General features: G+C 73.3%; 116 protein-coding genes, 3 tRNA genes and 1 riboswitch (2 of these 120 cut by a window edge). Of the genes, 71 read left to right on the forward strand and 48 right to left on the reverse strand.

Annotated elements, in window-relative coordinates:
* Positions 1-454: the 3' end of a DUF885 domain-containing protein gene (locus tag LV78_RS04805; RefSeq protein WP_253843501.1), read on the forward strand. The gene continues 1,190 nt to the left of window position 1, outside the view; only the last 454 of its 1,644 coding nucleotides appear in the window; the start codon falls outside the window, past its left edge; the stop codon is at positions 452-454.
* On the opposite strand, the gene LV78_RS04810 is transcribed toward LV78_RS04805, so the two are convergent.
* Positions 446-1,921 carry an amino acid permease gene (locus LV78_RS04810; RefSeq protein ID WP_253843502.1) on the reverse strand — a complete coding sequence of 492 codons (1,476 nt, stop codon included), beginning with the start codon at positions 1,919-1,921 and terminating at the stop codon, positions 446-448. The two genes, LV78_RS04805 and LV78_RS04810, sit on opposite strands and share 9 nt — an antisense overlap.
* Positions 1,922-2,158: 237 nt before the next feature.
* On the opposite strand from LV78_RS04810, the gene LV78_RS04815 reads away from it, so the two are divergent.
* Complete coding sequence (locus LV78_RS04815; protein ID WP_253843503.1) at positions 2,159-2,926, forward strand: enoyl-CoA hydratase-related protein; 768 nt, start codon at positions 2,159-2,161, stop codon at positions 2,924-2,926.
* Between the two features lie 36 nt (positions 2,927-2,962).
* On the opposite strand, the gene LV78_RS04820 is transcribed toward LV78_RS04815, so the two are convergent.
* Positions 2,963-3,931, reverse strand: a complete 969-nt coding sequence (locus LV78_RS04820; protein ID WP_253843504.1) for a zinc-binding dehydrogenase — start codon at positions 3,929-3,931, stop codon at positions 2,963-2,965.
* Between the two features lie 66 nt (positions 3,932-3,997).
* Here LV78_RS04820 and LV78_RS04825 point away from each other — a divergent pair, with 66 nt between their 5' ends.
* From LV78_RS04825 to LV78_RS04845, 5 genes are all read left to right on the forward strand, one after another.
* Positions 3,998-4,246 (forward strand): hypothetical protein, encoded by a 249-nt coding sequence (locus LV78_RS04825; protein WP_253843505.1) that lies wholly within the window; start codon positions 3,998-4,000, stop codon positions 4,244-4,246.
* Between the two features lie 9 nt (positions 4,247-4,255).
* Positions 4,256-4,696, forward strand: coding sequence for a guanyl-specific ribonuclease (locus LV78_RS04830; protein ID WP_253843506.1), 441 nt, complete (start codon positions 4,256-4,258; stop codon positions 4,694-4,696).
* Positions 4,693-5,031, forward strand: a complete 339-nt coding sequence (locus LV78_RS04835) for a barstar family protein (protein ID WP_372494791.1) — start codon at positions 4,693-4,695, stop codon at positions 5,029-5,031. The genes LV78_RS04830 and LV78_RS04835 overlap by 4 nt, the downstream gene beginning before the upstream one ends.
* Before the next feature lie 112 nt (positions 5,032-5,143).
* Positions 5,144-5,365, forward strand: a complete 222-nt coding sequence (locus tag LV78_RS04840; protein WP_253843507.1) for a type II toxin-antitoxin system HicB family antitoxin — start codon at positions 5,144-5,146, stop codon at positions 5,363-5,365.
* A complete protein-coding gene (locus LV78_RS04845; RefSeq protein ID WP_253843508.1) occupies positions 5,362-5,583 on the forward strand; it encodes a type II toxin-antitoxin system HicA family toxin in 222 nt (73 codons plus the stop codon). Before LV78_RS04840 ends, LV78_RS04845 begins: the two co-directional genes overlap by 4 nt.
* 90 nt (positions 5,584-5,673) lie before the next feature.
* Here LV78_RS04845 and LV78_RS04850 read toward each other — a convergent pair whose 3' ends face one another.
* The 10 genes from LV78_RS04850 to LV78_RS41960 form a co-directional block, all read right to left on the reverse strand.
* Positions 5,674-6,414 carry a sirohydrochlorin chelatase gene (locus tag LV78_RS04850; protein ID WP_253843509.1) on the reverse strand — a complete coding sequence of 247 codons (741 nt, stop codon included), beginning with the start codon at positions 6,412-6,414 and terminating at the stop codon, positions 5,674-5,676.
* A complete protein-coding gene (locus LV78_RS04855) occupies positions 6,411-7,265 on the reverse strand; it encodes an ABC transporter permease (protein WP_253843776.1) in 855 nt (284 codons plus the stop codon). Before LV78_RS04855 ends, LV78_RS04850 begins: the two co-directional genes overlap by 4 nt.
* Before the next feature lie 73 nt (positions 7,266-7,338).
* Positions 7,339-8,127: an ABC transporter ATP-binding protein gene (locus LV78_RS04860; protein ID WP_253843510.1), complete on the reverse strand. Its 789-nt coding sequence runs from the start codon at positions 8,125-8,127 to the stop codon at positions 7,339-7,341.
* 30 nt (positions 8,128-8,157) lie between these two features.
* Positions 8,158-9,237, reverse strand: coding sequence for an ABC transporter substrate-binding protein (locus tag LV78_RS04865; protein ID WP_372494792.1), 1,080 nt, complete (start codon positions 9,235-9,237; stop codon positions 8,158-8,160).
* A 37-nt stretch (positions 9,238-9,274) separates the two neighbouring features.
* A complete protein-coding gene (locus LV78_RS04870; RefSeq protein ID WP_253843512.1) occupies positions 9,275-10,609 on the reverse strand; it encodes a sulfate adenylyltransferase subunit 1 in 1,335 nt (444 codons plus the stop codon).
* Positions 10,610-11,509 (reverse strand): sulfate adenylyltransferase subunit CysD, encoded by a 900-nt coding sequence (gene cysD / locus LV78_RS04875; RefSeq protein WP_253843513.1) that lies wholly within the window; start codon positions 11,507-11,509, stop codon positions 10,610-10,612.
* Positions 11,506-12,201 (reverse strand): phosphoadenylyl-sulfate reductase, encoded by a 696-nt coding sequence (locus LV78_RS04880; protein WP_253843514.1) that lies wholly within the window; start codon positions 12,199-12,201, stop codon positions 11,506-11,508. The genes cysD and LV78_RS04880 overlap by 4 nt, the downstream gene beginning before the upstream one ends.
* Entirely contained in the window at positions 12,198-12,356 is a 159-nt protein-coding gene (locus LV78_RS04885) for an Insertion element protein (RefSeq protein ID WP_253843515.1), read from the reverse strand. The genes LV78_RS04880 and LV78_RS04885 overlap by 4 nt, the downstream gene beginning before the upstream one ends.
* Positions 12,353-14,065 (reverse strand): nitrite/sulfite reductase, encoded by a 1,713-nt coding sequence (locus LV78_RS04890; protein ID WP_253843516.1) that lies wholly within the window; start codon positions 14,063-14,065, stop codon positions 12,353-12,355. The genes LV78_RS04885 and LV78_RS04890 overlap by 4 nt, the downstream gene beginning before the upstream one ends.
* Positions 14,066-14,182: 117 nt before the next feature.
* Positions 14,183-14,269, reverse strand: a complete 87-nt coding sequence (locus tag LV78_RS41960; RefSeq protein WP_372494808.1) for a putative leader peptide — start codon at positions 14,267-14,269, stop codon at positions 14,183-14,185.
* 206 nt (positions 14,270-14,475) lie between these two features.
* On the opposite strand from LV78_RS41960, the gene hemW reads away from it, so the two are divergent.
* The 4 genes from hemW to LV78_RS04910 all read left to right on the forward strand — a co-directional run bounded on the left by hemW (position 14,476) and on the right by LV78_RS04910 (position 19,194).
* On the forward strand, positions 14,476-15,690 hold the full coding sequence (gene hemW, locus LV78_RS04895) for a radical SAM family heme chaperone HemW (RefSeq protein WP_253843517.1): 1,215 nt from the start codon (positions 14,476-14,478) through the stop codon (positions 15,688-15,690).
* Positions 15,691-16,199: 509 nt separating this feature from the next.
* Positions 16,200-17,222, forward strand: a complete 1,023-nt coding sequence (hrcA, locus tag LV78_RS04900; RefSeq protein ID WP_253843518.1) for a heat-inducible transcriptional repressor HrcA — start codon at positions 16,200-16,202, stop codon at positions 17,220-17,222.
* An 86-nt stretch (positions 17,223-17,308) separates the two neighbouring features.
* Positions 17,309-18,463, forward strand: a complete 1,155-nt coding sequence (dnaJ, locus tag LV78_RS04905) for a molecular chaperone DnaJ (RefSeq protein WP_015800084.1) — start codon at positions 17,309-17,311, stop codon at positions 18,461-18,463.
* The gene (locus LV78_RS04910; RefSeq protein WP_253843519.1) at positions 18,460-19,194 is read left to right on the forward strand and encodes a 16S rRNA (uracil(1498)-N(3))-methyltransferase; all 735 of its coding nucleotides are present in this window, start codon (positions 18,460-18,462) and stop codon (positions 19,192-19,194) included. The genes dnaJ and LV78_RS04910 overlap by 4 nt, the downstream gene beginning before the upstream one ends.
* Positions 19,195-19,392: 198 nt before the next feature.
* Here the strand turns inward: LV78_RS04910 and LV78_RS04915 are convergent, their stop codons facing one another.
* On the reverse strand, positions 19,393-20,613 hold the full coding sequence (locus tag LV78_RS04915; protein ID WP_253843520.1) for an SGNH/GDSL hydrolase family protein: 1,221 nt from the start codon (positions 20,611-20,613) through the stop codon (positions 19,393-19,395).
* A 96-nt stretch (positions 20,614-20,709) separates the two neighbouring features.
* Positions 20,710-21,948 (reverse strand): SGNH/GDSL hydrolase family protein, encoded by a 1,239-nt coding sequence (locus tag LV78_RS04920; RefSeq protein ID WP_253843521.1) that lies wholly within the window; start codon positions 21,946-21,948, stop codon positions 20,710-20,712.
* Between the two features lie 159 nt (positions 21,949-22,107).
* Between LV78_RS04920 and LV78_RS04925 the strand changes: the two genes are divergently transcribed.
* Positions 22,108-22,773, forward strand: coding sequence for an alpha/beta hydrolase family protein (locus tag LV78_RS04925; protein WP_253843522.1), 666 nt, complete (start codon positions 22,108-22,110; stop codon positions 22,771-22,773).
* Between the two features lie 9 nt (positions 22,774-22,782).
* On the forward strand, positions 22,783-23,124 hold the full coding sequence (locus LV78_RS04930; protein WP_253843523.1) for a histidine triad nucleotide-binding protein: 342 nt from the start codon (positions 22,783-22,785) through the stop codon (positions 23,122-23,124).
* Positions 23,125-23,160: 36 nt separating this feature from the next.
* Here LV78_RS04930 and LV78_RS04935 read toward each other — a convergent pair whose 3' ends face one another.
* A complete protein-coding gene (locus tag LV78_RS04935; RefSeq protein ID WP_253843524.1) occupies positions 23,161-23,952 on the reverse strand; it encodes a GNAT family N-acetyltransferase in 792 nt (263 codons plus the stop codon).
* 132 nt (positions 23,953-24,084) lie between these two features.
* Between LV78_RS04935 and LV78_RS04940 the strand changes: the two genes are divergently transcribed.
* The 13 genes from LV78_RS04940 to LV78_RS05000 all read left to right on the forward strand — a co-directional run bounded on the left by LV78_RS04940 (position 24,085) and on the right by LV78_RS05000 (position 34,201).
* Entirely contained in the window at positions 24,085-25,146 is a 1,062-nt protein-coding gene (locus LV78_RS04940) for a PhoH family protein (RefSeq protein ID WP_253843525.1), read from the forward strand.
* Positions 25,147-25,151: 5 nt separating this feature from the next.
* Complete coding sequence (gene ybeY, locus LV78_RS04945; protein WP_253843526.1) at positions 25,152-25,715, forward strand: rRNA maturation RNase YbeY; 564 nt, start codon at positions 25,152-25,154, stop codon at positions 25,713-25,715.
* Between the two features lie 13 nt (positions 25,716-25,728).
* A complete protein-coding gene (locus LV78_RS04950; protein ID WP_253843777.1) occupies positions 25,729-27,033 on the forward strand; it encodes a hemolysin family protein in 1,305 nt (434 codons plus the stop codon).
* Positions 27,026-27,358, forward strand: a complete 333-nt coding sequence (locus LV78_RS04955; RefSeq protein ID WP_253843527.1) for a cytidine deaminase-like protein — start codon at positions 27,026-27,028, stop codon at positions 27,356-27,358. Before LV78_RS04950 ends, LV78_RS04955 begins: the two co-directional genes overlap by 8 nt.
* Entirely contained in the window at positions 27,359-27,703 is a 345-nt protein-coding gene (locus LV78_RS04960) for a (2Fe-2S) ferredoxin domain-containing protein (protein ID WP_253843528.1), read from the forward strand.
* Positions 27,704-27,815: 112 nt separating this feature from the next.
* Positions 27,816-28,883, forward strand: a complete 1,068-nt coding sequence (locus LV78_RS04965; protein ID WP_253843529.1) for a hypothetical protein — start codon at positions 27,816-27,818, stop codon at positions 28,881-28,883.
* A 210-nt stretch (positions 28,884-29,093) separates the two neighbouring features.
* Positions 29,094-29,990 carry a GTPase Era gene (gene era, locus LV78_RS04970; protein WP_253843530.1) on the forward strand — a complete coding sequence of 299 codons (897 nt, stop codon included), beginning with the start codon at positions 29,094-29,096 and terminating at the stop codon, positions 29,988-29,990.
* Positions 29,991-30,743 (forward strand): DNA repair protein RecO, encoded by a 753-nt coding sequence (gene recO, locus LV78_RS04975; protein WP_096491909.1) that lies wholly within the window; start codon positions 29,991-29,993, stop codon positions 30,741-30,743.
* 34 nt (positions 30,744-30,777) lie between these two features.
* The gene (locus LV78_RS04980) at positions 30,778-31,644 is read left to right on the forward strand and encodes an isoprenyl transferase (RefSeq protein ID WP_253843531.1); all 867 of its coding nucleotides are present in this window, start codon (positions 30,778-30,780) and stop codon (positions 31,642-31,644) included.
* On the forward strand, positions 31,641-32,069 hold the full coding sequence (locus LV78_RS04985; RefSeq protein ID WP_253843532.1) for a YbjN domain-containing protein: 429 nt from the start codon (positions 31,641-31,643) through the stop codon (positions 32,067-32,069). Before LV78_RS04980 ends, LV78_RS04985 begins: the two co-directional genes overlap by 4 nt.
* A 2-nt stretch (positions 32,070-32,071) precedes the next feature.
* Entirely contained in the window at positions 32,072-32,359 is a 288-nt protein-coding gene (locus LV78_RS04990; RefSeq protein WP_253843533.1) for a hypothetical protein, read from the forward strand.
* A 112-nt stretch (positions 32,360-32,471) separates the two neighbouring features.
* Positions 32,472-33,476 (forward strand): permease, encoded by a 1,005-nt coding sequence (locus LV78_RS04995; RefSeq protein ID WP_253843534.1) that lies wholly within the window; start codon positions 32,472-32,474, stop codon positions 33,474-33,476.
* Entirely contained in the window at positions 33,473-34,201 is a 729-nt protein-coding gene (locus LV78_RS05000) for a TIGR03943 family putative permease subunit (RefSeq protein WP_253843535.1), read from the forward strand. The genes LV78_RS04995 and LV78_RS05000 overlap by 4 nt, the downstream gene beginning before the upstream one ends.
* Positions 34,202-34,285: 84 nt before the next feature.
* Here the strand turns inward: LV78_RS05000 and LV78_RS05005 are convergent, their stop codons facing one another.
* Positions 34,286-34,711: a Fur family transcriptional regulator gene (locus LV78_RS05005; RefSeq protein WP_015800103.1), complete on the reverse strand. Its 426-nt coding sequence runs from the start codon at positions 34,709-34,711 to the stop codon at positions 34,286-34,288.
* Entirely contained in the window at positions 34,708-35,109 is a 402-nt protein-coding gene (locus tag LV78_RS05010; RefSeq protein WP_253843536.1) for an ArsR/SmtB family transcription factor, read from the reverse strand. Before LV78_RS05010 ends, LV78_RS05005 begins: the two co-directional genes overlap by 4 nt.
* Before the next feature lie 135 nt (positions 35,110-35,244).
* Between LV78_RS05010 and LV78_RS05015 the strand changes: the two genes are divergently transcribed.
* The 7 genes from LV78_RS05015 to LV78_RS05045 all read left to right on the forward strand — a co-directional run bounded on the left by LV78_RS05015 (position 35,245) and on the right by LV78_RS05045 (position 41,633).
* The gene (locus LV78_RS05015; RefSeq protein WP_253843537.1) at positions 35,245-35,628 is read left to right on the forward strand and encodes an antibiotic biosynthesis monooxygenase family protein; all 384 of its coding nucleotides are present in this window, start codon (positions 35,245-35,247) and stop codon (positions 35,626-35,628) included.
* Between the two features lie 861 nt (positions 35,629-36,489).
* Complete coding sequence (locus LV78_RS05020) at positions 36,490-36,696, forward strand: hypothetical protein (RefSeq protein ID WP_253843538.1); 207 nt, start codon at positions 36,490-36,492, stop codon at positions 36,694-36,696.
* 66 nt (positions 36,697-36,762) lie between these two features.
* Positions 36,763-37,125, forward strand: coding sequence for a hypothetical protein (locus LV78_RS05025; protein ID WP_253843539.1), 363 nt, complete (start codon positions 36,763-36,765; stop codon positions 37,123-37,125).
* A gap of 147 nt (positions 37,126-37,272) precedes the next feature.
* Complete coding sequence (locus LV78_RS05030; RefSeq protein ID WP_308208676.1) at positions 37,273-38,658, forward strand: glycine--tRNA ligase; 1,386 nt, start codon at positions 37,273-37,275, stop codon at positions 38,656-38,658.
* Positions 38,659-39,037: 379 nt separating this feature from the next.
* Positions 39,038-39,370, forward strand: coding sequence for a hypothetical protein (locus tag LV78_RS05035; RefSeq protein WP_253843541.1), 333 nt, complete (start codon positions 39,038-39,040; stop codon positions 39,368-39,370).
* Positions 39,371-39,465: 95 nt separating this feature from the next.
* Positions 39,466-40,101, forward strand: coding sequence for a carbonic anhydrase (locus LV78_RS05040; RefSeq protein ID WP_253843542.1), 636 nt, complete (start codon positions 39,466-39,468; stop codon positions 40,099-40,101).
* A gap of 74 nt (positions 40,102-40,175) precedes the next feature.
* Positions 40,176-41,633, forward strand: coding sequence for a SulP family inorganic anion transporter (locus LV78_RS05045; RefSeq protein ID WP_253843543.1), 1,458 nt, complete (start codon positions 40,176-40,178; stop codon positions 41,631-41,633).
* Between the two features lie 42 nt (positions 41,634-41,675).
* On the opposite strand, the gene LV78_RS05050 is transcribed toward LV78_RS05045, so the two are convergent.
* The 3 genes from LV78_RS05050 to LV78_RS05060 all read right to left on the reverse strand — a co-directional run bounded on the left by LV78_RS05050 (position 41,676) and on the right by LV78_RS05060 (position 44,762).
* Positions 41,676-42,731 (reverse strand): serpin family protein, encoded by a 1,056-nt coding sequence (locus tag LV78_RS05050; protein WP_253843544.1) that lies wholly within the window; start codon positions 42,729-42,731, stop codon positions 41,676-41,678.
* 69 nt (positions 42,732-42,800) lie between these two features.
* A complete protein-coding gene (locus tag LV78_RS05055; RefSeq protein WP_253843545.1) occupies positions 42,801-44,051 on the reverse strand; it encodes a deoxyguanosinetriphosphate triphosphohydrolase in 1,251 nt (416 codons plus the stop codon).
* 72 nt (positions 44,052-44,123) lie between these two features.
* Entirely contained in the window at positions 44,124-44,762 is a 639-nt protein-coding gene (locus LV78_RS05060) for a YdcF family protein (protein ID WP_253843778.1), read from the reverse strand.
* A gap of 156 nt (positions 44,763-44,918) precedes the next feature.
* Between LV78_RS05060 and LV78_RS05065 the strand changes: the two genes are divergently transcribed.
* Complete coding sequence (locus tag LV78_RS05065) at positions 44,919-45,644, forward strand: Type 1 glutamine amidotransferase-like domain-containing protein (RefSeq protein WP_253843546.1); 726 nt, start codon at positions 44,919-44,921, stop codon at positions 45,642-45,644.
* Positions 45,645-45,656: 12 nt separating this feature from the next.
* Here the strand turns inward: LV78_RS05065 and sigJ are convergent, their stop codons facing one another.
* Positions 45,657-46,676, reverse strand: a complete 1,020-nt coding sequence (sigJ, locus tag LV78_RS05070; RefSeq protein ID WP_253843547.1) for an RNA polymerase sigma factor SigJ — start codon at positions 46,674-46,676, stop codon at positions 45,657-45,659.
* A gap of 28 nt (positions 46,677-46,704) precedes the next feature.
* On the opposite strand from sigJ, the gene dnaG reads away from it, so the two are divergent.
* Positions 46,705-48,594 (forward strand): DNA primase, encoded by a 1,890-nt coding sequence (dnaG, locus tag LV78_RS05075; protein ID WP_253843548.1) that lies wholly within the window; start codon positions 46,705-46,707, stop codon positions 48,592-48,594.
* Positions 48,595-48,647: 53 nt separating this feature from the next.
* A complete protein-coding gene (locus tag LV78_RS05080; RefSeq protein ID WP_253843549.1) occupies positions 48,648-49,187 on the forward strand; it encodes a hypothetical protein in 540 nt (179 codons plus the stop codon).
* A gap of 580 nt (positions 49,188-49,767) precedes the next feature.
* Here LV78_RS05080 and LV78_RS05085 read toward each other — a convergent pair.
* The 3 genes from LV78_RS05085 to LV78_RS05095 form a co-directional block, all read right to left on the reverse strand.
* A complete protein-coding gene (locus LV78_RS05085) occupies positions 49,768-50,028 on the reverse strand; it encodes a hypothetical protein (RefSeq protein WP_253843550.1) in 261 nt (86 codons plus the stop codon).
* Positions 50,029-50,312: 284 nt separating this feature from the next.
* On the reverse strand, positions 50,313-50,960 hold the full coding sequence (locus LV78_RS05090) for a YdcF family protein (protein WP_372494809.1): 648 nt from the start codon (positions 50,958-50,960) through the stop codon (positions 50,313-50,315).
* Between the two features lie 29 nt (positions 50,961-50,989).
* Complete coding sequence (locus tag LV78_RS05095; RefSeq protein ID WP_253843551.1) at positions 50,990-51,754, reverse strand: GntR family transcriptional regulator; 765 nt, start codon at positions 51,752-51,754, stop codon at positions 50,990-50,992.
* Positions 51,755-51,907: 153 nt separating this feature from the next.
* On the opposite strand from LV78_RS05095, the gene LV78_RS05100 reads away from it, so the two are divergent.
* The 10 genes from LV78_RS05100 (at position 51,908) to LV78_RS05145 (ending at position 58,781) form a co-directional block, all read left to right on the forward strand.
* Complete coding sequence (locus tag LV78_RS05100; RefSeq protein WP_253843552.1) at positions 51,908-52,240, forward strand: hypothetical protein; 333 nt, start codon at positions 51,908-51,910, stop codon at positions 52,238-52,240.
* Positions 52,241-52,492: 252 nt separating this feature from the next.
* Positions 52,493-52,762, forward strand: a complete 270-nt coding sequence (locus LV78_RS05105; protein WP_253843553.1) for a hypothetical protein — start codon at positions 52,493-52,495, stop codon at positions 52,760-52,762.
* 1 nt (position 52,763) lies between these two features.
* Positions 52,764-52,955 (forward strand): hypothetical protein, encoded by a 192-nt coding sequence (locus LV78_RS05110; RefSeq protein ID WP_015800129.1) that lies wholly within the window; start codon positions 52,764-52,766, stop codon positions 52,953-52,955.
* 133 nt (positions 52,956-53,088) lie between these two features.
* Positions 53,089-54,417 carry an FtsK/SpoIIIE domain-containing protein gene (locus tag LV78_RS05115; protein ID WP_253843554.1) on the forward strand — a complete coding sequence of 443 codons (1,329 nt, stop codon included), beginning with the start codon at positions 53,089-53,091 and terminating at the stop codon, positions 54,415-54,417.
* A gap of 71 nt (positions 54,418-54,488) precedes the next feature.
* On the forward strand, positions 54,489-54,704 hold the full coding sequence (locus tag LV78_RS05120) for a hypothetical protein (RefSeq protein WP_253843555.1): 216 nt from the start codon (positions 54,489-54,491) through the stop codon (positions 54,702-54,704).
* A gap of 38 nt (positions 54,705-54,742) precedes the next feature.
* A complete protein-coding gene (locus tag LV78_RS05125) occupies positions 54,743-55,624 on the forward strand; it encodes a hypothetical protein (protein WP_253843556.1) in 882 nt (293 codons plus the stop codon).
* Between the two features lie 19 nt (positions 55,625-55,643).
* Complete coding sequence (locus LV78_RS05130) at positions 55,644-55,994, forward strand: hypothetical protein (RefSeq protein ID WP_253843557.1); 351 nt, start codon at positions 55,644-55,646, stop codon at positions 55,992-55,994.
* A gap of 89 nt (positions 55,995-56,083) precedes the next feature.
* Positions 56,084-57,424, forward strand: a complete 1,341-nt coding sequence (locus LV78_RS05135) for a replication initiator (protein ID WP_253843558.1) — start codon at positions 56,084-56,086, stop codon at positions 57,422-57,424.
* Complete coding sequence (locus LV78_RS05140) at positions 57,421-57,600, forward strand: helix-turn-helix domain-containing protein (RefSeq protein WP_015800135.1); 180 nt, start codon at positions 57,421-57,423, stop codon at positions 57,598-57,600. The genes LV78_RS05135 and LV78_RS05140 overlap by 4 nt, the downstream gene beginning before the upstream one ends.
* Positions 57,600-58,781, forward strand: coding sequence for a site-specific integrase (locus LV78_RS05145; protein ID WP_253843559.1), 1,182 nt, complete (start codon positions 57,600-57,602; stop codon positions 58,779-58,781). Before LV78_RS05140 ends, LV78_RS05145 begins: the two co-directional genes overlap by 1 nt.
* Before the next feature lie 66 nt (positions 58,782-58,847).
* Here the strand turns inward: LV78_RS05145 and LV78_RS05150 are convergent.
* The 3 genes from LV78_RS05150 to LV78_RS05160 form a co-directional block, all read right to left on the reverse strand.
* Positions 58,848-58,922: transfer RNA gene (locus LV78_RS05150), tRNA-Ile, on the reverse strand.
* Between the two features lie 77 nt (positions 58,923-58,999).
* Complete coding sequence (locus LV78_RS05155; protein ID WP_253843560.1) at positions 59,000-59,809, reverse strand: oxygenase MpaB family protein; 810 nt, start codon at positions 59,807-59,809, stop codon at positions 59,000-59,002.
* 195 nt (positions 59,810-60,004) lie between these two features.
* Positions 60,005-60,076 (reverse strand) — tRNA-Asn (locus LV78_RS05160).
* Positions 60,077-60,211: 135 nt separating this feature from the next.
* Here LV78_RS05160 and LV78_RS05165 point away from each other — a divergent pair.
* Positions 60,212-60,460 carry a hypothetical protein gene (locus LV78_RS05165; RefSeq protein WP_253843561.1) on the forward strand — a complete coding sequence of 83 codons (249 nt, stop codon included), beginning with the start codon at positions 60,212-60,214 and terminating at the stop codon, positions 60,458-60,460.
* A 7-nt stretch (positions 60,461-60,467) separates the two neighbouring features.
* On the opposite strand, the gene LV78_RS05170 is transcribed toward LV78_RS05165, so the two are convergent.
* Positions 60,468-61,217, reverse strand: a complete 750-nt coding sequence (locus LV78_RS05170) for a trans-aconitate 2-methyltransferase (RefSeq protein ID WP_253843562.1) — start codon at positions 61,215-61,217, stop codon at positions 60,468-60,470.
* Positions 61,218-61,366: 149 nt separating this feature from the next.
* On the opposite strand from LV78_RS05170, the gene LV78_RS05175 reads away from it, so the two are divergent.
* A complete protein-coding gene (locus LV78_RS05175; RefSeq protein WP_253843563.1) occupies positions 61,367-61,750 on the forward strand; it encodes a hypothetical protein in 384 nt (127 codons plus the stop codon).
* A gap of 2 nt (positions 61,751-61,752) precedes the next feature.
* On the opposite strand, the gene LV78_RS05180 is transcribed toward LV78_RS05175, so the two are convergent.
* Positions 61,753-62,091 (reverse strand): winged helix-turn-helix transcriptional regulator, encoded by a 339-nt coding sequence (locus LV78_RS05180; protein WP_253843564.1) that lies wholly within the window; start codon positions 62,089-62,091, stop codon positions 61,753-61,755.
* Between the two features lie 82 nt (positions 62,092-62,173).
* Here LV78_RS05180 and LV78_RS05185 point away from each other — a divergent pair, with 82 nt between their 5' ends.
* A complete protein-coding gene (locus tag LV78_RS05185; RefSeq protein WP_253843565.1) occupies positions 62,174-63,010 on the forward strand; it encodes an NAD(P)-dependent oxidoreductase in 837 nt (278 codons plus the stop codon).
* A gap of 132 nt (positions 63,011-63,142) precedes the next feature.
* Here the strand turns inward: LV78_RS05185 and LV78_RS05190 are convergent, their stop codons facing one another.
* The gene (locus LV78_RS05190; protein ID WP_253843566.1) at positions 63,143-64,165 is read right to left on the reverse strand and encodes an LCP family protein; all 1,023 of its coding nucleotides are present in this window, start codon (positions 64,163-64,165) and stop codon (positions 63,143-63,145) included.
* A gap of 54 nt (positions 64,166-64,219) precedes the next feature.
* Between LV78_RS05190 and LV78_RS05195 the strand changes: the two genes are divergently transcribed.
* From LV78_RS05195 to LV78_RS05200, 3 genes are read left to right on the forward strand one after another with little or no spacing between them, the layout of a single operon-like run.
* Complete coding sequence (locus LV78_RS05195) at positions 64,220-64,645, forward strand: DUF6542 domain-containing protein (RefSeq protein ID WP_253843567.1); 426 nt, start codon at positions 64,220-64,222, stop codon at positions 64,643-64,645.
* Positions 64,597-64,728, forward strand: coding sequence for a hypothetical protein (locus tag LV78_RS40555; protein ID WP_301305836.1), 132 nt, complete (start codon positions 64,597-64,599; stop codon positions 64,726-64,728). The genes LV78_RS05195 and LV78_RS40555 overlap by 49 nt, the downstream gene beginning before the upstream one ends.
* A complete protein-coding gene (locus tag LV78_RS05200; protein WP_253843568.1) occupies positions 64,725-66,644 on the forward strand; it encodes a bifunctional polysaccharide deacetylase/glycosyltransferase family 2 protein in 1,920 nt (639 codons plus the stop codon). Before LV78_RS40555 ends, LV78_RS05200 begins: the two co-directional genes overlap by 4 nt.
* A gap of 52 nt (positions 66,645-66,696) precedes the next feature.
* Here LV78_RS05200 and LV78_RS05205 read toward each other — a convergent pair whose 3' ends face one another.
* On the reverse strand, positions 66,697-67,899 hold the full coding sequence (locus LV78_RS05205; protein WP_253843569.1) for a cytochrome P450: 1,203 nt from the start codon (positions 67,897-67,899) through the stop codon (positions 66,697-66,699).
* Between the two features lie 695 nt (positions 67,900-68,594).
* On the opposite strand from LV78_RS05205, the gene LV78_RS05210 reads away from it, so the two are divergent.
* Together LV78_RS05210 and LV78_RS05215 are read left to right on the forward strand one after the other, a co-directional pair.
* Positions 68,595-69,755 carry a nitric oxide synthase oxygenase gene (locus LV78_RS05210; RefSeq protein WP_253843570.1) on the forward strand — a complete coding sequence of 387 codons (1,161 nt, stop codon included), beginning with the start codon at positions 68,595-68,597 and terminating at the stop codon, positions 69,753-69,755.
* Between the two features lie 159 nt (positions 69,756-69,914).
* The gene (locus LV78_RS05215) at positions 69,915-71,030 is read left to right on the forward strand and encodes an NAD(P) transhydrogenase subunit alpha (RefSeq protein WP_253843571.1); all 1,116 of its coding nucleotides are present in this window, start codon (positions 69,915-69,917) and stop codon (positions 71,028-71,030) included.
* Between the two features lie 352 nt (positions 71,031-71,382).
* Here LV78_RS05215 and LV78_RS05220 read toward each other — a convergent pair whose 3' ends face one another.
* Complete coding sequence (locus LV78_RS05220; RefSeq protein WP_253843572.1) at positions 71,383-73,428, reverse strand: diguanylate cyclase domain-containing protein; 2,046 nt, start codon at positions 73,426-73,428, stop codon at positions 71,383-71,385.
* A gap of 6 nt (positions 73,429-73,434) precedes the next feature.
* Positions 73,435-74,259, reverse strand: a complete 825-nt coding sequence (locus tag LV78_RS05225; RefSeq protein ID WP_253843573.1) for an SAM-dependent methyltransferase — start codon at positions 74,257-74,259, stop codon at positions 73,435-73,437.
* 335 nt (positions 74,260-74,594) lie between these two features.
* On the opposite strand from LV78_RS05225, the gene LV78_RS05230 reads away from it, so the two are divergent.
* The 3 genes from LV78_RS05230 to LV78_RS05240 are packed head-to-tail and all read left to right on the forward strand — an operon-like array spanning position 74,595 to position 75,809.
* Positions 74,595-75,032 carry a MarR family winged helix-turn-helix transcriptional regulator gene (locus LV78_RS05230; RefSeq protein WP_253843574.1) on the forward strand — a complete coding sequence of 146 codons (438 nt, stop codon included), beginning with the start codon at positions 74,595-74,597 and terminating at the stop codon, positions 75,030-75,032.
* 58 nt (positions 75,033-75,090) lie between these two features.
* The gene (locus LV78_RS05235; protein WP_253843575.1) at positions 75,091-75,468 is read left to right on the forward strand and encodes a CrcB family protein; all 378 of its coding nucleotides are present in this window, start codon (positions 75,091-75,093) and stop codon (positions 75,466-75,468) included.
* Positions 75,465-75,809, forward strand: coding sequence for a fluoride efflux transporter FluC (locus tag LV78_RS05240; protein WP_253843576.1), 345 nt, complete (start codon positions 75,465-75,467; stop codon positions 75,807-75,809). Before LV78_RS05235 ends, LV78_RS05240 begins: the two co-directional genes overlap by 4 nt.
* Before the next feature lie 25 nt (positions 75,810-75,834).
* Here LV78_RS05240 and LV78_RS05245 read toward each other — a convergent pair whose 3' ends face one another.
* The gene (locus LV78_RS05245) at positions 75,835-78,081 is read right to left on the reverse strand and encodes a HelD family protein (protein ID WP_372494796.1); all 2,247 of its coding nucleotides are present in this window, start codon (positions 78,079-78,081) and stop codon (positions 75,835-75,837) included.
* Between the two features lie 642 nt (positions 78,082-78,723).
* Between LV78_RS05245 and LV78_RS41485 the strand changes: the two genes are divergently transcribed.
* From LV78_RS41485 to LV78_RS05270, 5 genes are all read left to right on the forward strand, one after another.
* Positions 78,724-79,833: an NAD(P)-dependent oxidoreductase gene (locus tag LV78_RS41485; protein ID WP_253843578.1), complete on the forward strand. Its 1,110-nt coding sequence runs from the start codon at positions 78,724-78,726 to the stop codon at positions 79,831-79,833.
* Between the two features lie 86 nt (positions 79,834-79,919).
* Positions 79,920-80,765 carry a hypothetical protein gene (locus tag LV78_RS05255; RefSeq protein WP_253843579.1) on the forward strand — a complete coding sequence of 282 codons (846 nt, stop codon included), beginning with the start codon at positions 79,920-79,922 and terminating at the stop codon, positions 80,763-80,765.
* Between the two features lie 155 nt (positions 80,766-80,920).
* Positions 80,921-81,526 carry a TetR/AcrR family transcriptional regulator gene (locus tag LV78_RS05260; protein ID WP_253843580.1) on the forward strand — a complete coding sequence of 202 codons (606 nt, stop codon included), beginning with the start codon at positions 80,921-80,923 and terminating at the stop codon, positions 81,524-81,526.
* Positions 81,527-81,575: 49 nt separating this feature from the next.
* Positions 81,576-82,955, forward strand: coding sequence for a dihydrolipoyl dehydrogenase family protein (locus LV78_RS05265; protein ID WP_253843581.1), 1,380 nt, complete (start codon positions 81,576-81,578; stop codon positions 82,953-82,955).
* 428 nt (positions 82,956-83,383) lie between these two features.
* Positions 83,384-83,755: a hypothetical protein gene (locus LV78_RS05270; RefSeq protein WP_253843582.1), complete on the forward strand. Its 372-nt coding sequence runs from the start codon at positions 83,384-83,386 to the stop codon at positions 83,753-83,755.
* 21 nt (positions 83,756-83,776) lie between these two features.
* On the opposite strand, the gene LV78_RS05275 is transcribed toward LV78_RS05270, so the two are convergent.
* Positions 83,777-85,033 carry a hypothetical protein gene (locus tag LV78_RS05275; protein WP_253843583.1) on the reverse strand — a complete coding sequence of 419 codons (1,257 nt, stop codon included), beginning with the start codon at positions 85,031-85,033 and terminating at the stop codon, positions 83,777-83,779.
* A 382-nt stretch (positions 85,034-85,415) separates the two neighbouring features.
* Between LV78_RS05275 and LV78_RS05280 the strand changes: the two genes are divergently transcribed.
* Positions 85,416-85,919, forward strand: coding sequence for a DUF3145 domain-containing protein (locus LV78_RS05280; protein WP_096491949.1), 504 nt, complete (start codon positions 85,416-85,418; stop codon positions 85,917-85,919).
* A 311-nt stretch (positions 85,920-86,230) separates the two neighbouring features.
* Here LV78_RS05280 and LV78_RS05285 read toward each other — a convergent pair whose 3' ends face one another.
* The 4 genes from LV78_RS05285 to lanKC all read right to left on the reverse strand — a co-directional run bounded on the left by LV78_RS05285 (position 86,231) and on the right by lanKC (position 93,141).
* Positions 86,231-87,925, reverse strand: coding sequence for an ATP-binding cassette domain-containing protein (locus LV78_RS05285; protein ID WP_253843584.1), 1,695 nt, complete (start codon positions 87,923-87,925; stop codon positions 86,231-86,233).
* Between the two features lie 379 nt (positions 87,926-88,304).
* The gene (locus tag LV78_RS05290; RefSeq protein ID WP_253843585.1) at positions 88,305-90,266 is read right to left on the reverse strand and encodes an ATP-binding cassette domain-containing protein; all 1,962 of its coding nucleotides are present in this window, start codon (positions 90,264-90,266) and stop codon (positions 88,305-88,307) included.
* 144 nt (positions 90,267-90,410) lie between these two features.
* Positions 90,411-90,566 (reverse strand): SapB/AmfS family lanthipeptide, encoded by a 156-nt coding sequence (locus tag LV78_RS05295; RefSeq protein ID WP_015800163.1) that lies wholly within the window; start codon positions 90,564-90,566, stop codon positions 90,411-90,413.
* 10 nt (positions 90,567-90,576) lie between these two features.
* On the reverse strand, positions 90,577-93,141 hold the full coding sequence (lanKC, locus tag LV78_RS05300; protein WP_253843586.1) for a class III lanthionine synthetase LanKC: 2,565 nt from the start codon (positions 93,139-93,141) through the stop codon (positions 90,577-90,579).
* A gap of 505 nt (positions 93,142-93,646) precedes the next feature.
* On the opposite strand from lanKC, the gene LV78_RS05305 reads away from it, so the two are divergent.
* Positions 93,647-94,228 carry a hypothetical protein gene (locus LV78_RS05305; RefSeq protein WP_118945551.1) on the forward strand — a complete coding sequence of 194 codons (582 nt, stop codon included), beginning with the start codon at positions 93,647-93,649 and terminating at the stop codon, positions 94,226-94,228.
* Positions 94,229-94,548: 320 nt separating this feature from the next.
* Here LV78_RS05305 and LV78_RS05310 read toward each other — a convergent pair whose 3' ends face one another.
* From LV78_RS05310 to LV78_RS05330, 5 genes are all read right to left on the reverse strand, one after another.
* Entirely contained in the window at positions 94,549-95,784 is a 1,236-nt protein-coding gene (locus LV78_RS05310; protein WP_253843587.1) for a beta-ketoacyl-[acyl-carrier-protein] synthase family protein, read from the reverse strand.
* On the reverse strand, positions 95,781-96,020 hold the full coding sequence (locus LV78_RS05315; RefSeq protein WP_015800167.1) for an acyl carrier protein: 240 nt from the start codon (positions 96,018-96,020) through the stop codon (positions 95,781-95,783). The genes LV78_RS05310 and LV78_RS05315 overlap by 4 nt, the downstream gene beginning before the upstream one ends.
* Positions 96,021-96,168: 148 nt before the next feature.
* Positions 96,169-97,146 carry a beta-ketoacyl-ACP synthase III gene (locus tag LV78_RS05320; protein WP_253843588.1) on the reverse strand — a complete coding sequence of 326 codons (978 nt, stop codon included), beginning with the start codon at positions 97,144-97,146 and terminating at the stop codon, positions 96,169-96,171.
* Positions 97,143-98,063 carry an ACP S-malonyltransferase gene (locus LV78_RS05325; RefSeq protein ID WP_253843589.1) on the reverse strand — a complete coding sequence of 307 codons (921 nt, stop codon included), beginning with the start codon at positions 98,061-98,063 and terminating at the stop codon, positions 97,143-97,145. The genes LV78_RS05320 and LV78_RS05325 overlap by 4 nt, the downstream gene beginning before the upstream one ends.
* Before the next feature lie 213 nt (positions 98,064-98,276).
* Positions 98,277-99,458, reverse strand: a complete 1,182-nt coding sequence (locus LV78_RS05330) for a PucR family transcriptional regulator (protein WP_253843590.1) — start codon at positions 99,456-99,458, stop codon at positions 98,277-98,279.
* Positions 99,459-99,835: 377 nt separating this feature from the next.
* Here LV78_RS05330 and LV78_RS05335 point away from each other — a divergent pair, with 377 nt between their 5' ends.
* Together LV78_RS05335 and pnuC are read left to right on the forward strand one after the other, a co-directional pair.
* On the forward strand, positions 99,836-100,738 hold the full coding sequence (locus LV78_RS05335) for a mechanosensitive ion channel family protein (RefSeq protein ID WP_253843591.1): 903 nt from the start codon (positions 99,836-99,838) through the stop codon (positions 100,736-100,738).
* A 563-nt stretch (positions 100,739-101,301) separates the two neighbouring features.
* Positions 101,302-101,423: riboswitch (FMN riboswitch) on the forward strand.
* Positions 101,424-101,467: 44 nt separating this feature from the next.
* Complete coding sequence (gene pnuC, locus LV78_RS05340; RefSeq protein WP_253843592.1) at positions 101,468-102,127, forward strand: nicotinamide riboside transporter PnuC; 660 nt, start codon at positions 101,468-101,470, stop codon at positions 102,125-102,127.
* Here the strand turns inward: pnuC and LV78_RS05345 are convergent.
* From LV78_RS05345 to aceE, 3 genes are all read right to left on the reverse strand, one after another.
* A complete protein-coding gene (locus LV78_RS05345) occupies positions 102,114-103,448 on the reverse strand; it encodes an extracellular solute-binding protein (protein WP_253843593.1) in 1,335 nt (444 codons plus the stop codon). The genes pnuC and LV78_RS05345 overlap by 14 nt on opposite strands.
* A 4-nt stretch (positions 103,449-103,452) precedes the next feature.
* Positions 103,453-105,726, reverse strand: coding sequence for a substrate-binding domain-containing protein (locus tag LV78_RS05350; protein ID WP_301305837.1), 2,274 nt, complete (start codon positions 105,724-105,726; stop codon positions 103,453-103,455).
* 205 nt (positions 105,727-105,931) lie between these two features.
* Entirely contained in the window at positions 105,932-108,691 is a 2,760-nt protein-coding gene (gene aceE / locus LV78_RS05355; RefSeq protein WP_253843594.1) for a pyruvate dehydrogenase (acetyl-transferring), homodimeric type, read from the reverse strand.
* A 309-nt stretch (positions 108,692-109,000) separates the two neighbouring features.
* On the opposite strand from aceE, the gene LV78_RS05360 reads away from it, so the two are divergent.
* From LV78_RS05360 to LV78_RS05370, 3 genes are all read left to right on the forward strand, one after another.
* Positions 109,001-109,435, forward strand: coding sequence for a DUF3052 domain-containing protein (locus tag LV78_RS05360; protein ID WP_253843595.1), 435 nt, complete (start codon positions 109,001-109,003; stop codon positions 109,433-109,435).
* A 113-nt stretch (positions 109,436-109,548) separates the two neighbouring features.
* Complete coding sequence (locus LV78_RS05365; RefSeq protein WP_253843596.1) at positions 109,549-110,007, forward strand: peroxiredoxin; 459 nt, start codon at positions 109,549-109,551, stop codon at positions 110,005-110,007.
* Between the two features lie 10 nt (positions 110,008-110,017).
* A tRNA-Val gene (locus tag LV78_RS05370) sits at positions 110,018-110,092 on the forward strand.
* 366 nt (positions 110,093-110,458) lie between these two features.
* On the opposite strand, the gene LV78_RS05375 is transcribed toward LV78_RS05370, so the two are convergent.
* Positions 110,459-110,659, reverse strand: a complete 201-nt coding sequence (locus LV78_RS05375; protein ID WP_253843597.1) for a hypothetical protein — start codon at positions 110,657-110,659, stop codon at positions 110,459-110,461.
* A gap of 635 nt (positions 110,660-111,294) precedes the next feature.
* Between LV78_RS05375 and LV78_RS05380 the strand changes: the two genes are divergently transcribed.
* Positions 111,295-111,579, forward strand: coding sequence for a hypothetical protein (locus tag LV78_RS05380; RefSeq protein WP_253843598.1), 285 nt, complete (start codon positions 111,295-111,297; stop codon positions 111,577-111,579).
* Between the two features lie 298 nt (positions 111,580-111,877).
* Positions 111,878-112,874, forward strand: the 5' portion of a protein-coding gene (locus LV78_RS05385) for a saccharopine dehydrogenase family protein (RefSeq protein ID WP_253843599.1). 35 nt of this gene lie beyond the right edge of the window; 997 of the gene's 1,032 nt are visible here — the first part of the coding sequence; the start codon lies at positions 111,878-111,880; the stop codon falls past the right edge of the window.

Below are 112,874 nucleotides of genomic sequence, written 5' to 3' on the forward strand. Positions count from 1 at the left end.
ACCGCTGCGCCGGTTCGCCGCGTTCGAGGCCTACCTGGAGGGGTGGGGGCTGTACGCGGAGCGGCTGGCCGACGAGATGGGGCTCTACAGCGGCGACCTCGCCCGGTTGGGGATGCTCAGCGCGGACTCGCTGCGCGCGGCCAGGCTCGTGGTCGACACCGGGATGCACGCGCTCGGGTGGACGCGGGAGCGGGCCGTCGAGTACCTGCGGGCGAGCACGGCCGCGCCGGAGGCGGACGTCCAGGCCGAGGTGGACCGGTACATCGAGGCGCCCGCGCAGGCGCTGTCGTACATGGTGGGGCGGCTGGAGATCCAGCGCCTGCGCGGGGTGGCGCACGACCGGCTGGGGGCCGCGTTCGACATCAGGGCGTTCCACGACCTGGTGCTGCGCGGCGGCCCGCTGCCGCTGGGCGTGCTGGCCGACGTGGTCGACCGGTGGTGCGGGTCAGCCTGAGCTGTTCTTGCTGTCCCCGCTGTTCTCGCTGTCCCCGTTCGCCAGCGCCGAGTGCCGCTTGCCGTAGGCGTAGTAGACGACCAGGCCGATGGCGAACCACACCGCGAACCGCAGCCACGTCTCCGGGGCCAGGAAGGTGATCAGCCACAGCGAGAACACCACGCCGACGATCGGCACCACCGGCATCCCCGGCGTGCGGAACGTGCGCGGCAGGTCCGGCCTGCGGTAGCGCAGCACGATCACCGCGACGCACACCACGACGAACGCCAGCAGGATGCCGATGTTGGTCAGCTCGGCGGCCTCCGCGATCGGCAGGAACCCGGCGATCACGGCGGACGCCACGCCCAGCACCCAGGTGGTGCGGGTGGGGACGTGCTTGGTCGGGTGGGTCTTGGCGAACCAGCGGGGGAGCAGCCCGTCGCGGCTCATCGAGTAGCCGACGCGGGCGGCGCCCATGAGGAACGTGAACAGCACCGTCGTGATGCCCAGGACCGCGCCCACCGAGATGACGATCCCCAGCGCGGGGAGGCCGACGTCGGCGAAGGCGGTGGCGAACGCGCTCTCGGTGTCCACCTGCGAGTACGGGACCATGCCGGTCAGCACCAGGCAGGCCAGCACGTACAGCACCATCGAGATCGCCAGGGAGTACAGGATCGCCTTGGGCATGTGCTTGCGCGAGTCGGTGGACTCCTCGGCGGCCGTGCTCATCGCGTCGTAGCCGAAGACGGCGAAGAACACCGTGGCCGCGCCGGTGAGGGCGCCGGAGATCCCGAACGGGAAGAACGGGTCGTAGTTGGCGGTGTCGACGTGGAACGCGCCGACCACCACGACCAGCAGGACCACCGCGACCTTGAGGTAGACGAGGGTGGTCTCGAAGCGGGCGGCGTTCTTCATGCCCTGGTTGAGGACGAACGCGATCAGCAGGCACAGCAGCGCGGCGAACAGGTTCACCTTGTAGCTGCCGGGGGTGGCGTCGCCGGACTCGGTTCCGGGCGCGCCGAGCATCCACTCGGGCAGGTGCAGCCCGAGGAGGCTGAGGAGCTCGTTGAAGTAGCCGGAGATGCCGATCGCGACCACGGCCACGATCGCGGTGTACTCCAGCAGCAGGTCCCAGCCGATGAACCAGCCGACGATCTCCCCGAGCACGGCGTAGCCGTAGGTGTAGGCCGAGCCCGCCTGCGGGATGAGGCCTGCGAACTCGGCGTAGGAGAACGCGGCGGCGGCGCTGGCGATGCCCGCGACGAGGAACGAGATGAGCACGGCGGGACCGGCGGTCTTGTTGGCGACCGCGCCCGCGAGCGAGAAGATCCCGGCGCCGATGATGCCGCCGACGCCGATGGCGGTGAGCTGCCAGAGGCCGAGCGTCCTGGTGAGACCGCCGCTCTGGTGCGGGCTGTCGCCCTCCAGGACGGGTTTGCGCCGGAAGACGCCCCGCCCCTGTCCGAACCCGCTGTGCGCAGAGGACATCCGCCCGCTCCCTCGCGTTGGCCGACCGTGCAGTGGCGGCCGAACCTACGCGGATCTCACGGCGCTGAGGGCGCGCGGGGACAACGCGGGCCCGCCCGGTTCCGGCCCGGTTCGGGGAGCCGCAGGGGGCGGTGGGGGATTTGTGGCGGGGTGGGTGGATCAGGGGGGTGCGGGGTCGCGCGGGGAGCGTCCGCCGAGTGCTGGCAGTCGCCGCCCGCGCCGTGGCAGAGTGCCCGCATGGCAGCAGAGCAGCTGGTCCACTACGGGGTTCGGCGCGGGGTCGCGACGGTCACGCTCGACTCGCCGCACAACCGCAACGCCCTCTCCGCCCGGCTGCGCCGCGAGCTGCTCGCGCACCTGGTGACCGCGTTGGCCGACGACGCCGTGCGGGTCGTCGTCCTCACCCACACCGGACCGGTGTTCTGCTCGGGCATGGACCTCAAGGAAGCGCGCGGGGCGTCCGCGGGGGACCAGGGCGTGAACGAGTTCCCCGAGATCCTCAAGACCCTCTGGGCCAGTCCCAAGCCGGTCGTCGCGCGGCTCGCCGGACCGGCGCGCGCGGGCGGGGTCGGGCTGGTCGCCGCCTGCGACGTCGCGGTCGCCGTCGAGGGGGCCACGTTCGCGTTCAGCGAGGTCCGCATCGGGGTCGTGCCCGCGATCATCTCGGTCACCGTGCTGCCCCGGCTCTCGTCCAGGGCCGCGCACGAGCTGTTCCTCACCGGCGAGGTGTTCGACGCCGAGCGGGCGGCCCGGATCGGGCTGGTCAACTCGGTCGTCGTCGCCGACGGGCTGGACGCCGAGGTCGCGCGGTTCACCGACATGCTCGTCCTCGGCGCGCCCGGCGCGCTCGCCGCCACCAAGGCGATGCTCCAGCGCGGGACCGACGTGGACGCGGCGTTCGCGGACATGCTGCGGCTCTCCGCCGCGCACTTCGGCGGCCCGGAGGGGCAGGAGGGCATCGCGGCCCGGCTGGAGAAGCGCAAGCCGGACTGGGTGCCGGAGTAGGCCCGACCGCCCCTGGGCGACCGGGCCCGCCGCCGGTCAGCCCAGGGTGAAGACGATCTTGCCCGCCGTGTCGCCGTCCAGCATGGCCCGGAAGCCCGTCTCGGCCTCCGCCATCGGCAGCCGGGCGCCGATCCGCGGGCGCAGGCCGGTGCGCTCGCAGAACGCCAGCAGGTCCACCAGCTCGTCCCGCGTGCCCATGGTCGAGCCGACCACCCGCAGCTGGAGGAAGAACAGGCGCTGCAGCTCCGCCGCCGACGGGTCGCCGGTGGTCGCGCCGGACACCACGACCACGCCACCGGGCTTGAGCGACTTCATCGAGTGCGCCCAGGTGGCCTTCCCGACCGTCTCGAACACCGCGTCCACCCGTTCGGGCAAGCGGGCCCCGCTCTCGAACGACGCGTGCGCGCCCAGCGACTCGGCCAGCGCGCGCTTGGCCCCGGTCCGCCCGGTCACCCACACCCGGTACCCGGCGGCCCGCCCCAGCTGCACCAGCGCCGTCGACACCCCGCCCGACGCGCCCTGCACGAGCATGGTCTGCCCCGGCCGCAGCCCGGACTTCACGAACAGCATCCGGTACGCGGTCAGCCACGCCGTGCCCATGCAGGCGGCCTCGGCGAAGTCCAGACCGGACGGCTTGGGGATCGCGTTGCGCCTCGGGACCACGACCCAGTCGGCGAACGAGCCCTGGTGCTTCTCGGTCAGCAGCGAGCGGCCGGGGTCCAGGGTCTCGTCGCCCAGGTGGTCCGGGCTGCCGATCAGGGAGTGCAGCACCACCTCGGTGCCGTCCTCCAGCACGCCGGCGCCGTCGCAGCCCAGGATCATCGGGAACCGGTCCGCCTTGATCCCGACCCCGCGCAGGGTCCACAGGTCGTGCATGTTCAGCGTGGCCGCCCGCACGGCCACGCGCACCCAGCCGTCGGGCGCCTCGGGTTCGGGTCGTTCCCCCACCCGCAGCGCGGCGAGGGGCTGGTCGGGGCTGGGCTCGGCTGCGTAGACGGAGAACATGCCAGCGAACCTACTCAGCCGATCACCCGTCCGTGGTGCGGGTCACGCGCTACCCTCGACGGTGATATGGAATCGATCGCGCGCTGGTGGGACGGGGTGGAGCTGTGGCTCGCCCAGCTGCCGTTCTTCCTCCAGTTCCCCCTCGTGATGGCTGTCCTGCTCCCCGCCGCGCTGGGTGTGGCGAGGTTCATCGACCGGGTGGTCGACGAGGCGTCCGCGCGGCTCAGCGGCGACCCGGAGGCCGAACCGCCGATGGGCGCGCTGCCCACCGACGTGCGGGAACCCCGGCTCCGCGAGGGCAGGACGCGTTCGTAGGCTGGACCGGTGACTCCCGGTAGGCGCCTCACCGTCGCGCTCGTTGGTCTGATCGCCCTGGTGGTGGTCGGCTACTTCGCGAAGGACTACGGCAGCGACTCGACCCCAGCACCCCCGTCCTCCAGCTCCGGCTCCACGTCCGTGCCCGGCGCGTCGTCGTCCGGCTTCTCCGTGCAGCCGCTGTCGGAGCTGCCCGCGCAGGCCGCCGAGACCTGGAAGCTGATCACCACCGACGGCCCGTTCCCGCACCCGCGCAACGACGGCGTGGTGTTCCGCAACCGCGAGAAGCTGCTGCCGCAGCACAAGGGCGAGTACTACCGCGAGTACACGGTGCCCACTCCGGGTAGTCGGGACCGGGGGGCGCGCAGGCTGGTGACCGGTCAGGAGGACGAGGTGTACTACACCGCTGACCACTACGAGTCGTTCGTCGTCGTGGACGTGGCCAGGTGACGGCGCGCGCGGTCCGCGAGGCGCGGGAGCGCGGCGCGCACCCGCACGTGCTCGCGGGCGCGGAGATCACCGGCAAGCGCGCGGCGCTGGACGCGATCGCGGCGGCGCTGTCCTTCCCGGACTGGTTCGGGCGCAACCTGGACGCGCTGTACGACTGCCTGGTGGACCTGTCGTGGCTGCCGGAGGGCGAGCACGTGCTGATCTGGCCGCAGCGCGAGGTCTTCGACCGCAAGGACCCGGTGGGCTCGGCGGCGGTGGACTCGGTGCTGCGGGACGCGGCGGCACAGGGGGCTCCGGGGCGGGTGCTGACGGTGGTGTACCCGGCGCCGCTGTAGGGGCCCGGTGCGGTGGTGGCCGCCACGTCGCCCGCGTTCGTGGTGGTAGATCACCTGAGCCGGGGACCGAGGAATCCTCGCCAAGCGGCGGGCGGTCGGGGACACTGGTGTCATGAGCGAGCAGTTGACCCTCACCGCGGCTGTCCACCAGGAAGAGGAGTGGCACGTGGCCCAGTGCCTGGAGGTGGACGTCGCCAGCCAGGGGCTGACCGTCGCCGAGGCGCTGGCGAACCTCGCCGAGGCCGTGGAGCTGTACCTCGAAGAGCGTCCTGACGCCGAGTTGACGACCCCCGAGCTGGTGACCAAGTTCCAGGTGGCCGGTAGCGCCGCGTGAGCCCCGCGCTCTCCGACGTCCCGGTCCGCAAGGTCGTGCGAGTCCTGGAATCGGTGGGATTCGCGTACAACCGCACCAGGGGCAGCCACGCCGTTTACCGCCACGAGGACGGCAGGGTCGCCATCGTGCCGATGCACGGCACCGTGAAGCGCGGCACGCTCGCCTCGATCCTGCGCCAAGCGGGGCTGAGTCCGGACGAGTTCCTCGGACTTCTCTGACCTGAACGATGAACGTTGCGGTCCTGTCATCTGTTGACAGTCAACAGTTGACAGGACCGCACCTGGTGGTCTCGGCCAGCGATCACCCGCCTAAGCGATCGCCGTCACCTTCCCCGCAGCCCGGACCCGCGCTTCCGCGTACCGGTGCAGCACCAGCTCGGCCACCTCCGGGTCCGCGCCCAGCGGGGCCGCGACCACCGCGTCCGCGCCCACCAAGCCCGCCACCCGGTCCGGCAGCAGGCCCGGCGCGAGGAACCACGACGCCACCGCCACCCGCCGCGCCCCCGCCGCGCGCAGCCTGGCCGCCGCCACCGCCGCGTCCGGGGCCGCGCTCGCCGCGAACGCCGCCTCCACGCCCGACCAGCCCGCGCCCGCCGCCCAGCGCCGCGCCGTCGCCCTGACCACGGCGTTCGCCCGCGCGTGCGAGGACCCCGCCGCCGCCAGCACCACGCCCCACGACCGGTCCCCGAAGTCGACCCCGGCCTCGGCCAGCCGCCGCAGCGCCGCCGACTCCAGCCTCGGGTCGGGGCCCAGCACGTCCGCGATCGCCACGTCCAGCCCGAGCACCGCCGCCTCCGCCACGGCGCTCGGCACGTCCACCCGCGCGTGGTACGCCCGCCCCAGCAGCAGCGGCACCACCACCGCCTCCCGGTGGCCGTCCGCGCGGACCGCCCGCAGCACGTCCGGCAGCCTCGGCGCGGACAGCTCCAGGAACGACGCCCGCACGTCCAGCTCCGGCCGCAGCGCCCGCACCACGCCCACCAGCTCGTTCACCACCGCCGCCGACCTCGGGTCCCGGCTCCCGTGCGCCACCGCCACGAGCGCGCTCACGTCAGCGCCCCCGTCAGCCCGCGCGCCCGCAGCACCGCCCGCTCCAGCGGCCGGAACAGCAGCAGCTCGATCCCCACGCCGACCAGCAGGATCAGGAAGATCGCCGCGATCACCATCGAGATGTCGTTCAGCGACGCCCCGTTGTGCAGGTACTGCCCCAGACCCTCGCCCAGCTGCGGCGAGGTGGCGATGATCTCGGCCGCCATCAGCGACCGCCACGAGAACGCCCACCCCTGCTTCAACCCGGCCAGGTAACCGGGCAGCGCGGCGGGCAGCAGGATGTGCCGCGCGGACGCCAACCGGCCCGCCCCCAGCGCCTGCCCGACCCTCGGCAGCAGCGGCGGGACCTGGTCCACGCCCGCCACCAGGCCGTTCGCGATCGACGGCACCGAGCCCATCAGCACCACGAAGTAGATCGTCGACGGGGTCGCCCCGAACCACAGGATGCCCGCGGGCACCCACGCCACCGACGGCAGGCTCTGCAACCCGGACAGCAGCGACCCGATCGCCGCCCGCACCAGCCGCACCTTCGCGATCAGCAGCCCGAGCGGCGTCGCGATCACGACCGCCGCCAGGAAGCCCAGCACCGCCCGGTGGACCGACGTCCACAGCACCTCGACGGCCCGACCGGTGCGCACCGCCTCCGCCACCGCGCCCCACACCGACAGCGGCGAGGGCAGCCGGTACTCCGGCCACAGCGCCGCCGCCCACAGCGCCTGCCACACCACGATCAGCAGCGCGAACGCCACCAGCGGTGGCAGGGCGGTGCGGGCCAGCCTGCGCCACACCGACGGCGGGCGCTCGCCGATCGGCGTGTCCAGGGCGTCCAGGCCTGCCCCGACCGCCGCCAGGTCCGCCGCCGACCGCGCCCCGTCCGGCGAACCGGACCCGGAGGACCCGGAAGACCCGGACGGCTCGTCGACCTCAGGCTGCCGCGTGACCACTGATCACCTCCCGCAGCCGCCCCGTGACGTCCTCGATCAGCTCGGCCGGGTCCCGCCCCTCGACCGCCCACTCCCGCACGACCCGCCCCGGCCGCGAGGACAGCAGCACCACCCGCTGCCCCAGCCGCACCGCCTCGCGCACGTCGTGCGTCACGAACAGCACCGCCGTGCCGGTCTCCCGCCACACGCGGGCCAGCTCGGACTGGAGCACGTCCCGCGTGATGGCGTCCAGCGCCGCGAACGGCTCGTCCATCAGCAGCAGCGCGGGCGCCCCGTCGTCGGCGCTGCCCTGGGCGGACGCCAGCGCCCGAGCCAGCGCCACCCGCTGCCGCATCCCGCCGGACAGCTCGTGCGGGCGCTTGCGGCCGACGCCGGACAGCCGCACCAGCTCCAGCAGCTCCCCGGCCCGCGCCCGCCGCTCCCCGCGCCGCACCCCGGCCAGCCGCAGCGGCAGCTCCACGTTCCGCTCCGCCGTCAGCCACGGCATCAGCGCGGCCTCCTGGAACATCACCGCGGGCCTGGACGTGGTCAGCCCGATCCGGCCGGACGTGGGCGCGTCCAGCCCGGCCACCAGGTTCAGCAGCGTGGACTTGCCGCAGCCCGACGCGCCCAGCAGGCACACGAACTCACCGGGCGCCACCTCCAGGTCGACCCCGTCGAGGGCGACCACGGCGTGCTGTCCGGTCCCGAACTCCTTGCGCACCCCGGTCAGGGTGACGGCCGCGTCGACGCCGGATCGCGGCGCCGTGGTGTCGAGCGTGGCGGTCATGGTGTGCCTGCCTTCCTCGTGGGGCCCTCGCTACTTCCGGTCCAGGCCCGCGGCGTCCACGGCGGGCTCACCGGCGGCCTTCAGCACCTCGCCCAGCGGCCCGAAGTCGGCCAGCCCCGCGACGTCGGCGGCCTCCTTGGCCACGCCCGCCGTCACCGCGTCCTCCGCGAGCTGCGGGAACGCCGAGGCCTGCGGGTCGAGGGTCAGCTCGATGCCCTCGAACGCCCGGTCCAGCACCGGCTCGCCCAGCGCCTTGCCGGTCAGCTTCTTCAGCGCCTCGTTCACGGTGGTCTTGGCGCCCGCCGCGTCGTCCCGCGCGTACTTGGTCGCGGCGAGGTGCCCGCGCAGCAGCGCCTGCACGGTCTCCGGGTGCTCCTGCAGGAACTTCGTGCGCACGATCAGCACCGTGGTCGGGAACTTCCCGCCCTCCCACAGGGTCTTCTCGTCCAGCAGCACCTTCGCGCCCGCGTCGACCACCAGCCGCGAGGACCACGGCTCCGGCGCCCACGCGCCCTGCACCCCGCCGGAGCGGAACAGGTCCAGGCTCTGCGAGTTCTCGGTGTTGGTCACGTTGACCTGGTCGGGGCCCGCGCCGATGGCCAGCCCCTGGTCGGACAGCCACTTCTTCAGCGCCACGTCCTGCGTGTTCGCCAGCTGCGGGGTGGTGATGACCTTGCCCTTGAGGTCCTGGGGCGAGTTGATCTCCGGCTTGACCACGAGCTGCGCGCCGCCCGAGGTGGCCCCGGCGATCAGCTTCACCGCCTCGCCGCTGGACTTGGCGTAGGCGTTGATGGCCGGGCCGGACCCGATGAACGTCGCGTCCAGGGACTCGCCCAGCAGCGCGTTCACCGCCTCGGGCCCGGCGTTGAAGGTCTGCGTGGTGAGCTTGGTCGAGCCCAGCTCCTTCTCGAACAGCCCGCGCTCCACGCCGATCAGCGCGGACGCGTGCGTGACGTTCGGGAAGTAGCCCAGCCGCAGCTCGGCGGCGGCCCCCTGGTCGGCGGCGGGCGCGCTCTCCTCGGCGCGCTCGGCGCGGGAGCAGCCCGTCGCGACGGCCAGGGCCGCGAGCAGGACTGCGGTGGTCTTCACAGCGCGGCGGTGTGCTCTCACGGGAGGGGACCTTTCGGGGAGGGGGGAAGGGAGGAGGTCAGGGGCCGGGGGAGACCAGGGCGCGGCCGTCGGCGAGCGCGGCGCCTCCGGCCTCGACCGGTGACGCGTCCGGCTCGGGCAGCGGCGCGCCCACCAGGCCCGCCGCGAGGGTCCCGCCGTCACCGGCGTCGATCACCAGGAACGCCCCGGTGCGCCGGTCGCGGGTGTAGTCGTCCACCGGGACGGGCTCGGCGGTGCGCACCCGCACCTGGCCGATGTCGTTGAGCCGCAGGGCGTCCGGCGCGCCCGTGCTGGCCAGGGCCTGCTCGTCGAACCGGGACAGCAGCTCGGTCACGATCGCCTGGACGGTGCGCGTGCCGTGCTTGACGAGCACCCGCGCGCCGGGTGCGAGGGGCTTCTCGGCCAGCCAGCACAGGGTCGCGGTGAACTCGTCCACCACCTCGGGCGCGTCACCGGCCGCGATCAGGTCGCCTCGGGAGACGTCCAGGTCGTGCGCCAGCAGCAGCGTGACCGACCGGCCCGCCGCCGCCTCGGCCAGCGGCCCGTCGGCCGTGTCGATGCCGGTCACCGTCGTGCGCGACCCGCCGGGCAGCACGGTCACCTCGTCGCCGACCCGGACCGTGCCCGCCGCGACCTGCCCCGCGTACCCCCGGTAGTCGGGGTGCTGGGCGGTGCGCGGCCGGATCACGTACTGCACCGGGAAGCGGAACGGCGCGTCGTGCGGGTCCGGCTCCACCGGCACCGACTCCAGGTGCTCCAGCAGCGTCGGCCCCGAGTACCAGGGCGTGCTCGCCGACCGGTCCACCACGTTGTCGCCCACCAGCGCGGACACCGGGATCGACACCACCGAGTCCTCGGCGAAGCCCAGCGCGGACGCGTGGGCGGCGAACTCCTTGGCGATGCGGGAGAACACGACCTCGTCGTAGCCGACCAGGTCGACCTTGTTCACCGCCAGCACCAGCCGGGGCACGCCCAGCAGCGCCAGCACCGCCGCGTGCCGCCGGGTCTGCTCCACCACGCCCCGGCGCGCGTCCACCAGCAGCACCGCGAGCTGCGCGGTCGACGCGCCGGTCACGGTGTTGCGGGTGTACTGCACGTGGCCGGGGGTGTCGGCCAGCACGAACGTGCGGCGCGGCGTGGCGAAGTACCGGTAGGCCACGTCGATCGTGATGCCCTGCTCGCGCTCCGAGCGCAGCCCGTCCACCAGCAGCGACAGGTCCGGGGTGGTCAGGCCCCGGTCCGCGCTGGCCCGGTGCACCGCGTCCAGGGTGTCCGCCAGCACCGACTTCGTGTCGTACAGAAGCCGCCCGACCAGGGTGGACTTGCCGTCGTCCACGCTGCCCGCCGTGGCCAGTCTCAGCAGGTCGCTCATCTAGAAGTACCCCTCCCGCTTGCGGTCCTCCATGGCGGCCTCGCTCATCCGGTCATCGGCGCGCGTGGCGCCCCGCTCGGTGAGCCTGCTGGCGGAGACCTCCGCGATGACCGCGTCGATGTCGGCGGCCTCGGACTCCACCGCCCCGGTGCACGAGCCGTCGCCGACCGTCCGGTAGCGCACCGTCTTCTCCACCAGCTCCTCGCCCGCGCGCGGCCCGCCCCACGGGCCCTGCGCCAGCCACATGCCGTCGCGCAGGTACACCTCGCGGCGGTGCGCGTAGTAGATGGGCGGCAGCTCGATCCGCTCGCGGGCGATGTAGCGCCACACGTCCAGCTCGGTCCAGTTCGACAGCGGGAACACCCGCACGTGCTCACCGGCCCGGTGCCTGCCGTTGTAGAGGTTCCACAGCTCCGGCCGCTGCCTGCGCGGCTCCCACTGGCCGAAGGCGTTGCGCAGGCTGAAGATGCGCTCCTTGGCGCGGGCCCGCTCCTCGTCCCGGCGTCCGCCGCCGAACACCGCGTCGAACCGGTTCGCGGTGATCGCGTCCAGCAGCGGCACGGTCTGCAGCGGGTTGCGGGTGCCGTCCGGGCGCTCGGCGAGCCTGCCGTCGTCCAGGTAGTCCTGCACCCGCGCCACCTCCAGGCGCAGCCCGTGCCGGGCGACGACCTCGTCGCGGAACGCGATCACCTCGTCGAAGTTGTGCCCGGTGTCCACGTGCAGCAGCGGGAACGGCACCGGGGCGGGCCAGAAGGCCTTGACCGCCAGGTGCAGCAGCAGCGTCGAGTCCTTGCCGCCGGAGAACAGGATCACCGGGCGGTCGAACTCGCCCGCGACCTCGCGGAAGATGTGCACCGCCTCGGACTCGAGGCGGTCGAGCGCGTCCAGGGCCAGAGTCATCCGTGCAACCCGCATTCCGTCTTGGCGGTGCCCGCCCAGCGACCGCTGCGCGGGTCGGCGCCCGGCAGCGGCTTGGCGGTGCACGGCGCGCAGCCGATGGAGGGGTAACCCGCCTGAACCAGGGGGTTCTCCAGGATTCCGTGCTCGGCGAGGTAGCCGTTGAACTCGTCGTCGGACCACGGCGCGATCGGGTTGACCTTCACCAGCCCGTTGCGCTCGTCCCACTGCACGATCGGGGTGTCCGCCCTGGTGGGGGCGTCGACGCGGCGCACGCCGGTCACCCACGCGTCGTACCCGGCCAGGGTGCGGCGCAGCGGCACGACCTTGCGCAGCTGGCAGCAGCGGCCGGGGTCGGTGCGGTTGAGCGGCCCGAACTCGGCCTCCTGGTCGGCGGCGGACTGCTCGGCCGCGGCGTTGACGATCCGCAGCCGCGGGTAGACCAGGTCGACCGCGTCGCGGGTGCCGATGGTCTCGGCGAAGTGGTAGCCGGTCTCCAGGAACAGCACGTCCACGTCCGGCTTGACCTTCGCGGCGAGGTCCACCAGCACCGCGTCCTGCATGTTCGACGCGACGATCCAGCTGTCGCCGAACGTGCGGGCGGTCCAGGCCAGGGCCTGTTCGGCGGTCGCGTCGGCCAGCTCGACCTGGGCGGCCTGCGCCACGGCTCTCAGGTCTTCCTTGATCCCGCTCACCCGCGCGCCTCCTGGGGCAGGTTCAACCCGATGAACTTGACCGTGAACACCCGGCGGCAGGCCGAGCACAACCACGCGTGCGCGGGCTCCTCCTGGGGGCGGAGGTCCTCGTCGCCGCAGTAGGGGCAGTGGAAGGGCGTCGCGCGCTCGCTCACCGCAGCAGCCCCTCGTCCGCGCGGGCCACCCACTGGGCGAACCGCTCGTCGCCGTCCCGGCCGTCCAGGTAGTGCCGCACCACCCGCTCCACGTACTCGGGCAGCTCGGCCGCGGTGACCTTGTGGCCGCGCAGCTTGCGGCCGAACCCGGCGTCCAGCCCGAGCCCGCCGCCCAGGTGCACCTGGAAGCCCTCGACCTGGCGGCCGTCGGCGTCGGTGACGATCTGGCCCTTGAGGCCGATGTCGGCGGTTTGGATGCGCGCGCACGAGTTCGGGCAGCCGTTGAGGTGCACCGAGATCGGCGCCGCGACCCCGGCCACCACGTCCGCGAGCCGCTCCTCCAGCGCCGTGACCAGGTCCGCCGCGCGCGCCTTGGTCTCGACGATCGCGAGCTTGCAGAACTCCAGGCCGGTGCACGCCATCACCCCGCGCCGCCACGGCGACGGCTCGGTGGGCAGCCCGAGCGCCGCCAGGTCCGCGCGCAGGCCGTCCACCTCGGCCTCGGGCACGTCCAGCACGACGAGCTTCTGCTGCGGGGTCAGCCGGACCCGGTTCGATCCGGCCCGCTCCACCGCCTTGGCGACCTCCACCAGGGTCGACCCGGACACCCGGCCCGCGATCGGCGCCGCGCCGACCGCGAACAGGCCGTCCTTCTGCCGGTGCACGCCCACGTGGTCGCGGGCGACCTCCGGGATCTCGGGGGCGGGACCGTCGATCAGCTTCCGGTTGAGGTACTCGTCCTGGAGGATCTGGCGGAACTTCTCCGCGCCCCAGTCGGCGACGAGGAACTTCAGCCGCGCACGGTTGCGGAGCCTGCGGTAGCCGTAGTCGCGGAAGACGCTGATCACGCCCTCCCACACGTCGGGCACCTCGTCCAGCGGGATCCACGCGCCCAGCCGCTTCGCGATCATCGGGTTGGTCGACAGGCCGCCGCCCACCCACAGGTCGAAGCCGGGGCCGTGCTCCGGGTGGACGACGCCGACGAACGCCACGTCGTGCACCTCGTGCGCCACGTCCGGCAGGCCCGAGATGGCGGTCTTGAACTTGCGCGGCAGGTTCGAGAAGCGCGGGTCGCCGATGTAGCGGCGCAGGATCTCGTCGATGGCCGGGCCGCCGTCGAGCACCTCGTCCTCGGCGATGCCCGCGAGCGGGGAGCCGAGGACGACGCGGGGGCTGTCGCCGCAGGCCTCCATCGTGGTCAGCCCGGCGGCTTCCAGGCGCTCCCAGAGCGTGGGGACGTCCTCGATGCGGATCCAGTGGTACTGGATGTTCTGCCGGTCGGTGATGTCGGCGGTGTCGCGGGCGTAGGTCTGGGACAGCTCGCCGATCAGCGCGAGCTGGGCGGTGGTGAGCCTGCCGCCGTCCACCCGGACGCGGAGCATGAAGTACTCGTCGTCCAGCTCCTCGGGCTCCAGGGTCGCCGTCCGGCCGCCGTCGATCCCCGGCTTGCGCTGCGTGTACAGCCCGTACCAGCGGAAGCGGCCCCGCAGGTCGGCGGGGTCGATGGAGGCGAAGCCACCCGGCGCGTAGATCGTCTCGATCCGCGCGCGCACGTTGAGCGGGTTGTCGTCCTTCTTGCTCCGCTCGTTCGGGTTGAGCGGCTCGCGGTAGCCGAGCGCCCACTGGCCCTCGCCCCGCCGCTGCCTGGCGCGCGGGGGCGCAGGCGTCGAGGGCGTTGCCGTGGGGGGCGATGTCGTCGGGGGAACCATCCGCTGGCCTCCGGAGGTGGAGTGGCGGCGCGGTGGTGCGCGTGGCGAGCCCGGTGGTGCGGTGGTGGAGGCCCCGTCAGCGCACCCCGGCGCCTACGGGAACGAAAAGGCGCGGGGTTATGCCGAACGGGGGCACATCGCGCTGGAGACGCGGCGGAAGTCGACGTGGCGGCGGACCACCAGGCGAATTCCGTTCGTCGTCATGCGGCTGAGCGTGCCACGGGTCCATGTTGTGGTCCACAGGCATCCGCATGGTGGGACAGGTCACGGTGGGGGGTTGCGCTGGGGGGTGGAAGGGGTGTGGCGGGGGAGGAGGGGGGAAGGGGGTGGCGAGGGGGAGGGGGAGGGTGTGGCGAGGGGGTGGCCGCTGGTCGGGCGGGTGCGGTGCTCTGGTGGGGGACAATGGGGGTATGCCCTCTGCGCTGCCTGCCGGTGACCCCGCACCCTCGGACGGGGCGTTGCCCGCGACTGCTCTGGAAGGGCTTGGCACGCGGCCGTTCGGGGTGTACGTGCACGTGCCGTTCTGTGCGACGCGGTGCGGGTACTGCGACTTCAACACGTATACGGCGGGGGAGTTGGGGACGTCGGCTTCGCCGGAGTCGTGGTTGGAGGGGTTGCGGAGGGAGTTGGACCTGGCGGCTCGGGTGCTGGGGGCGCCGCCTGCTGCCGAGACGGTGTTCGTGGGTGGGGGGACGCCGTCGTTGTTGGGGGCGGACGGGTTGGCTGCGGTGCTGGAGGCGGTGCGGTCGTCGGTGGGGCTCGCGCCTGGGGCCGAGGTGACTACGGAGTCGAATCCGGAGTCGACGTCGTTGGAGTTCTTCGCGGCGATTCGGGAGGCCGGGTACACGCGGGTTTCGCTGGGGATGCAGTCGGCGGCTCGGCACGTGTTGCAGATCTTGGATCGGAAGCACACGCCTGGGCGGGCTGCTGCGGCGGCTCGGGAGGCTCGGGAGGGTGGGTTCGAGCACGTCAACCTGGATTTGATCTACGGGACGCCTGGGGAGCGGGACGAGGATCTGCGGGAGTCGCTGGCGGTGGTGCGGGATGCCGGGGTGGATCACCTGTCGGCTTACGCGCTGATCGTGGAGGAGGGGACGGCGTTGGCTCGGCGGGTGCGGCGGGGGGAGTTGCCCGCGCCGGATGACGACGTGCTGGCGGAGCGGTACGAGATGGTGGACGCGGCGGCTCGTGAGATGGGGATGAGCTGGTACGAGGTGTCGAACTGGGCCGCGTCGGAGGAGGGGCGGTGCAGGCACAACGTCCTGTACTGGCAGGGGGCGGACTGGTGGGGGGCCGGGCCTGGGGCGCACAGCCACGTGGGTGGGGTGCGGTGGTGGAACGTGAAGCACCCGGCGAAGTACGCGGCGGTGCTTGCGGGGGGTGAGTCGCCGGCTGCTGGGCGTGAGGTGCTGGCGGAGGACGATCGCCGGGTTGAGCGGGTGCTGTTGGAGTTGCGACTGTCCGAAGGGTTGCCGGTTGAGGTGTTGGACCGGGACGGGCGGCGGGAGGCTGCTCGGGTGGCTGCGGAGGGGTTGTTGGAGCCGATGGCGCTTGCTCGGGGGCGGTGCGTGTTGACGGACCGGGGGCGGTTGTTGGCTGACGCGGTGGTCCGGCGGTTGACCTGAGGGGTGGGGGGCAAGGGCAAGAGCAAGATCAAGAGCTGAAGGGCTCGCCTCGCCGGCGGGGCAGACCTCCAAAAAAGAGGGACACGAGCTCTGCCGGCCGGTGACCGTTGGGTTGGTGGTGCGGTTTACCCCTGCGGTGGTCCGGGTCCCTCTTCTCCGTGTGGCCTCCTTTCAGGCAAGCACAGGCGTCAAGACGCCGTTTGACCAGGCAGTCTGCCGTGGCAATGCGGCGGCGTCTTGACACCTGCGCTCGGGCTTCGCCAGGCCACACGGAGAAGAGGGACGCGGGAGTGGGGCTGCGTGGGCTCGCTGCGCTCGCCCCGCAGCCCGCGAGGTGGTCTGGGGTGGGGGCTGGGAGTGCGGTCGGGTGCGGATCGCTGGGGTGGGGGTGGGGTTCGTAACCTGTGAATGACTTTCCGAACTCGCCGGGGACCGGGGGGCGTCCGCTCCGTAAAATCGGGGCGAGGACATCAGGGGGCAGTGCCCCCTACCAGCGGAGGTGGCACGCGGTGAACGCTGATCAGCGGCGCTTCGAGGTGTTGCGCGCCATCGTTGCCGACTACGTCTCCAACCACGAGCCGGTCGGGTCCAAGGCGTTGGTCGAGCGGCACAACCTGGGGGTGTCCAGTGCGACCGTTCGCAACGACATGGCCTCGTTGGAGGAGGACGGTTACATCACCCAGCCGCACACCAGCGCTGGGCGGGTGCCTACCGACAAGGGGTATCGGCTGTTCGTCGACCGGCTGAGCGAGGTCAAGCCGTTGTCGACGGCTGAGCGGCGGGCCATTCACTCGTTCCTCGAGGGGGCCTGTGACCTGGACGACGTGCTGCGGCGCAGTGTTCGGCTGCTCGCGCAGCTCACTCGGCAGGTCGCCGTGGTGCAGTACCCGACGCTCAGCCGGGCCTCGGTGCGGCACCTCGAGGTGTTGGCCATCACCCCGGCGCGGTTGATGCTGATCCTGATCACCGACACCGGTCGGGTGGACCAGCGGTCGGTGGATCTCGGTGATGTCATCACCGAGGAGAACGTCGCCCGGATCCGCACGATGCTCAACGCCTCGCTGGTCGGCAAGCGGCTCGCGGACGCGTCCGCCGAGGTCGCCCAGCTGCCGGAGAAGGTGCCTGGCGAGCTCCGGGACATCGCCACCAGGGTCAGCACCGTGCTGATCGAATCCCTGGTCGAGCACCCCGAGGAGCGCCTGGTGCTGGGTGGCACGGCGAACCTCACCCGGAACGTGGCAGACTTCCCCGGTTCGCTGCGCCCGGTGCTGGAGGCGCTGGAGGAGCAGGTGGTGGTGCTCAAGCTGCTGGCGGCCTCGCACGACCCCGGCACCGTGCTGGTGCACATCGGGGAGGAGAACGAGGCGGCGGAGATGCGCGGCACCTCGGTCGTGTCCATCGGCTACGGCAGCGTCGACAAGCTGCTCGGCGGCATGGGCGTGGTCGGACCAACCCGGATGGACTACCCGTCCACGATGGCGGCCGTCAGGGCCGTCGCCCACTACGTGGGGGACATCCTCACCGTCCGGTGAGGGAACACCCCGCGCCCGCAGGACGTTTCGCAAGCGACGCAGGCTAGCGCGCGCGTGTTCCAGCGCGCCCGCAGGAGGACAGCACGGTGGCGAGGGACTACTACGGCACGCTCGGGGTCTCCAAGAACGCGACACCCGAGGAGATCAAGCGCGCCTACCGCAAGCTCGCGCGCCAGCTTCACCCGGACGTGAACCCCAACGAGGAAGCGCGCTTCAAGGAGGTGACCGCCGCCTACGAGGTCCTGTCGGACCCGCGCAAGCGGCAGGTCGTCGACCTGGGCGGCGACCCGCTGGAGCCGGGTGGCGGCGGGCGCGGCGCGGGTGGCGGCGACCCGTTCGCCGGCTTCGGGCTGGGCGACATCATGGACGCGTTCTTCGGCGCGGGCGCGGGAGGCGGCGGTCGTGGACCGCGCAGCCGCGTCCAGCCCGGATCGGACGCGTTGATCAGGCTCTCCATGACGCTGGAGGAGTGCGCGGCGGGTGCGAACCGCGAGCTGACGGTGGACACCGCGATCCTGTGCGACCGCTGCGTGGGCAGCGGCTGCGCGGAGGGCGCGTCCCCGGTGCGCTGCGACACGTGCGGCGGTCGTGGCGAGGTGCAGTCGGTGCAGCGCTCGTTCCTCGGCCAGGTCGTCACGGCCCGGCCGTGCCCGGTCTGCCGGGGCTTCGGCGAGGTCATCCCCGACCCGTGCCAGCAGTGCGCGGGCGACGGGCGGGTGCGCTCCCGCCGGACCATCTCGGTGCAGATCCCGGCCGGTGTGGCCGAGGGGATGCGGGTGCGGCTGGCCGGTCAGGGCGAGGTCGGCTCCGGTGGCGGCCCCGCCGGTGACCTGTACGTCGAGGTCGAGGAGATCGCCCACGACGTGTTCGAGCGCGACGGCTCCGACCTGCACTGCTCGGTGCGCATCCCGATGACGACGGCCGCGCTCGGCGCGGTGCTGCCGCTGTCCACCCTCGACGGCGAGGAGGAGCTGGAGATCGAACCCGGCACCCAGCCCGCCACCGAGCTGGTGCTCACCGGTCGCGGGATGCCGAGGCTGCGCTCCAACGGGCGCGTCGACGGGCGCGGTGACCTGCACGTTCACCTGGACGTGGTGGTGCCGACCAAGCTCGACGCCCGGCAGACCGAGCTGCTGCGCGAGCTGGCCTCGGTGCGCGGCGAGGAGGAGCCCTCGCTGTCGGGTGGCGGCAAGGGCGGCGGGCTGTTCTCCCGGCTGCGCTCCGGTCGCGGCCACCGGTGACCCTTCCGGTCTTCCTGGTCGAGTGCCTGCCCACCGGGTCCGTCGCGGTGCTGGACGGTCCGGAGGGCAGGCACGCGGCCACCGTGCGCAGGTTGCGCGCGGGTGAGCAGCTGGTGCTGTCCGACGGCAGCGGCGACCAGGTGCGCTGCGAGATCACCGAGGCGCTCAAGGACTCGCTGCGGCTGAGCGTGGTCGAGCGCTGGACCGTGCCCGAGCCCGGCGTGCGGGTCGTGCTGGTCCAGGCGCTGGTCAAGGGCGAGCGCGGCGAGCTGGCCGTGGAGCTGGCGACCGAGGCGGGCGTGGACGCCGTGCTGCCGTGGAAGGCGGCGCGGTGCGTGGCCAAGTGGGAGGACGGGCCGCGCGGGGCCAAGGCGCTCGGGCGCTGGCGGGCCACCGCCCGCGAGGCGGCCAAGCAGGCGCGCCGGGCGCGGGTCCCCGAAGTGGGGGAGCCGATGACCACGAAGCAGCTCGCGGCGCTCGCGTCGCGGGCCGCTGCGGTGCTGGTGCTGCACGAGTCCGCCGAAGTCGGGATCGGCTCGGTGGCGCTGCCACCCTCGGGTGAAGTCCTGCTGGTGGTCGGCCCGGAGGGCGGCATCGCGGAGCAGGAGCTGTCCGCGCTGGTGGAGGCGGGTGCGCACGTGGTCAGGCTGGGCCCCTCGGTGCTCAGGGCGTCCACGGCGGGGGCCGTCGCGCTGGGCGCTCTGGGCGTTTTGACCGATCGCTGGGCGTAGTGAGGACTGCTCTTTTCTGGCGAACGCGGGTGACAGCGGTTACCCTCGTGTCCTGAGGCGCCGCGCCGGCTACTGGTCGGTAGCGGACTCGCTCGGACGCGCCGGACACCTCCCCCCTCGGTCCGGCGGTTGCCGCGTCGCGGTGGGGCGACCCCCAGGTCCCACCGCGACGCAGGCTCTTCCTCCCGTCAGGCTTCGCTAGAGCAGCCGCAGGTCGATCGCGTTCGCCATGGCCTCGGTGCCAGCGTCGTTCGGGTGCAGGCCGTCGCCGCTGTCGTAGGCCGGGGCGAGCACGGCGTCGTCGTCGGGCGCGGCCGTGGCGGTCGCGAAGTCGATCACGGCGTCGAACTCGCCGGAGGTGCGGATCCAGGTGTTGACGGTGCGCCAGGTCGCCTCGCGCTCCGGGGTCCAGATGAACGAGGTCTTGAACGGCGTGATCGTGCCGCCGACGATGCGCACGTCCTTCCGGTGGGCCTGGGCGATCAGGTCGCGGAAGCCGGTGATCAGCTCGTCGGCGGTGGCGCTGAAGCCGATGTCGTTGACGCCCTCCAGCACGATCACCGTCCGCACGCCGGTCTGGCCGAGTGCGTCGCGGGCGAAGCGGGTCGTGCCCGCGACGCCGTAGTAGGGCTCGCCCTCGCGGTCGGCGACCAGCCGGTTGCCGCCGAGGCCCGCGTTGACCACGGACGGGGCGTTCCTGCGCTCGGCCAGGCGGCGGGCCAGGAAGTCCGGCCAGCGGCGGTTGGTGTTGCCGGTGGTCGCGGAGGTGTCGGTGATCGAGTCGCCGAACGCCACGACCGTCCCCGCAGGCCGCTCCCGCGCCACGTCGACGGCGCTCACTCCCATCCAGCACGGGGTGTCGGTGAAGCCGGTCCCGGTGCGGTCATTGGTCTTGTCACCGGTGGCCAGGTAGTTGCCCTGGGCGGTGAACGGGTGGTTGGTCAGCGGACCGGTCGGGCCGGGGAAGTGCACGCTGACCAGCAGCGTCGACAGGGCCGCCACGTCCAGGCGCACCGGGTCGCTGAGCAGCTCCCGGCCTGCGGGTATCCGGGCCTGGCGCGACCCGCCGAACGTCACCGGCCTGGTCGTGCCGGGGACGGGCCGCGCGCCCGCGTCCTGGCGGGCGACGGAGGTGCGGTCGACCAGCAGCGGCGACGCGCCGAAGGCGTTGCTGAGCCTGATCCGCACCAGGCCGCCGCCCGCGCTGGTGAACACCACGTTCCGCACGGTCTGATCGGTCAGCCCGGTCCCGGCCGGGCAGTCGCTCCACGGGATCGTGCTGCCGACCACCGGGCTGGCCGCCCAACCGCCCACCCAGCGCGCCCGGTCGGTCCCGGCCTGCCCCTGCGCGCTCCCGACCGGCAGACCTGCTGCCAGCACCGCCGCCAGTAACGCCCCGAGCACCGCTCTCGGCCCCATCGCCGCTCCTCACCAGCTCGCATCGCCCACCTGACGACGCTGGTGGCCGCGAGCGGGCCGGTCAACCCGCTGCCCGGAGCAAGGCGGGCCGCCTGCTCAGAGCAGTCGCAGGTCGACCGCGTCCGCCATGGCCTCGGTGCCCGCGTCGTTCGGGTGCAGGCCGTCGCCCCGGTCGTAGGCGGGGGCGAGCACGGCGTCGTCGTCGGGCGCGGCCATGGCGGTCGCGAAGTCGATCACGGCGTCGAACTCGCCGGAGGTGCGGATCCAGGTGTTCACGGTGCGCCAGGTCGCCTCGCGTTCCGGGGTCCAGACGAACGAGGTCTTGAACGGCATGATCGTGCCGCCGACGATCCGCACGTCCTTCCGGTGGGCCTGGGCGATCAGGTCGCGGTAGCCCGCGATCAGCTCGTCGGCGGTGGCGCTGAAGCTGAGGTCGTTGACGCCGGACAGGACGATGACGGTGCGCACGCCGGTCTGGCCGAGTGCGTCGCGGGCGAAGCGGGTGGTGCCCGCGACGCCGTAGTGCGGCTCGTCGGGGCGGTCGGCGACCAGGCAGTTGCCGCCGAGGCCCGCGTTGACCACGGAGGGCGTTCGGCCGCCCCGCTTCGCGAGGCGGCGGGCCAGGAAGTCGGGCCAGCGGCGGTTGGTGTTGTCCGTGCTCGCCGCCGTGTCGGTGATCGAGTCGCCGAACACCACGATCGCGCCCGCCGAGGGCTCCCCCCGCTCGGCCACGTCGACGGCGCTCACGCCCATCCAGCACGGGGTCGCGGCGAAGCCCTCGCCGGTGCGGTCGTCGGTCCGGTCGCCGGTGGCCAGGTAGTTGTCCTGGGCGGTGAACGGGTGGTTGGTCAGGGGGCCGGTGGGGCCGGGGAAGTGCACGCTGACCAGCAGCGTCGACAGGGCCGCCACGTCCAGGTCGACCGGGTCGCTGACCAGCTCGCCGCCTGCGGGGACCCGCGCGCTCCGGGCGCCGTCGAAGGTCAGCGCCCTGGTCGTGTCCGGCGCCGGGGCCGCCCCTGACCCCCGCACCGCGACCGAGGCGCGGTCGACCGCCAGCGGGGTCGTGCCGAAGGCGTTGCCCAGCCTGATCCGCACCAGGTCGCCGCCCGCGCTGGCGAACACCACGTTCCGCACGGTCCGGTCGGTCAGCCCCTCGCCCGAGGGGCAGTCGTTGTGCGGGTTGCGCCCGCCCACCACCGGGCTCGCCGCCCAGGCCCCCGCCCAGTCCGCCCGCGCCCCGTCGAGGTCCGCCCACGCGCCCGCGGCGACCACCCCCACGACCAGCGCCGCAGCCAGTCCAGCGCCGGCTGCCGCCCGCACCGCTCTCGCCCCCATCACCGCTCCTCAACCGCTAGCACCGCCAACCTGTCGACGTTGGCCGGCGCGGGCGGAACGGACAATCCGCCGGGCGGAGCAAGATCAACAGCGTTCGGCGTAAACGATCAAGAAAACCTGCTCCCCGCACCACTGGGCGCGGTGCGGTTCACTGGTCGCGTGCAGCGCATCGAGTACGGCCCCGACCCCGACCAGTTCGGCGAGCTGACCGGTTCCGGACCGGTCGTCGTGGTGATCCACGGCGGGTTCTGGCACCAGCGCTACACGCTCTCCCTCGGCCGCCCCCTGGCCGCCGACCTCGCCGCGCACGGCGTCACCGCGTGGAACGTCGAGTACCGCCGGGTCGGCGGGACCGGCGGCTGGCCGCAGACCGGCGACGACGTCCTGGCCGCCGTCGACGCGCTCGACCCCGCGCTCGGCCCCGTCGTCACCCTCGGCCACTCGGCGGGCGGCCACCTCGCCGTGTGGGCCGCCGCCCGGCACCCCAGGGTCGTCGGCGCGGTCGCGCAGGCGGGCGTCCTGGACTTCCACCAGCACCCGCAGATCACCCGCCGCGCCGCCGAGCTGCTCGGCGCCACCCCCGACGAGGCCCCCGAGCGCTACGCCGACGCCTCACCCGCCGCCGCGCCCCCGGTCGGCAAGCCCGTCGTGCTCGTGCACGGCGACCGCGACGAGGACGTGCCGCTCGCCCAGAGCGAGGCGTTCGCGCAGGCCACCGGCGCGCGGCTGATCACGATCCCCGGCGCCGGGCACCTGGACCTGATCACCGTCGGCACCCCCGCGTGGGAGGCCTGCCGCACCGCCGCGCTGAGCTTGGTCCACTAGCCTCCGGGCATGGACGACTGCCTGTTCTGCAAGATCGCCACCGGCGCCATCCCCGCCACCGTCGTGCACCAGTCCGACACCGTCATCGCGTTCCGCGACATCGCGCCGCAGGCGCCCGTGCACGTCGTGCTGGTCGCCAAGCGGCACGACACCGACGCCGTCGCGCTGGCCAAGGCCGCCCCCGGAGCGCTCGACGAGCTGTTCCTGGCGGCGGGCGAGGTCGCCGAGGCCGAGGGCGTCGGCGAGTCCGGCTACCGGCTGCTGTTCAACACCGGCCGCGACGCGGGCCAGACCGTCTTCCACGCCCACCTGCACCTGCTCGGCGGCAAGCCGCTCGGCCCGCTGGCCTGAGCGCGGGCCCGTCACCACCCGCCGGTGGTGACGGGCTCAGCCCAGCGCCTGCATGATCGGCGCGAACAGCCGCTCCCGGCGACCGGGCAGCCGGTCGGCGCCCAGCACCATCGGCGTCACCCGGTAGCCCTCGCGCATCCCGTTCCCCAGCAGCCACGCGCGCACCTCGGCGTCGTGCGTGTCCACCCGCGCGTTCCGCCCGGACACCAGGTCCGCCACCAGCGCCCTCGCGCCCGCCGCGTCCTCGGCCACCACCGGCCCCACCACCAGCGGGCTCGGGTCGGCCCAGCAGGCCGCGAACCCGGACGGCGACACCACCACCCGCTCGGCGAACCCGAGGTAGGCGTCCCACAGCGCCGACCGGTCCGCGCCGAACACCTCCGCGTCCAGCGCCACCAGCGCCGCCGGGTCGGCGGGCGGCGACGTCGCGCCGGACGGCGGCCCGGTGAAGATCCCGAAGTGCGTGACCAGCTCCGGGCCCGCCACCACGAACCCGAGCTTCTCGTACAGCGGCAGGCCCTGCTCCGTGGCGTGGAGGGACACCACCGGCGCGTCCGCGTGCGCCAGCGCCGCCTCCACCAACCGGCGCCCCAGCCCCCGGCCCTGCCTGCCTTCGGCCACCAGCACCATGCTCACCGCCGCGTGCCCGTCGCCGTAGCGGGTCAGCACGGTCGTGCCGACCAGGGCGGTGCCGTCGAACAGCCCGAACCCGGTGCCCGTGGCCAGCAGGAACCGCCACTTGCGCTCCTCGTGGGACCAGCCCCGGCCGGTGGCGAGGGCGAGGCAGGCGGGGACGTCGTCGGGGGTCAGAAAGCGCAGCTCTTCCACGGTCCCCAGTAGACCCCCGACGTCGGGGGGCCCGTTACTCCGGTGCACCCGGCGGCTTCGGGCGGCTAGCATCGGTGGTGACCCGATCCGACGGATTCGACGCGAAAGCGCAGGAAGCAGGCCCGAGGCCACGTGGCCGACACCGCTGACAGCACGCCGCAGGCGCAAGCTCGCTCCAAGTTCTCCGTGCCGGACGGCGCGGTGCTCGCACTCCTCGGATCGCGCGACGAGAACCTCCGCGAGGCGGAGGACCTGCTCGACGCCGACGTCCACGTCCGGGGGAACGAGATCACCCTGACCGGGGAGCCCGCGGACGTGGCGTTCGCCGAGCGGGTGTTCACCGAACTCGTCACCCTCGCCAGCCGGGGCCAGCAGCTCGGCGCCGACGCGGTGCGCCGCACGATCGCGATGCTGTCGGCGGGCACCAGCGAGTCCCCGGCCGAGGTGCTGAGCCTGGACATCATCTCCCGGCGTGGCCGCACCATCCGCCCGAAGACGCTCAACCAGAAGCACTACGTCGACGCCATCGACAAGAACACGATCGTGTTCGGCCTCGGCCCGGCGGGCACCGGCAAGACCTACCTGGCGATGGCGAAGGCCGTGCAGGCCCTCCAGGCCAAGCAGGTCACCCGGATCATCCTGACCAGGCCTGCCGTCGAGGCGGGCGAGCGCCTGGGCTACCTGCCGGGCACCCTGAACGACAAGATCGACCCGTACCTGCGCCCGCTGTACGACGCGCTGCACGACATGGTCGAGCCGGAGTCCATCCCGCGCCTGATGCAGGCGGGCACGATCGAGGTCGCGCCGCTGGCTTATATGCGTGGCAGGACCTTGAACGACGCCTTCATCATCCTCGACGAGGCCCAGAACACCACGCCCGAGCAGATGAAGATGTTCCTCACCCGGCTCGGCTTCGGGTCGAAGGTCGTCGTCACCGGTGACACCACCCAGGTCGACCTGCCCGGTGGGCAGCGCAGCGGCCTGCGGGTGGTCCGGGACATCCTGGACGGGGTCGAGGACGTGCACTTCTCCGTGCTGACCAGCGGTGACGTGGTCCGGCACAAGCTGGTCGCCGACATCGTCGACGCCTACGAGAAGTGGCAGGTCGACCAGGACGAGCAGGCCGTCGGGGGCCGTGACGGCCAGCACCGGGGACCCGGTGCGCGGGCTCGGGGCGAGCGGCGGGGACGATAGGCGCCGTGAGCATCGAGATCGCTAACGAGTCGGGCGCGCAGGTCGACGAGGCTTCCATCGTCGCCGCCGCCCGGTTCGCGCTGGACCGCATGGGGGTCAGCCCGCTGGCGGAGCTGTCCGTGCTGCTGGTCGAGCTGGACGTGATGGCCGACCTGCACCAGCGCTGGATGGACCTGCCCGGTCCGACCGACGTGATGGCCTTCCCCATGGACGAGCTGGACTCGGCCCGCCGCCCCGACGCGGCCGGGCTCGGGCCCGCGCTGCTGGGCGACATCGTGCTGTGCCCCGCGTTCGCCGAGGACCAGGCCGCCAAGGCCGGGCACAGCCTGATGGACGAGCTGCACCTGCTGACCGTGCACGGCGTGCTGCACCTGCTGGGCTACGACCACGCCGAGCCCGCCGAGGAGCGCGAGATGTTCACGCTCCAGAACCGCATCCTGGGCGACTACCGGGGTTCGATCGCGGAGGCCGAGCGGAAGACGGCGCAGCGCGCGGCCGACTCGAAGCTGCTGGGCGCGGCGGGGCTCGAGGACGACGGTCCCGAGCAACCCGCCGAGCCGAGCGCCTGAGGCGGCCGGGGTGATCGCCGGTTCCACCAGCCTGCTGGTGCTGGCCGTCCTGCTCATCCTGGGCGCGGGCGCGTTCGCCGGGGTCGACGCCGCGCTGGGCACGGTGTCGCGGGCCCGCGTGGAGGCGCTGCTGCGGCAGGGCAGGCCCGGCGCCAAGCAGCTGATGCTGGTGCTGGGCGACCGGCCCAGGCACGTGAACCTGCTCCTGCTGCTGCGCCTGGGCTGCGAGCTGGCCGCGACGGTCCTGGTGACCGTGGTCAGCTTCCGGCTGGTGCCGGTGGGCTGGGTCGCGGTGCTGACGGCGGGCGCGAGCATGCTGGTCGTGTCGTACGTGCTGGTCGGCGTCGGCCCGCGCACCCTCGGCCGCCAGCACCCGTACGCGGTGAGCCTGCTGGCCGCCGCGCCGGTGCGGGTGCTCGGCCGGGTGCTGGGGCCGCTGAGCAAGCTGCTGATCCTGGTCGGCAACGCGATCACGCCGGGCAAGGGCTTCCGCGAGGGGCCCTTCTCGTCCGAGGTGGAGCTGCGCGAGCTGGTCGACATGGCGCAGGAGCGCGGCGTCGTCGACGAGGGCGAGCGCGAGATGATCCACTCGGTGTTCGAGCTGGGTGACACGATCGCCCGCGAGGTGATGGTGCCGCGCACCGAGATCGTGTGGATCGAGCAGGCCAAGTCGGTGCGGCAGGCGCTGGCGCTGTCGCTGCGCACCGGGTACACGCGGGTGCCGGTGATCGGCGAGAGCGTGGACGACATCGTCGGCGTGGTGAACCTGAAGGACCTGGTGCGGATCGCGCTGTCCGAGCAGCCGAACGGCAAGCTCGTGTCGGACGTGATGCGCCCGCCCGCGTTCATCCCGGACACCAAGCCGGTCGCTGACCTGCTGCGGGAGATGCAGCTGTCGCGCAACCACCTGGCGGTCGTGGTGGACGAGTACGGCGGCACGGCCGGGCTGCTGACCATCGAGGACATCCTGGAGGAGATCGTCGGGGAGATCACCGACGAGTCCGACACGGACGACCGGCAGCCGGTGGAGCACCTGGCGGACGGGGCGGTGCGGGTGAGCGCGCGGCTGCCCGTCGACGACCTGGACACGCTGTTCGGCACGGAGCTGGACGACCACGAGGTGGAGACGGTCGGCGGTCTGCTGGCGCAGCGCCTCGGCCGGGTCCCGCTGCCGGGGACGGAGGCCGAGATCGCGGGCCTGCGGATGCGCGCCGAGGGCGGCAAGGACGAGCGGGGCCGGATGCGCATCACGACCGTGCTGGTGCGCCCGCTGGCCAGGCCCGCTGAGGACGACGAGGGGAGCGGCGGCGATGAGTGAGCTCGGTCCGGAGGACCAGAAGATCGTGACGTTGGCCAGGTCGGCGCGGGCCCGCACGGGCGCGGCCGAGGGCGCGGCGGTGCGGGACACCGACGGGCGCACCTACGCGGCGACCACGGTCGCGCTGCCGTCGCTGGCGCTGACGGCGCTGCAGGCTGCGGTGGCGGCGGCGGTGGCCAGCGGCGCCGAGGGCCTGGAGGCGGCGGCGGTGGTGACCGGGGCGGACGCGCTGGACGCCGCGTCGGTGGCGGCCGTGCGCGACCTGGGCGCGTCGGCGCCGGTGTTCCGGGCGGACGGCTCGGGCGCGGTCGTGGAGACGGCGTAGGTGCGGGACTACGTGACGGTGTGCCGGGGTTGTTGCTGCGGCACGGTCAAGAAGCACCCGGACTTCGACCACGAGCACCAGCTGGCCAGGCTGCGCGAGCTGGCGGCGGCGTCGGGCGGGCGGCTGAGCGTGCGGACGGCGGACTGCCTGGACGCGTGCGAGAGCTCGAACGTGCTGGTGGTGAAGCCGCGCGGCCAGCAGCCGGTGTGGCTGGGGTTCGCGCTGGACGACGGCGTGGTGGACGACGTGGCGTCCTGGCTGGACGCGGGCGGCCCGCTACCGGAGCGGCTGGCGCTGAACCGGGTGTCACCGCCGAAGCCGGCGAAGAAGGCGAAGAAGAAGTGAGCCGCGCCCGCCTGCCGGTGTCCCCGGTGGGCGGGCGCCCCCGCTTGCGCCGCGCGCACGCGGGGGCGGATCATGGGTTCATGATCAACGGAATCGAGCGCACCGCTCTCCGGTGAGCGACGTGATCGGGGCGAGCCCCCGACCCCCTTGGTGCGCGATGCTCACCCGCCTGCACCGCGCGGCCCCGGACGGGCCGCTGCCCGAGGTCCTCACGAACCCCCCTCCCGAGCGGCGCCGGTGGGTGGACGGGGAGGACAAGGCCCAGGAGCGGGCGATCGTCCGCGTGCTGGACGCCCACTTCGCCGATCCCGACCGCGATCCTGCGGCACTGGCGCGCGCGGCGCGCGGGCTGACCTTCCCGCTGCACGGGCGGAAGTCGATCAGCGCGGCGGCCCGGCGCGCGGGAGCCGACCGCGCCCACCGGACGGGCCTCTGGCTGGTGCGGCACGGCACGGCACCCGCCGAGGTGATGGCGGGGCTCACCCTGCTGGTGGCCTGGCTGGACCTGAGCGCGCCGCTCGTCCCGAGAGCCGTGCCGGGGGAGGCCGACGCGGAGCTGGTGCGGGTCCTCGCGCTGGACGACTCCTGCGTCGTCGCCGCGCTCAGCGTGCTGCGGGGCCTGCCCGACCACCTGCTCTGGGTGGCCGAGCGCAGCAGGGGCTGGGAGCGGGTGCTCGCGGTCGAGGAGATCTGCCGCTCCGCCGCCGGTGAGCTGCGGCACTGGCTGCTCCGCCACGCCTGCGACGGCGACTACCTCAACCACTACTTCGTGCGGAAGGTGGCCGAGCGCGCCGACCTGGAGGGCGCCATGGCTCGCCCGGACGCGGACGACGCGCTGGTGGACCACACCGGCGTGCTGCTGGTGTTCCTCGCGGAGAGCGGCCCGAGCGCGATCGTCCTGCACGACTACGAGCCCGCGCGGCGCGTGCTGGCCGCTCACGCCGCCCACCTGTCCCGCCAACGGCCGACCTGGACGCGCTACCGCAGGACGCTGCTGCTCCTGCGGATGCTCCTGGCGGACGACGCGGAGTTCCCCACCGCGACCGATCGGGCGGCGTACGCCGCCGTCCTGGACCGGGACGACTGGCGCGCGGTCGCCCGAGCGGGCGCGGCGGCCGAGGACGCCGGGTGGTGGGGCTTCGAGACGGTCCGCGCGCTGGGCCTGCGCCCCGTCGGCTGAGCCGCCCGACGACCGCTCCCGGCGGGCCCCACCCGCCGGGAGCGGTCCCACCCGCCCGTCCCCCCGAACGGGCGGCTCGCGCCCGCCGTCGCGCCCGATCCCGCCCCGCCGCCCACCCGAACCCCGCCCGCCCGCGTTCTGCCGGGCATCCGCGCCCTGCCCCTCCCCGCCCGGCGGCGGGCGGGAACGGACACCAGGGACAATGGGCGGATGGATGGTTACCGCTCCGGCTTCGCGTGCTTCGTCGGCCGCCCGAACGCTGGCAAGTCGACGCTGACCAACGCGCTGGTCGGGACCAAGGTCGCGATCACCTCCAGCAAGCCGCAGACCACCCGGCACACCATCCGGGGCATCGTGCACCGCGAGGACGGCCAGCTGATCCTGGTCGACACCCCCGGCCTGCACCGGCCGCGCACCCTGCTCGGCCAGCGCCTCAACGACCTCGTCCGGGAGACCTGGTCCGAGGTGGACGTGGTCGGGTTCTGCGTGCCCGCCGACCAGAAGGTCGGCCCCGGCGACAAGTTCATCGCCGCCGAGCTTGCCAAGATCGCCCAGCGCACCCCCGTCATCGGCATCGTCACCAAGACCGACCTCGTCCCCCAGCAGCAGGTCCTCGAACAGCTGATCGCGCTGCAGAACGTGATGGAGTTCGCCGAGATCATCCCGGTCTCCGCGGTCGACGGCTACCAGGTCGACACCCTCTCCGACCTGCTGCTCGGCAAGCTCCCGGAGGGCCCGCCGCTCTACCCGGACGGCGAGCTGACCGACGAGCCCGAGCAGACCCTGGTCGCCGAGCTGATCCGCGAGGCCGCGCTGGAGGGCGTGCGCGACGAGCTGCCGCACTCCATCGCCGTCGTGGTGGAGGAGATGCTGCCCCGCGAGGGCCGCGACGACCTGGTCGACATTCACGCGAACGTGTTCGTGGAGCGCCCCTCCCAGAAGGCGATCATCCTCGGCCACCGGGGTGAGCGCCTCAAGCAGGTCGGCATCACCTCCCGCCGCCAGATCGAGAAGCTCCTCGGCACCCGCGTCTACCTCGACCTGCACATCAAGATCGCCAAGGACTGGCAGCGCGACCCGAAGCAGCTGCGCAGGCTGGGGTTCTAGGTGGCCAACCTGTACCGGGACACGGGGGTGGTCCTGCGGGTGCAGAAGCTCGGCGAGGCCGACCGGATCATCACGCTGCTCACCCAGCGCCACGGCAAGCTGCGCGCGGTCGCCAAGGGCGTGCGCCGCACCTCGTCGCGGTTCGGGGCGCGGCTGGAGCCGTTCGGGCACGTCGACGCGCAGTTCCACCCCGGCCGCACGCTCGACGTCATCACCCAGGTGGAGACGATCGACGCGTTCGGCGTGGTCCTGGTCGACGACTACCAGCGGTACACGGCGGGCTGCGCCGTGCTGGAGACCGCCGACCGGCTCACCTCCGAGGAGAACGCCCCGGCCCTGCGGCTGTACCTGCTGGTCACCGGCGCGCTGCGGGCCCTGGCCGACGGGCGGCGCGACCCGTCGCTGCTGCTCGACGCGTTCCTGCTGCGCGCGATGGCGTTCGCGGGCTGGGCCCCGGCGGTGGGCGAGTGCGCCCGCTGCGGCGAGCCGGGCCCGCACCGGTCGTTCAACGTGCAGGCGGGCGGGGTGGTCTGCGCCAACTGCCGCCCGCCCGGCAGCGCCTCACCATCGGGTGAGACGCTGCGCTTGCTCGCCGCGCTGCTGCACGGCGAGTGGGACGTGGTCGACGAGATCCCGACCGGTCCGCGCCGCGAGGGCAGCGGGCTGGTCGCGGCGCACCTCCAGTGGCACTTGGAGCGCCAGCTCCGGTCGCTTCCCCTGGTGGAGCGCAGGCAGTCGACCGCCGAGAACTAAGAGCCGCCTCCGCACCAACCCCGAGAGGACAGTCATGCTCCGCCGCAGGAGGGCCGAGCGCGAGACGCGCGCACCACGGCCCCCGGAACCCCTCGCGTCGGGCGCGAAACCCCCCGCGATCCCGGCCGAGTTCGTGCCCAAGCACATCGCGATCGTCATGGACGGCAACGGCCGCTGGGCCAACCAGCGCGGCCTGTCGCGGGTGGAGGGCCACAAGCGCGGCGAGGCCAACGTGGTCGAAGCCGCCAAGGGCGCCATCGAGATGGGCGTGAAGTGGCTGTCGCTGTACGCCTTCTCCACCGAGAACTGGCGGCGCAGCCCCGAGGAGGTCCGCTTCCTCATGGGCTTCAGCCGCGACGTGATCCACCGCCGCACCGACGAGCTGGACGAGCTGGGCGTGCGGGTGCGCTGGTCGGGGCGCAGGCCCCGGCTGTGGCGCAGCGTCGTCACCGAGCTGGAGTCCGCGCAGGAGCGGACGAAGAACAACACCACGCTCAACCTGGCGATGTGCATCAACTACGGCGGGCGCGCCGAGGTCGGCGACGCCGCCCGCGAGATCGCCCGCCTCGCCGCCGCGGGCAAGATCAACCCGGACAAGGTGGACGAGCGCACCATCGCCCGCTACCTGTACCAGCCGGAGATGCCCGACGTCGACCTGTTCATCCGGCCCTCCGGCGAGCAGCGCACGTCCAACTTCATGCTGTGGCAGTCCGCGTACGCCGAGCTGGTGTTCCAGGACATCCTGTGGCCGGACTTCAGCCGCGAGGACCTGTGGCGCGCCTGCGAGGAGTACGCCATGCGCGACCGCCGCTTCGGCGGCGCGATCGACAAGCCGGACGACCGCACCGGGCCCGACCCCGGCCCGGACGACGCCCCCGAACCCGATGAGGAGACCTCGTGACCGACGAGGACGCCGAGGTCACCGCCCGGCTGCTCACCTCGGCCCGCACCGCGCTGGAGCTGTTCCACGAGGTGCACGTGGACGACGACGGCGCGCTGAGCTTCCGGCACGGCGACGTCCCCTGCGCGGTGCAGGCGATGCGGCTGGCCGAGGGCCTGACCGTGCTGAGCCTGACCTGCGTCGTCGCCTGGGACCTGCCGCACAGCCCCGACCTGGCCTCGTCGGCCGCCGAGCGGGCCGGTCAGGGCCTGTTCGGCACGCTCGGCGTGATCCACACCGACCGGGGCATGGACGTCACCCTGCGCTACGCCTTCCCCGCGGAGGGCCTCGACCCCGAGCCGCTCAGCACCCTGCTGATGCTCGTCGTTTCCACCGCCTCGCAGCTGCGCGGCGAACTGCTGGCCAGAGCGGAAGGCGGAGCCTGATCATGGGTGGCGTTGTGGTGTACGAGCCCGAGGACGCCGACGAGGTCGAGGGCCTGCCCTGGGCGGTCACCTTCGAGGCCTCCGGCGGCGAGGACTGGGGCAGCTTCGTGTGCGGGCCCTACCTGCGCGACGACGCGGTGGCGCTCGCCGAGTCCGTGGTGACCCAGCGGCGCGGCAAGGTGCACGCCGTGGTCGAGCCGCTGCTGCCGGTCGAGGACGTGGCCGACGTGCTGGCCACCATCGACGAGCTGCAGGAGGAGTACGAGGAGGACGACGAGGACGAGGTCTAGTCCCCGGAGCGGGCGCGGACCGGTCCCGGCGGGGCCGGTCCGCGCCGGGACTTCCCGGCCCGTTCCCCGGTCGTTCCTCCGAACGCGTGAGCGGCGTGGCATCATCTCGGCAATGACAATCACTGGCGAGATCAGGGGGCCGCGCCGCCCGCGCGCCCGCTGGCGCGTCACCTCGCTGGAGGTCCTGTGCGGCCTCCTCGTGCTGGCCCTGCTGCTGCAGGACTGGCTGGTGGGGGTGCTCGACGTGCCCGCGCTGCGCACCGGCGCCACGGTCTTCGTCGCGGTGTGCGTGCAGGCCATGCCGTTCCTCGTGCTCGGCGTGCTCATCAGCGGCGCGATCGCCGCGTTCGTGCCCGCCTCCCTGCTGCGCCGCGCCATGCCGCGCAACCCCGCGCTGGCCGTGCCGGTCGCCGGGATCGCCGGTGTCGCGCTGCCCGGCTGCGAGTGCGCGTCGGTGCCGGTGGCCAGGCGGCTCATGCAGCAGGGCGTCGCGCCCGCCGCCGCGCTGGCGTTCCTGCTCGCCGCGCCCGCCGTGAACCCGGTGGTGCTGGTGTCCACGGCCGTGGCGTTCAAGGACGCGCCGCTGATGGTGCCCGCCCGGTTCGTCGGCTCGCTGCTGACCGCCGTGGTGATGGGCTGGTTGTGGACCCGCTTCGGCAAGGCCGAGTGGATCGCCGAGCGGGCGCTGCGCCGCATCCCCGACCGCGACGGGCGCTCGCGGTGGGCGGTGTTCGCGGAGACCGCGCGGCACGACCTGGTCGAGGCGGGCGGGTTCCTGGTGCTCGGCGGGCTGTTCGCGGCGGTGTTCAACGTGCTGGTGCCCACGGCGTGGCTGGAGACGCTGGGCGCCCAGATCGCGCTCGCGGTGCTCGTGATGGCGCTGCTGGCGGTCGTGCTCGCGCTGTGCAGCGAGGCCGACGCGTTCGTGGCCATGTCGATGTCCGCGCTGCCGCTGCTGCCCCGGCTGGTGTTCCTGGTCGTGGGGCCGGCCGTGGACGTGAAGCTCGTCGCGCTCCAGGCGGGCGCTTTCGGACGGAAGTTCGCCGCGCGGTTCGCGCCTGCCACGTTCGTGGTGGCGGTGGCCTGCGCGCTGGTGTCGGGGTGGGTGTTCCTGTGAGGCGCGAGACCCAGAACGTGCTGCTCGTGCTGCTCGGCGGCGCGCTGCTGAAGCTGGCGCTGACCGGGACGTACCTGCGGTACGTGAAGGCGTCGCTGCAACCGTGGCTGGTGGCCACCGGGGTGGTGATGGTGCTGCTGGCGCTGGTGGCGATCGTGCGGGACGTGCGGGCCCAGCACGCCCAGGCGACCTCCGGCGGGTCCGAGGCCCACGACGACCACGAGCACGGCGGCAGCCGCAGCCCGTGGCTGCTCCTGCTGCCGGTGCTCGCGGTGTTCCTGATCAGCCCGCCCGCGCTCGGCTCGGACAGCGTCAGCCGGGCCGACGACGGGCAGCCGCAGGCGCAGGCGGCCACCGGCGGGTTCGCGCCGCTCGCGGACGACGCGGTGGTGCCGCTGACCATCACCGAGTTCGTCACCCGCACCGCCTGGGACGACTCCGGCTCGCTCGACGACCGCACCGTGAAGCTCACCGGGTTCGTGGCGCGGGTCGACGGTCAGGTCTACGTGGCGCGCCTGGCCATCTCGTGCTGCGCCGCCGACGCCCGGCCGATCAAGGTGCTGCTCACCGGCGCGGACATGGGCGCGTGGGCGACCGACCAGTGGGTCGAGGTGACCGGGCGGTACGTGCCGGGCACGGCCACCGTGGAGACCGCGTACGTGCCGACGTTCACCGTGCGCGAGGTCGTCGCCATCACCGCGCCGCAGGAGACGTACGAGGGCTGACGCGCGCCTGCCCCGGACCCCCGCGCTGGCGGGTCCGGGGCAGGGCGTCGTTCGCGGTGCCGCGTTCCGGGCGGCGCGCTCCGGTCAGGACCGGGCGGCCGTGCAGTCCGCGCAGGTGCCGAAGATCTCCACGGTGTGGCTGATCGCGGAGAACCCGTTCTCCTCGGCGACCCGGTCCGCCCACTTCTCCACCGCCGGTCCCTCGACCTCCACGGTGTGGCCGCAGTGGCGGCACACCAGGTGGTGATGGTGGTGGGCGGAGCAGCGGCGGTAGATCGCCTCGCCGGAGTCCGTGCGCAGCACGTCCACCTCGCCCGCCTCGGCCAGCGACTGGAGGGTGCGGTAGACCGTGGTCAGACCGATGCCCTCACCGCGCTTGCGCAGCTCCTCGTGCAGCTCCTGGGCCGAGCGGAACTCGTCGAGCTGGTCGAGCAGCTTGGACACGGCGGTGCGCTGCTTGGTGGAACGCAGCCCCGGCACCGCGGTGCCGGGACGCTCGCTTGTCGTCACAGGTCCTCCGTCCGGGACGTACGGGCCTCGTTGATACCACGAGTGGTCTCCTCCGCGTGCGTCACCGCGTCGACGACGATGTGCGCGAGGTGCTCGTCGGCGAGCCGGTAGACCACCTCCCGGCCGTGCCGCTCGCCGTGCACGACGCCCGCGGCCTTGAGCACGCGCAGGTGCTGGCTGATGAGCGGCTGGGCCACGCCCAGCGCCTCGACCAGCTCGTGCACGCAGCGGTCGGACTCGCGCAGCTGCAGCACGATCGCGATGCGGACCGGCGCGGCCAGCGCGCGCAGGAGCTCGCCCGCGGCCTCCAGGGTGCCGGTCGGCGGGCGGGCCGGGGCCGGGCGCGGCGCCTCGCGACCGGGGGAGTGCACGTGCTCGCCCCTCACCCCAACCGTCACGGCGCCTCCCACTTGGCATGGATTTTCACCCCCAATACTAGGCGCTCCCCGGCCCGACCCCGAGGTCGTTCCCGAGGCGGTCCCCGGTCGCGGCCCGAGCCGGGCGGCGGGGCGGGCCCGTGGGAGGCTTGCCCGATGTTGCTCGTGTGCAGGTTCGACGTCCCGGAAGAGGCAGCCGAGCAGTTCACCGCCAGGGCCGCCGAGGCGCTGGCCCTGCTCACCGCCCAACCCGGTTGCCTGCGCGCCGACCTGGCCCGCTCGATGGACGAGCCGGACCGCTACGCGCTGACGGCGGAGTTCGAGTCGGTCGTCGCCTACCGCCGCGCCCTGTCCCCGTTCCCGGTGCGCGAGGCGGTCGTGCCGCTGCTGTCCGAGGCGATCGCCGAGCAGTCCGGCACGTACGAGCCGCTGCTCGCGGCCAGCGGCGGCGAGGTCGACCGCAGGACCAGCCTGGTGGCGAGCGACGCGTTCACGGTCCGGCTGGGGGAGGCGGCGGAGCCGAGCAGCAGGCCCCGGTAGCGGGGCGCGCCGGGCGGGTGCGGGAATAAGCGCGTCAGGTTACCGGGCGGGGAGCGGTGTCGGTGACCCTGTTCGATTCAGAACGTTTCACGTCGTTCCAATCCGGTTCACCGGGCGCTCCTCCTTGCTAAAAACTCTCTTCTCGGCCACTCTGGTCGTCGCGGCACCCCGCTCGGGGCTCGGTGTCGCCCGCCGGTGGGGAGCGGTTTGCGGGAGGGGACTTTTTTGAGGATCGATGCCGTTGAATTTGGAATTTTTCCGGCACCGAGAGCAGGACGGCTCCGCTGCTCCTCGTGCTCGCTGTCCCCGACGTTGAATCACGGAATTCCCGGCGACGGGGGTGCGGTGATGTCCTCACCCCGAGGAGCGGCGCGGGAACTGCCCGAGGTCTGACTCCCCCTGGACATCCCGGAGCTCTCTTCCGCTGCACGTGACCTGGACGTGGGCATCGGGACTGAAGAAGGGCCTCCCATGGCGGTGGGGGGCCCTTCGCCCTCTCCCACGCCTTCTCGGGGCGTTGTGCGCCGGGAGTATGAGTCTCCCGTACCGCATCCGGTATAGCTCCGCACTATTGCGGAGCATAGGGGGATGAATTTCGCGTAGTCGATGCGAGCTGTCTCGGAACCTCCTGCGGCCGATGTCGAGCGGTCCTCTTGATTCGGTTCTCGCTCGCTACCTCTCTTTGACGATTCGGATATAGTCGCCTCTGCGCCTCCTGGGGCCTGCCAGCCCAGCTTTCGGGAGATGTCGTGGATCAGACCCACGTCCAGGTCGGTCAACTTCGTTGATTTCACGTTCAGGGACGTCTCGAACAGCGGGGACGTCCAGGTGAAGAGAGGTGTGCAGGCGAAGGTTCGTTTCATGTGCTTCCTGTGGATCACGGGCGTGGTCGCGCCCGCGATGCTCGCGGCGTTCCTGGTCGCCGGGTTCTCCGGGACGGAGAGCGCCACCGCTGCCGGGCTGGTCGCCGCTGCGGCGGCCGAGGTCGCGATCCGGTTGCTCAACACCCCTGGCTCCGGTGGGCGGGACGGCTCGGGCGGCGGCGCCCCCGTCCCCGCCGTGCTGTGACCTGACGACCTGACAGCGCCGAACCCCGTGCGGGACCCGAGGGCCTCGCACGGGCAGGAGGTCCCCATGCCCCACTCCGATCCCGAGATCGCCCGCGCGGTCGAGGAATTCGCACTCTCCCTCCGGCGGGCTCGCCGAGAGGCTGGTGAGCCGTCCCTGCGGGAGTTGGCTCATCGGGCCAAGCCCCGAGGGTCGATCAGCACCTTCCAGCGCGCCTTCGCGGGGAATGCCCTGCCCTCCTGGGACACCGTCGACGCACTGCTCCACGCGGGGCTCGACCAGTCCGCCGAGCAGGTCGACCAGGTGTGGCGGCCCCGCTGGATCGCGGTGAAGGACCTGCTGTCGCCCCTGGGCGGGAGCGCGTTGCCAGGGCGGTCCGCCCCGGTCCTCTCACTGGCCGTGGCCACCGGGCGGCGGCGGAGCGCGTGACGTCCGGCGGGGGAGTTGTCGGGCTCCCCCGCCCCGCCGCGATCACCGCCCGTGATCCACACCCGCCCACGGTCGCCCGATGGGGAGCGCGGGCCGGGGACTACCCTGACGCATCCGTTTTCCCTGCCAGCCCCGATGGAGCTCCCCGTGGCAGCCGATCGCATCGAGACCGTCGTCAGCCTCTGCAAGCGCCGTGGCTTCGTCTACCCGTGCGGCGAGATCTACGGTGGCACCCGGTCCGCGTGGGACTACGGGCCGCTCGGGGTCGAGCTCAAGGACAACATCAAGCGCCAGTGGTGGAACTTCATGGTGCGCGGGCGCGAGGACGTCGTCGGGCTGGACTCCTCCGTCATCCTGCCGCGCGAGGTGTGGACCGCCTCCGGGCACGTCGAGGCGTTCGTCGACCCGCTGGTCGAGTGCAACTCCTGCCACAAGCGGTTCCGGCAGGACACGCTGTCCGAGGAGTACGCCGAGCGCACCGGCAAGGACGTCGCCGAGGGCGACGTCTCCGACGTGCCGTGCCCCAACTGCGGGACGCGCGGGCAGTACACCGAGCCGCGCATGTTCAACGGCCTGCTCAAGACGCACCTCGGCCCGGTCGAGACCGAGGAGGGCCTGCACTACCTGCGGCCCGAGACCGCGCAGGGCATCTTCACGAACTTCCTGAACGTGCAGACCACCTCGCGCCGCAAGCCGCCGTTCGGCATCGGCCAGATCGGCAAGTCGTTCCGCAACGAGATCACGCCGGGCAACTTCATCTTCCGCACCCGCGAGTTCGAGCAGATGGAGATGGAGTTCTTCGTCGAGCCCGGCACCGACGAGCAGTGGCACCAGTACTGGATCGACGAGCGCACCCGCTGGTACACCGGGCTGGGCATCGCGCAGGAGAACCTGCGGCACTACGAGCACCCGGCGGAGAAGCTCTCGCACTACGCGAAGCGCACCGTCGACATCGAGTACCGCTTCCGCTTCGGCGGCCAGGAGTGGGGCGAGCTGGAGGGCATCGCCAACCGCACCGACTTCGACCTCACCACGCACTCGAACCACTCGGGCGTCGACCTGTCGTACTTCGACCAGGCCACGAACTCGCGCTACCGCCCGTTCGTGATCGAGCCGGCGGCGGGCGTCGGCCGTCCGATGATGGCGTTCCTGCTGGAGGCCTACACCGAGGACGAGGCGCCCAACGCCAAGGGCGGCGTGGACAAGCGGGTCGTGCTGCGGCTGGACCGCAGGCTCGCGCCGGTGAAGGCGGCCGTGCTGCCACTCTCGCGCAACGCCGACCTGTCGCCCAAGGCGAAGGACCTGGCCACCGCGCTGCGCAAGCACTGGAACGTGGAGTTCGACGACGCGGGGGCGATCGGCCGCCGGTACCGCAGGCAGGACGAGATCGGCACGCCGTTCTGCGTGACGGTCGACTTCGACACCCTCACCGACCACGCGGTGACCGTGCGCGAGCGCGACACCATGTCGCAGGAGCGGGTGTCCATGGACCAGATCGAGGGCTACCTGGCGGCCCGGCTGATCGGGGCCTGACCGCCCCCCGACGCCTCTCCTGACGCCTCCCCGGACGGCGCCCGCGCGACCACCGCGCGGGCGCCGTCCGGCGTCCACGGGTGAGCCGCCGGTCTCCGGGAGCGGTCCCCGAAAGCATCGGCGGGGAAAGCTGATTCCACCGCTCACCCTTCCGGGTGGAGAATTCACCGTGATAACACCGTGATATGGAAATTCTTTCACGTTTTTCTGTCACGGTCAGTAATGTGAAACCGTGTGCATGTTCCATCTCACCAACTACCGGGTGATACTTCGTCGCCACGGAGTAAAGCTGGGACGTCTTCAACCACCGCGTCACCCTCCCCTGTGACACTGGAGTCACGAATCGGACAAACAGTCGCCGATTCCCACGATCGGGGAGGTGGTTGCGGTGCGCTCGTCGGCGATCTTCCTCGTGCTCGCCCTGGTGGCCGCCTTCCTCACCTGCGAGGTCGACCCGGCGGCCGTCCGCTCGCACGGCGGGCACTCCGGGGGCCACTCCAGCAGCGAGGAGAAGATCCCCCGCGAGCTGCGCGAAGCCCCCAAGTTCCGGGCGGGCGCCCTGGAGGAGCGGCGCGAGCGCCCCACCCGCCCCGTCGCCCGCCCGGCCTTCCCCGGCCGGTCGAACCCGCCCGCCACGATCTCCGCCCCGCCCGCCGAGCCGGACGCCGACCCGTGGACGTCCCCACCAGCCCTCCAGGTTTTCCGCAACTGATCCACCGCGCCGCGCCACCCCTCGCCGAAATTCCCCACCGCGAGGAGAAACCGCATTCCTGCGGGAGCAGTGACAATCGATCAGCGGAGCGCACAGTGGAATTCACCTCTCTCGTCCAGCACGCCAGGACGCACGCCGACCGCAGGCCGGTCGACGCCGGGCGCAGGCTGGCCCAGGGCCAATCACCGACCGTCCTGTTCATCACCTGCGCGGATTCCCGGATCGTCCCCTCGGCGATCACGGGGGCCGAACCCGGCAGCCTCTTCGAGCTGCGCACCGCGGGCAACGTGATCCCGCGCTTCACCCCCGACTCGTCGTGCGCCGAGATCGCCACCATCGAGTTCGCCGTCGTCCAGCTGGCCGTCTCGGAGATCGTCGTCTGCGGCCACTCGCACTGCGGGGCGGTGCGCGCGCTGCACGCCGACGACCCGCTCGACCACCTCCCGCACCTGCGCCGCTGGCTCACCGAGCACCTCACGCCCGGCGAGCGCGCCGACGACCCCGCCCTGCGCCCCGAGGGCCGCAGGCACGTGCTCACCCAGCTCGACGCGCTCACCCGCTACCCGTTCGTGGCCGAGCGGGTCGCGAGCGGCGCGGTGCGCGTCCACGGCTGGTTCTACGACATCGAGACCGGCGTCGTGTCCACGCACGAGCCGCAGCCCACCGCGCGCACCGGGTCCGAGGGCCACCGCCGCCCCGCGCTCGAGGCCGCGGGCTTCCGCCCCCTGTGAGCCCGCTCGCGAACCCTGCGGCGAGCCCTCCCGCGAGTGCGGAAGCCACCCCCACGAACCTCACGGAGCCCCCAGTGACCGAACAGCTCCAGCAGCCCGTCCCCCGCGAGCGCGGGCCGGGCCGGAGAACCCGCATCGGGTCCACCCTCGTCCCCGACCTCGGCGCCTCGCTCGTGGTCTTCCTGGTGGCGCTGCCGCTGTGCGTCGGCGTCGCGGTGGCCTCCGGCGTGCCCGCCGAGCTGGGCATCGTCACCGGCGTGGTCGGCGGCGTCGTCGTCGGCCTGCTGCCCGGCAGCACCATGCAGGTCAGCGGCCCGGCGGCGGGCCTGACCGTCCTGGTGGCCGACACCGTCGCCACGCACGGCGCGGCCTCGCTGGGCCTGATCGTGCTCGGCGCGGGCCTGCTCCAGGTGCTCCTCGGCGCGCTGCGCCTGGGCCGCTGGTTCCGGGCCATCTCACCGGCCGTGGTGCAGGGGATGCTGGCCGGGATCGGCCTGGTGCTGATCCTCGGGCAGCTCTACCCGCTGGTGGGACGCGGCGCGCCGGGCACGACGGCCGAGAAGTTCTTCGGCCTGCCCGCGCTGGTCCCCGACCTGCTCGGCCCGGCAGCGGCGCTCGGCGCGCTGACCGTCGTCGTCGCCGTGCTGTGGAAGCGGCGCGCGCCCGCAGGCCTGGCGAAGGTGCCCGGCGTGCTGGTGGCCGTGGTGGTCGCCAGCGCGGTGGCGGTGCTGGTCGACGTGCCCCGCATCCGGGTGGGCGCCCTGGCCGACGAGCTGACCTTCGTCGGCGAGGCCCCGGTGACACCCGCGCTGATCGGGGTGGTGCTGACGTTCGCGCTGGTGGCGTCGGCGGAGAGCCTGTTCAGCGCCGCCGCCGTCGACCGGATGCACGACGGCCCGCGCACCCACTACGACCGCGAGCTCGTCGCGCAGGGCGTGGGCAACGCCCTGTGCGGCCTGGTCGGCGCGCTGCCGATGACGGCGGTGATCGTGCGCAGCGCGGCGAACGTCGACGCGGGCGCCCGCACCAGGGCGTCCAGGGTGCTGCACGGGGTGTGGCTGCTGGTGTTCGTGGCGCTGCTGCCGCAGACCCTGGCGTTCATCCCCCTCGCGGTGCTGGCGGGCCTGCTGGTGCACGCGGGCTGGAAGCTCCTGGAACCGCGCCGGGTGCTGGCGCTGGCCAGGACCGACCGGGCCGAGGCGGCGGTGCTGGTGCTGACGGCGGCCCTGATCGTCACCACCGACCTGCTGACCGGCACCCTCGCCGGCCTGCTGGCGGCGGTGGTGAAGACGGCGTGGGACGTGTCGAGGCTGAGCGTGACCGTCGACGGCGACCGCGTGGAGGTGCGCGGCAACGCGACCTTCCTGCGCCTGCCCCAGCTCCTGGACCGCCTGGAGGCGGTGCCGGGCGACCGCAGGCTGCGGCTGGACATGGCGGGCGTGCGGCACCAGGACCAGGCGTGCCGCCAGGCCGTGGAGCAGTGGGCGGCGCGCAGGGGGGACGTGGAGCTGATCGGGCCGGGCGCGGGCTGATCACGCTCGGGCGGCGCGGGGCCCACCGGTCCCGCGCCGCCCCTACGGCGAGACCACCTGCGCCAGGAAGAACACCGCCCCGGTGCGGGCGTGCCGCACCAGCAGCAGGTGCGGGCGGTCCACCCGCACCACCAGCGGTTCCTGCGCCGGGCGGAACGCCGCCGAGCGCATCAGCACCGCCGTCGCCGCCGCCCCCTCCAGACCCCGCTCGTCCACCCGCAGCACCGCCTCGTGCACCACCTCGCCGACCACCAGCCTCGGGTCCGGGCTCAGCGCGGTCAGGTCCGCGTCCCCGCCGAACACCGACCGCACGCCCAGACCGCGCAGCGCCCCGCCCAGCAGGGCGGAGAACTCCAGCCGCGCCCTCGGCAGCGACAGGTCCACCCGCCGGTGCTCCAGCCCGTCCAGCACCTCGGGCACGCCGTCCAGCGCGCCCAGCTCGCCGTCCGGCAGCAGCACGACCAGCTCCACCCCGCCCTCGGCGGGCAGCGCGACCGCCTGCCACCCGGCGCGCGCGGCGTGCCGGGCGTTCGCGGTGACCCGCATCGTCGGGACCGGGCGGGTCCCGGAGGGGGTGTGGAACGGCCGGTCGGCGGTCGCGCCCTCCGGGAACGCGGTCACCCACGCGGTCTTCAGGTACAGCGCGTTGACCAGCACCGACACCGTGTCCGCCCGCACCGAGCCCGACCGGAGCAGCTGCGGGACCAGATCGCGGGTGGTCTGCGCGACGTCCGCGTTGATCAGCGCGCGGGCGGCATCGGGGTCCGCCGCGAACGGGGCCGAGCGGGCCGCGCCACCGGGCCAGTCGGCCAGCCGCCGCAGGAAGCCGTCCACCAGCGGCAGGTCGTCGGCGGCCCACAGGGTGTTCGCCACGGCGAACTCGGCGGGCTCGCCCACCCCGCTCTCCCGCACCAGCTCGGGGCCACCGGGTCCGAGCAGCGCCAGCACCTCGTCGCGGGTCGGCCCGCGCCCCGCCTCGGCCAGCAGGGCGAGCGCGCTCGCCACCGAGTACGGCGACCAGCAGGCCGGGCGGGCGCGGTCCGGGGCCAGCGCGTCGTGCAGCGCCAGCGCGAACGTCAGGTGCCCTCGGTCGCGCACCCGATCACCTCCACACGTCGTCCGGGAACCGGGTGGGCGCCCTCAGCCACCACCCCAGTGTGCCACCGCTCACAGCCCTCGCACGTGGCTCCGGTGCCACGCCACCGCCTGCGCGTCCGTCAGCAGCGACACCTGGTCCACGATCACCCGCAACCGCGCCGCGTCGTCCCCCGCCGCGTGCCACGCCGGGGCGAACGCCGGGTCCAGCGCCCCCGGCGCCCGCTCCAGCAGGGCGTGCGCCAGCTCGGTGATCAGCTCCCGCTGCCGCGCCTGCTCCGCCTTGCGCACCGGGTCGCTCATCACGTACCGCACCGCCATCGCCTTGAGCAGCGCCACCTCGGCCGCCGCCCGCTCCGGCACCACCAGCCCCGCCGCGTACCGGGTCAGCCGCCCGTCGCCGTGCTCCGCCCTGGTCGCCCCCACCGCAGCCGACGCGAACCGCCCCACCAGCTCGCTGGTCAACCGCTTGAGCGCGAACTGCGCGCGCAGCGTCGCGTCGTAGTGCCCCAGCTCGGCGATCACCGGCAGCACCGCCAGCTCCTCCGCCACCGCCTCCAGCTCGGCCACCGACCGCGTGGAGAAGTTCGCCGCCGCCAGCTCCGCGATCGCCGTCCGCTCCTCCGCGACCCCCAGCGAGTACAGGTTGATCCGGTGCGCCAGCACCCCGTCCTCGACGTCGTGCACCGAGTAGGCCACGTCGTCGGCCCAGTCCATGACCTGCGCCTCCAGGCAGCGCTCCCGCCCCGGCGCGCCCTCGCGCACCCAGTCGAACACCGCCAGGTCGTCCTCGTACGCGCCGAACTTCACCAGCCCCGGCTGCCTCGGCCACGGGTACTTCGTCGCCGCGTCCAGGCAGGCCCGCGTCAGGTTCAGCCCCCGGTCGGTCTTCGGCTCCAGCCGGGTCAGGATGCGCAGCGTCTGGGCGTTGCCCTCGAACCCGCCGCACGGCCCGGCCAGCTCGTTGAGGGCGCGCTCCCCGTTGTGCCCGAACGGCGGGTGGCCGATGTCGTGCGCCAGACCGGCGGTGTCCACCAGGTCCGGGTCGCAGCCCAGCTCCTCGCCGATGCCCCGGCCGATCTGGGCGACCTCCAGCGAGTGGGTCAACCGGGTGCGCGGCACACCGGTGACCTCGGCGCCCTCGCCGGGCCCCACCACCTGGGTCTTGCCCGCCAGCCTGCGCAGCGCCGCCGAGTGCAGCACCCGCGCCCGGTCCCGCGCGTACGGCGTGCGGCGCTCGGTGCGCGAACCGGGCAGCACGGCGGCCTTCGGCGGTTCGGGGAGGAGCCTGGCGCCGTCGTGGTCGGAGTAGCCGGGGTTCATCCGAACACAGTAGGGGAGAACGGGCGCCCCGGACGTGGCCGGGAAACGACGGGCGGGTTGAGATCCGCCGACCTAGATGGGGATGTCGTCCACGGCGTCCACCGGGGCCTTGAGCAGGTGGTAGTACATCAGCGCCATGGTCTCGCGGCGGATGTAGTAGAGCTGCATCTCGCGGGTCTGCACGTTCGGGCCGCTGCGCGTCGGCGACGTCCACGCGTCAAGGCCCTGGTCCTCGGCCATGGTGCGGGCGCGCAGCGAGTGCCACGGGTCGCTGACGATCACCGCGGTCGTGAGCGAGCGCTCGTGGGCCCGCTCCGCGACGGCCTTGATGCTGCCCAGCGTGTCGGTGCCCTCGCCGATCTCGATCACCCGGTCGGCGGGAACCCCGCGCTCCTCCAACCAGATCCGGCCCGCCTCGCCCTCGGTGAAGTTGTCGCCGGGCTGACGGCCGCCGGTGGTGACGATGTAGTCCACCACGTCCTGCTCGTACAGCCTGCGCGCGTGCTCCAGCCGGGCGGCCAGGACGTCCGAGGGGACCCCGTTGTACTGGGCGGCGCCGAGCACCACCGCCATGTCCGCGTGCGTGCGGTCGTCGTCCCGCGCCACCTGCCAGACCCGGAACGTCGTGCCCCCTGTGACGATCAGGACGATCGCGATGCCCCCGAGCAGGGTTCTCTGGACGTAGCGGCGGAGCCGGGCCAGCAGCGTCATGCGCACCGGGCCATGGTTCCACAAGCAGGGGTGTGGGCCGTTCGGCAGCCGTCCGGCGCGGCGGGGGACTGGGCGGGACGGGTGAACGCGGGTGCGCCGGGCGCGACTGCGGGTTCCCGGTTGCCGGGGCGCGCGGGGCGTTGCCAGGATCTGGGGATGCCTGCGGAGCAGCCGACGATCCTCGCCACCTCGGGTGGTTTTCGCGCCGGGCGGCGCACCTCGCTGGAGTTCGGCGACCTGGTGCGGTTCGCCGTCGAGCTGTCCGGCGCGACCGGGCGGCCCCGGCTGCTGCACGTGGGCACCGCGAACGGGGACCAGCGGTTCTTCAACGCGCACCTGAGCGAGGCCGGGCAGGTCGCCGGGTGGGACGTGGCGCACCTGAACCTGTTCACCATGCCGCCGGTGGACGACGTCGCCTCGTTCGTGCTGGAGCACGACGTGGTGTGGGTCGGCGGCGGGTCGGTGGCGAACCTGCTGGCGGTGTGGCGGGTGCACGGGCTGGGGCCGGTGTTCCGGCGCGCCTGGGAGGCCGGGGTGGTGCTCGGCGGGGTGTCCGCGGGGGCGATCTGCTGGTACGAGGGCGGGGTGACCGACTCGTTCGGGCCCGAGCTGCGCGTGGTGCGCGACGGGCTCGGGTTCCTGCCGTACGGCAGCGGGGTGCACCTGGACTCGGAGCCCGCGCGGCGACCTGCCGTGCGCGCGGCGGTGGGCGGCGGCGAGCTGCCGGTGACGCACTGCACGGACGACGGGGCGGGGTTGCTCTACCGGGGAGTGGAGCTGGTGGAGGCGGTCGCGGAGCGCGACGGCGCCGGGGCGTGCGTGGTGCGGCCCGACGGGAGCGGCGGGGTGGTGGAGGAGGCGCTGGACGTGCGACGGCTGTGAGCCGCCGCGACCTCAGCCCGCCCCGGCCACCTCCGTCTCGGCCACCTCCGTCTCGGCCACCTCCGACCCGGCTACCTCCGACCCGTCGAAGTCCGGCCCGTCGAAGCCCGTCCCGCCGAAGTCCACGTGCCCGAGCTTGTCCGGGTTCGAGATGTCGTAGAGCGCCACGACCAGCCCGTCCCGCACCACCACCGACGTGATCCGCCGCGACACCTCCGGGCTCTCCCGCCGCAGCAGCCCCAGGTCCCCGTTCACCAGCACCGGCCGAGCCTCGTCCAGCCCGCCGTGCTTGAGCGTGAGCCCGACCATGAACCGCGCCACCCGGTCCGCGCCGACGACCCGGTTGATCGCCGCGCGCGCCTTGCCGCCACCGTCGCTGATCACCAGCGCGTCCGGGTGCAGCAGGCTCAGCACGGCCTGCACGTCACCGGCCGCCAGCGCCGCCACGAACCGCCCCAGCACCTCGCGCTGCTCGGCCAGCGCCACCCTCGGCGGCGGGTCGGCCGCAGCCGCCGCGCGCCTGCCCCTGGACGCGTGCTGCCGCGCCGCCGCGACCTCCACGCCCAGCACCGCCGCGATCTCGTCGAACGGCAGCCCGAACGCGTCGTGCAGCACGAACGCCACCCGCTGCTCGGGCGTCAACCGGTCCAGCACGACCAGCGCGGCCATCCGCACCCCGTCGTCGCGCACCACCGCGTCCAGCGGCTCGTCCACGACCTCGCCCACCAGCGGCTCGGGCAGCCAGCTGCCCACGTACCGCTCCCGCCGCACCGCCGCCGACCGCAACCGGTCCAGGCACACCCGGCCCACCACGGTGGTCAGCCACGCGCGCGGCTCGCGGATCTCCGCCCGAGCCCGCTCGGACAGCCCCGACAGCCGCAGCCAGGCCTCCTGCACCGCGTCCTCGGCGTCCGCGACGCTGCCGGTCAGCCGGTACGCCACCCCCACCAGGTGCGGGCGGTGCTCCTGGAGCACCAGGGCCAGGTCCGAGCCGTCCGGAACCGCGCCGTCCCCCGTGGTGGTCACGAGCACCAGTCTGCCAGCACTAGACTCGGTCGCCGTGGCAGGACGCATCCGGGAGACCGACATCGCGCTGGTGCGGGACCGCAGCAGCATCGAGGACGTCGTCGGCGACCACGTCTCCCTGCGCCGGGCGGGCGGCGGTTCGCTGAAGGGCCTGTGCCCGTTCCACGACGAGAAGTCGCCGTCGTTCAACGTCCGCCCCAGCCACGGCACGTTCCACTGCTTCGGCTGCGGCGAGGGCGGCGACGTCATCGCGTTCATCATGAAGATCGAGCACCTCGGCTTCGTGGAGTCCGTGGAGCGGCTCGCGGACCGCGCGGGCATCCAGCTGACCTACGAGGGCGGCGGCGCGACCATCCAGCGCGACCGGGGCACCCGCAGCAGGCTGCTGGAGGCGCACCGGGCCGCCGCCGAGTTCTACGCCGAGCAGCTGGCGACGCCGGACGCGATGCCCGCCCGCGAGTTCCTGGCGCAGCGCGGTTTCGACGAGGCCGCCGCGCGCCAGTTCGGCTGCGGCTTCGCCCCGCACGGCTGGGACAAGCTCACCAAGCACCTGCTGGGGCGCGGGTTCGAGCTGACCGAGCTGCTCAAGGCGCAGCTGACCAAGGAGGGCCGCCAGGGCCCGATCGACCGGTTCCACCGCAGGTTGCTGTGGCCGATCCGGGACCTGGGCGGCGACGTGGTCGGGTTCGGCGCGCGCCGGATCTTCGACGACGACCCGATCCAGGCCAAGTACCTGAACACCAGCGAGTCGCCGATCTACAAGAAGTCGCACGTGCTGTTCGGGCTGGACCTGGCCAAGCGGGAGATCGCCAAGCGGCGGCAGGCCGTGGTGGTCGAGGGGTACACCGACGTCATGGCGATGCACCTGGCGGGCGTGCCGACCGCGGTCGCGTCGTGCGGCACGGCGTTCGGCGCCGACCACATGAACGTGCTGCGCAGGCTGCTCATCGACGACTCGGTCAACGGCGAGGTCATCTTCACCTTCGACGGCGACGCGGCCGGGCAGAAGGCGGCGCTCAAGGCGTTCGAGGGCGAGCAGCAGTTCTCCGCGCAGACGTACATCGCGGTCGCGCCGGACGGCATGGACCCGTGCGAGCTGCGGCAGGAGAAGGGCGACGTGGCGGTGCGCGACCTGGTCGCCAGGCGCACCCCGCTGGTCGAGTTCGCGATCAAGGCCCAGCTGCGCGACTACGACCTGGACTCGGTCGACGGCCGCGCCGAGGCGCTGCGCAAGATGGTGCCGTTCGTCGCGCAGATCAAGGACAGCTCCAAGCGCGACGGCTACGCCACCAGGCTGGCGTGGTGGGTCGGCTGGGAGGACGAGGCGTCGGTGGTGAGGCGGGTCCGCGAGACCGCGACCGGCACCGCGAAGGCCGCCCCGCGCCGCCGCCCGGTCGACCCGAACCAGGGCGCGCTCGACGTGGCCGTGGACGCCCACCCGCGCCCGAACCCGCGCGACCCGGCGCTGTGGCACCAGCGGGAGGCGCTGAAGGCCGCGCTGCAGGTCCCGGAGATGGTCAGCCCGTACTACGACTCGCTGCCGGACGAGGCGTTCACGAACCCGCTGTACCTGGCGCTGCACCGCGCGATGCGCGAGGCGGGCGGCACCGCGTCCGGCCTCACCGGGCCCGCGCTGGTGGACGCGGTCGGACAGGCGTGCCCGGTGGCGTCGGCGCGGTCGCTGCTGACGGAGCTGGCGGTGGAGCCGCTGCGGACCAAGGGCGACGAGTACCGGTACGTGCAGAGCGTGCTGGCGCGGTTGCAGCAGGTCCTGGTCGGGGCGCAGATCACCGAGATCAAGTCGCGGTTGCGGCGGGTGTCGCCGATCGAGGAGGCGGACGAGTACCGCGCCCTGTTCGGGGACCTGATCGCGCTGGAGGAGTACCACAAGGAGCTGGGCCAGCAGGGCATCAACGGCCTGTAGGTGGTCCTGCTCGTTGCTCGGGGTTGGCCGAACGCTGCGGTTTGGGGCTGCTGATGGGTCTGTGGGACAGGTTGTTCGGTTCGGGCGCGCCGGAGGGCTTCACCGGGGAGCTGGAACCGGAGGAGCACGTGGCCGCGTCGGCGCGGAGCGGCGAGGGCTGGCTGGTGGCCACCCCGCTGGGCCTGTGGCTGCCGGAGCAGCCCCCGAGGCGAGTCGGGTGGCACCTGGTGAGCAAGGCGGCCTGGGACGGCACGGCGCTGGCCGTGACGGAGGCCGTGGAGGACGACGTGGTGACCGGCGAGTCGGGCGGCAAGGCGGTCCTCCTGCGAGACCTGCGCCCGGTCCGGTACGCCGTGGAGAGGCCGGGCAAGCTGACCGACCAGGTGCACCAGCGGGTGACCCAGGCGATCCGCCAGCGGCGGCGGGACAACGGGGTGGGGGCGTGGTTCCTGCTGCGGAAGATTCCAGGTAGGGACGGGGCGGTGCTGCACGTGCGGGCGGACGCGGGCGCGGACGCGGAGCGGGTCCGCGCGGCGGCTGCGGAGCAGGTGGCCGCGTTGGCGGCGGGAACGGCCCACTGGGACCCGGCGTAGTTCGCGTGCCTGCTGCCGCCGCGGGGAAGGGGGCGGGAATCCCTCGTCCGGGTGAGCCCAGGACACCCCCGACCCCCGCCCGGCGGTGGTCACGGCCCGTGCGCGCCGAACTGGACCACTGCCCGACTCGGCGGCGCCTGCGCCCTGGTGCCGGGCATCAGCGCAGGTGAGACCGCTGATGATCGCCCGACTGCCATGGGGAATCCCATGGACGAATGATCATTAATTGATCATGATAAAGTCTGTTTCCGCTGGTGAAGTGCGTAGGACGGGTGGGGTTCGAACCCACGACCTGACGGATTACAAGTCCACTCTGCCGTCGTTTGCCAAGCGATCCCGAAACCATTCGTCATCAGGCCGCTTAACGCCCGCGAATGGCCACTGTGGACCGTGCGCTGTGGACGCTTGCCGTCGTTAAGCGAGGCAAAGCCGTGGCATCCACGCCCACCGACCCGCCCGCTTCGAGGGCAAGCCGGTGGGCTGGTCGTCGCCGCCAAGGCGGCGAGCTGTCCACGGGCGCGGCAGCCGAGCGCCCCGACCACTGTGCCAGTGGACCACTTGGCGCTCGTACTGTTCTGACCTACGTCGTCAGGGTCAGCCGAGTCCCCTCGGAGATCGCGGTTGCCCACTCGGTCAACTGGGGCTCGGTGAGCGGCTCACCGGTTTCGGTGTGCCACGTGGTGGCCAAGTGCTGCTTGACCACGTCGACGGGCTTTCCTGCGCACTCCTGGTGCACCTTGTCGAGGAGGGGTTGCCGAAGTTGAGCCCACTTTTGGGTGACTTCTGCGGCCAGGTTGTTGAGAGCGGCTTGGTTAAAGTTCAACCGAACGTTTCCGGCCATGTTGACCGCCTTTCGTTAGGTTGCCCCACCGGGCTCGTTGCTCCAGACAGCCTAGCTTCGACCGCTTGTTCGACTGAGAACCTGAGCGGCGTGTCGTACTTTCCTGCGGCGGCTGCCGGGGCCGGTCGCGTCTCAGGCCGCCGCCTGGGGTGGGTGCCGGAGGCGGGCCCCGCCCCAGGGGCGAGCGGCCAAGAGCGCAGCGACGCGAGCGGCCCCGGCAGGGGCCGCCTTGATGAAGTAAAGAAACTCTGCGCACGCATGGCGTAGCCGTGGAACCACCCAGGTCAAGTCTGGATCACGCGGCTCGTGTAGCCCGCAGCCACAAGGCGTTCGTAGGCGGCCTGGACCTCGTCGGGCACGTCCTGGGGGATGGCGTAGCCGTACTCCGCGAACAAGGTCATCCGCTGGGTGTCACCGACCATCATGCTGATCACGAAGTCGACATCGCCGATCCCCGCGACGTACTCGTCCAACGGCGGCCGGTGCGAGGTGCACAGGATGTCCAGCTCCGGCCACAGCTTCCGGCACGTCGCGTACGACCGGCGCTCCTGGTACGGCCGCGAGATCAGCACCGCAGAACCGACCTCGATCTCCTCAGCCTCCAGGAGCGCGCGGGACAGCTCGAAGTTCTCGGCCGTGTTGGTCGCCTCGGTCTCGATGAGGATCGCCGTGTCCGGGACGCCGTGCTCCAGGGCGTGCTCGCGGTAGTGCACCGCCTCGCCTCGAGGGAACCGCTTCACCGTCGTCGGCGCGTTCGCCCCGGTGAACAGCACCCGAGGAAACAGCCCCTGGTGGTACAGCTCGGTCGCCCGCACGGCCACGCCGATGTCATGGCTGCCCAACCCGATGCCGATGTCGGAGGGCCGCAGGTCGTGTTTCATGTCGTGGTACTCCCACAACGTCACCACGTCGGCGCGGTGCTCGTCGGGAATCCTGGTGGACGACACGGGTTAGGACCCTCCTACTCGGGGATCTGGAAGCTGTAGGACCACACGAACCGACTAGCCGCGTGCACACCCCGCGCAAACTCGATCGGCGTCCCGTCCTTGGAGAAGGTCCGCCGCGTCAGGATCATCACGGGCTCACCGGCGGGCAGCTCCAGCTCCTCGACCTCCTCGGGTCGGGGCATCCGGGAGTGCACGCTCTCGGTCATGTGGTCGGGCTCGAAGCCTTGCAACGTCAGCACGGCGAACCCGCCACCAGGCGTGGCCGGGCCCGGCTTCGGGTCGACCAGCGGCGTCCCCTCGACGTGTACCGGGTTGTAGTAGCTCGTCAGAGTGTGCGTGGGCGTCTCGCCGTCCCGGACCAGCCGTGCGCGCTCGTAGACGGTGGCGCCGGTCTCCAGCCCCAGGGCCTCGGCGGTCTCGGCGTCCGCCTCGACCTGGCGGACCTTGTTGGTCTGGTCGCCGGGCTTCCACTCCCGCCCTGACGCCTCCCGGTCGGCCGCGAACGCGACCAGGCCGAACTTCCACTTGCTCTTGGCGTACCGCTCGACGCCCATGCGCTTCATGACCGGCCGGGGTCTCACGACCGTGCCACGGCGGCGGACGGAGTCCACCAGGCCCTCGGCCTCCAGGACCGCGATGGTCTTGCGGACAGTGTTGATGTTGATCCCGTGCTCTGAGGCCAGGTCCTCCTGCTTGGGCAGCGTCGCGCCGGGCGGGTAGTCGCCACGCTGGATCGCCTCCCGCAGCACAGCCGCGAGCTCTCGGTACCCGATCGACACAGCTGTGCCCCCCGTCTTGTAGGCGACCAAACGTAGGTCTACATCCTTCTTGACCTCCAACTGTACTCGTTACAGCTATCTCTATTGACGTCTGCGGTCGAGTAGTGTTCAATAGAGATAGCTGTAACGGACTGCAACTGAGAGGTGACAGCTATGAGGAACATCCCCGTCCTGCTCACCGGCTACCGGCTGATGGTCACCGAGGAGCCCACGCTCAAGACCCGCGAGGTGGACGGCACCGCCGAGATCGTCACCGACCGGGACGGCGTGAACCAGTACGTGGTGTCCCTGTTCGCCAAGACCAAGGGCGAGAAGGGTGAGGAGATCCGGGTGACCCTGGCGGTCGACCCCGGCGACTCCTTCGAGGAGGGCGACATGGTCGAGCTGATCGACGCGATGGTCTCGCCCTACAGCTTCAAGAACAACCGGGGCGAGACCGTCTCCGGCCTGGCCTGGCGCGCCGCCGGTCTCAAGCCGCGCGACTGACCGCGCCGCCCTCCCTCCGCCCGTTCCGAGAATCGGGCTCCCGTGGCCGCGTGAACCCTCCCGCCTCGTCGGGACAGGCCGTGACGCCGTCAAGCGGGAGTTCCCGTTAGTTCCTTGTCAATTCCACAGTGGCTACACCCATGCCATTTTCCGGCCCACAACACGGGCCGGGAGATTCGATGCCCCCGGATTCCGGCACGTCCGGCTCCGGGGGCGTGGTGTCTCCCGATCGACTCGGAAAAGAGGTGACACATGCAGGTCGCTGCGATCAACAGGGCGGCTCAGCAGAACTACGCGACGTTCAAGGCCGCGCTGGTGCTGCTCCAGGAGACCGTGGACGAGCAGGTGCGCGGGCTCATCGCCAAGGTCGAGGACGCAGACATCCCCGGCGCGGCGTGGGCCGTCCCGTCTGCGGACGAGCTGAAGTCCTTGTGCGACAAGGCGGTCCGCGAGATCGAGCAGTTCTCCAAGGACGCCAAGGACTACGAGGCGGAGCTGATCTCCCGGAACTGGAGGGTTTGACATGGCGGCACGCTACGGCACGGAGAAGGCGGCCGAATCCCTCGACCAGGCCATGCACCAGTTGCGGGGCGCGGTCGAGCAGATGAGGTTCGCCCGCTACCGCTTCTCCGGCCAGCACAGGGACGTCACCCGCGCGGTGGCCACCCTCTCCGTGGCCTTGCAGGACGTTCTTCCCTACCTCGCCGAGGACTGACAACCGCATCCGGAAAGCGCGCGATCCGACCACGTCCACCCGACTGGTCGGGTCGCCGCTCTCCGTCCCGAAAACCCGGAGGGGGTTTGCCATGCCGAAAGCATTCCGAAACCAGGGAATTGAATTCCGTGCGATGAAGTGGGCCGTCCGGCACCCCGGAATGGTGTCGGTTCCCACCGGCCTCGCCGCTGCCGCCGCCGAGGGCGTCATGACGCTGGGCGCTCCGACCACGGGCGCGCTCGCCGGTGGTGTGGCCCTGGGCTTGGCCGGTTGGTACCGGGGCCACCCGGCCTCGTTCGACGCGGTGGCCCTGCCCCGGCTGCGGGCCTTCCGCCGCCGCTGGCTGACCTACGTCGGCCGCCGCTGGGCCGACATCCTCACGGATTGCGAGCTGATCACGGTCAACCGCCGCACCGACCAGGTCCAGGTGCCGCGCATCGTGCGCGTCACTGCCGCCTCACCGTCGATCGACACGATCACGGTGCGCCTGAACCGGGGCCAGACCCCGACCGTGTTCGAGGAGCGCGCCGAGGCCCTGGCCCACGCGCTGCGCGCCGAACGGGTCGCGGTCATGCGGGTGCGTCCGCAGGTCGTCGCCCTGGTGGTCGAGCGCTGCAACCCCTTCGACTCCGACCCCATCCCCGCGATCGACATCCCGCACACCAGTGCCGAGGTCGACCTGTCGGCACTGGAGTTGGGCGATACCGAGTACGGCACCCCTTGGACGCTGCCGCTGATCGGCAACCACCTGTTCGGCGCTGGTGCCACTGGCTCGGGCAAGAGCGCCCTGCTGTGGAACCCGCTGCGCGCGATGGCCCCGATGCTCCGCGACGGCGTCGTCCAGGTGGACATGGTCGACATGAAGGAGGGGATGGAGACCGAGGTCGGCGCGCCCCTGTTCCACCGCCGCGCGATCGACTTCGCCGAATCGGTGGAGGTGATCGAGGGCTTCCGCGACGAGATGAAGGAGCGTCAGGCCCTCCTGCGGCAGCAGGGCACGCGGCGCTTCACCCCCAGCGTGGAGACGCCGTTCCGGGTGTTGCAGATCGACGAGATGGGCATGATGACCGGCTTCGGCCCGTCCAAGGAGGTCCGGGACGTGCTCCGGCTGCTCGCCGAGATCATGACCCAGGGGCGGGCGCCAGGCTTCGCGGTCTGCGGTTACGTCCAGGAACCCACCAAGGACACCGTGGGCGTGCGCGACCTGTTCACCCAGCGCGTGTGCCTGTCGGTCACCACGCAGGGCCACGTGGACATGGTCCTGGGCGAGGGGATGCGGCTGCGCGGCGCGCTGGCTGACGAGATCCCGCTGGGTGACGACTACGCCGGGACCGGCTTCGTCGTGCGCGCCCGCTCCCGCACCCCGCAGCGCGTGCGGGCCTTCTACCAGTCCGACGACGACATCCACGATCTGGTCGCCTTCGTGACCGGTGACCGGCCCCGGCTGCACGCCGTCGCCTGATCCACCGCTCGTAATGCGGCGCGAAACCGTTGCTGTGTAAGCACATTCCTAATTCCAAAGTGGAGGAAACCATGTGGAACCTGGGTGTCCGGCTCTGGGCGGCGTGGCGCTTCGCGCTGTTCCTGGGGCTGGCCTCGCTGGTGCTGTTCGTGGTCTACCTGGCCGACGGCTTCGGGACCTTCTTCATGTGGACCGGTGTCCTGGCGGGGCTGGGCGTGGTCGGCGTGTTCTACGCCCTGCGCGACTTCGTCCGCCGCGAGATCGACCACCACCGGGGGCGGCTGTGACAGACCCCTCCGCCATTCCGGCAGAGGACCGGGCTGACGTGGTGGATGTTCAGACCGGGGTGACCAAGCGGGTGGTGAGCCTGCGGCGCAAGAAAGCCGAATCGGCCCAGTTGCGCGGCCTGGTGGACGACCCGGACATGGTCGCGGTCCGGATCGAGGCTCAACGCAGGTTGATTACGCGGGGGATGTGGTTCTTCCTCACCCTTGGGCTCGGGTTCACCGCTGCCGGGGTCCAGGACTTCCTGGCCGGGCATCGGCCGGTCAGCGACCCGCTGTGGTGGGCCGCGTGGCTGGCGGAGCCGATGCTCGCGGGCATCCTGATCATGCTGCTGGTCTTCGAGTCCGAGGTCCTGCACCGGGGCGTTCCCGTGGACAGCGTGTGGGTCGAACGCCTCAAGCGGACCCTGCTCGGTTCGACGCTGTTCATGAACGTCTGGCCCACCCTGGCTCCGGCGTGGACTGTGGGGGAGCGGTTCGAGTTCGGCAACTTCGCCGTGCACCTGGTGGTGCCGCTGGTGGTGTTCATGGTCGCCGAGGTCATGCCGGTGGTGCAGGAACGCATGAACCAGGCCATCACCCGCGCCTATCGCAACGCCAACACCACCCCACCGCCCTCACCAGCGCAAACGACCCCCGTCCCCGCGGCCGTCCCACCGCCGCCCGCCGCGCCCACCCCACCGGCGCCCGTCGCCCCCGCGCCACCCGCCCCGCCCGTGGCCGTCCCCGCTGCGGTGGCGGTGCCCCGGCTCAAGCTGCCGCCCGCGATCGTCACGGCGGTCCGCGCCAAAGCCGACCAGGTCGCCGCCCAGGGCCGCGATCTGACCGCCGAGGACGTCCAGTCCGCCGTGCGGCTCCCGGCGGAGATGGCCGAGCGCGTGGTGGCCGAGGTGCGCGAGCGCAACAGCCACGCCTTCACATGACCTTCCGGGAAGGAGCGCCGTGTACCCCCGCCGAATCGCCCTTTACCTGCACGACCCGCCCTCGGAGTGCCCGGCCTGTGAGTGGTCGCAGATCCGGGCCGGTGACGACCATGCCTACCTGTGCCGGTTATGCGGTCACCAGTGGACTCCGGTCCTGCCCCCGGACGCACCCGAGGTGTGCTCGCGCTGCGAGGTGAACTGGTACGTCCAGCCCGCCGAGCGCCCGCGCTACGCCTGGCGCTGCCACACGTGCGAACGCCAGTGGGGCAAGGGCCCGGACGTGCCTCGCATGATCTGGTGCCCGCCCTGCCAGGACTACCACTACCCCTACCAGCTCGAAGACAGCGAACCCCACTTCTGGGAACCCTGACCCACCCCCCGTGAGCGGGGCGCGATCACCCGACCCGGTGGCCGTGCCCCGCTTTTCCTTATCCCGCAACGAAAGGAGGTGCCCCCGTAGTGTTCACCCTCGACTCCCGCATCACCGCCCGCCTGCGCTCGCCCGACTACCGGGACTGGCGGGACAAGGTCACCGCCACCGGCGGCTGCGCCCAACCCATCCGCATGAGCGGCGGCTGGCAGATCCACTCCACCGGCGGCGCGCTGCTGGACTGGCACGGCGGGGACGTGTTCATCCCCTGCGGCAACCGCCGCGAGAGCGTGTGCCCGGCCTGCTCCGACCGCTACGCCGCCGACGCCTACCACCTCATGCACGCCGGCCTGGCCGGCGGCAGCAAAGGCGTGCCCGCCTCGATCACCGACAAGCCCCGCGTGTTCGCCACCCTCACCGCCCCCTCCTTCGGCCCCGTCCACAACCGGCCCACCACCCGTGCTGGCAAGGCCCGGCCCTGCTCCTGCGGCTCCTGGCACCACCCCGCAGACCCCGCCCTCGGCACCCCCGTCGACCCGGACGGGTACGACTACGTCGGGTCGGTGCTCTGGCAGGCCAACGCCGGGACCCTGTGGCACCGCTTCACCACCAGCGTGCGCCGCGAACTGCTCAAGGCCGCCGGACTGCCCGCACGCACCCGCTTCGCCGACCACGCCCGCCTGTCCTACGCCAAGGTCGCCGAGTACCAGCGACGCGGCCTGGTCCACTTCCACGCCGTCATCCGCCTCGACGGACCGTCCGGGCCCGACGACCCCGCCCCCACCTGGTGCACCCCCGAGCTGCTCGAACACGCCATCACCACCGCCGCCCGCACGGTGCGCGTGGACCAGGCCCTCCCGGACGGGACCCCGGTCGCGCTGCGGTGGGGGGCTCAGGTCGACGTGCGCCGCATCCGCCCCACCGGTGCCCACGAGTTCGAGGACCAGGCAGGCGAGATCAGCGAATCCCGGCTGGCCGGGTACGTGGCCAAGTACGCCACCAAGGGCACCGGCAAGTCCGAAGCCGCAGACCGCCCCATCCGCTCCCAACTCGACATCGACCACCTGCGCGTCTCCGCCCACCACCGCCGGATCATCCAGACCACCTGGGACCTCGGCGACCTCGACCAGTACGCCGCGCTGAACCTGCGCCGCTGGGCCCACATGCTCGCCTTCCGGGGCCACTTCCTCTCCAAGTCCCAGCGCTACAGCACCACCTTCAAGGCTATGCGCGAAGAACGCCGCGCCTTCCGCACCATCGAACTCCTCGACCGACTCGGCCACGCCCCCGACACCGTCGTCCTGGTCGACCACTGGGAGTTCACCGGCACCGGCCACCGCAACGACGCCGAACGAGAACTCGCCCTGGCCATCGCCGAGAGCAACCGCGAAACCCGCCGCCGCAAGTACGAACAGGAGTCCGCGACATGAGCAAGCTCTGGAGCGTCCAAGACGTCGCCGACTTCCTCGGCGTCCCCGTCAACACCCTCTACCAGTGGCGAACCCGCAACTACGGCCCGCCCGGCAAGCGCATCGGCAAGTACGTCCGGTTCGACCCCGAGCAGGTGCGCGCCTGGTTCGAGTCGCTGCCGAACGGCGTGGCCTGATGGCCCGGCCACCGCTGCCGGTCGGCACCTTCGGCAAGATCCGCGCCTACCGGGACAAGTCCGGCTGGCGGGCCGTCACGAACTACCGCGACCACGACGGCGTCACCCGGCCCGTCGAGCGGCGGGGCAGCACCAAGACGGCGGCGGAACGGGCCCTCAAAGAGGCGCTGCGGGACCGGACGTCGCCCCTGACCGGTGGGGACGGCATCACCCCCGAAACCCGGTTCAAGGACGCCGCCGTGCTGTGGCTGGAGGAGTTCCAGCGGGCCATCGACGGCGGGCGCCGCTCGCCCACCTCGAAGGAGACCTACGAGGGCCGCTTGAACAGCCTGGTGCTGCCCGCCATCGGGGAGCTGCGGGTGCGGGAGCTGACCGTGCCCCGGCTCGGCCGGTTGGTCGCCGCCGCCCAGGACCTGCACAGCTCGTCCACCGCGAAGACGGTTCGCACGATCCTGTCCGGCGTCTGCGGCCTGGCCGTGCGGCACGGCGCGCTGGCCGCCAACCCGGTCCGTGACGTCGCGCCCCTGGAAGGCCGCAAGGTGCGGGCCCGCGCGCTCACCCTGGAGGAGCTGGCGGACCTGCTGGCCAAGCTCGACGCGGACGAGGTCGCCGTGCGCCAGGACCTCCCGGACCTGGCCCGGTGGTACGCGGGCACGGGGGAGCGGACCGGTGAGGGGCTGGCGGTGCACTGGCACCACCTCGACCTGCGCGCGGGCACGGTGTCGTGGGGTGGCGGGCTCATCCGGGTCAAGGGGCAGGGGCAGCGGATCAACTTCGGCAAGACCGACGTGTCCGAGCGCGCCCTGCCGCTGTCGGACTGGCTGGTGGACGTGCTGCGGGAGCGGCGGGTGCTGCTTGCCGAGCGCTTCGGGGTGGACGTGGCGGACCTTCGTGGCCCGGTGTTCCCGAACTCGCTCGGCAAGCTGCGCGACAAGCACAACACCCTGGCCCAGTGGCGGGAGTTCCGGCAGCGCGCGGGCTACCCGTGGGTGACCTTCCGGACGTTCCGGAAGTCGGTCGCGACGATCCTGGACGACGCCGGGCTGTCCGCCCGTCAGATCGCCGATCAGCTAGGTCACTCGAAAGTGTCAACCACCCAGGACGTCTACATGGCGCGTCGCGTGACCAGCCGCAAGGCCGCCGACGCGCTGGAGGCGGTTAGGGGGTACCGACCCCGTTAGGGGTGGCAAAGGCATGGCGTTGATCTTGATAGACTCCCCAGGGGTGCACCTGACCTGGGAAAAGAGTAGGACGGGTGGGGTTCGAACCCACGACCTGACGGATTATGAGTCCGCTGCTCTGACCGGCTGAGCTACCGTCCCCTGACGTGCGGTTCTGGAGGGTACAGAGCGCCGGCCCCCCGCGTCTCGACAACCCGTCAGCACGTGACCAACCCGTGCTACGAAGTCCCCAGATCGGACGGCCGGTAACCGGTCGGGTAGCCGGGGTAGGTTCGGTTCTTCGGCTGGTTCGTCAGGAACGGCTCGCGTCTCGGGGGCATCCTGCGGACCACCCGCGCCCGCGCGCGCAGGGCGGCCTTGGCCGTCGTCGTCAGCCAGGTCGGCGCGGGGGCCAGGCCGAAGGCGTCCAGCATCGCGGGGTCCAGGAGGGCGATCACGGCCTTCCTCGCCGCCGGGCGCAGGGGCGCCGGGTACCAGGAGCAGAACAGGTCCAGGGTGTAGCGGCCGATCTCGGCGTTCGTGTCGGCGTGCTCGAAGTGCTCGGCCTCGTAAGCCCGCTTGAACGCCAGGTACGCCCCGTAGCCCTCCGGCACGTCCCGGATGCCCATCCTCGCCCCGACAGCCCGGTAGAAGTGGTACGAGGCCTGCTTCTCGTGCTCCGACGGCTTGCGCCAGCCGTACTGCTCCAACCACTCCATCGGGTCGTACACGAACGTGGACAGCACGTAGAGCATGTCGTCGTTGTCGATGTCGTACCGGTGGTGCATCCGGTTCACCGCGCGCAGCGCCTCCTTGCCGCGCGGCGAGTCGTAGCCGTGGTCCACCAGCTCGCCCATGAGCAGGGCGGTGTCGTCGTAGCGCTTCTGGGGCCTGCGCTCGAACTCGCCGGTGCGCGCCAGCAGCGCCGAGATGGACGGGACGCAGTACGTCCGGAACAGCGCGAACTCCAGCGCCCGCGTGTAGTCCCAGGGGAACTCGTAGCCGGTGGACAGGCGCAGGATCTCCCAGGCGTCGCGCTCGGGGTCCATCGCTTCGATGCGAGAGAGATTCGCGTAGCGGCCCATGCCCATCAGGGTGCCGGCACCGCCGTGATCAACACCACAGCCGTTCGCGCATCCGGATGACGGGTTTCGACCGCGCCCGCTCGGGCGAACCCCGTGGTGTGGGAGAGATCGGGCAAGCAGCGAGGGCCCGTCCAAGCGGACGGGCCCTCGTCTGGGATGCTCCCCCAACTGGATTCGAACCAGTAACCCTTCGATTAACAGTCGAATGCTCTGCCGTTGAGCTATGGGGGAATGTTCAGTTGTCCTCGCCCGCCCTCGCGGGCTGACGGGAGTAACTCTAGCGCATCCGGAGGAGCGCTTGGAACACACCCCCCTCGTTTCCGGCAGGATGGCCAGTGACCAGGCACGACGGTGAGGAGACCGGGTATGAAGGGCATTCTGTTCGGCGCCGCGATCGGCTACGTGCTGGGCGCGCGGGCGGGCAAGGGGCGGTACGACCAGATCGTCCGGGCCTACCGCGCCCTGGTGGACCACCCGGCGGTGCAGGGCGCGGCGGGGATCGTGCGGGCCAAGATCGGTGAGCAGACCACCTTCGGGCGCAAGTACACGGCCGTGAAGCGGGTCGGCGTCAACGGGCGGCGCCACGAGCCCGCCGTCGCCCCGCGCGTGCGCTGAGCACCCCTCAGCGCACCCTGGCCACGGCGAACACGCGGCGGAACGGGAACCACGTGGTCCCGTCCGCCCGCCGGGGGTAGGCGGCGCGCAGCCTCGGCCTCAGGCGCGCCACGTACTCGGCCCAGGCCTCGTCGGACAGGGTCGCCCTGACCGGCCGCAGCGCCGTGCCGCTGATCCACTCCAGCGCCGCGTCCTCGCCGGTGAGCACCTGCGCGTAGGTGGTCTCCCACGCGTCGACCTCGGCGCCCGCGCCCGCGAGCACCTCGGCGTACCCGATCGGGTCGAGCACCGGGGCGAACCGCAGCACGCCGCGCAGTTCCGGCCAGTCCTCGGCCACCTCTCGGACCAACTCGTGCGACGGGCCGGTGAAGTTGCCCGGCACCTGCACCGCCAGCCACGCCCCGGAGGCCAGCTCGCCGACCCAGCGGCGCAGCAGGTCCGGGTGGCCGGGCACCCACTGGAGCACCGCGTTGGTGACCACGACTCCCACGTCCGGGGTCGGCGACCAGTCCGCCACATCGGCCACCCGCGCGTCCAGGCCTCGCGCGCGGGCCTGCTCGACCATCTCCGGCGACGAGTCGAGCGCCTCGACGGCCGCGCCCGGCCAGCGCTTCGCGAGGGTGGTCGTGAGGTTGCCGGGGCCGCAGCCAAGGTCGACCACCCGGTCCGGCGACTCCGCGCCGACCCTGGCCAGCAGTTCGTGGAACGGGCGGGCGCGGTGGTCGGCGAAGGCGAGGTACTTCTCGGGGTCCCACACGAGCGTTAACAGTACGGGCGTACTGCTAGCGCGTCCAGAGGGCTCGGGGAGGAGTCCAGGGGGCTCGGGGAGGAGGAGGTTCGCTCGAACGGAGGAACCGGCGGCGTGGGTGGCGGGGAACCGGCGCGGGGGCGGGTGATGCTGGGGCGGTGGACGTGGGTGGCGGGGACTGGCGGGCGGTCGCGGACGTCGTCAACCGGCGGATGGACGCCCTCGCCGTGCGGCAGGGGGAGTTGGCCGCCGAGGCCGGGGTGTCCACCGCGATCCTGCGGGAGATCCAGCAGGGCGTGATCGCGCGCAGGCGCGGCGCCCGGACGCTGCGGGCCATCTCCACCGCGCTCGGCTGGCACCCCGAGCACCTCGACGCGGTGCTGCACGGGCGCGTCCCGCCCGCCGCCGTGCCCGAGTCGGCGCCTGCCGAGGACGCCGTCCTGGTGCTGCTGCGGACCGTCGTGCGGGAGATCCGGGGGCTCCGGGGGCAGATCGGCGAGCTGACCGCCCTGGTGGGGGAGCGGGAGGGCGACCGGGGCTGACCTCAGGGCGTGCGCACCCGCTCGACGTGCGCCCGGTTCGCGTCGCCCCACTCGCCCAGCGGGCGCAGCGCCTCGTTCAGCGACTCGCCCCGCGCGGTCAGCGAGTACTCCACCCGGAGCACCGCCTCCGGGAACACCTCCCGCGCCACCAGCCCGTCCGCCTCCATCTGCCGCAACTGCTCCGCCAGCACCTTCTCCGTCACCGGCGGCAGCATCCTGCGCAGCGCCCCGAAGCGCCGCGGCCCTGACTCCAGCGCCCACAGCAGCAGCGCCTTCCACCGGCCGTCCACCACGTCGATCGCCACGTCCAAGCCGCACTCGTACCGTCTCCGCCGCTTCACCCACCACCACTTACCACGGGGTGCGCACCCACCCGCAAGTGCGTAATTGATCAAGCCGCCCGACGGCCCCAGGATCGGTCCCGTGAACGAGCGGAAGCGGGCAGGCGCGAGGACGGCGGTCATCGGACTGGGGCAGATGGGCTGGGCGCTCGCCACCGCGCTCGCCTCGGGCGGGCGGGACGTGGTGGTGTGGACGCGGTCCGGCCGGACCGGGCCCGAGGGGACCGGGACGGCGGGGAGCGCGGCCGAGGCCGTCGAGCGGAGCGAGGTCGTGGTCGTCTGCGTCACCGGGTACGACGCGGTGGTCGACCTCCTCCCGGCGCGCCTGGACGGCAAGGTCGTGGTCAACCTCAGCACCGGCGGACCCGAGCAGGCGCGGGACGTGGGGCGGCTCGTGCGCGGGCGCGGCGGGCGCTACGCGGACGGGGCGATCATGGACACCCCGCCCGGCGTCGGGCGGGCGATCGTGCTGCTCAGCGGCGACGACGTGCCCGGCGGGCTCGCCGAGCTGGGCGCGATCACCCACCTGGGGCGCGACGACGGGCTGGCCGCGCTGCACGACACCGCCCTGCTCACCCTGATGTACGGGCAGCTCACCGGCTTCCTCGAAGCCCTCGCCCTGCTGCGGGCGGACGGCGTCCCGGCGCGCGACGCGCTGCGGGTGTCCGAGCCCTGGCTGGACGTGGTGCGCGCGATGCTGCCCGACCTCGCCGAGCGGGTCGACTCCGGCGACCACCGGTCCGGCGAGGCCAGGCTGGACATGCAGCTCGCCGCCACCACCCACCTGGTCGAGGCCTACCACGGGCGGGGGCTCGGGTCCGGCGTGCTGGAGCGCACCGCCGAGCTGATCCGGCGCGCCGTGGCGGACGGGCGCGAGGCCGACGACCTCGCCGCGCTGGTGGACTTCACCGGCAGGTAGCGCGGGCGGGCGCGGGGGACGGCCCCCGTGACCCGACCGCTGGGGCCCGCCCGCTGGGACCCGACCGCTGGGGCCCGGCCATTGGGGCCTGACCGCTGGGACCCGGCCGTTGGGACCCGGCCGCCACCAGCCCTAGTCCACGCAGGGAACCCCGCCCTGCGCAGCCGCCACCGCGCCGCCCACGGGCGGCTGCCGCATCGCCGCGCGCACCGCCTCCGGCGAGCCGATCGGCAGCGTGCTGAACGCGAACCCCGGCGCCTTCCCCAGCACCTCCAGCACGTCCCACCCCTCCGACAGCACCACCGTCCGCCGCGCGACCTCCACGGCGGGCCCGAGCGCGCCCAGCCCCTGCTCCCGCACCCGCGCCAGCACGGCGGTCAGGAACGCCTGCTGCCTGCGGGTGCGGTCCAGGTCGCTGTTCGGCAGCCCGTGCCGCTGCCGCACGAACGCCAGCGCCTGCGCCGCGTCCAACCGCTGCGGACCGGCCGGGAAGTCCGCGCCCGAGTACTCGTCCTTCGTGGCGTTGTTCAGGCACACGTCGATCCCGCCGAGCGCCTGCGCCAGCTCGTAGAACCCCACCAGGCTCAGCTCGGCCAGCTGGTGCACCGGCACGTCCAGGAACGCGCTCACCGTCTCCACCTGCGCCCGCCGCCCGGCCTCGCGCCCCAGCCACTCTAGCTCGGCCGGGTCCCGCACCCCCTCGGCGACCAGCTCGCGCTCGCGCGCGTCCTTGGCCCGCCCGTAGGCCTCCTTGATCTTGCCGCGCTGCGGCCCGCCCGGAATTCCGAGCAGCTCGCCCTCGTTGTCGCGCGGCAGCGAGTAGCCGGTCGCCGCGCCGCCGCCCAGCGGCACCCGCAGCAGGATCATCGTGTTCGCGTTGTACCCGCCCCGGTCCACGTCCCCCGCGTGCATCCGCGCCAGCACCTCGTCCGACGGCGCCCCGCCGTCCAGGTCCCGCCGGGTGGTCAGGCCGATCAGCAGCACGTTCACCCACTCGGTGGGTTTCTCCACCCCGCTCGCGATGGCCTGCGACCGCCTCACCCCGGTGTCGATCTCCTGGTAGGTCGTCCAGGCCACCCCGGACACCACCAGGAGCGCCGCCCCCAGCAGCGCCCAGACCAGCCTGGTGATCGCGAACAACGTCTCCCTCGGCACCGCGTCCCCCTGTGTGCAAACGATTGCGCACACCCAGACGCCCAGGGGGACGAAGTGGTTGTTCCGGACAGCAGAGCACTGGCGCAGTTGCCCAGCCTCGCCGCGGTCGCCGTGCTCGCGGTGTTCACCGCGGCCGGGGTCGAGCTCGACGGCGAGCAACCGGGCTGGCTCCTCGCCGTCCTGTTGATCGGGGGAGCGGGGACGGCCGCCGCGCTGGTGCGGCCGGTCGGGCTGTGGGCCGTCGTGCCCGCCCCGCCGATGCTGCTCGTCGCGGACGTCACCGTCGTCGCCGCGGTGCGCGGCACATCACCGGGGGAGATCACCGGGCTCGTCGCCTCCTCGCTGGTCCGCGCCTTCCCACAGGTCGCGGCGGCGGTGGGCGCGGCCCTGCTGGTCGCGTTGATCCGCTTCGCGCGGGCTGGGGGTTTGTGGTGGAGGGCAAGGTCTTCGTCGACCGGACGGGGTGGCGGACGGGGCTGATGCGCGTGGTCAGCGCGGCGCTCGCGCTGGGGCTGGTGGTGGCGACCGCGCTGGCGGCGACCACCGTGCTGGGGCAGTTGTGAAGCGCGGGCTGAAGGCGCACTGGGTCTCGCTCGGGGTGCTGCTGGCGCTGCTGATGGGGGCGCTGAGCTTCCACGCCTACGCCATCTCGCTGCCCGCGCACCGGGACGCGCCGATCCGGGTCACCGACCCGTCGGTCCCCGAGCGCACGCTCGCGCTGGTCGTGCACGGGGGTCCGCACCCGCGCTGGACGCCCAGGCTGCTGGACGCGCTGGCCCGCACGGGCGCGAAGGCGACGTTCCACCTGGTCGGGGCGCGGGTCAACGAGAACCCGGACCTGGTGCTGCGCATGGTCGCGGAGGGCCACGAGGTCGGGGTCGAGTCGTTCCGGCCGGGTGAGCTGCGCCTGCTGGACACCGCGTTCGCGCAGAGCGCGCTGATCGCGGCGGCGGGCGTGCGCAGCGAGCTGGCCGAGCGGGACACCTGGTCGCCGGACCTGGAGGTCCAGGACGTGAAGGCGATCGCGGAGGCGGGCGCGCCCGCGAACGGGGCGGGCGCGGTGCTGCGGCTGCACGACACCAGCAGCACGCCCGGCGCGGTCGAGGAGCTGCGCCGGGCGTTGCCGGACTACCGGTTCACCACCCGCACCGAGGCGGTCGGGGGGCCGCCGCCGCACGTGCCCGCCGACCGGGTGGAGCTGGCCACCGCGCACGCGCTGGCCTGGTCGCAGCGCAACGGCGACCTGCTGGTGCTGCTGCTGGACGTGGCGATCGGCGCGGTCGCGGCGCTGGCGATCCTGCGGGTGCTCGTGCAGCTCGGCCTCGCGCACACCGCGCGCAGGCTGCACCGCGAGCTGCCCGACGCGCCGACCGGGCCGCTGCCGCCGGTGTCGGTGGTGGTGCCCGCCTACAACGAGGCCGTCACCATCAGCGCCGCCGTGCGCTCGCTCGCGAACTCGGACTACCCGGCCCCGGTCGAGGTGGTCGTGGTGGACGACGGCTCCGCGGACGGCACCGCCGACGTGGTGCGCGCGCTGGACCTGCCCGGCGTGCGGGTGGTCACCAGGGAGAACGGCGGCAAGGCGCGGGCTTTGAACACCGGGGTGGCGCTGGCCGAGCACGACGCGCTCGTCCTGGTCGACGGCGACACGATCTTCGAGGCGGGCACGCTGGCCGCGCTCGTCGCCCCGCTGACCGCGCCCGGCGTCGGCGCGGTGTCCGGCAACGTCAAGGTCGCCAACCGGCGCGGGCTGCTCGGCCGCTGGCAGCACCTGGAGTACACCTCGGGGTCCAACCTGGACCGGCAGATCCTCAACGCCTGGCGCTGCCTGCCCACGATCCCCGGCGCGGTCGGCGCGTTCCGCCGGGAGGCGCTGGTGGAGGTCGGCGGGGTCAGCTCGGACACGCTCGCCGAGGACACCGACGTGACGATGGCGATCACCCGCGCGGGCTGGCGGGTGGTGTACGAGCCGGGCGCGCGGGCGTGGACCGAGGTCCCTGCGGGGCTGCGGTCGCTGTACCGGCAGCGCTACCGGTGGTCCTACGGCACGTTCCAGGCCATGTGGAAGCACCGGGTCGCGGTGCGCGAGCAGGGCCGGATGGGGCGGCTCGGGCTGCTGTACCTGCTGCTGTTCCACCTGCTGCTGCCGCTGCTGGCGCCGGTGATGGACGTGTACGTGCTGTACGGCGCGCTCGTGGCGGACGCGCCCGCCGCGCTGCCGATCTGGCTGGCGTTCCTGGCGCTCCAGACCGCGAGCGCCGGGTACGCGCTGCGGCTGGACGGCGAGTCGCTGCGCCCGCTGTGGGCGTTCCCGCTCCAGCAGCTCGCCTACCGGCAGCTGACCTACCTGGTGGTGGTGCAGTCGCTGGTGACCGCCGCGCACGGCATCCCGCTGCGCTGGCAGTCGGTCCAGCGCACCGGGCGCGCGGACGCGGTGAGCCGGGAGGTCCTGGCGGTCGAGGGCAGGGTGGCGGTGTGAGGGTGGGGGCCGTCCCTGTGCAGGGACGGCCCCCGAGGTCATCGCGGGGACCTCACGCCGAGAACTCCACCGGCAGCGCGTGCACCCCGTAGACGCCCATGTCGGTGCGCAGCGGCACCTCGGACGCGGGCGCCGCGAGCCGCAGGTCGGGGAACTCGCGCAGCAGCCCGGCCAGTCCGGCGCGCATCTCCACCCGCGCGAGCTGCTGGCCGAGGCACTGGTGCACGCCGTGTCCGAACCCGAGGTGCCCGGCGGCGTGCCTGCGCACGTCCAGCTCGTCCGGCCGCTCGAACCGCTCCGGGTCCCGGTTGGCGGCCGGGATCGACAGCACCACCGTCTGCCCGGCGACCACCCGCGCGCCCGCCAGCTCGACGTCCTCCAGCGCGACCCTGGTGGTGCCGAACTGGACGATCGACAGGTAGCGCATCAGCTCCTCGACTGCGTTGTCCACCAGCTCGGGCTCGGCGCGCAGCACGGCGAGCTGCTCGGGGGCGTTCAGCAGCGCGAACGCGCCGAGGCCCAGCATGTTCGCGGTGGTCTCGTGCCCGGCGATGAGCAGCATCAGGCCGATGTTGGCGCTCTCCTCGTCGGTCAGCTCGCCGGTGGCGATCAGCCCGCTGAGCATGTCGTCGGCGGGCTCGGCCTTCTTCCGGTCGACCAGCTCCCGCACGTAGACCCGGATGCGCTCGACGGCGGCGACGGCCTCCTCGATGCTGCTGGTCATCCGCAGACCGATGGCGGTGTCGCGCTGGAACGAGGCCCGCTCCGCGTAGGGGACGCCCAGCAGCTCGCAGATCACCAGCGACGGGACCGGCAGCGCGAAGTGCGGCACCAGGTCGACCGGTGAGCCCTGGGCGCGGGTCTCGGCGAGCTGGTCGGCGACGATGCGCTCGACCCTCGGCGTGAGCTGGTTCATCCGGCGGACGGTGAACTGGCCGGTGAGCAGCCTGCGGTAGCGGGTGTGGACCGGCGGGTCGGTGGAGATGAACAGGCCGGGCGGCGCGGGCGGCTGCTGCGGGATCACCCGCTCGCCCAGCCGGATGGCGGCGTGCTTGAGCTCGGCGCGGTTGCTGAACCGGTGGTCGGCGAGCACGGCCCTGGCCAGGTCGTGGCCGGTGACGAGCCAGCCGTCGTGACCGTCCGGGAAGCCGAGCGGGGTGATCGGCGACCCGGCGCGCAGCTCCCCCAGCCGCTCGGGCGGGTCGAACGGGTGCTGCCTGGTTGTGGGCAGCTCCGGGTGGGACGTCCTGGTCATCGCGCACACCTCTCCCCTGGGGTTCGGAAGACCTCTTCGCAAGCTACAGAACATTCATGAAACTGTGAAGAAAGTTGCGCCGGACGTGTGACCTGCGACGATGGGATTCGTGGTGAGGTGGGCGCGTGGGTGAGGTGGGTGCGCAGGAGAGGCGGCGGGCTGGTGAGGCGGTGGGTCGGTGAGGGGCGGTGGTGGTTGTCCTCCGGGCACAAGGGGGAGTGCCGGGAATTAGGGGAAAGAAGGGGGAAATGCCGTCCCCGCGTCTTCGTGATGATCATTGTTCTGGTCGCCGGGTCTGCTGCGGGCGGCGCGCGGTTCCGGACTGTTCCGCGCTGGTGTGGCGGCCGGTCGGCGGCCCTCGGGTGACGCGCGTGCTCACCCCTACGCCCGATCGGGGGATGTGGGGTCGGTTCGCTAGACCGAACGGATCACGCTGGACGTGTGTCGTCGTCACCTGGAAGATGGTCTTGGTAGGCCGCTCACTCGACCGTGGAAACAATGAGCGTGAGCTAAATCACCGTCGAGTGGCCCACATTGCTTCACCAACAATCGAATATCACTCGTTTTCCCAGGACTAGTCACCCTTTCGCGCGATCAAGAGCGCTGGGTGTGGTGGTGGTTGTGCAGTGACGTTGCCCCCGAGTGCCCGGCACGGCGGTGCACCGCCCCCGGAAGTGCAACTACGGTGTCCCGCCATGACCTCCGTCCCCCTGTGCCCGGCAGAGGCCAGGCCGCTCGGCGCGCCCCCCGCGCCGCCGGTCGACCTCGCCGAAGCCGAGGACTTCGTCCGGCTGCACCACTCGGAGCACCCCGAGGCGGGCAGCGTCGAAGCCCGGCTCGCCGAGGTGCACGCCGAGGTCGCCGCCACCGGCACCTACCGGCACACCCACGAGGAGCTGGTCTTCGGTGCGCGCGTCGCCTGGCGCAACAGCGCCCGGTGCATCGGCAGGCTCTACTGGCGCAGCCTCAAGGTCCGCGACCTGCGCGACCTGCGCGACCCCAAGGCGGTCGCCGACGAGTGCGTCGAGCACCTCAAGATCGCGGGCAACGGTGGCCGGGTGCGGCCCGTGCTCACCGTCTTCGCGCCCGACGAGCCCGGCCGGCCTGGGCCGCGCATCCACAACGAGCAGCTGATCCGGTACGCCGGGTACCTCGGGGCGGACGGCGGGGTGCTCGGGGACCGGCGGAACGTCGCGCTCACCGCGGAGGCGGTCGCGATGGGCTGGCGACCGCCGTCGCACCGGGGGCCGTTCGACGTGCTGCCGCTGGTCGTCTCGCGGGAGGACGCGGAGCCGCACCTGCTGGAGCTGCCGCCCGAGGCCGTGCTGGAGGTGCCGATGAAGCACCCCGAACTGCCCTGGTTCCGGGCGCTCGGGCTGCGGTGGCACGCCGTTCCCGCCATCAGCAACATGCGGTTGCGGATCGGCGGGGTCGACTACCCGGCCTCGCCGTTCAACGGGTGGTACATGGGCACCGAGATCGGCGCCCGCAACTACGCCGACAAGGACCGCTACGACCTGCTGCCGTACCTGGCCAAGCGGATGGGGCTGGACACCTCGTCGGTGCGGACGCTGTGGCAGGACCGGGTGCTGGTCGAGCTGAACCGGGCCGTGCTGCACTCGTTCGAGGAGGCGGGGGTGACCATCGCCGACCATCACACGGAGTCGGACCGGTTCCTCACCCACGTGGCGAAGGAGGAGGCGGTCGGGCGGCAGGTCCCGGCTGACTGGACGTGGATCGTCCCGCCGATGTCGAGTGGGTTGACCAGTGTTTTCCACCGGTACTACTCCAAGGAGGAGTTGCTGCCGAACTTCTTCGCCGGTGACACGACCGGGGTGTGCCCGGTGATCCACTGATGGGCTGAGCTGGGCTGAGCGGGGCCGGGTGGGTTCGAGCGGGGCTGGGCGGGTTTGAGCTGGGCCGCTGGTGGTCCTGCTGCTCCGGTTCGGTGAACCGGACGCGCGTTCCGGTCTGGAGTGTGGTCCCGGTCACCGGGCGCGTCCTACGGTGATCGGGTGAGAGTGGGAATCCCCGCCGAGTCGCGGCCCGCCGAACGCCGCGTCGCCGGGCTGCCGGAGACGGTCGTACCGCTGATCGGCGCGGGGTTGGGAGCGCTGGTGCAGAGCGGCGCGGGCGCTGGGGCGCACACCCGTGACGAGGAGTACCGCTCGGTGGGGGCCGTGGTCGTCCCCGAGCACCCGGCGGGGGTCGCCGAGGTCATCGCCTCCGTCCAACCGCTGGACGTCGAGCTGGCCGGGCGGCTGCGGCCGGGGGACGTCACGGTCAGCTTCCTGCCGCCTGCGGCCGAGTTGGAGTTGGTGCGGGTGCTCGCCGAGCGCGGTGTCACCGCGTTCAGCCTCGACCTGCTGCCGCGCGTCACCCGTGCCCAGGCCGCCGACGCGCTGTCCTCGCAGGCGCTTGTGGCGGGGTACCGGGCGGTGTTGTTGGCTGCCCAGCGGTTGCCCCGGTTTTTGCCGATGTTCACCACCGCTGCCGGGACGGTGCCGCCTGCGCGGGTGCTGGTGCTGGGGGCCGGGGTGGCGGGGTTGCAGGCAATCGCCACCGCGCGGCGGCTTGGGGCGGTGGTGGAGGCTTATGACGTGCGGGCTGCGGCTGCGGAGGAGGTGCGCAGTCTGGGGGCTCGGTTCCTGGAGTTGGGGCTGGAGGGGGAGGGGGAAGGCGGGGTTTACGCGGACGAGCGGTCCGAGGAGTTCCTGGGGCGGCAGCGGGAGCTGCTGGCGGAGCGGGTTGCGGCTTCCGACGTCGTCATCACCACCGCTGCGGTTCCGGGGAAGCGGGCGCCGGTGCTGGTGACCGAGGAGATGGTGAAGGCGATGGCGCCTGGGTCGGTGGTGGTTGATTTGGCTGCGGAGAGCGGTGGCAACTGCGCTTGTTCGGTGGCGGGGGAGGAGGTTGTGGTCGGCGACGTGCTCGTGCACGGGGCTAGGAACTTGCCGAGCACGATGCCGGTGCACGCCAGCAGGCTCTACGCCCGAAACGTGGCCAACCTGCTGCTGATGATGGTTTCCGGGGGGCGAGTTGTGCCTGATCTGTCGGATGAGGTTGTTGGGGGGTGTTGTCTGACCCATGACGGTGAGGTCAGGCACGCGGCCACGCGGGCGCTGCTGTGAGCGGGGCTTGGCTGGAGGGTGAAGAGCTTAAAAGCTCGCCTCGCCGGCGGGGCAGGCCTCCAAAAACGAGGGGGACGGGCTCTGCCGGCCGGTGACTGTTTCGGGGGTGGTGCGGTTTACCCCTGCGGTGGGCGGGGTCCCTCGTCTCCGTTTGGCCTCCTTTCAGGCAAGCACACTCGTCAAGACGCCGTTTGGCTCGGGCGGTCTGCCGTGGCGGTGCGGCGGCATCTTGACGAGCGTGCTCGGGCTTCGCCAGGCCAAACGGAGACGAGGGACGCGGGATGGGGTGGCTGCGGGCTCGCTGCGCTCGCCCCGCAGCCCGCTGGTGCGGTGAGCGTTGGGGCGTTGGGGCTCACAGTTCGTAGCTTGCCACCGGGCCGCCGAACAGGTCGCCGAAACCGGTCGTCGCGCCTGCGCCCCGCCACCACTCCAGGTTTTCGGGTGAGTCCACGCACGGTGCCACGATTTCCACCCCGGCCGCCCGCACCACTGCCGCCAGGCCGTCCATCGCCCGGTGCAGCAGGCCCTCCGTCGACTGCCCGGCCAGTCTGCGTGCCGCGGCGGGCTCGAAGACCAGGGCGTCCACCTCCAGGGCGTCCACCAGGGACAGTTCGGCCTGGCCGCCGTTGAACGCCCACAGGCCGGTTGCGACGCCGTTGTCCCGGAGCACTTGGGCGTTGTCGTCCTCCGCTGCCAGCGCGGCCCGCGTGTGCAGGCGCAGGCTCAGGGCGCTTGGCGCGAGGCCGGTTTCCGCCAGCACCCGCGAGACCGACGCCACCAGGTCCGGGTCCGTGGTCAGCGCGGGGGACAGCTCCACGTGCAGCGGCACCGCTCCGGCCCAGGTCGCGGCCTCCTGGGCCGCTCGCTCCAGTGCCCAGCGGCCCAGGGCCAGGGACGAACCGCCCAGTTCGGCCAGTTCCGCGCACTCCTCGTGGCCCAGGCCGTCCCAGCGCACCCGTGCCAGCAGGGCGGTCCGCTGGCCCGTGGCCAGATCGACCACCGGCTGGTACTCCACCTCGACCTCGTCGGCCGCCAGGGCGCGCGGCAGCCTCGCGGCCCGGCCCAGCAGTTCGCGCGATCGGGCCTCGGCCACCCGGTCGTACGGCAGCCACTGCCTCGTGCCCAGCGACTTCGCCCGGCGCAGCGTCGAGTCCGCCGCCCGCAGCAGGTCCGCGACCGGCCAGTCCGCCGCCGGGCGGTCCACCACGCCGATCGCCGCCGACAGCTCCACGCCGGACTCCAGCGGTCCGGCCAGCGCCGCGTTCACCCGCTCCACCATCGCGGGCACCCTCGGCGTGGTCGGCGAGTTGTCCACCACCAGGGCGAACTCGTCCCCGCCGATCCTGGCGACCAGCGCCTCCTCGCGCTCCACCACCCCGCGCAGCCTGCGCGCCACCTCCACCAGCACGCGGTCGCCGGTGGCGTGGCCCAAGCCGTTGTTCACCACCGAGAACGCGTCCAGGTCCAACTGGTACAGCGTGATCCCGGCCCGCGACGCCCGCAGCATCACCTCCAGCCGGGTGGTGAAGTGCTGGCGGTTCGACAGGCCGGTGAGCGCGTCGTGCAGCAGCTGGTGGTCCAGGTTGCGGCGCAGCAGGTGCAGCTCGCTGACGTCCTCGGCCATCGTCACGTGGAACGCCGGGCTGCCGTCCCCGTCGCGCAGCAGCGACACCGCCAGGTGCACCCACACCGGGTCGCCGTCCACCCGCACCAGCCTGCGCTGCTCCCGGAACTGGTCGACCCGCCCCACCGCCACCGCCCGGTAGGCCGCGCCCAGCGGCGCCGCGTCGTCCGGGTGGAACAGCTCCACGAGCCTGCGGCCGACCAGGACCTCCTTCGGCTCGTCCAGCATCCGCGCCAGCGAGTCGTTGGCGCGCACGCACATGCCGCGCAGGTCGGTGATCGCGATGCCCAGCGCCGAGGAGTCGAACGCCTCCCGGAACCGGGCCTCGCTCAGCCGCAGCACCCGCTCCACCCGCTGCCGCGCGGCCAGCAGCGCCAGGCGCACCTCCTCCTGCTGCGCCAGCGCGTCCAGGCGCAGCGCCTCGGCGAACCCGGCGCTCAGCTCCGCCAGCACCGCCGTCACCCGCTCGGCCAGCGGTTCCGGGGAATCCGCGTGCTCGGCCAGGGACCTGCCGAGCAGCAGCACGGTGCGCCGCAACGCCTCCGCGCCGGTGAACCGGGCCGCGACCAGGCGCCGACCCACCTCGGCCGCGCCCGCCGCCTTGAGCGGAAGCGCTCCCAGCACGTCCAGCAGCAGCTCCACCAGCTCCAGCAGGAACCGCTCCAGCTCGGCGGGCGACATCGGCCCGCGCCCGGCGCCCTTCAGCTCCCGCGCCCACGCGCGCGCCAGCTCGCGGCGCCCGGCGGCGGGGTCCGCGCTACCCGCGCCGACCACGGCCGGTCACCGCTTGCGCCCCACCCCGGCGTAGGCGCCCGCGCGAGCGGGGTCCTCCGCCTCGGCCCCGTCCTCGAACCGGGCGCCCGGCTCCGGTCGCCACGCGGGCGGCACGACCACGCCCGGCTCCAGCAGCTCGAAGCCGTCGAACAGCGCCTCGACCTCGGCCAGCCCGCGCGGGAACACCGGGTTCGCGCTGCGCCCCAGCACCGCCACCGCCGCCTCGCTGCGCTCCGGGGCCAGCTCGCCGGTCGTGTGCGAGAGCGCCAGCAGGCTGCCCGGAGCCAGCTCGTCCCGGTAGGCCGCGAGCACCCGCGCCGGATCGCCGGACGGCGGCACGTGGTGCAGCACCCCGACCGCCAGCAGCCCGAGCGGCTCGGTGGTGTCCACCAGGCCGGTCGCCCGCGCCGACACCAGCACCGCGCCCGGCTCGGTCAGGTCCTCCTGCACCACGGACGCCCTCGGGTCCGCGTCCAGCCGCAGGTGCCCGTGCGCCACCGCGACGTCCTCGAAGTCCACGCACACCACCCGCGCGCCGGGGTCGGCGGCCAGCACCACCTCAGGCGCCCAGCCGGCCGAGGGCGCGCCGGAACCCAGGTCCAGGAACTGCCTGATCCCGCTCGCCAGCATCATCAGCAGCGCCCTGCGCAGGAACGCCCTGGACTGCGCCGCCGCCACCGCGCTGTCCGGGTCGGCCGCCAGCAGCTGCGCCCCCAGCTCGCGGTCCGCGGCGAAGTTCCGGGAGCCGCCCAGCAGGAAGTCGTGCAGCCGCGCCGCGCTCGGCAGGCCGACGTCCACACCGGCGGGGACCCACCCCGCTCGCTCGGTCACCGCGCACCTCCGCCGCCCGCACGCGACGCAGGCTACTTAAGGCGGGCCCCTCGGTGGCAGGGGTCGCGGGCGCTTCTGCCCGATCGGCCTATCAAGGCAGCGCAGGGTGATCACCCGATCCCGCCGCACGGGTGGACGGTGCGGCTCAAACCCCGCCGGAGCAGCGAACTCCGCGCTTGCATCCATCCACAATGGACTTGTCCGGGAGTGTTGTGAGCGGGGTTGGGCGGTGCTCGCCGGTGACATCCCGGTGGTCGGTGCGGACCCCTTCGGACCGTCCCACAGTGCGGATTCACCTCGGGGTCGGACACAACGCCCGCCGCTACCCTTCCCGCATGTCGGACGAGGCACGCACGCTCACGGACGTGGTGGCCAGGCTGCGCCGGGCGCTGCGCACCAGCATCCGCTCGGAGTGGCCGTGGGACGCGCTGCCCATGGCCCAGGTCGAGCTGCTCATGGCGCTCGCCGAGCGCTCGCCCTCGCGCGTGGGCGACCTGGCCGCCGAGCTGCGGCTGGCCCCCAACACGGTCAGCGGGCTGGTCGGGCAGCTCATCGAGGGCGGCCTGGTGGCCAGGCGCGCCGACCCGACCGACCGCAGGGTCGCGCAGCTGACCGTGACCCCGCTCGGGCACGACAAGCTCGCGGTCTGGCGGGGCGCCCACGAGAAGCGCATCGGCGGCGCGCTCGACCGCCTCGAACCCGAGGAGCGCGCCGACGTCGTGCGCGCCCTCACCGCGCTGGACCACCTCGTAGACCACCTGCGCGCGTCGTGACCGGGCGCGGCACGGCCCCGCGAGCCGGGGGAGGGGCGCGGCGAACTACCCTGCGCCGGTGAGCACCCGACCCGCGCCGATCGCCACCGGCGCCGAGGTCGCCCTGGTGGCGCTCGGGGGCGGGGTCGGCGGGGTGCTGCGGTGGGGCGCGGGCCAGCTCGTGGCCGGGCCGTGGACCACCTGCGCCGTCAACGCGCTCGGCTGCCTGCTGATCGGCGTCCTGATGGCGCTCGGGCCGAGGCCCGAGGTGCGGCTGCTGCTCGGCACCGGGGCGCTCGGCGGGTTCACCACGTTCTCCGGCTACGCCGTCGACGTCGTGCGCGCGGCGGACCTGGCCTGCCTGCTGCTGACCCCGGTCACCTGCCTGGCCGCCGCCGCGCTGGGCCTCGCGCTCACCCGGCGGCTGCGCGGACCGGCTGCCGGGGGCGCCCCGTGACCGCGCTCCTGGTCTTCGGCGGCGCGGCGGTCGGCTCGGTGCTGCGCTTCCTGGTCGACCGCCTGCTGCGCTCCCGCTGGGACACCGCGTTCCCCTGGCCGACGCTGGCGGTGAACGTGGTCGGCTCGTTCGCCCTCGGCCTGCTCGTCGGCGCCCAGCCGTGGCTGTGGGCGCTGCTCGGCGCCGGCTTCTGCGGCGGCCTGACCACCTACAGCACGTTCAGCCTGGAGAACGTCACCCTCGTCGAGCGCGGCAGGCCGTGGCTCGCCCTCGGCTACGCGAGCCTCACGCTGGTGGCGGGCATCGCCGCCGCCGCGCTCGGCTGGGCGCTGGCGCGCTGAACCGCGCGCCAGCGCCCGTGCCGCCTCACGCGGTCGCGAGCCTGCCCAGCTCCTGCGGCAGCTCCTCGGCGTGCAGCACGCCCAGCCGCTGCGTCGCGCGGGTCAGCGCCACGTACAGGTCGCTGGCCCCGCGCGGCGACTCGGCCAGGATCTGCGCGGGCTCCACCACGAGCACCGAGTCGAACTCCAGGCCCTTGGTGTCGGTCACGCCCAGCACCACGACCTGCGCGTCCAGGTCGTCGGTCGCGCCGGGCACCACCGCGCGCAGCTCGGCCAGCCGCGCCGACGGCACGATCACCGCGAGCTTGCCGTCCCCGATCGCCGCCGACTCGGCCCCGACCACCTCGGCCAGCCCGTCCGCGACCGAGCCGACCCGCCGCGCCCACGGCTCGAACCCGCTGTCGCGCACCGAGGTCGGCGGGTCCAGGTCGGCGTCCACGCTGGCCAGCACGTCCGCCGCCACCGCCATGATCTCCGAGGGCGTCCGGTAGTTCACCGTCAGCTCGGTCAGCTTCCAGCGGTCCAGCACGTACGGGGACAGCACCTCCGACCAGGACGTCGCCCCGCCCACGTCACCGGTCTGGGCGATGTCGCCCACCACGGTCATGGACTTGGACGGGCAGCGCCGCATCAGCGTCCGCCACGCCATCGCCGACAGCTCCTGCGCCTCGTCCACGATCACGTGCCCGAACGTCCACGTCCGGTCCGCCGCCGCCCGCTCGGCCGCCGTCTCGTAGGTCTCGGCCCCGTGCCGCTCGGCCAGCTTGTAGGCGTCGACCAGGTCGGTGGCCATCAGGATCTCCGGGTCGGCGTCGTCGGCCAGGTCCAGGATGTCCAGCACGCCCTGCGCGTAGTCCACGGCCTGCCTGCGCTGCCGCTCCGCCCGCGCCTTGGCCTCGGTGTCGTCCTCGCCGAGCAGCTCGGCCGCCTCGTCGAGCAGCGGCACGTCGGCGGGCGTCCACTCGCCGCCCGGCTCGCGGCGCAGCAGCTCCCGCTCGGCGGGGGTGAGCTTCGGCGCGGCCTTGGCCAGCAGCTTCGGCGACGCGTACAGCTCCTCCAGCAGCCGCTGCGGGGTCAGCACCGGCCACAGCCGGTCGATCGCGGCCTGCACCTTGGGGTCCTCGCGCAGCTCGCGGCGGATGTCGTCCACGTCCGCCGCGTCCAGCAGGTGCCTGCCGAGGCGCGCCACCGCCTGGTTCGCCAGGGTGGTGATCACCTCGCGCTGGAACGTGCGCCGCGCCTCGTTGTGCGGCCTGCGGGTGCGCCTGGCCCGGCCGCGCGCGGCGCTGATCGCCTTGCGGTCGAGCTTGAGCAGGTCCTGCTCGAACGGCACCTCGACCAGGGCGGGGGCCTCCTGGCGGTCCCGCACGGCGTGCGCGACCACGTCGGCCATCGCGAGCCTGCCCTTGACGGTGGCCGCCTCGGTGGGCTCGCGGCCGGTCGCGGTCAGGCCGGGGTAGAGCTCGCCGACCGTGGACAGCAGCACGCCGGTCTCGCCAAGGGACGGGAGCACCTGGCCGATGTAGCGCAGGAACGTGGTGTTCGGGCCGACCACGAGCACGCCGCGCTTGGCCAGCTGGCGGCGGTGCGTGTAGAGCAGGTACGCGGCGCGGTGCAGCGCGACCGCCGTCTTGCCGGTGCCGGGACCGCCCTGGACGACCACGACGCCGTTCAGCTCGGTGCGGATGATCTTGTCCTGCTCGGCCTGGATGGTCGCGACGATGTCGCCCATCTGGCCGGTGCGGCTGGCGTTGACCGCGGCCAGCAGGGTGGCCTCGCCGGTGAGGCCCTCGTTGCGGCCGGGGTCGACCGAGTTGATGTCCAGCGACTCGTCGTCGAAGCCGACGACCTTGCGCTGCTTGGTCCGCAGGTGCCTGCGCCTGCGCACGCCGTCCGGCGCGGCGGCGGTGGCCAGGTAGAACGGGCGGGCCGCCGGGGCGCGCCAGTCCATCAGCAGCGGCTCGTACTCCTTGTCCTCGTCGAACAGCCCGATGCGGCCGATGTAGAAGCGGTCGTCGGTGTGGAAGTCGAGCCTGCCGAAGCACAACCCGTTCTCCACCGCGCTGTACTGGGCCAGCTGGTCGGAGTACATGGCGACGGCGGTGTCCCGCTCGGACCGCATCTGGTGGGTGCCGCCGGTCTGCCGGAGCGCGCCCGACAGCCGCTTCGAGCTCTGCTCACGGAGGTCGTCCAGCCTGGAGTACAGCATCGAGACGTATTCCTGCTCCGAATCGGTTTCCGCGATTCGGAGTTCATCGGCCGGGGTTGACAACGTGCCTCATTTCTCGATAGCGTGGTTTGTCAGGCTGTTCGGTTTTAGCCTGTTATCTTCTGCGTGCGCGCAGAATGACTAATCTACACGTTGGCCAGGCGCGCTGAGCACACCCGCCGCCCGGACCTGCGAACTCCGCCCCACTGCGGTGCCGCACTGCGGCCTCCCGCTGCGCAGCCGCGCTGTCGCGCACACTGCGCCCCACTGCGGCTCCGGCCCCGTGCTCCGCGACGGTTGATCGCGGCACGACCGTGGCAAGAACGTGGCAGGCAGGACCGTGGCAGGCAGGACCGTGGCAGGCAGGACCGTGGCAGGACCGTGGCAGGACCTCGGCGCGGCTGCGGCGTGATCGGGAGATCCGGCTGCGGGGCGCTTTCGGGGAACGCGCTCGTCGGTGCGGGTGAACCGGTGGCCGGGCGCGTTCCGGTGCGAGGCTGGACCTGCCATCGGGAGGCGTGTGCGCCGGTCCGCTGCCGTGGGTCGGGTGGTGAGCGGGGTGGGCGCGTCGGTTCGGGATCGGGAGCGCCCTCCGCCGCGCTGCGGTCGGCTGGGCGAGCGGGTGGGCCGCCGGTCGGGTGAGCGGGGTGGTCGGGGGTGATCTCTGGCCGGGCCTGATCGCGCGGGCGGTCGTAGGCTGGGCCGGTGCGCCATGACCCGGTGTCCGTGCTCGGCATGGGTGCGATGGGGCTTCCCATCGCCCGCAACCTCGCGCGCGCTGGCTTCCCGGTCACGGTCTGGAACCGCACGCCCGGCAAGGACGGGCCCGCGCGGGCGCTCGGCGCCACCCCGGCCGCCACCCCCGCCGACGCCGCCCTGCCCGTGGTGCTCACCGTGCTGCCGGACCTGCCGCAGGTGCGCGAGGTGCTGCTCGGCGGTCCACCCGGTCGCACGGGCATCCCGCAGCAGGCGGGTGGCCCGCACGGTCCCGATGACCCGCACGGTCCCGGTAGCGCCGGGCGAGCACGTCCCGGTGGTCCCCGGAGCGCGGGCGGCGCCGACCCGGCGGGCGCGCCCGAGTCGAACGGCAACGGTTCCTCGCCTGCGGCGGGCGGGCCGCTCACCACCTCCGGCACCGGGCTGCTCGACGGCTGGCGGCGCGCGGGCACCACGAACCCGCTGCTGGTCGTCATGGGCACGGTGTCCCCCGGCGGGGTGCGCGAGCTGGGCGCGGAGCTGGCGCCGCTCGGCGTGCGGGTGGTCGACGCTCCGGTGTCCGGCGGCGACGTCGGCGCCGAGGCGGGCACGCTGAGCGTCATGGTCGGCGGGCACGCCGACGACGTGCTGCGGCTGCGCCCCTACCTCACCGCCCTCGGCACCACCGTCCGCCACATGGGCCCGCTCGGCGCGGGTCAGCTCACCAAGGCGGGCAACCAGGTCGTCGTGGCCGCCACGCTCGCCGCGATCTCCGAGGCCCTCGCCCTGACCAGCAAGAACGGCCTCGACCCCGAGCTGGTGCTGGAAGCGCTCTCCGGTGGTCTCGCGGGCGGTCGCGCGCTGGAGGTCAAGCGGGAGAAGTGGCTGACCGGCGACTACACCCCCGGCGGCTCGGCCGCGAACCAGCTCAAGGACCTCGGGTTCGCCATGGAGACCGCCCGCGCGTCCGGGGTGCCGCTGCCGGTCACCGCGACCGTCGCCCAGCTGTACACCGCGATGTGCGCGCTCGGCCTCGACCAGGCCGACCACAGCGGCGTCTACCAGGTCTACGAGCACCTCAGCGGCCTGCCCAGCTGGAGCACCCACCACGGCCGGTGATCCCCGCTCGCCCGAAGGGCGGCATCGGTCGCGCACCAGGGTGACACCTGCTGTCCGGGAGGACCACCGGCGGCAAGCTGGCACGGGTGAAGGAGCATCGGCGGGAACTCGTCCGGTTGTGCCGCTGCGCCGTGGCGCGCCCCCGCTGGCAGCTCGTCGCGGCGGCGGTGGTGTCGGTGTGGTCGCTCGCCTGGGTGATCGGCCAGGTGCTGCACCAGCCGAGCCCGCTGGACGTGCTCGCGTCGGCGGCGCGCTGGGCCGGTGTCCCGGTGGGCTGGCTGGAGGCGGTGGCCGACTGGTGCGGCGGGCGCACCGGGTTCCTCGCCGTCGTGGGCGGGCTGCTGTGGGCGGTCACCACCGAGCGCAGGCAGGGGCGCGCGCTGCTCGGCTGGGTCGCGGTGATGCTGGCCGCCGAGTCCGTCGGCTACGGCGCGGTCCGCCACGCGCTGCTCGCGCTCGGCGGGTTCCTGCTGGTCGTGGTGGTGCTGTCGATCCCCGGTCGGCGGGCGTTCGTGGTGGACCGGGTCGCGCTGATCCCGCGCGACGTGCTGCGCGCCGGGTCGACCGCGCTCGCGCTGGCCGCCGTGGTGCCGCTGGTCGCGCCGGGGCTCGCGCTGGCGGGCCTGCTGAGCCCGTACGTGACCAGGCCCCCGCGCCCGCGCGCCCCGGTCACGCCGGTCCGGGCGGACGCCGCCGAGATCGCCCGAGGCCCCGCCGGACCGGTGACGGCGACCTCACCAGCGGGCGCCCCGCCTGCTGTCGCGACCACCCCGGCGTTCACACCTGCGGCGCCCGCCGCCACCGCCCCGCTCCCGCGCACCCCCGGCGACGACTCCGCCCACCCCCTGAAAACCCCGCGCGCCGAAACCCCCGCCGAAACCCCGTCCGCCGAAAGCGGACCGAGGGCCGGTGAGCGCGCCGTTCGCCGGTGATCCGACCGCAAAGCGCGGTTATTGCCACGGCAACTATGCGAAACCTGTTCATGTCCTTCGGTCACAATCGCGCCGGAAGTTTGGGTTCAGCGGTCCGCATCCACCAAGATGACCCGGTGCATGACAATCCCGCCGTAAAGCGCTTAGCCAAGGTGATGCGCCGTCAACCCGTTCAGCAGCGCGGTGCGGCCACGGTCACCGCCATTCTGGACGCCTGCGCGTCGCTGCTGAACGAGCACGACTACGACGACATCACCACAGCCCGCATCGTCGAGCGCGCGGGCGTGCCGATCGGCTCCTTCTACCAGTACTTCCCGGACAAGCGGTCCGTTGTGCACGCGCTCGCGCTGCGCGGGATGCAGGACTACCTCGGCAAGGTCGAGAACGTCTTCTCCGGCGGCGGGCTCTCCGACGACTGGCGCGAGGCCGTCGCCCAGGTCATCGGCATCTACCTCGGGATGCTGGTGGAGACGCCGGGGTTCGGCCGGGTGCGGTTCAGCGACCTGCACGACGGGCACACCCTCGACTCCAGCATCGACCAGTACGAGCTCATGGCCGAACGTCTCGCCGAGTTGTTCCTCACCCGCTACCCGGTGCGCGGCGACGCGCCCGTCGCACTGGCCTTCCGGATGGTCGCCCAGACCGCCGACGCCCTGTTCAAGCTGGCCGAGCGGGTCGCGCCGGACGAGCGGCCCCAGGTGCTGCGGACCGCCAACGGGGTGATCCTGCGGATGCTGTCCGGCGTCTTCGACCCCGCTTGACCCGACCGCCTGACTTGTCGTGCCGGTCCACCCGGTGTGGGGTGGACCGGTGACGGGTGACAACTTCGACGTGATCGTGATCGGTGGCGGCCCGGTGGGCGAGAACGCCGCCGCGAGGACCGCCGCCGCCGGGCTGCGCACCGCGCTGGTGGAGGCGGACCTGCTCGGCGGCGAGTGCTCTTATTGGGCCTGCATGCCCAGCAAGGCCCTGCTGCGCCCCGGCCACGCGCTGGCCGCGGCCAAGCGGGTGCCCGGCGTCCCGGTGGGGGACAGGCTCGACCCGGCCGCCGTGCTGGCCAGGCGCGACTCCTTCACCTCGCACTGGGACGACGCCGGCCAGGTCTCCTGGGCCGAGGGCGCGGGCATCGTGGTGGTGCGCGGGCGCGGGTCGCTGGCGGGGGAGCGGCGGGTGGACGTGGACGGCCGGGTGCTCACCGCCTCGCGCGCGGTGGTGGTGTGCACGGGCAGCGCGGTGAGCCTGCCGCCGCTGGACGGGCTGGACGCCACCCCGCACTGGACCTCCCGCGAGGCGACCTCGGCCAAGGAGGTGCCGGAGTCGCTGGTGGTGCTGGGCGGCGGCGTGGTCGGCGTGGAGATGGCGCAGGCGTGGGCGCGGCTCGGGACCGAGGTGACCCTGGTGCTGTCCGGGGAGCGCCCGCTGCCGAAGTTCGAGGCGTTCGCGGGCGACCTGGTCGCCGAGGGGCTGCGCGCCGACGGCGTGCGGATCGTGACGGGGGCGCGGGCCCGCGCGGTGGAGCGGGTGGACGGCGGGGTGCGGCTGACCGGCGACGGCGTGGACGTCACCGCGGCGCACCTGCTGATCGCGACCGGGCGCAAGCCCGCGACCACCGGCATCGGCGTGGAGCAGTTCGGGTTCGAGGCCGGGAAGGCGCTGCCGGTGGACGACGCCGGGCGGGTGCGCGGCGTCGACTGGCTGTACGCGGCGGGCGACGTCACCGGGCGCGCCATGCTCACCCACCAGGGCAAGTACGCGGCGCGCGCGGTCGGCACGGCCATCGCCACCGGCGCGGTCGACCCCGAGCCGTGGACGCCCGCCGTGGCCACCGCCGACCACACCGCCGTGCCGCAGGTGGTGTTCACCGACCCCGAGGTGGCGTTCGTCGGCCGCACCGAGGCGCAGGCGCGCGAGGCGGGGCTGGACGTGCGGGTGGTCGACCTGGACCTCGCGGTCGCCGGGTCGTCGCTGCACGCGGACGGGTACCGGGGGAAGGCGCGGATGGTGGTCGACGAGTCGACCAGGACGCTGGTCGGCGTGACGTTCGCCGGGCCGGACACGGCGGAGCTGCTGCACGCGGCGACCGTGGCGATCGTCGGCGGGGTGACCGTGGACCGGCTGTGGCACGCGGTCCCGGCGTACCCGACGATCAGCGAGGTGTGGCTGCGGCTGCTGGAGGCCTACGGGCTCTGAGCGGCGGGCGGGGGCGGGGCCGGACCGGGTGGTGGTCCGGCCCCGGCCGGTGCGCGTGGTACCGCCGGAGTGGTTCGCGCGGTGCCTGCCGAGTGGTTCGCGCGGCCCTCGCCGGCTGGTTCGTGCGGCCTCCGAACGCTGGTCCGTTCGGCGCTCCGCGCGCTTTCCGGCCCCCGACTCACCCCCACCACCCGGTTTCCGTCGTCAAAAACGCATATGCACCTTTACGTTTCCGGCCGATGTTTTTCGGCGCTGTTCCGCGCGAGGGCGAAAACGCGCTCCGACCAATTCGGCAACACCGCTTCTGTTTTCCGCGAGCCCGATTCGGTCACGGCCAGGTCAACAACCGCTTGCAGCTCCGCCCCGGTGCGCCCGTTCGCCGCCGAACGGTCCTCCGAGCCGTAAATGATCGCCCTACACTCCGGAAGATGACCAGGGGAACCGTCCTGCTCGCGTCCGCCGCGGTGCTGTGGTGCGCCTACGTCATCGCGACCACCTTCGACCCGAGCTCCCCGGCGCTCCCGTCGACCGCCGCGTACCTGCCCGGCTTCCTGCTGCTCCCGGTGGTCGCGCACACGCTCCACCGGGCGAGGCAGGACGCGCTGCTCTGCCTGGCCCACGTGCCCGCCACCGTGCTCGCCGCCGGGTTCGCCATCGCGGTGGCCGGGTGGCTGTTCTCCTGCGGCGCGCTCGTCGGCAGGCCGGGCACCGAGCTGCTGAGCGCCATCGCGGGCATGGTCATCGTGCTGCACGTGGCGTTCGGCCTGATCGCGGTCGGCCTGGTCCGCAGCGGCGGCTGACGGGCGCGCCGCCCGCCCCCGCTACCGCGCGGGCAGCCCGAGCGCCTGCTGGGCCAGCGCCACCAGCGCCGGGTCGTCCGCCGCCGACGCCCCGTCCGCCCACACCGCCCGCGCCACCAGCACCCGGTCCCGCCGCGCCACCGAGCCGATCGCCGAGTTGTCGAACGACGCGGGCCCGCCCTCCCAGGCGCCCCGCTCCTGCGCCAGCGGCACGACCCCGCCGCTGCCCACGCGCGCCACGACCTCGCGCAGCGCCGCCGCGCCCTCGGCCGTCGACGCGGTCACCTCGGCCAGCGCGATCCCGGCGGCCCGCCCGTCGACCTCGGTCGAGTACTGCGCCCGCGCGAGCTCCCGGCACCCGTTGGCCTCCAGCCAGGCCTGGACGTCGCCGAACGCGTGCCCGGCGCAGTCCGCCCCGGCGTCCCGGCCCCGAGGCGCGAAGCTGCGCCCGTCCACCACCACGGAGGTCGGCTCGGCCGCCGCCGACACCGGCGCGCTGGGCGCCGCGGCCTGCGAACCACCGCCGGAGGTGGTCACCGCCGCGAGCACGCCGACCAGCGCGAGCAGCCCGACCCCGGCCGCGGCGAGCGGCAGCCACCTCGGCCTGGTCCGCTCCGGCTGCGGGCGGACCTTCGGCAGCAGCATCGTGCTGGCCGACCCCAGGTCCTCGGCCGCGTCGGTGAAGCCCTCGGTGAGCATCGCCGAGCGCTGCGGCGGCGTGCCGACGGGGGCGAGCACGGCGATGAGCTTGGCCGCGTGCACCGCCGAGCACGGCCGGTCGCTGGTGGCCAGCTCGCGCGCGGCGGCCAGCAGCGTGGTCGGCTTCGGGTGCAGCACCCGGACGCCCCGGTGCAGGTCGGCGCTGGGCTGCACGACCTGCCCGACGTACGGGCCGACCGCGACGACCGTGGTCACCGGCAGCGGCTCGCCGCGCATGTCCTGGATGCGCCGCGCCACCGCCTGCGCCGCCTCGAGCGCCTCCTGCACGGGGCTCGTCGCGCCCGCCGGGTGCCTCAGCGGCCAGCCGTCGGTCTTCCACTGGCCCGACAGCGGCGCCTCCAGCTTCAGCGCGGGCTCCGGCAGGTCGACGCCCACCACGACCAGCACACCGCGCGGCAGCACCACGATCGCGTCCAGCGGCCTCGGGCAGTCCGGCGGGTGGACCCCCAGGAGGGCGAAGCCGCCCAGCACCGAGACCCCCGGACCCCACGCGCTCAGCGCCGCCCGCACGTCCGCGCCGACCCTGGAGGGTTCGCTCCCCAATCGGATCAACCGCACTTGACCACCCCGTTCACCACGATCGGACACCGTAGCCCCGTCGGGGTGCGTCGGGCCGTCAAGTGTGCGGGTTCAGGCGTTCAGTGAGCGGCATCACCCGAACGCGCGCCACGATCGACGGATGGGTGGTGCTCGGCGTGTCATCAGCGCCCCGTGCGCGCCCAACCCCGTACCGTGAGCGGCCGAACCAGCCCGCCGTGGGGCAGATCGCGTTTCAGGGTCGAAAGACCTGTATCCACCACGGCCGGGTGACGCTTGTGCTGGTTCTTCTGGCGGACCGCACCCGCAGCGGGCAGAATGGCCGGGTCGGGAATTCGCATGATCTTCCGTGGTCGAGAGGTCGTAGGGGAAGACGTCCCTCGTCGAGTAGCGGAGGTCAGCTGTGAGCACCCGTGGCAGCACCAGTGGCGTGGTCTACGTCCACTCGTCGCCGTCCGCGGTCTGTCCGCACGTCGAGTGGGCTCTCTCTGGCGCACTCGGCGATCGGGTGGACCTCAAGTGGACTGCGCAACCCGCGGCGCCGGGTCAACTGCGCGCCGAGTGCGCCTGGACCGGGGACGCCGGCACAGGCGCCAGACTCGCGTCCGCGCTGCGCGCGTGGCCGATGCTCAGGTTCGAGGTGACCGAGGACCCGAGTCCCGGAGTCGACGGGGTCCGCTACTGCTTCGCGCCGATCCTCGGCCTGTGGCAGGCGCGGACCAGCGCGAACGGGGACATCGTGGTCTCGGAGGACCAGCTCAGGTCGCTGGCCGCCCGCAGTCGCGGCGGGGAGTCGTTCGCGCACAACGTGGACGAGCTGCTCGGCGCGGCGTGGGACGACGCGCTGGAGCCGTTCCGCCGGGCCGGTGACGGCGCTCCCGTGACCTGGCTGCACCGAGTCGGCTGACGCCGCACCCGGCACACCCCCGAGGTGGAGCCGGGTTCCGGCGTGCCCGCCCCAGGGCGCGCAGGCGCACCGCGAGTGCGTTTCCCTTGCGGCACGCGGGTTTCAGCGCGACCCGCGTGGTGCGGTCCCCGAGCGCGGCGCCGAAGCGGTCGTCGGCCGCGCGCCGCGCCACCCGGCCTGCGGGTCCCCCGGTCGGGTCGAATCCCTTGGCAGCACCCGGTTTCCGCCGAACCGGCGCGCGCCCGCTGCTCCCGGTGGACGCGCCGAGCGCCCGGATTCCCCGCCGCAGCGCGGGTTCCCGCCCCCGAGGCTCAGCCCGCGACGGCCCTCGGGCCCTCCCAGGCGGCCATCAGGCCCGCGTAGGCCGGTGAGGCCGCCACCAGCTCCGCGTGCCCGCCCAGCAGCGGCGGCCCGCCGTCCATCACCAGCACCCGGTCCGCCCGCAGCGCCGAGGACAACCGGTGCGCGATCACCACCAGCACCCCGCCGCGCGCCGCGAAGGCCCGCTCCACCACGGCCTCCGCCGCCGGGTCCAGGCTGGAGGTGGCCTCGTCCAGCAGCACCACGTCCGCCGGGCACGCGTGCACCCGCGCCACCGCGAGCAGCTGCGCCTCACCGGCCGACAGCCCCGCCGCGCCGCCCGCCGCGACCTCGCCGTCCAACCCGCCCAGCCGCCGCACCACCGCGCCCGCCCCGACCGCCTCCACCGAGCGCAGCAGCGCGCCGTCGTCCGCGTCCGGGGCGAGCAGCGCCAGGTTCTCCCGCACCGTCCCGGCGAACAGGTAGGTCTCCTGCGGCACCAGCGCGACCCGGCTCCGCCGCACCTCCGGCCGCACCAGGTGCACCGGGACCCCGCCCAGCAGCACCCGGCCCGAGCGCGGCGCGACCAGCCCGGTCACCAGCCCGGCGAGCGTGGACTTCCCGATGCCGCTCGGCCCCACCACCGCCAGGTGGTCGCCGGGCGCGAGCGCCAGGTCCAGGTCCCGCACGACCGGCTCGGCCCGCTCGCCCCAGCCGAACGTCACCCCGCGCAGCACCACGTCCGCCCCGACCGGCTCCAGGTCGCCGCCCTCGGGCTCGGCGGGCGCGGTCTCGGTGAGCCTGCGCAGCGCCACCACCAGCCGCAGCAGCACGCTCGTGGTCGTGTCGGCCAGCCCGGACAGCGCGGGCCGCACGCTCGTCCCCAGGTACACCACGGCCCCGAGCAGCGCGCCCGCCGACAGCCCGCTGCCCGGCGCGAGCAGCACCAGCAGCACCACCGGCGCGAACCCGCCCAGCCCGATCACCACCCCGCGCAGCGCCGCCGACCAGGCCAGCCGCACCGAGGCGTCCGCCTGCGCGCCGACCCGCCGCGCGATCCCGCCCAGCGCCTCCTCCCGCGCGCCGCACGCCACCACGTCGCGCACCCCGAGCAGCACCGCGCCGGAGTTCTCGGCGGTGTCCTCCTCGGCCAGCACGAGCGCCCGCTGCCCGCGCGCCAGCGACGGCAGCAGCGCCGCGAACAGCACCAGCGACACCACCACGGGCAGCACCACCGCCCAGGCCAGCCCGGCGACCACCGTGGCCAGCCCGACCAGCGCGGCGACCGTGGTCACCAGCAGCCCGCGCGCCTGCACCAGCAGCCCGGCGGTGGCGTCCCTGACGACCTCGACGTGCCGGGTGATCCGGGCGACCGCGCCCGCGTCCGGCGTCCGGCGGTGCGAGCGCCCGCCGTGCAGCACCCCGCGCACCACCTCGGTGACCAGCGCGTCCCGCAACGGCTCGACCACCACCCCGAGCCCCTGGTACACCTGCCGCCGCCCGACCGCGCCACCCACCGCGACGGCGGCGAACAGCAGCAGCCAGAGCACCCCGGTCCGCGCGTCCCCGACCGCGAACCCCCGGTCGACGGCCAGCGCGACCAGCCGCCCGGACAGCAGCGCGGGCAGGCCCTCGACGACGGACCACAGCAGCAGCACCAGCACCCCGCGCCGCTGACCGGTCAACGCGGCCAGGTAGGCCTTCATGACTGCACCACCTCGGGAGTGGAATGCCTTGGGGGAACGGGGAAGGGGGAGAGCGTCGGGCTCGCGAGGCGGGGGTGGGGGAGCGGCTGGCTCGTGGGGGCGCGCCGGTGACCGTCCGCTGGGAGCCCCGTTCCCGGACCCTGCGCCCGGTGGGCGCCCGGTTCGCGGGCGGGGCTCCCGGTCGTCGCCCGGTGGACGACCTCCGGCCGGTCGCCGCACCCGGTGGTCGTCCTCCCCGCAGAGGCTCCGGCCGGGGGCGGCGGGGTGCGCTCGGGCCGGGGGCGTCCTCGGTGGTCGGTCGGGTGGAGGTGTGGGTTCCCGTGTGCTGGAAGTGCTTGGGGGGCAACGGGTTTCCCCGTCGGCGCACCCGGTCTGCCGCTCACCCGAACACCGCCCGGTAGTCCGGGTCGAGCCACAACCGCTCGTGGTCGCCGGACCCGCGCACCCGCCCGTCCTCCAGCCACACCACCGAGTCCGCGCGGGCCGCCGTGGCCGCGCGGTGCGTCACCACGATCCGGGTGCGGCCCGGCAGGGCGGTCTCCAGGGCGCTCTCCACGGTGGACTCGGTGACCGTGTCCAGGCTCGCGGTCGCGTCGTCCAGCACCAGCACCTCGGGGTCGCGCACCACCGCGCGCGCCAGCCCGAGCCGCTGCGCCTCGCCGCCGGACAGCGGGGTGTCGGCGAGCGGCGTCGCGTAGCCGAGGGGGAGGCGCACCACCACGTCGTGCACCTGCGCGGCCCGGCAGGCCAGCTCCACCCGCTCCGCCGACGCCCCGCTCCCGTACGCCACCGCCTCGCCGACCGTGTCACCGAGCAGGGCGGGCCGCTCGAACGCGCAGGCCGCCGCGCCACCGCGCAGCACCCGCCCGGCCTCCGGCGCGGTCAGCCCGGCGACCACCCGCGCCAGCGCGGACTTCCCCGCACCCGAACGCCCGACCACGGCCACCCGCGATCCGGGCGCCACCACCAGCTCCACCCCGCGCAGCACCCCGGCCGACACCCCGCGCAGCTCCACGGCCCCGGCCGCCACCTCGGCGCCCGCACCGGTCCCGGCCGCCGCGCCGGGGACCGCTCCGCCTTGAACCGTCCCGTCCGGAACCGTCCCGTCCGGAACCGTCCCGGCTAGAACCGCTCCGCCCGCAACCAGCGCAGCCGCAGTCCTCTTGCCCGCAGGCGCCCTGTCCGCACCAGTCTCGCCGCCAGCCGCACCGCCGCTGGCCGCACCGCTGCTGGCTGCTTCGCCGCCAACCGTCTCGCTGCCAGCCGTCTTGTCGCCAGCGGTCCCACCGCCAACCGCTTCGCCGCCAGCAGCCCCGTCGCCAGCCGCTCTGCTGCCAGGCGTTCCGCCCCCAGCAGCCCCACCACCAGCCGTCCCGCCCCTGGCCCGCCCAACCGCAACCGCCTCGGGCACGCCACCGGAAGCGCCCCCCGCCTCCAGCACCTCCACCAACCGCGCCGCGCTGGCCCGCGCCCGCTGCAGCGCCGTCAGCGCCGTCGCCTGCCCGACCACCGCCATCCCCAGCGCCGCGTACCCCAGCGCCGCCAGCACCTGCCCCGCCGTCAACCGCCCCGCCACCACGCCGAACCCCGCCGCCACCAGCACCGCGAACTCCACCGCGGGCAGCAGCAGCCCGGCCCGCCACACCATCCGCGCCTGCGTCCGCCACATCCCCGCCCCGGCGACCCCCAGCTCGGGCAGTGGCCGCAGCACCCGCCGCGCCTCCTGCTCGGCCCGCCCGGCCGCCGCGATCGTGCGCAGCCCCACCACCGCGTCCAGCAGCCGCGCCGACAGCTCGCCCGACACCCGCTGGTACGCGGTCACGTCCCGCTCGGTGAGCCGCAGGTGCGAGCGCACCAACCGCAGCCCCACCGGCACGCTCACCAGGAACACCACCGCCAGCCGCCAGTCCAGCAGCGCCAGCGCGGTCACCGCGCCGACCGCCGTGGCCACCGACACCCCCAGGCCCACCAGCAGCACGGCCGTGCCGCCCGCGATCGCCGCGTCCCCGGTCAACCGGCTCACCGCGTCCCCGGCCGCGAACGGCGTCGGGTGCCCCAGGTCGACCAGCCGCCGCGCCACCGAGTTCCGCAACCAGGCCGTGGCCCGCGCGGTCAGCGACGCCGCCAGCACCACGCCGACCGCGTCCCCGAGCAGCTCCACCGCCGTCAACCCGACCAGCAGCGCCAGCGCCGCCACCGGGGCCCCGCCGGACAGCGCGCCGTCCACCGCCCCGGCCAGCGCCACGGGCAGCAGCAGCCCGGCCACTGTCGCCACCAGCGCGTTCACCGCCAGCAGCACCCACCTGGGGTCACGCCGCACCACCGTGCGCAGCAGTCCCATTTCACCCCCCTGGACAGGCCCTCCGTGCCGCATCATGAGCAGGGGGCCCGACGGCGGTCAGGCCGTCGAGCCCCCGGTCGAGGCCCGGTGAGCGGCGCACTTCGCCTGCGCCGCTCACCGGGGAACCCCGGTCCCGAACCGTGATCAGCAGGCGAGCAGGCTCACGGTCGAGTGGCTGCAGGGCAGCAGCAGGCTGGCGTTCGACGCGGTCGTGCTGCCGCCGCCACCGCCACCGCTCGCCATCGCCTGGGACTGGGTCTCGGGGATGTCGAGCTCCTGCAGGTCGAGGATGAACTCCATGGTTTTTCTCCTAATCTCGGGGTGAAGCGACCGACCCGGTCGGGTCGGGGCTGGTGAGGAACGGCAGCACGGGGACGCCGTCCACGGCGCAGGCGATCGCGAGCAGCACGCCCGCCGCGCCGGTGGCCAGGTCCATCGAGAGCCGTCGCAACTGGATTCCGGGGAAGGCCGTGCCCTCCCCGTGGGGGATCGCGTGCCAGGCGAGCGCCGCGAGGTGCCGGTCCACGGCCTCTCGCGACCCGCCCGAGTGGGCGAGGGTGGCCAGCAGGCCCGCCCTGCCCAGGGTGAGCGCCGGGTGGATCACGAACTCGCCGGTGCACGAGCCGACGAGCTCGGACAACCGCCCGGCCAGCCGGGTCCCCGGCGCGACGCGGACCAGCTCGTTCAGCGCCAGGGCGATGCCCGCGCTGCCGATGTCCACGTACGGCAGGGTCCGGAAGTTCCCGTCGCGGACCTGGGTCGAGCCGTCGAGCGCGGTCATGCACTCGGCGAGGTCGCGCTCCAGGGCCCGCTCGGCCAGCTCCAGCCACCGGGGCTCCCCGGTGCGCTGGTGCAGCCTGGTGAACAGCAGCGCCGGGCCGGACCAGCCGTGCAGCAGGCCCGCCCTGGCCTTGTCGCCGGGCGGCGGGGCGCCCTCCAGCGCCACCGCGAGCCGCTCGCCCAGCTCAAGCGCCTGCTCGGCGTAGCCGGGCTCGTTCCGCTGCCCCGCGTCCCGTCGCTGCGCGAGGTGCAGCAGGTTCAGCCCGATCCCGGACAGGCCCGAGTTGAGCCCGTGGTCCGAGGTGGTCGCCACCAGCGACCGGTAGTCCTCGACCAGCTTCGCGGCCAGCTCCTCGTGGCCGAAGCGGTCCAGCACGTGGATCACGCCGTGGGCGCCGGTGAAGAACCCGGCTTCCTTCGGCGGCTCGCGCCGCACCGACTCGACCAGCCACCGCTCGTGCTCCGGGAACCGGCCCTGCCCCGCCGCGTCCAGGGCGTGCAGCACGCCCGCCGCGCCGTAGGCGAAGCACGCCCCGCCGACCTCGAACTGCTCCACGTCACCGGGGAACAGCCGGTCGGTCCGGTCGGGCGTCGCGCTGGACAGGATCGCCGCGGCGATGGACTTGCGCACCACCGACCAGTCCGGCTCCGGCTCGTCCAGCGGGGTCGGGGCGTGCGCCGCCGCGCTCAGGCCGCGCTCGATCGCCGCGCAGTACTCCTCCGGCAGGTCGAACCGGCGGCGCACGAAGCCCACGTGCGAGCGCAGCTTCGCCGGTGACAGCTCCACCACCGCGTTCAGCGGCAGGAAGACGTACAGCCGCAGCGCGGCCAGCGCGTGCTCGTCCACCTCGAACCCGCGGCGGTCCGGCGGGGCCTGGAAGCCCGGCGCGCCCAGCGTGGGCCTGCGGTCCTCCTCGATGCCGGACGCCAGCTCGAAGTCGATCAGCGAGACGGAGTCGACCCCGTCGTCGTCGGTGTCCACCAGCACGTTCAGCGGGTGCAGGTCGCCGAAGACGACACCCCGCTCGTGCACCGCGTCCAGGATGCGCTCGACCTGGCCGACCAGCCGCACCGCCCGCTCCGCGTACTCGGCGACCTTCGCCTCGTCCACCTCGCTGTGCGTCAGCGGGTAGTGCCTGCCGAGCCACTGGCCGAGCGGGATGCCGCGCACCAGGTCCATCGAGAAGAACTCGTGCTCCCAGGCGCCGAACCGCTCGTGCGCGGCGGGGATGCCCGGCACGCCGGCGAGCCTGGTGAGGATCGTGTGCTCCCGGTCGAGCCTGGCCACCGCGTCGGTGTTCTCGCGGTCCAGCCCGGCGTGCGGGCGGGCCTCCTTGAGCACCAGCTCGACGTCGTCGGACTTGCGCCGCGCCAGGTAGACGCCGCCGCCGTTGGAGAAGTGCAGCGACCGCAGCACCCGGTAGGGGAACGACTCCGCGTCACCGGCGCCCCGAGCGGCCAGGTGGGGCTCCAGGCAGGCCGGGAGCGGCACCCACTCGGGCGTGGCGAACGTGGGCTTGCGCTGGTCCGGCACCAGGTCCCCGTCGGGGCCCTCGATGGCCAGCACGCGCTTGCCGTCGCGCTCGATCCACTGCTCGACGAACCCGCCGTACCGCACGAACAGCGGTCCGGCGCCGTAGCGCAGGTCGCTCAGGACGTAGGGACCCGGCTGGCCGCGCAGCAGCTCCGACAGCTCGGACAGCACGCTCTCCAGCTGCCGCTCGTCGGCCGGGTAGATCGTCATGAGCTTGCCGCTGGCCTCGCGGGGGGCGTACTTGGAGTTGCGGGCCAGCACGATCGACCGGGTGCGCAGGTACTTGAACGGGATGCGCTTGTCGACCAGGTAGGTGTGGGACTTCAGGAGCACCTCGGCGGCGTTGAGCACGGTCGCCGAGACGTGCACCTTCCAGCCCTGCTTCGGCAGCCGGACGCCCTTCGGGTGCAGGTGCCGCCAGATGTTCTTCTCGACCTGCACCCACCCCCCGTCCACTGCCGGGAGGACGCGGGAGAAATCGTCCTGGGCCGTTTCCACGGGGCTTTGCACGTCGTAGAAGAGGCGGTCGGCGAAGCAGTACGCCTCGTAGCGGAGATCCACTGTATTTCGCCCCCTCGATTTGTTCGACATCAATATTTCCGCACAACTCACCGTTGATCGCCAATCCGCCGATGAGGTGACACGGGGCGAGCATTAGGGACAATCGGCACCACCCGGTTCTGCACGGTCCGTGCCGGAATCGCTCCCACGGTCACCTGAACGCCGAGTTTGGTCCCGTTTGCCGCAGGACATGGCACCTGTTCAAACCTGAATCTGAACACTTGCGTTCTGTGCTCGAAGGGGGCTGTGACCTGGGCTTTCAGGGAAAATGTCCCGGTCGTTGCACAACGTTAACACCGGCCGTTGACTGCTCCTCACGGGGGATTGCTCCGGAATGAGGATGATTTACTGCGCCAACTGACCGGAAAAAGATGTTTGACGAACAGGGGTCCTGAAAAGCCTCCCCCGCGCAGGGGAGAAAACCGCAAGAATGGGGACCGGGTGGGCGAGTCGGGGCGCGCCGCCCGGCGCGGGGCGCGGGGGGCGGCTGTGGGAGGCTCTGGGGGTGTCCCCGCGCGTGCTGCTCCCGGTGGTGCTCCTGGTCATGGCCTCGGCCGCGGGCGCGGGGGTGATCGCCCGCGACGCCTACAAGCGCCAGACCTCGCCCCCGGTCGAGCAGGTCGTGGACGCCGCCTCGGGCGCGCCGACCTCGCTCGCCCCGTCCGAGCAGCCGGGCGACTCCAAGGTCCTGCTGACCACCGACGTGTCCAAGCACCCGGACGGCGCGCGGGTCGTGGAGCTGCTGCAGAAGCACTTCGACTCGATCAACGCCAGGAACTTCCAGGACTGGACCACCACCGTGACCGCGCAGCGCCGCGCCCTCACGCCGGGGGAGAGCGCCTGGCGCAAGCCCTACGAGACCACCAGGGACGGCACGATCCTGGTGCACCGCCTGGAGGCCGTCGGCGCCCAGCGCCTCAAGGCCATGATCACCTTCACCAGCACCCAGGACCCGGTCTGGGGCCCCGCCGACCTGCGGGTCGGCTGCGTGCGCTGGCGGGTGGTCTACCCGCTCCAGGTCGAGGACGGCGCGCTGCGCGTCGACGTGGGCACCGAGGGCCAGTCCTCGCAGTTCGAACCCTGCTGAGACCGCGCCGGGGGTCGGGCCCGGCGGAATGCGCGCGCGAATCCGCAGAAATGTGGACCCGGTTTTCGCGAGGCTGAAAGAGGAAATTCCCCCCGGCGTCGCCCGGAGGATTCTCCGGAAAAGCGCCCGGAACGCTCCGGGGGCGGAACAGGGAAGTCCCGGAACGGCGAAAGGGGCCGCCCGGAGGCAGCCCCTGCGCCACACCGCCGCGACCCGGTCCGGGCGAACCCGGAACCGCCCGCGACACCACCGCGGCGGACTTCCCCGCCCGCCGGGGAGAACCCGGTCAGGCGACCGATCAGGCCGCCTGACCCGACGGCTCAGACCGTGGTGAAGACCAGCGAGGCGTTGTGCCCGCCGAACCCGAACGAGTTGTTCACCGCGGCGATCTGGTCGATCTTGCGCGGCTCGCCGGTCACGACCTCCAGATCCACCTTCGGGTCCTGGTCCACCAGGTTCAGGGTCGGCGGGACCACGCCGTCGCGCAGCGACAGCACGGTCGTGATGGCCTCCACCGCGCCCGACGCGCCCAGCAGGTGCCCGTGGTGGCCCTTCGGGGCGGTCAGCAGCACGTGGTCGCCCACGGACCTGCGCACCGCCTGCGGCTCGATCACGTCGCCCACCGGGGTGGACGTCGCGTGGCAGTTCACGTGCGCGATGTCGGAGGCCGCCACGCCCGAGGTGCGCAGCGCCGCCGAGATCGCCCTGCTCTGCCCGAGGCCCTCGGGGTCGGCCGCCGTGATGTGGTGGCCGTCCGAGCTGAGCCCCACGCCCGCCAGGCGGCCGTAGATCTTCGCGCCGCGCGCCCTGGCGAAGTCCGCGCGCTCCAGCACCACGACGCCCGCGCCCTCGCCGAGCACGAAGCCGTCCCGGTTCGCGTCGAACGGCCGGGAGGCCCGAGCGGGGTCGTCGTTGCGCGTGCTCATGGTCCTGGCCTGGATGAACCCGGCCATGGTGACCGCGGTGATGCAGGCCTCGGTGCCGCCCGCGACGACCACGTCCGCCTCACCGGTCTTGATCATCCGCCAGGCCCAGGCCAGCGACTCCGCGCCGGAAGCGCACGCGGACACCGGGGCGTGCACGCCTGCCCTGGCCTTCAGGTCCAGCCCCACGTAGGCGGCCGGGCCGTTCGGCATCAGCATCGGCACGGACAGCGGCGAGACCTTCCGCAGCCCGTGCTCCTCGATCAGGTCGTCCTGCTCGAGCATGGTCCGCGCGCCACCGATGCCGGTGCCGATGATGACCCCGAGGCGCTCCTTGTCGACGCTGTCGTCGTCGTGGCCCGCGTCGGCCCACGCCTGGCGGGCGGCGATCAGGGCGACCTGCTCGCAGCGGTCCAGCCTGCGGGCCTCGACCCTGGGCAGGACGTCGGTCGGCTCGACCGCGAGCCGGGCGGTGATCCGCACCGGCAGGTCGAACTTCTCGGCGAAGCCGCCCACCATCGCGGTCACGCCGCTGCGGCCGGTGAGCATCCCCTCCCAGGTGGAGGCGACGTCGCCACCGAGCGGGGTGGTGGCACCCAGCCCGGTGACGACGACGTCGATGTCAGCGGTCATGCCTTGCTGGTGATGTACTCAACCGCGTCACCAACGGTCTTGAGGTTCGCGAGCTGGTCGTCCGGGATCTTGACGCCGAAGCGGTCCTCGGCCTGGACGGCGATCTCCACCATGGACAGCGAGTCGATGTCCAGGTCGTCCACGAAGGACTTGTCGGGGGTCACCTCGGCGGCCGTGACGCCCGCGACCTCCTCGACGATCTCGGCGAGACCCTTCTGGATGTCCTCGTTGCTCACTGCGGTTCCCTTCGTTCACTGTCCACCGGCCGGGGAGCCCCGCCGGAAGCCTGGGTGCCACCGGGCGCCTGCGCCGGTGGTGCCTGCCGTGCTGACCCGCCGGGGCCGACCGCGCTGGCCGGTCCCGGCGGGGTGTTCCCGGCCCCGGTCAGGGGCAGCGGACGACCTGCCCCGCGTAGGACAGGCCCGCGCCGAACCCGATCAGCAGCAGCACGTCGCCGCTCTTGATCTCGCCCGAGGCCCGCATGTGGTCGATCGCCAGCGGGATCGACGCCGACGAGGTGTTGCCCGACTCGACGATGTCCCGCGCCACCACCAGGTCCTCGCGCGCGCCGCTGGAGCGCAGCTTCTTCGCGATGGCCTCGACGATCCGCAGGTTCGCCTGGTGCGGCACCAGCACGTCCACGTCGGCGGCGGTCAGCCCGGCGGCCTCCACGGCGCGCAGCGCGATCGGCGCGATCCGCGTGGTGGCCCAGCGGAACACCGACTGGCCCTCCTGGTGGATGAACGAGTCCCGGTCCGGGATCTCGATCAGGTTGTGCATGTCGCCCGCGCTGCCCCACACCACCGGCCCGATGGCGGGCTCGTCGGTGGCGGAGACCACCGCGGCGCCCGCGCCGTCCGCGAAGATGATCGCGTTCGCGCGGTCGTCCCGCTGGACCCAGTCGGTGAGCTTCTCAGCGCCGATCACCAGCACGTGGTTGGCGCTGCCGGAGCGGACCATGTCCGACGCGGCGGCCAGCGCGTAGCAGAAGCCCGCGCAGGCGGCGTTCACGTCGAACGCGGGCGCGGCCTTCACCCCGATGCGGTCGGCGACCTGGGCCGCCGCGTTCGGGATCGGCGAGGGCATGGTGCAGGTCGCCACGATCACGGCGCCGATGTCGGCCGGGGACAGGCCCGCGTCCGCGACGGCCTTCGAGCCCGCGTCCACGGCCATGTCCGCGAGCGAGAGGTCGGGGCCCGCGAAGCGGCGGTTCACGATGCCGACGCGGTCCCGGATCCACTCGTCCGAGGTGTCCATGTACTGCGCCAGGTCGTGGTTCGAGACCACGGTGTCCGGCTGGGAGCTGCCGAAGCCGGTGATGCGGCTCCCGGCGACCTGCGCGGTGGTGGTGAACGCGGTCACTTCGCGGCCTCCAGCAGTTCGGCCACCGCGGCGACCTGGTCGGGTGTCTTCAAGGCCAACGTGGGGGTGCCCTTCAGCTCGCGCTTGGCCAGGCCGGTCAGCGCGCCCGCGGGCGGCAGTTCCACCACCGCGCCGACGCCCCGCTCGGCGAGGGTTGCCTGGCAGGCGTCCCACCGCACGGGGCGGGTCACCTGGGAGATCAGCCGACGGAGCACCTCGGGGCCCTCGGTCACCACCGCGCCGTCCGCGTTGGACAGCAGCGACAGCTCCGGGTCCCGCACGAGGACGTCCTCGGCCCGGACGCGCAGCGCGTCCTCGGCCTGCTTCATGTAGTCGGTGTGGAACGCGCCCGCCACCTGCAGGGCCCGCACCTTCGCCCGGCCGGGCGGTTCCGCGACGAGCTTCTCCAGCGCGTCCAGCGGGCCCGCGGCCACGACCTGGCCCGCGCCGTTGCGGTTCGCGCCCACCAGGCCCAGCTCGTCCAGCCGCGCCAGCACCTCGGCCTGGTCGCCGCCGAGCACCGCCGCCATGCCGGTCGGGGCCAGCGCGCACGCGGCGGCCATCTCGGCGCCGCGCACGGAGGCCAGCAGCACGGCGTCGTCGGCGCTCAGCGCGCCCGCCATCGCGGCGGCGGCCAGCTCGCCGACGGAGTGCCCGGCGATGATCGTGTCGGCGGGCAGGTCGACCGCGCGGGTCAGCCGCTCGAACGCCAGCAGCGCGAGGGCCACGACCAGCGGCTGGGTGACCGCGGTGTCCTTGATCTCCTCGGCGTCGGCCTCGGTGCCCAGGCGCAGCAGGTCCAGACCGGTCAGCTCGGACCACGCCCCGACGCGCTCACGGGCGCCCTCGGCATCCAGCCAGGGGGTGAGCATTCCGGGTGTCTGGGACCCCTGTCCGGGGGCGAGCAGCGCGATCACGGGCTCACTGAACACGGTGCCCGGCCTCCGGTGGCATGTCGGCACGGACGAAAAGGCCCGGCAACGGTTGTAGGTTCTCTACAAAGGCGGCCGGAACACGACCGGTCCCCGGTCCGCCGCGTTGTGGAGGTCGGCCCAAAACACCCTTATCGGTCGGGGTGTCCTTGGTCACCCCGCGCGGCGTCCGGGGTGTGGTAGGGGGTGTGCCGGGGGTCACCACAGGCCGCGCGCGCGGGCCAGCCGGCCGACCGACAGCGCGATCCGCAGCACCAGCGCGTCCCTCGGGTCGTTGGCGTTGCGCCCGGTCAGCTCGGTGGCCCTGCGCAGCCGGTAGCGCACCGTGTTCGGGTGCACGAACAGCTTGCGGGCGCACGCCTCCAGCACGCCGCCGACCTCCAGGAACGTGTCCACGGTCTCCAGCAGCGCCCCGCCCGCCTCCTCCAGCGGCCGGGTGATCCGGTCCACCAGCTGCCACTCGGCCTCCGGGTCGCCCGCCAGCGCGCGCTCGGGCAGCAGGTCCAGCGAGCGCACCGGGCGGGGCGCGGCGGGCCAGCCCACCACGGCGCGCAGCCCGGACAGCGCGTCGGCGGCGCTGCGGTGCGCCTCGGCGATGCTCGGCATGGTCGGGCCCGCGACGACCGCCCCGTCGCCGAAGGCCTGCGCCATCCGCCCGAGCACGTCGTCGCTCTCGGTCTCCCCGCCCAGCACCACGACCAGCCGGGAGCCCTGCACGCTCAGCAGCGCCTGCCTGCCGCTGCGCGCGGCCCGGCTGCGCACCTCGAAGATCACCTGCTGCGGGTCGTCGGACGGCGGGTTGCCGACCAGCACGGTCGCCGGGGCGCCCGGCTCCCAGCCGAGCGCGCTGGCCCGCGACAGCAGCGACTCCTCGGCGTCGCCGCGCACCACCCCGTCCACGACCAGCGCCTCCAGCCGGGCGTCCCACGCGCCGCGCGCCTCGGCGGCGGCGGCGTACGAGGTGGCGGCGGAGAACGCGATCTCCCGGCCGTAGCGCAGCACCGCGCCGGTCAGGTGGGCGTGCTCGGCGTCGTCGGCGGCCAGCACGGGCAGGCGCTGCTCGAACAGCTCCAGCGCGATCCGCACCAGCTCCACGGTCTGGCGCAGGCTCACCCAGCGCGAGATGTCCTTGGGGGCGGAGCGGAACGCCTCGGCGGTCAGCCGGACGGCGGGCTGCTGGTCCTGGAGCCAGGAGACGAAGCCCGCGACGCCGTTCTGGATCAGCAGGAGCACGCTCGCGCGCTGGTCGGCTGGCATCCGCCGGAACCACGGCAGCCTGCGCTCCATCTCCGCGACGGTCGAGGAGGCGAGGTCGCCGGAGGCCCGTTCCAGGTTCCGCAGGGTGGCGGTCGACAGCGGTGGGCCTTCAGGGCGGGTCATGCGGACAGCGTAGGAGCCGGGGCCGGGCGGTCCGCGCCACGACGGCGACGTGGAGCGGCGGGCGGTTCGGGGTGGCGGGGGCGCGCGGCGGCCCGCGCAGGGGGCCGGGCGGTGTTCCCGAGCGGAATTCGGATCGGCGCGCGAACCGCGCGGAATGAGCGCTCGGGTGGAATTCGGGAACGGGTCGGGTAATGGGAACGCCCGGCGCGTGCGACGCGCCGGGCGTTCCCCTCTCCCCGGTCCCCACCGGTGTCTCCACTCTGGACCGCAGTCGGGCAAAAAGCCACGTCAGTCACCCTTTCGTGGCACCGCTTCAGGTTGCCGGGTGAAAGGCGCCGCGAAACGATCGGCCACATCCGCAACTGCGAGGAGGCGCCATGGGCTCCGAAATCACCGCAGGACTCGGGCAGGCGTGGGCGCTGGTCGCCACGTTCGTGCCCAAGCTCCTGGGTTTCCTGCTGGTGCTCGCCGTCGGCTGGTTCATCGCCAAGGCGCTGTCCAGGGGCGCGGGCTTCCTGCTGCGGCGGCTCGGCTTCGAGCGGCTCGTGGAGCGGGCCGGGATGCGGCGGGTGGTGGCGCAGTCGCCGATCGACGCGACCGGGCTCATCGTGCGGCTGGTGTACTACTTCGTGCTGCTGATGTCGTTGCAGCTCGCGTTCAGCGTGTTCGGCGCGGAGAACGCCGTCAGCGCGCTGCTGACCGACGTGATCGCGTACCTGCCGCGCATCGTGGTGGCGCTGGTGCTGGTCCTGGTGGCGTCGGCGATCGGCCGGGCGCTGCGCACGATGATCACCGGCGCGATCGGCCCGCGCAGCTACACGCGGCTGCTGGGCGGCGCGGCGCAGGGCTTCATCGTGGCGCTGGGCGCGATCGCGGCGCTGAACCAGCTGGGCATCGCGGTGGCGGTGACCATGCCGGTGCTGATCGCCGTGCTGGCGACGGTGGCGGGCGTGATCGTGGTGGGCGTGGGCGGCGGGCTGGTCCGCCCGATGCAGCAGCGCTGGGAGACGGCGCTGCAGCGGATGCAGCAGGAGACGGCGGTCCTCACCCCGCAACCGCGCCAGTCCCAGGAGCGGACCACGGGCCAGGACCGGGCGGGCTCGGACCGGGGCGGCTCGGACCGGTCGGGCGCGATGGCCTCCGGGGCCTCGGGTTCCGCCGGGATCGCCGGGTCCGCGCAGCAGGAGCCGGTGACGGCCGGGATCAGGAAGCGCGGGGGAGCGGCGGACGCCCCGACCCCGCCGTCCGGCATCCCGAGGCCGGGCACCGAGAACATCTAGCCGGGAACGTCCAGCCGAGAGCACCCGGCGCCGAGAACGCCGGAGCTGACCGGTCGCGGAGGCCGGGAGCGGGAACCCCCGCTCCCGGCCTCCCGCCGTCCTGCGACCGCGCAGGCCACGGGACCGACCCAGCCCCCGCCCGGCCCGCACACCGCCCCTCACCCCGCCCCGCCCGCGCTACCCCCGCGTCCTGATCCACCCGCCACCCGCCCCAGCCACCCAGCACCAGCCATCCGCCATGCGGCATCCGGCACCGGCCGGCCCCCCGGTCGCCGCCGCTGGCCACCCGCCGCTGGCCACCCGGCACCCGGCACCCGCCACCGGCTGGCCCCCGGTCGCCGCCGCTGGCCACCCGCCGCCTGTCACCCGCCGCCTGCGGCCCGTCTGCCTGCGGCCCGTCTGCCTGCTGCCCGTCTGCCTGCTGCCCGTCTGCCTGCTGCCCATCGCCTGCCTCTACCGGTGCCCGCCCTCCACCTCCCACCCGCCCCGCCTCACCCCGTGCCCCACATCACCCGCGCGGGTGGAACACCCGCCGCCTTCCCGCTGTTCACGGGGGTGGAGAACACGCGCTCCGGGGCTCGGTGAAATCCCGAACCGGCGGTGAGAGCCCGCGAACCGCCGCCAGGCGGCCGACCCGGTGGGATTCCGGGGCCGACGGTCACAGTCCGGATGAGAGGTGCGCAGCGGTCCCGCGACCCTGCCATGCCCTGGAACGGGGATGGAGGAGCGGTGCACGTCCTGCTGGAGCACGGTTTCACGCTGTTCGGGCAGCGGGTGTCCCTCGCCGAGTTCGCGGGCCAGGTCCTCGCGCTCGTCGTGGTCTTCCTCGCCCAGCGCCGCTCGATGCTCACCTGGCCGGTGCAGCTCGGGTCGGTGGTGCTGCTGTTCACCGTCTACGCCTCGGCCGACCTGGGCGGCATCGCGGCGCGGCAGGTCGTCATCGGGCTGATCACCCTGCACGGCTGGTGGGCCTGGAGCCGTCACCGCGACCCGGTCCTCGGCGTCGTCGTCCGCAGGGGCACCGGCCGCGAGCGCCTCGCCGTGCTCGCCGCGTTCCTCCTCGGCACCACCGGCTTCGCGCTCCTGCTGGACGCCACCAACGCCTCCTGGGCCCCGTGGCCGGACGCGGCGATCTTCGTCGGCACGGTGCTCGCCTTCGCCCTCCAGGGCCGGGGCCTGGTCGAGTTCTGGATCGTCTGGCTGGTCGTCGACGCGATCGGCGTCCCCCTGCAGATCCGCTCCGGCCTGTGGTTCAGCGCCGCCGTCTACACCGTGTTCGCCGTGCTGGTGGTCAAGGGCTTCCTCGACTGGAACCGCGAAGCCCGCCGCGAGCGCGCCCCGCAGGCGGCCAACCCGGCCAACCCGGCGAACCCGGTCAGCCCGGTCTGACCAGGCCGGGCAGCGTGGTCAGCCCGTCGGCCAGCGCCGCGACCCTGGCGTCCACCGCCTGCCCGTCGCGCATCGCCTCGCCGACCTGCTCCTGCACCAACCGGGTCAGCAGGTCGTAGTTCGGCACGGCGGGCCGGGACTTCGCGGAGTCCAGCGCCTCCCGCAGCACCTCCAGGTGCGGCCGGGCCCACAACGACTCGTCCTCGTACAGCGAGGTCCGGGTCGGCGCGAACCCGGCCTGCTCCAGCAGCACCCGCTGCCGCGCCGGGTCGGTCAGGAACCGCACGAACTCCCGCGCGGTCTTCCCGTGCCGCGTGCAGGTCGACACCCCCAGGTTCCACCCGCCCAGCGCGCTCCTCCACGGCAGCGGGGCCACGCCGATCAGCGCCGGGTCCAGCGACCCCTCGTCCCGGTCGGCCGAGGTGAGCTGGGCGTACGCGTAGGGCCAGTTGCGCATCAGCGCCACCTCGCCCCGCCCGAACGCCTGCCAGCTCGCGTCCTCGTCGTAGTCCAGCGTGGACCTCGGCAACCACCCGTCGCGCACGGCCCCCACCAGCGACCGCACCCCGGTGGCCGACCCGGAGTCCAGCGCCAGGTGCGGCACGCCCCGCGAGTCCACCGACACCAGCTCGCCGCCGAACGCCCACATCGCCTCGAACGCGTTGACCGACAGCCCCTCGTACGCCTTCCGGAACTGCCCGGCGTACCCGGCGACCGACGGCCGCGCCGCGCTCACCGCCCGCGCGGCCTCCCGCAGCGCGGCGAAGCTCGTCGGCGGCTGCGCCACCAGGTCGGTCCGGTAGTAGAGCAGGCCCGCGTCGGCCCGCCACGGCACCGCCCACAGCCGCGTCGCGCCCGCCGCGTCCCGCGCCCGCCCCAGCTCCTCGCTCCGCGCGTACCGGGCGGCGCGCAGCGACTCCGGCCGGAACTGGGACAGGTCGAGGTCCCGGTCCGACACCTCGGCCAGGAACCCGCCCTCGGCGAACTCCGCCGTCCACACCACGTCCATGGCCATCACGTCGTAGCAGGGCGCCCCCTCCTCCCGCTTGCTGCGCTGCGAGTGGGCGATCAGCTGGGCGCGGTAGGCGTCGCTGGCGGTCGCCTGCTCCTGGAACGCCACCTGCTGGTCCGGGTTGAACCGGTTCCACAGCTCCACCAGCTGGGTGATCTGCTTGCCCACCGAGGTGTCCTTCGAGTCCGCGAAGACGATGGGCCCGCTCCGCTCCTCCCACCCGGCCTCGGGCTCCGCGCACCCGGCGAGCGCCCCGCCCAGCAGCAGCCAGACCAGCACCACCCGGCCCGCCCGCGTCCTCCGGGCCATCCGCTCACCCCGCATCCCACAGCTCCCCCGCGACCTGCTCGACCACCCGGTTCGTCCCGGACCCGTCCGCCAGCGCCAGGCACTCGCCGCCGTTGGCGTCCAGCAGCGCCCGCAGCTCCGTCGACGGGTCGCACGCCCCGGCCCCGACCCCCACCCCGACCACGGTCCGCTCCGACACCGGCCCGAACCCGCCCCCGACGTCGTCGCGCGCCCCGGCCACCACCACGATCTGCGCCACCCCGTCCCGAGCCGTCCGGTCCCGCGCCGCCTGCTCGGCCACCAGCTCGCGCAGTGGCCGCGCCCCGTCCACCACCAGCTCGACCCGGTCGCCGCCCGCAGCGCTCGGCGGCTCCACCATCCGCACCAGCCCGTCCACCGCGGCCCTGCCCAGCTCGGAGCCGTCCGCCACGACCAGCACGACCCTGGTGTCCTTCCGCAGCCGGGTCCACACCTCCCGCACGCGCGCCGCGAACTCCGGGATGGGCAGCGCGGTCGGCCCGCTCGGGCGCAGCCCCCGCGTCGCGGTGTTCCCTCCCGCCGCGTCCCGCAGCCCCGACCGCCGGAACCGGTCCTGCGCCGCCACGTCGCCGAGCAGGAAGTCGCGGAACTTCGCCGCGGCCTCCCCGACCGGGGTGGCCCGGTACTCCTCCACCGAGGGCTCCGCGTCGCCCGAGGGCGTCCGCACCACGTCCACGAACAGGTGGTCCAGCCACAGCGAGCCGCCCTCGGGGTAGAACACCTCCAGACCGCCGCACTCGTCCAGCCGGTCCACCAGCTCGGCCTCGCCCGCCACCAGCACCGACCGCACGTCGCCGCACAGCCCGCCACCCGCGCCGCCCGGCTCCTCCGCGCCGACCCGCGTGGCCATCCGGTGCAGCTGGTGGCCCGCCCCCGGCCCCAGCCCGTGCTCGCCCAGCCACCCGCTGACCGCCGCGACCGTCGCCATCTGCGCGCTCCCGGTCTCGGCGGGCTCCAGCCCGAACAACCGCCACCCGTCGGCGCCCAGCAGCGACCTCCAGGACACCTCCCGCGCGTTCTCCCGCGCGGGCAGCTCGGGCACCCACCGCCTGGGCACCCCCACCGCCACGGTCGAGCGCGCCACCACGGACGGCGCCCCGTCCACGTCCGAGTGCAGCCGCAGCCCGCTCCGCGACCTGCCCGCGTCCAGCCGCGCCCGCGCCTGCTCCAGCTCCAGCCCGCTCGCGGGGATCCACACGTGCGGCTCGGGCACGCTGGTGCCGATGCCGTCGCCGACCGGCAGCCCGTCGCCCAGCGCGCGCACCACGTCGACCGAGTACGGCCCCTCCGCCACGTGCACCCTGACCCCGGCGCAGCGCAGCTCGCCCGGCGCCCGCTCGGCGTCCTCGAACTTCACCACCAGGTCCCGCAGCTCGTCCACGACCTCCCGCGAGGCCAGCACGTTCAGCTGCACCGGCAGCGCGCACCCGGCCACCTCCGGCGGCCCCTGGCAGGCCGTCGGGGCCAGCAGCAGCACCACCGCCACCACCAGCACCCCGGCGTTCCTGGGACTCAGCCGCGCCCCCAGCGCCCGCCTGCCCCAGCCCGCCACCCGGCTCGGCGCGCGCCGCCAGCTCCGGCGCCGCCCCGCCCGGCCGGACGGGCCCGACGGGCCGCGCACCGGGGGCTGGCCGAGCCTGCGGTGGCGGTGCCTCGGCGGGGCCGGGCCGGTGTCCGGCAGCGCGACCCACGCGGTCTCGCGGAACTCCTTGTTGCGCACGTCCACCGGCCGGAACGCGATCGCGTCGCACGCCGGGTCGCCGCGCACCACGGTCTGGTGGAAGCTCCCCGACACCACCAGCACCAGCGCGCCGGGCGAGCTCGCCAGCGCCTGCTTCACCGGCGCGGCGTCCAGCAGCCGGAACGCGCCGACCAGCGCCTCGCCCTGCGCGCCCTCGCCGTCGTGCGAGACCTCGCCCGCCGCCAGCGCGACCCGCAGCCGCAGCCGCGCCCCGTCCGCCAGCAGGTGGTTGTACCGGCGCAGCTCGCCCGCCAGCGCGGGCACCAGCACCCGCACGGCCCGGCTCTTCACCACCGTGCAGGGCAGCAGCGCCATGACCCCGTCGCCGCGGTCCTCGTGGTACGTGCCGTCCCAGTCGGGCTCGTCCGACCACACCACCCCGGCCACCTGGAAAGCGGCCCGCAGCGCGGCGTACAGGGCCCGGTGCGCCTCCCGCTGCTCCCGCTCGTCCCGCTTCCCGAAGCCCACGACGTCGACGAGCAGGATGGTGCGGTGCAGCGCCTCCTGAGGCGTCCCCATCGATCCCCCGGTCCACTGCGAGCCGCCGAAGCAGGTCGAGCGGAGTCTATGACCTGGGGCACACCGCGCGGGGCGGAAACGGCGAGAGGCGCCCTCCCCCGATCGGGGGGAGAACGCCTCTCGTCGCTCGTCACAGCTGCCGTGTCACCCGGTCGTGGGGTGACCGGCGGTCACGGCCCGAGCGGGGCCGCGCCGCCGTCGCCGATCAGGCCAGGCCCGCGTCCGAGGTGGACGGACCGGCCGCCGCCACGTCGTCGATGCGGTACTTGCGCGCCGCGTCCACGACGGACTGCTGCGGCACCTCGCCGCGCTTGGCCAGCGCGGCCAGGGTGGCCACCACGACCGACTCGGCGTCGATCAGGAAGTGCCTGCGCGCGGCCGGGCGGGTGTCGGAGAAGCCGAAGCCGTCCGCGCCCAGCGTGGTCATGTCGGTCGGCACGTACGGGCGGATCAGGTCCGGCACCGCCGTCATCCAGTCCGACACCGCCACGACCGGGCCCTGCACGTCCTTGAGCACCTGCGTCACGTACGGGACGCGCGGCTCCTGGTCCGGGTTCAGCAGGTTGTGCCGGTCGACCTCGACGGCCTCGCGGCGCAGCTCCGAGTACGACGTCGCCGACCACACGTCGGCGCGCACGCCCCAGTCGTCGGCCAGCAGCTGGGCGGCCTTGAGCGCCCACGGCACCGCGACGCCGGAGCCGACGAGCTGGGCCCTCGGGCCGTCGCCCTCGCCCGCAGCCTGGTACCGGTACAGGCCCTTGAGCAGGCCGTCCACGTCCAGGCCCTCGGGCTCGGCGGGCTGCCGGTACGGCTCGTTGTAGATCGTCAGGTAGTAGAAGACGTTCTCGGCGTCCTCGCCGTACATCCGCCGCAGGCCGTCCTTGACGATGTGCGCCACCTCGAACGACCAGGCCGGGTCGTAGGCGACCGCCGCCGGGTTGGTGTGCGCCAGCAGCAGCGAGTGCCCGTCGGCGTGCTGGAGGCCCTCGCCGGTCAGCGTGGTGCGGCCCGCCGTCGCGCCCAGCACGAAGCCGCGCGCCATCTGGTCGCCCGCCGCCCACAGGCCGTCGCCGGTCCGCTGGAACCCGAACATCGAGTAGAAGATGTAGATCGGGATCATCGGCTCGTCGTGCGTGGCGTACGAGGTGCCGACCGCCGTGAACGACGCCGTGGAACCGGCCTCGTTGATGCCCTCGTGCAGGATCTGGCCCTGCTCGGACTCCTTGTACGCCAGCATCAGCTCGGCGTCCACGGAGGTGTAGAGCTGCCCGTTCGGGTTGTAGATCTTCTGCGACGGGAACATCGAGTCCATGCCGAACGTGCGCGCCTCGTCCGGGATGATCGGCACGATCCGCTTGCCGATCTCCGGGTCCTTGATGAGGTCGCGGACCAGCCGGACGAACGCCATCGTCGTGGCGACCTCCTGCTTGCCCGAGCCGCGCTTGACCACGTCGTAGACCTTGTCACCGGGCAGCACGAGCGCCTTGGACCTGCCGCGCCGCTCGGGCACGAACCCGCCGAGCTGCTTGCGGCGCTCCAGCAGGTACTGGATCTCCGGGGCGTCCTTGCCGGGGTGGTAGTACGGCGGCAGGTACGGGTCGAGGTCCTTGTCCGCGATCGGGATGCGCAGGCTGTCCCGGAACGACTTGAGGTCGTCGTGGGACATCTTCTTCATCTGGTGCGTGGCGTTGCGCGCCGCGAACCGCTCGCCGAGGCCGTAGCCCTTGATCGTCTTGGCGAGGATCACCGTCGGCTGGCCGTTGTGCGAGACCGCCGCCTGGTACGCCGCGAACACCTTGCGGTAGTCGTGGCCGCCGCGCTTGAGGTTCCACACGTCGTCGTCCGACATGGCCGTGACCAGCTCCTTCGTCCGCGGGTCGCGGCCGAAGAAGTGCTCCTTGACGTACGCGCCGTCATTGGCCTTGTACGTCTGGTAGTCGCCGTCGGGCGTCTGGTTCATCAGGTTGACCAGCGCGCCGTCGCGGTCCGCGTGCAGCAGCGAGTCCCACTCGCGGCCCCAGATGACCTTGATGACGTTCCAGCCGGCGCCCCGGAAGAAGGACTCCAGCTCCTGGATGATCTTGCCGTTGCCGCGCACCGGGCCGTCGAGGCGCTGCAGGTTGCAGTTGACCACGAAGGTGAGGTTGTCCAGCTGCTCGTTCGCGGCGAGCTGGAGCAGGCCGCGCGACTCGGGCTCGTCCATCTCGCCGTCGCCGAGGAACGCCCAGACGTGCTGCTGGGAGGTGTCCTTGATGCCGCGCGACTGGAGGTACCGGTTGAACCGGGCCTGGTAGATCGCGTTCATCGGGCCGAGGCCCATGGAGACGGTCGGGAACTCCCAGAAGTCCGGCATCAACCGCGGGTGCGGGTACGACGGCAGGCCCTTGCCGAGGCCGCCGTGCGAGTACTCCTGGCGGAAGCCGTCGAGCTGGTCGGTCGTCAGGCGGCCTTCCAGGAAGGCGCGCGCGTAGACGCCGGGGGAGGCGTGGCCCTGCACGAACACCTGGTCGCCGCCGCCGGGGTGGTCCTTGCCCCGGAAGAAGTGGTTGAAGCCCACCTCGTACAGGCTGGCCGACGAGGCGTACGTCGAGATGTGGCCGCCGACGCCCACACCCGGTCGCTGCGCGCGGTGCACCGTGATCGCCGCGTTCCAGCGCACCCAGGCGCGGTAGCGGCGCTCCACCTCCTCGTCACCGGGGAACCACGGCTCCCGCTCGGTGGGGATGGTGTTCACGTAGTCGGTGCTGGTCAGCGCGGGCACCCCGACGTGGGACTCCCTCGCGCGCTCCAGCAGCCGCAGCATCAGGTAGCGGGCTCGCTGCTGGCCGCCGCCCTTGAGCGCGGCGTCGAACGACTCCAGCCACTCCGAGGTCTCCTCCGGGTCGATGTCCGGGAGGTGGGAGGCCAAACCGTCCCTGATGACGCGCACCCGCTCGGGAGTGGTGCCGTGGTTCTGCGGGGCCAAGGGATCTCCTCGTTCCGTGGTCTCTGTCTCCATCGTTGCCCTGTGGACACTGTCCCGTCACCGCTACCGGTGAGTATTTCCGGATTGTGTCCCACGCGCGCGCGCGGATAGGAGGTATGTAGAGCATGCCTCATGGCTTCCGGGTACCGCATCCGGGGGTACCGCTGCGGCGTGTCCCGGCTCTTACGGTTGCGCGTGGCACGGGTGACAGTGTTCGCTAGCCGCGACCGGTAGTTGACCCTGAGGTCGATGCCGAACGGCGGTCGGAGCCCCGACCGTCGCTGTCGCGCACTTGGAGGAGTGGAAACCGTGGTCGCCGCGGAAGACGCAGGCAAGATCGGCGTCGCCGACAAGCTCGGGATCGCACCGGGCGCCGTTGTCCAGGAGATCGGTTGGGACGAGGACGTCGACGACGACCTGCGTGCGGCGGTCGAAGAGCGGGTCGGCGGCGATCTGCTCGACGAGGACACCGACGACGTCGTGGACGTGGTCCTGCTCTGGTGGCGGGAGGAGGACGGTGACCTGGCGGACGCGCTGGTCGACGTCACCTCGCCGCTGGCGGACGAGGGCGTGATCTGGGTGCTGACCCCGAAGACGGGGCGTGCCGGGCACGTGGAGCCCAGCGACATCACCGAGGCCACCGCGACTGCGGGCCTCGCGCAGACGTCGAACGTCAACATCAGCGAGGACTGGACCGCGGTGCGGCTGGTCTCGCCGAAGAACGCCAAGGTCAACAAGCGCTGACCTGCGCAGACCCCGGCTCCTCCGCGTCACGGGAGCCGGGGTTCGCGCTGTCCCCGACCGGGTCCGCCCCGGTCGGGGACCCGGTTCCGTCCGCCGCGCACAGGGGTTCTTGCATGATCGAGATCGGTGCCGAGGCGCCCGACTTCACGCTCGCCGACAGCAACAAGCAGAAGGTGACCCTGTCGTCCTTCCGCGGGTCGAAGAGCGTGCTGCTGGTGTTCTACCCGTTCGCCTTCAGCGGAACCTGCACCGGCGAGCTGTGCCGGGTGCGCGACGAGCTGGCCGACTACGAGGCCGCGGGCGTGCAGGTGATCGGCGTGTCCGTGGACACCCCGTTCAGCCTGAAGGCGTGGGCCAAGCAGGAGGGCTACCGGTTCCCGCTGCTCTCGGACTTCTGGCCGCACGGCGAGGTCGCGAGGGCTTATGGTGTGTTCTCCGAGGGGGCCGGGTTCGCGCTGCGCGGCACCTTCCTGATCGACACCGCCGGGGTCGTGCGGTTCGCCCAGGTCAACGAGCCGGGCGAGGCGAGGGACCAGGAGTCGTGGAAGAAGGCCGTCGCCGAGCTGGCGTGACGGCTCCCAGGGGCGTGTAGCTCAGCGGAAGAGCACTCGGTTTACACCCGAGCGGTCGCAGGTTCGAACCCTGTCGCGCCCACCAACCCCGTCGCGCCCGGCACCACCCGCGCCCACCGCCCCGTCCGTCGTGGCGGGTCGGGAGCGCCCGTCGCGGCGTCATCCCGCAGGTGCGTCCCGCAGTGTTCGCGGGTCGTCCGCGCGCTGCGCCGCGCTCGCCCGGTCGTGGGCGACGGGCTCAGCGGTCCCAGAAGCCCAGAATCCCCCTCCGGGGTCCACCGGACCGGTTCTGGGGGAGTTCGGCGCGCAGCGGAGCGCTCAGGGGCTCGGGCGGGTGTCACCCGGCGGTGTTCCACCACCGGGTGACGCTGTCGACTGACGCTGCCGAGTGACGCTGTCGAGCGATGCTGCCGGATGACACTGCCGGGCGGTGCTGCCGTCCGGGCCCGTTCTAGGCCAGCGCGGCGACCAGCAGGGTGGCCAGCGCCCACAGGGCCAGCAGCACCGCGGGCGACAGGGCGTCGCGCAACCACGGGTCGGCCGGGCCAGGCGGACGTCCGCCGTCGTCCTCGGCCGCCGGTGCGGGTGGTGCGACCGAAGCGGGGGCCGAAGGTGGTCTGCGGCTCGGCGGCGCGGGGGCCAGGCGGTGCACTTCCAGGGTCCGCCGCGCGCCACCCGCTCGTGTCAGTTCGAGCGCTGGCCCCTCTCCGGGGCGCGGTCCTAGACTCAACTCCGGTCCTCCTGTCGTCCTCGCTCGTCAGGCCTGGTTCGCGGTCGGACCCACGCGGTCTCCTGTTCGAGCAGGGGGCCGCGTTCCATTCGGGCGTGATTCCGCGCTGGAGAGCATGGCGCACCGATCGCCGTCGATCTTGGGGTGGGCGGGGTCGATTCGTTGAGCGGTTCACCCGATGCGCCGAGCGGCCCGGACCTGCTCGTTCAGCCGATATGGTCTAGACCCGTCCCTTAATGGGGGACAGGTTCACGCCTTCGGGAGCGGATTTGCTGAGCTTTCCGTGATCAGCTCGCGAATCAATCCAACGTAAGGGTGAAGATCAACGATTCTTGCGTAGTCGGAATTCCTTTCGGTGATCATCGTCCGGCTCCGGTGGCGCACCCCTCGAACGCTCGGCGCTCACCGGCTGCCGCTCGGCGCGGGAGCGCACCCCGGCCACCCCCTGGAATCCCCGAACGGCCATCGGTCCGCCCGACTCCCTAGGGGAGAACGGCCCGCCCCCGGCCTTCGCGGTCCCCCTAGGCGGCGGTGGTGGCGCGTCGTAGCTTGGCCCCATGTCGCCCAGGCAGTACCTCACCGCCGTCGCGGCGGCGTTCGTGCTCTCGGGACTGCTGATCATGCTGCTCCCGCTGTCCACGAGCGGTCCGAACGGGCTCGACGTGTCCTGCGGCAACAGCCTGGGCGCGGGCTTCGACGAGATCGACGTCTCGGCCCGGTCGGCGGCCCTGCCCGAGGTCTGCGCCCGGCTGCGCGCCGAGCGCCTCGCCTGGGCCTCGCCGGTCACCGTGCTGGGCGCGGCGGGCCTCGTGGGCGCGCTCTTCATGCGCCGCCGCACCTGAGCCCGGACGCACCTGAGCCCGGACGCACCTGAGCCCGGACGCACCTGAGCCCGGACGCACCTGAGCCAGGCCGCACCTGAGCCAGGCCGCACCAGGCCCGGATCCGTCCGCACCCGGACCAGGCCGCACCACGCCCGGACCCGGACCGGCCCGCACCCGAACCCGCCCACACCCGGACCAGGCCCGAACCCTCCCGAGCCCGAGCCCGAACCCGCCGCGACACCCGCCCCGCAGCTCCCGCCCGCCCCACCCGCCGCACGCGGAACCCGCCCCCCACGACCGCCGGTAGCGTCTAGTCATGACGTGGATGGTCTACGGCGCCAACGGGTACACCGGGGCGCTCATCGCCGAGCTCGCCGTCGCGCGAGGCGAACGACCGGTGCTCGCGGGGCGGAACGGCCACAAGGTCGCCGCCGCCGCGCAGCGCCTCGGACTGGAGCACCGGGTGTTCCCCCTCGCCGACGCGGGGGCGCACCTGGACGGGGTCGACGCGGTCGTGAACTGCGCGGGGCCGTTCTCGGCCACCTGGCGCCCCCTGGTCGACGCCTGCCTGCGCACCAGGACGCACTACCTGGACATCACCGGTGAGATCGACGTGTTCGAGGGCATCGCCGCCCTGGACGCCGAGGCGAGGCGGGCGGGCGTGGTCCTGCTGCCCGGCGTCGGCTTCGACGTCGTCCCCACCGACTGCATCGCCGCCCTGCTGCACCACGCCCTGCCCGGCGCCACCCACCTGGACCTGGCGTTCATGAGCGGCGGCGGCCCCAGCGCGGGCACCGCCGCCACCGCCGTCGAGGGCGCGGCGGGCGGCGGCAGGGCGCGGGTCGACGGGGAGCTGCGCTCGGTGCCGCTCGGGCACCGCCGCCGGGTCGCCGGGTTCCGCTCGGGCGCGCGGGACGTGCTCGCGATCCCGTGGGGCGACGTCAGCACCGCCCACCGCTCCACCGGCATCCCGAACATCACCACGTTCACCACGTTCCCGCCGCTGCTCGCGAGGGCGCACGGCGTCTTCCAGCCGCTGCTCGCGCTGCGCCCGGTCCGCCAGGTGGCGAAGGCGCTGGTCAGGCGGATCGGCGGCCCGTCACCGGCGGCGCGCGACACCAGCCGCAGCGAGGTGTGGGGCGAGGTGCGGGACGCGCGGGGCACCAAGGTCGAGGCCTCGCTCACCACCCCGAACGGCTACGCCCTGACCGCGGACAGCGCGGTCAGGGCGATCGGACTGCTGCCGGACGTCGAGCCCGGCGTGCACACGCCGTCCAGCGCCTTCGGCGCGCACTACGCGCTGGAGCTGGACG

It is taken from the genome of Actinosynnema pretiosum (assembly GCF_024171695.1).
Lineage (GTDB): Bacteria > Actinomycetota > Actinomycetes > Mycobacteriales > Pseudonocardiaceae > Actinosynnema > Actinosynnema pretiosum.

What these genes read in the sequence shown, in the direction of transcription:
- LV78_RS04810 (WP_253843502.1), bottom strand. Translation starts at nt 1,921, where the DNA reads ATGTCCTCTGCGCACAGCGGGTTCGGACAGGGGCGGGGCGTCTTCCGG.
- LV78_RS04815 (WP_253843503.1), top strand. Translation starts at nt 2,159, where the DNA reads ATGGCAGCAGAGCAGCTGGTCCACTACGGGGTTCGGCGCGGGGTCGCG.
- LV78_RS04820 (WP_253843504.1), bottom strand. Translation starts at nt 3,931, where the DNA reads ATGTTCTCCGTCTACGCAGCCGAGCCCAGCCCCGACCAGCCCCTCGCC.
- LV78_RS04825 (WP_253843505.1), top strand. Translation starts at nt 3,998, where the DNA reads ATGGAATCGATCGCGCGCTGGTGGGACGGGGTGGAGCTGTGGCTCGCC.
- LV78_RS04840 (WP_253843507.1), top strand. Translation starts at nt 5,144, where the DNA reads ATGAGCGAGCAGTTGACCCTCACCGCGGCTGTCCACCAGGAAGAGGAG.
- LV78_RS04860 (WP_253843510.1), bottom strand. Translation starts at nt 8,127, where the DNA reads ATGACCGCCACGCTCGACACCACGGCGCCGCGATCCGGCGTCGACGCG.
- LV78_RS04870 (WP_253843512.1), bottom strand. Translation starts at nt 10,609, where the DNA reads ATGAGCGACCTGCTGAGACTGGCCACGGCGGGCAGCGTGGACGACGGC.
- cysD (WP_253843513.1), bottom strand. Translation starts at nt 11,509, where the DNA reads ATGACTCTGGCCCTGGACGCGCTCGACCGCCTCGAGTCCGAGGCGGTG.
- LV78_RS04890 (WP_253843516.1), bottom strand. Translation starts at nt 14,065, where the DNA reads ATGGTTCCCCCGACGACATCGCCCCCCACGGCAACGCCCTCGACGCCT.
- LV78_RS41960 (WP_372494808.1), bottom strand. Translation starts at nt 14,269, where the DNA reads ATGACGACGAACGGAATTCGCCTGGTGGTCCGCCGCCACGTCGACTTC.
- hemW (WP_253843517.1), top strand. Translation starts at nt 14,476, where the DNA reads ATGCCCTCTGCGCTGCCTGCCGGTGACCCCGCACCCTCGGACGGGGCG.
- LV78_RS04915 (WP_253843520.1), bottom strand. Translation starts at nt 20,613, where the DNA reads ATGGGGCCGAGAGCGGTGCTCGGGGCGTTACTGGCGGCGGTGCTGGCA.
- LV78_RS04920 (WP_253843521.1), bottom strand. Translation starts at nt 21,948, where the DNA reads ATGGGGGCGAGAGCGGTGCGGGCGGCAGCCGGCGCTGGACTGGCTGCG.
- LV78_RS04930 (WP_253843523.1), top strand. Translation starts at nt 22,783, where the DNA reads ATGGACGACTGCCTGTTCTGCAAGATCGCCACCGGCGCCATCCCCGCC.
- LV78_RS04955 (WP_253843527.1), top strand. Translation starts at nt 27,026, where the DNA reads ATGAGTGAGCTCGGTCCGGAGGACCAGAAGATCGTGACGTTGGCCAGG.
- era (WP_253843530.1), top strand. Translation starts at nt 29,094, where the DNA reads ATGGATGGTTACCGCTCCGGCTTCGCGTGCTTCGTCGGCCGCCCGAAC.
- LV78_RS04980 (WP_253843531.1), top strand. Translation starts at nt 30,778, where the DNA reads ATGCTCCGCCGCAGGAGGGCCGAGCGCGAGACGCGCGCACCACGGCCC.
- LV78_RS04990 (WP_253843533.1), top strand. Translation starts at nt 32,072, where the DNA reads ATGGGTGGCGTTGTGGTGTACGAGCCCGAGGACGCCGACGAGGTCGAG.
- LV78_RS04995 (WP_253843534.1), top strand. Translation starts at nt 32,472, where the DNA reads ATGACAATCACTGGCGAGATCAGGGGGCCGCGCCGCCCGCGCGCCCGC.
- LV78_RS05015 (WP_253843537.1), top strand. Translation starts at nt 35,245, where the DNA reads ATGTTGCTCGTGTGCAGGTTCGACGTCCCGGAAGAGGCAGCCGAGCAG.
- LV78_RS05020 (WP_253843538.1), top strand. Translation starts at nt 36,490, where the DNA reads ATGTGCTTCCTGTGGATCACGGGCGTGGTCGCGCCCGCGATGCTCGCG.
- LV78_RS05025 (WP_253843539.1), top strand. Translation starts at nt 36,763, where the DNA reads ATGCCCCACTCCGATCCCGAGATCGCCCGCGCGGTCGAGGAATTCGCA.
- LV78_RS05055 (WP_253843545.1), bottom strand. Translation starts at nt 44,051, where the DNA reads ATGAACCCCGGCTACTCCGACCACGACGGCGCCAGGCTCCTCCCCGAA.
- LV78_RS05060 (WP_253843778.1), bottom strand. Translation starts at nt 44,762, where the DNA reads ATGACGCTGCTGGCCCGGCTCCGCCGCTACGTCCAGAGAACCCTGCTC.
- LV78_RS05065 (WP_253843546.1), top strand. Translation starts at nt 44,919, where the DNA reads ATGCCTGCGGAGCAGCCGACGATCCTCGCCACCTCGGGTGGTTTTCGC.
- LV78_RS05080 (WP_253843549.1), top strand. Translation starts at nt 48,648, where the DNA reads ATGGGTCTGTGGGACAGGTTGTTCGGTTCGGGCGCGCCGGAGGGCTTC.
- LV78_RS05085 (WP_253843550.1), bottom strand. Translation starts at nt 50,028, where the DNA reads ATGGCCGGAAACGTTCGGTTGAACTTTAACCAAGCCGCTCTCAACAAC.
- LV78_RS05100 (WP_253843552.1), top strand. Translation starts at nt 51,908, where the DNA reads ATGAGGAACATCCCCGTCCTGCTCACCGGCTACCGGCTGATGGTCACC.
- LV78_RS05105 (WP_253843553.1), top strand. Translation starts at nt 52,493, where the DNA reads ATGCAGGTCGCTGCGATCAACAGGGCGGCTCAGCAGAACTACGCGACG.
- LV78_RS05110 (WP_015800129.1), top strand. Translation starts at nt 52,764, where the DNA reads ATGGCGGCACGCTACGGCACGGAGAAGGCGGCCGAATCCCTCGACCAG.
- LV78_RS05115 (WP_253843554.1), top strand. Translation starts at nt 53,089, where the DNA reads ATGAAGTGGGCCGTCCGGCACCCCGGAATGGTGTCGGTTCCCACCGGC.
- LV78_RS05120 (WP_253843555.1), top strand. Translation starts at nt 54,489, where the DNA reads ATGTGGAACCTGGGTGTCCGGCTCTGGGCGGCGTGGCGCTTCGCGCTG.
- LV78_RS05140 (WP_015800135.1), top strand. Translation starts at nt 57,421, where the DNA reads ATGAGCAAGCTCTGGAGCGTCCAAGACGTCGCCGACTTCCTCGGCGTC.
- LV78_RS05145 (WP_253843559.1), top strand. Translation starts at nt 57,600, where the DNA reads ATGGCCCGGCCACCGCTGCCGGTCGGCACCTTCGGCAAGATCCGCGCC.
- LV78_RS05155 (WP_253843560.1), bottom strand. Translation starts at nt 59,809, where the DNA reads ATGGACCCCGAGCGCGACGCCTGGGAGATCCTGCGCCTGTCCACCGGC.
- LV78_RS05165 (WP_253843561.1), top strand. Translation starts at nt 60,212, where the DNA reads ATGAAGGGCATTCTGTTCGGCGCCGCGATCGGCTACGTGCTGGGCGCG.
- LV78_RS05205 (WP_253843569.1), bottom strand. Translation starts at nt 67,899, where the DNA reads ATGACCAGGACGTCCCACCCGGAGCTGCCCACAACCAGGCAGCACCCG.
- LV78_RS05210 (WP_253843570.1), top strand. Translation starts at nt 68,595, where the DNA reads ATGACCTCCGTCCCCCTGTGCCCGGCAGAGGCCAGGCCGCTCGGCGCG.
- LV78_RS05230 (WP_253843574.1), top strand. Translation starts at nt 74,595, where the DNA reads ATGTCGGACGAGGCACGCACGCTCACGGACGTGGTGGCCAGGCTGCGC.
- LV78_RS05260 (WP_253843580.1), top strand. Translation starts at nt 80,921, where the DNA reads ATGCGCCGTCAACCCGTTCAGCAGCGCGGTGCGGCCACGGTCACCGCC.
- LV78_RS05270 (WP_253843582.1), top strand. Translation starts at nt 83,384, where the DNA reads ATGACCAGGGGAACCGTCCTGCTCGCGTCCGCCGCGGTGCTGTGGTGC.
- LV78_RS05285 (WP_253843584.1), bottom strand. Translation starts at nt 87,925, where the DNA reads ATGAAGGCCTACCTGGCCGCGTTGACCGGTCAGCGGCGCGGGGTGCTG.
- LV78_RS05290 (WP_253843585.1), bottom strand. Translation starts at nt 90,266, where the DNA reads ATGGGACTGCTGCGCACGGTGGTGCGGCGTGACCCCAGGTGGGTGCTG.
- LV78_RS05295 (WP_015800163.1), bottom strand. Translation starts at nt 90,566, where the DNA reads ATGGAGTTCATCCTCGACCTGCAGGAGCTCGACATCCCCGAGACCCAG.
- LV78_RS05310 (WP_253843587.1), bottom strand. Translation starts at nt 95,784, where the DNA reads ATGACCGCTGACATCGACGTCGTCGTCACCGGGCTGGGTGCCACCACC.
- LV78_RS05330 (WP_253843590.1), bottom strand. Translation starts at nt 99,458, where the DNA reads ATGACCCGCCCTGAAGGCCCACCGCTGTCGACCGCCACCCTGCGGAAC.
- LV78_RS05335 (WP_253843591.1), top strand. Translation starts at nt 99,836, where the DNA reads ATGGGCTCCGAAATCACCGCAGGACTCGGGCAGGCGTGGGCGCTGGTC.
- LV78_RS05345 (WP_253843593.1), bottom strand. Translation starts at nt 103,448, where the DNA reads ATGGCCCGGAGGACGCGGGCGGGCCGGGTGGTGCTGGTCTGGCTGCTG.
- LV78_RS05350 (WP_301305837.1), bottom strand. Translation starts at nt 105,726, where the DNA reads ATGGGGACGCCTCAGGAGGCGCTGCACCGCACCATCCTGCTCGTCGAC.
- LV78_RS05365 (WP_253843596.1), top strand. Translation starts at nt 109,549, where the DNA reads ATGATCGAGATCGGTGCCGAGGCGCCCGACTTCACGCTCGCCGACAGC.
- LV78_RS05380 (WP_253843598.1), top strand. Translation starts at nt 111,295, where the DNA reads ATGTCGCCCAGGCAGTACCTCACCGCCGTCGCGGCGGCGTTCGTGCTC.